The sequence below is a fragment of the Streptomyces sp. NPDC003379 genome (genome assembly GCF_053589195.1).
Map to the genome: position 1 here is coordinate 1 of NZ_JBSFRK010000031.1, position 98673 is coordinate 98673.

The 98673-nt window shown below is 71.3% G+C and carries 90 protein-coding genes and 1 pseudogene; 62 read left to right on the plus strand and 29 right to left on the minus strand.

Annotation, left to right across the window (positions count from 1 at the left end):
• Positions 1-59 precede the first annotated feature (59 nt).
• Genes ACWDVB_RS26975 through ACWDVB_RS26985 form a run of 3 tightly spaced genes read right to left on the minus strand, consistent with a single transcriptional unit; the run spans position 60 to position 3533 of the window.
• Positions 60-680 carry a TetR/AcrR family transcriptional regulator gene (locus tag ACWDVB_RS26975; RefSeq protein WP_451518281.1) on the minus strand — a complete coding sequence of 207 codons (621 nt, stop codon included), beginning with the start codon at positions 678-680 and terminating at the stop codon, positions 60-62.
• 47 nt (positions 681-727) lie between these two features.
• On the minus strand, positions 728-2812 hold the full coding sequence (locus tag ACWDVB_RS26980; protein WP_451518282.1) for a YhgE/Pip family protein: 2085 nt from the start codon (positions 2810-2812) through the stop codon (positions 728-730).
• Positions 2784-3533, minus strand: a complete 750-nt coding sequence (locus ACWDVB_RS26985) for an ATP-binding cassette domain-containing protein (protein WP_451518283.1) — start codon at positions 3531-3533, stop codon at positions 2784-2786. Before ACWDVB_RS26985 ends, ACWDVB_RS26980 begins: the two co-directional genes overlap by 29 nt.
• A gap of 159 nt (positions 3534-3692) precedes the next feature.
• Between ACWDVB_RS26985 and ACWDVB_RS26990 the strand changes: the two genes are divergently transcribed.
• The 3 genes from ACWDVB_RS26990 (at position 3693) to ACWDVB_RS27000 (ending at position 5864) form a co-directional block, all read left to right on the plus strand.
• Positions 3693-4244: an SAV_6107 family HEPN domain-containing protein gene (locus ACWDVB_RS26990; protein ID WP_451518284.1), complete on the plus strand. Its 552-nt coding sequence runs from the start codon at positions 3693-3695 to the stop codon at positions 4242-4244.
• A 97-nt stretch (positions 4245-4341) separates the two neighbouring features.
• The gene (locus ACWDVB_RS26995; RefSeq protein ID WP_451518285.1) at positions 4342-5178 is read left to right on the plus strand and encodes a class I SAM-dependent methyltransferase; all 837 of its coding nucleotides are present in this window, start codon (positions 4342-4344) and stop codon (positions 5176-5178) included.
• A gap of 275 nt (positions 5179-5453) precedes the next feature.
• Positions 5454-5864: a DUF3040 domain-containing protein gene (locus ACWDVB_RS27000; protein ID WP_451518286.1), complete on the plus strand. Its 411-nt coding sequence runs from the start codon at positions 5454-5456 to the stop codon at positions 5862-5864.
• A 148-nt stretch (positions 5865-6012) separates the two neighbouring features.
• Here the strand turns inward: ACWDVB_RS27000 and ACWDVB_RS27005 are convergent, their stop codons facing one another.
• The 4 genes from ACWDVB_RS27005 to ACWDVB_RS27020 form a co-directional block, all read right to left on the minus strand.
• Positions 6013-8472 (minus strand): transglutaminase TgpA family protein, encoded by a 2460-nt coding sequence (locus ACWDVB_RS27005; protein WP_451518287.1) that lies wholly within the window; start codon positions 8470-8472, stop codon positions 6013-6015.
• Between the two features lie 102 nt (positions 8473-8574).
• Positions 8575-9945 (minus strand): DUF58 domain-containing protein, encoded by a 1371-nt coding sequence (locus tag ACWDVB_RS27010; protein ID WP_451518288.1) that lies wholly within the window; start codon positions 9943-9945, stop codon positions 8575-8577.
• A complete protein-coding gene (locus tag ACWDVB_RS27015; RefSeq protein ID WP_451518289.1) occupies positions 9945-10982 on the minus strand; it encodes an AAA family ATPase in 1038 nt (345 codons plus the stop codon). Before ACWDVB_RS27015 ends, ACWDVB_RS27010 begins: the two co-directional genes overlap by 1 nt.
• Before the next feature lie 243 nt (positions 10983-11225).
• Positions 11226-11846, minus strand: coding sequence for a beta-class carbonic anhydrase (locus tag ACWDVB_RS27020; RefSeq protein WP_451518290.1), 621 nt, complete (start codon positions 11844-11846; stop codon positions 11226-11228).
• A gap of 356 nt (positions 11847-12202) precedes the next feature.
• Between ACWDVB_RS27020 and rsmH the strand changes: the two genes are divergently transcribed.
• The 16 genes from rsmH to ACWDVB_RS27100 all read left to right on the plus strand — a co-directional run bounded on the left by rsmH (position 12203) and on the right by ACWDVB_RS27100 (position 29867).
• A complete protein-coding gene (rsmH, locus tag ACWDVB_RS27025) occupies positions 12203-13162 on the plus strand; it encodes a 16S rRNA (cytosine(1402)-N(4))-methyltransferase RsmH (RefSeq protein WP_451518291.1) in 960 nt (319 codons plus the stop codon).
• Between the two features lie 50 nt (positions 13163-13212).
• On the plus strand, positions 13213-13758 hold the full coding sequence (locus ACWDVB_RS27030) for a septum formation initiator family protein (RefSeq protein WP_451518292.1): 546 nt from the start codon (positions 13213-13215) through the stop codon (positions 13756-13758).
• 6 nt (positions 13759-13764) lie between these two features.
• A complete protein-coding gene (locus ACWDVB_RS27035; RefSeq protein WP_451518293.1) occupies positions 13765-15708 on the plus strand; it encodes a peptidoglycan D,D-transpeptidase FtsI family protein in 1944 nt (647 codons plus the stop codon).
• A gap of 25 nt (positions 15709-15733) precedes the next feature.
• The gene (locus ACWDVB_RS27040) at positions 15734-17452 is read left to right on the plus strand and encodes a UDP-N-acetylmuramoyl-L-alanyl-D-glutamate--2,6-diaminopimelate ligase (RefSeq protein ID WP_451518294.1); all 1719 of its coding nucleotides are present in this window, start codon (positions 15734-15736) and stop codon (positions 17450-17452) included.
• 4 nt (positions 17453-17456) lie between these two features.
• Positions 17457-18872 carry a UDP-N-acetylmuramoyl-tripeptide--D-alanyl-D-alanine ligase gene (locus tag ACWDVB_RS27045; protein WP_451518295.1) on the plus strand — a complete coding sequence of 472 codons (1416 nt, stop codon included), beginning with the start codon at positions 17457-17459 and terminating at the stop codon, positions 18870-18872.
• Positions 18869-19939: a phospho-N-acetylmuramoyl-pentapeptide-transferase gene (mraY, locus tag ACWDVB_RS27050; protein WP_358584294.1), complete on the plus strand. Its 1071-nt coding sequence runs from the start codon at positions 18869-18871 to the stop codon at positions 19937-19939. Before ACWDVB_RS27045 ends, mraY begins: the two co-directional genes overlap by 4 nt.
• On the plus strand, positions 19936-21369 hold the full coding sequence (gene murD / locus ACWDVB_RS27055) for a UDP-N-acetylmuramoyl-L-alanine--D-glutamate ligase (protein ID WP_451518296.1): 1434 nt from the start codon (positions 19936-19938) through the stop codon (positions 21367-21369). The genes mraY and murD overlap by 4 nt, the downstream gene beginning before the upstream one ends.
• A 48-nt stretch (positions 21370-21417) precedes the next feature.
• The gene (gene ftsW / locus ACWDVB_RS27060) at positions 21418-22728 is read left to right on the plus strand and encodes a putative lipid II flippase FtsW (protein WP_451518297.1); all 1311 of its coding nucleotides are present in this window, start codon (positions 21418-21420) and stop codon (positions 22726-22728) included.
• 6 nt (positions 22729-22734) lie between these two features.
• Positions 22735-23829, plus strand: coding sequence for an undecaprenyldiphospho-muramoylpentapeptide beta-N-acetylglucosaminyltransferase (gene murG, locus ACWDVB_RS27065; protein WP_451518298.1), 1095 nt, complete (start codon positions 22735-22737; stop codon positions 23827-23829).
• A gap of 15 nt (positions 23830-23844) precedes the next feature.
• Positions 23845-24642 carry a cell division protein FtsQ/DivIB gene (locus ACWDVB_RS27070; RefSeq protein WP_451518299.1) on the plus strand — a complete coding sequence of 266 codons (798 nt, stop codon included), beginning with the start codon at positions 23845-23847 and terminating at the stop codon, positions 24640-24642.
• A 275-nt stretch (positions 24643-24917) separates the two neighbouring features.
• Positions 24918-26162: a cell division protein FtsZ gene (gene ftsZ / locus ACWDVB_RS27075; protein WP_451518300.1), complete on the plus strand. Its 1245-nt coding sequence runs from the start codon at positions 24918-24920 to the stop codon at positions 26160-26162.
• Between the two features lie 17 nt (positions 26163-26179).
• The gene (gene pgeF / locus ACWDVB_RS27080) at positions 26180-26890 is read left to right on the plus strand and encodes a peptidoglycan editing factor PgeF (RefSeq protein WP_451518301.1); all 711 of its coding nucleotides are present in this window, start codon (positions 26180-26182) and stop codon (positions 26888-26890) included.
• Between the two features lie 6 nt (positions 26891-26896).
• Positions 26897-27616: a YggS family pyridoxal phosphate-dependent enzyme gene (locus ACWDVB_RS27085; protein ID WP_451518302.1), complete on the plus strand. Its 720-nt coding sequence runs from the start codon at positions 26897-26899 to the stop codon at positions 27614-27616.
• A gap of 124 nt (positions 27617-27740) precedes the next feature.
• A complete protein-coding gene (locus ACWDVB_RS27090; RefSeq protein ID WP_451518303.1) occupies positions 27741-28376 on the plus strand; it encodes a cell division protein SepF in 636 nt (211 codons plus the stop codon).
• Between the two features lie 35 nt (positions 28377-28411).
• The gene (locus ACWDVB_RS27095) at positions 28412-28696 is read left to right on the plus strand and encodes a YggT family protein (protein WP_055528652.1); all 285 of its coding nucleotides are present in this window, start codon (positions 28412-28414) and stop codon (positions 28694-28696) included.
• A gap of 46 nt (positions 28697-28742) precedes the next feature.
• Complete coding sequence (locus ACWDVB_RS27100) at positions 28743-29867, plus strand: DivIVA domain-containing protein (protein WP_451518304.1); 1125 nt, start codon at positions 28743-28745, stop codon at positions 29865-29867.
• Between the two features lie 165 nt (positions 29868-30032).
• On the opposite strand, the gene ileS is transcribed toward ACWDVB_RS27100, so the two are convergent.
• Complete coding sequence (gene ileS / locus ACWDVB_RS27105; protein ID WP_451517973.1) at positions 30033-33224, minus strand: isoleucine--tRNA ligase; 3192 nt, start codon at positions 33222-33224, stop codon at positions 30033-30035.
• A 592-nt stretch (positions 33225-33816) separates the two neighbouring features.
• On the opposite strand from ileS, the gene ACWDVB_RS27110 reads away from it, so the two are divergent.
• From ACWDVB_RS27110 to ACWDVB_RS27130, 5 genes are all read left to right on the plus strand, one after another.
• On the plus strand, positions 33817-34926 hold the full coding sequence (locus tag ACWDVB_RS27110) for a TraR/DksA C4-type zinc finger protein (RefSeq protein ID WP_451517972.1): 1110 nt from the start codon (positions 33817-33819) through the stop codon (positions 34924-34926).
• 78 nt (positions 34927-35004) lie between these two features.
• Entirely contained in the window at positions 35005-35604 is a 600-nt protein-coding gene (gene lspA, locus ACWDVB_RS27115; RefSeq protein ID WP_451517971.1) for a signal peptidase II, read from the plus strand.
• Positions 35605-35653: 49 nt separating this feature from the next.
• Positions 35654-36595, plus strand: coding sequence for an RluA family pseudouridine synthase (locus ACWDVB_RS27120; protein WP_451517970.1), 942 nt, complete (start codon positions 35654-35656; stop codon positions 36593-36595).
• Positions 36592-37059, plus strand: coding sequence for a GNAT family N-acetyltransferase (locus tag ACWDVB_RS27125; protein WP_451517969.1), 468 nt, complete (start codon positions 36592-36594; stop codon positions 37057-37059). Before ACWDVB_RS27120 ends, ACWDVB_RS27125 begins: the two co-directional genes overlap by 4 nt.
• A gap of 61 nt (positions 37060-37120) precedes the next feature.
• Positions 37121-38707 (plus strand): Na+/H+ antiporter, encoded by a 1587-nt coding sequence (locus ACWDVB_RS27130; protein ID WP_451517968.1) that lies wholly within the window; start codon positions 37121-37123, stop codon positions 38705-38707.
• 30 nt (positions 38708-38737) lie between these two features.
• On the opposite strand, the gene ACWDVB_RS27135 is transcribed toward ACWDVB_RS27130, so the two are convergent.
• Positions 38738-39829, minus strand: a complete 1092-nt coding sequence (locus tag ACWDVB_RS27135; RefSeq protein ID WP_451517967.1) for a mechanosensitive ion channel family protein — start codon at positions 39827-39829, stop codon at positions 38738-38740.
• A 44-nt stretch (positions 39830-39873) separates the two neighbouring features.
• Here ACWDVB_RS27135 and ACWDVB_RS27140 point away from each other — a divergent pair, with 44 nt between their 5' ends.
• Positions 39874-40443, plus strand: a complete 570-nt coding sequence (locus ACWDVB_RS27140; protein ID WP_451517966.1) for a dienelactone hydrolase family protein — start codon at positions 39874-39876, stop codon at positions 40441-40443.
• A 33-nt stretch (positions 40444-40476) separates the two neighbouring features.
• Here ACWDVB_RS27140 and ACWDVB_RS27145 read toward each other — a convergent pair whose 3' ends face one another.
• The 4 genes from ACWDVB_RS27145 to ACWDVB_RS27160 form a co-directional block, all read right to left on the minus strand.
• Positions 40477-42144 (minus strand): alkaline phosphatase D family protein, encoded by a 1668-nt coding sequence (locus tag ACWDVB_RS27145; protein WP_451517965.1) that lies wholly within the window; start codon positions 42142-42144, stop codon positions 40477-40479.
• A gap of 98 nt (positions 42145-42242) precedes the next feature.
• Positions 42243-43061 carry a thioredoxin domain-containing protein gene (locus tag ACWDVB_RS27150; RefSeq protein WP_451517964.1) on the minus strand — a complete coding sequence of 273 codons (819 nt, stop codon included), beginning with the start codon at positions 43059-43061 and terminating at the stop codon, positions 42243-42245.
• Between the two features lie 43 nt (positions 43062-43104).
• Positions 43105-43791, minus strand: coding sequence for a hypothetical protein (locus tag ACWDVB_RS27155; RefSeq protein WP_451517977.1), 687 nt, complete (start codon positions 43789-43791; stop codon positions 43105-43107).
• Positions 43792-43889: 98 nt separating this feature from the next.
• Entirely contained in the window at positions 43890-45218 is a 1329-nt protein-coding gene (locus ACWDVB_RS27160; protein ID WP_451517963.1) for a DUF2252 domain-containing protein, read from the minus strand.
• A gap of 181 nt (positions 45219-45399) precedes the next feature.
• Here ACWDVB_RS27160 and dnaE point away from each other — a divergent pair, with 181 nt between their 5' ends.
• Positions 45400-48942, plus strand: coding sequence for a DNA polymerase III subunit alpha (gene dnaE / locus ACWDVB_RS27165; RefSeq protein WP_451517962.1), 3543 nt, complete (start codon positions 45400-45402; stop codon positions 48940-48942).
• 84 nt (positions 48943-49026) lie between these two features.
• Here dnaE and ACWDVB_RS27170 read toward each other — a convergent pair whose 3' ends face one another.
• A complete protein-coding gene (locus ACWDVB_RS27170) occupies positions 49027-49206 on the minus strand; it encodes a hypothetical protein (protein WP_451517961.1) in 180 nt (59 codons plus the stop codon).
• Positions 49207-49543: 337 nt separating this feature from the next.
• Here ACWDVB_RS27170 and ACWDVB_RS27175 point away from each other — a divergent pair, with 337 nt between their 5' ends.
• The 4 genes from ACWDVB_RS27175 (at position 49544) to ACWDVB_RS27190 (ending at position 53472) form a co-directional block, all read left to right on the plus strand.
• Positions 49544-50785: an NYN domain-containing protein gene (locus ACWDVB_RS27175; RefSeq protein WP_451517960.1), complete on the plus strand. Its 1242-nt coding sequence runs from the start codon at positions 49544-49546 to the stop codon at positions 50783-50785.
• Positions 50786-50848: 63 nt separating this feature from the next.
• The gene (locus tag ACWDVB_RS27180) at positions 50849-51883 is read left to right on the plus strand and encodes an ABC transporter ATP-binding protein (RefSeq protein ID WP_451517959.1); all 1035 of its coding nucleotides are present in this window, start codon (positions 50849-50851) and stop codon (positions 51881-51883) included.
• Positions 51884-51956: 73 nt separating this feature from the next.
• Positions 51957-52766 (plus strand): ABC transporter permease, encoded by an 810-nt coding sequence (locus ACWDVB_RS27185; RefSeq protein ID WP_451517976.1) that lies wholly within the window; start codon positions 51957-51959, stop codon positions 52764-52766.
• A gap of 34 nt (positions 52767-52800) precedes the next feature.
• Positions 52801-53472 (plus strand): DUF2567 domain-containing protein, encoded by a 672-nt coding sequence (locus ACWDVB_RS27190; protein ID WP_451517958.1) that lies wholly within the window; start codon positions 52801-52803, stop codon positions 53470-53472.
• 174 nt (positions 53473-53646) lie between these two features.
• Here the strand turns inward: ACWDVB_RS27190 and ybaK are convergent, their stop codons facing one another.
• The 4 genes from ybaK to ACWDVB_RS27210 all read right to left on the minus strand — a co-directional run bounded on the left by ybaK (position 53647) and on the right by ACWDVB_RS27210 (position 57609).
• Entirely contained in the window at positions 53647-54147 is a 501-nt protein-coding gene (gene ybaK, locus ACWDVB_RS27195) for a Cys-tRNA(Pro) deacylase (protein WP_451517957.1), read from the minus strand.
• A gap of 30 nt (positions 54148-54177) precedes the next feature.
• Positions 54178-54924, minus strand: coding sequence for an LON peptidase substrate-binding domain-containing protein (locus tag ACWDVB_RS27200; protein ID WP_451517956.1), 747 nt, complete (start codon positions 54922-54924; stop codon positions 54178-54180).
• A 2-nt stretch (positions 54925-54926) separates the two neighbouring features.
• Positions 54927-55898: a hypothetical protein gene (locus ACWDVB_RS27205; protein WP_451517975.1), complete on the minus strand. Its 972-nt coding sequence runs from the start codon at positions 55896-55898 to the stop codon at positions 54927-54929.
• Positions 55899-56094: 196 nt separating this feature from the next.
• Entirely contained in the window at positions 56095-57609 is a 1515-nt protein-coding gene (locus ACWDVB_RS27210) for an oxidoreductase (protein ID WP_451611999.1), read from the minus strand.
• A 222-nt stretch (positions 57610-57831) separates the two neighbouring features.
• Here ACWDVB_RS27210 and hisD point away from each other — a divergent pair, with 222 nt between their 5' ends.
• From hisD to hisF, 8 genes are read left to right on the plus strand one after another with little or no spacing between them, the layout of a single operon-like run.
• On the plus strand, positions 57832-59157 hold the full coding sequence (gene hisD / locus ACWDVB_RS27215) for a histidinol dehydrogenase (protein WP_451517954.1): 1326 nt from the start codon (positions 57832-57834) through the stop codon (positions 59155-59157).
• On the plus strand, positions 59154-60278 hold the full coding sequence (locus ACWDVB_RS27220; protein WP_451517953.1) for a histidinol-phosphate transaminase: 1125 nt from the start codon (positions 59154-59156) through the stop codon (positions 60276-60278). The genes hisD and ACWDVB_RS27220 overlap by 4 nt, the downstream gene beginning before the upstream one ends.
• Positions 60275-60868: an imidazoleglycerol-phosphate dehydratase HisB gene (hisB, locus tag ACWDVB_RS27225; protein WP_451517952.1), complete on the plus strand. Its 594-nt coding sequence runs from the start codon at positions 60275-60277 to the stop codon at positions 60866-60868. Before ACWDVB_RS27220 ends, hisB begins: the two co-directional genes overlap by 4 nt.
• A gap of 3 nt (positions 60869-60871) precedes the next feature.
• Positions 60872-61036, plus strand: coding sequence for a hypothetical protein (locus ACWDVB_RS27230; RefSeq protein WP_451517951.1), 165 nt, complete (start codon positions 60872-60874; stop codon positions 61034-61036).
• A gap of 17 nt (positions 61037-61053) precedes the next feature.
• Positions 61054-61728 (plus strand): imidazole glycerol phosphate synthase subunit HisH, encoded by a 675-nt coding sequence (gene hisH, locus ACWDVB_RS27235; protein WP_451517950.1) that lies wholly within the window; start codon positions 61054-61056, stop codon positions 61726-61728.
• Complete coding sequence (gene priA / locus ACWDVB_RS27240; RefSeq protein WP_451517949.1) at positions 61725-62450, plus strand: bifunctional 1-(5-phosphoribosyl)-5-((5-phosphoribosylamino)methylideneamino)imidazole-4-carboxamide isomerase/phosphoribosylanthranilate isomerase PriA; 726 nt, start codon at positions 61725-61727, stop codon at positions 62448-62450. Before hisH ends, priA begins: the two co-directional genes overlap by 4 nt.
• On the plus strand, positions 62447-62842 hold the full coding sequence (locus ACWDVB_RS27245; protein ID WP_451517948.1) for a RidA family protein: 396 nt from the start codon (positions 62447-62449) through the stop codon (positions 62840-62842). Before priA ends, ACWDVB_RS27245 begins: the two co-directional genes overlap by 4 nt.
• Positions 62839-63594 (plus strand): imidazole glycerol phosphate synthase subunit HisF, encoded by a 756-nt coding sequence (gene hisF / locus ACWDVB_RS27250; protein ID WP_451517947.1) that lies wholly within the window; start codon positions 62839-62841, stop codon positions 63592-63594. Before ACWDVB_RS27245 ends, hisF begins: the two co-directional genes overlap by 4 nt.
• 10 nt (positions 63595-63604) lie before the next feature.
• Here the strand turns inward: hisF and ACWDVB_RS27255 are convergent, their stop codons facing one another.
• Positions 63605-64240: a TIGR03085 family metal-binding protein gene (locus tag ACWDVB_RS27255; RefSeq protein WP_451517946.1), complete on the minus strand. Its 636-nt coding sequence runs from the start codon at positions 64238-64240 to the stop codon at positions 63605-63607.
• 82 nt (positions 64241-64322) lie between these two features.
• Here ACWDVB_RS27255 and hisI point away from each other — a divergent pair, with 82 nt between their 5' ends.
• The 11 genes from hisI to lgt all read left to right on the plus strand — a co-directional run bounded on the left by hisI (position 64323) and on the right by lgt (position 73003).
• Entirely contained in the window at positions 64323-64709 is a 387-nt protein-coding gene (gene hisI, locus ACWDVB_RS27260) for a phosphoribosyl-AMP cyclohydrolase (RefSeq protein WP_223774093.1), read from the plus strand.
• Positions 64710-64719: 10 nt separating this feature from the next.
• Positions 64720-66222, plus strand: a complete 1503-nt coding sequence (locus tag ACWDVB_RS27265; RefSeq protein WP_451517945.1) for an anthranilate synthase component I — start codon at positions 64720-64722, stop codon at positions 66220-66222.
• Positions 66223-66229: 7 nt separating this feature from the next.
• Entirely contained in the window at positions 66230-66877 is a 648-nt protein-coding gene (locus ACWDVB_RS27270) for a TIGR02234 family membrane protein (protein ID WP_451517944.1), read from the plus strand.
• Positions 66878-66983: 106 nt separating this feature from the next.
• Complete coding sequence (locus ACWDVB_RS27275; RefSeq protein ID WP_451517943.1) at positions 66984-67214, plus strand: HGxxPAAW family protein; 231 nt, start codon at positions 66984-66986, stop codon at positions 67212-67214.
• A 129-nt stretch (positions 67215-67343) separates the two neighbouring features.
• Positions 67344-67772 carry a DUF2752 domain-containing protein gene (locus ACWDVB_RS27280; protein ID WP_451517942.1) on the plus strand — a complete coding sequence of 143 codons (429 nt, stop codon included), beginning with the start codon at positions 67344-67346 and terminating at the stop codon, positions 67770-67772.
• Between the two features lie 141 nt (positions 67773-67913).
• Positions 67914-68723 (plus strand): indole-3-glycerol phosphate synthase TrpC, encoded by an 810-nt coding sequence (gene trpC, locus ACWDVB_RS27285; protein WP_451517941.1) that lies wholly within the window; start codon positions 67914-67916, stop codon positions 68721-68723.
• 9 nt (positions 68724-68732) lie between these two features.
• A complete protein-coding gene (gene trpM / locus ACWDVB_RS27290) occupies positions 68733-68897 on the plus strand; it encodes a tryptophan biosynthesis modulator TrpM (protein ID WP_451517940.1) in 165 nt (54 codons plus the stop codon).
• Between the two features lie 137 nt (positions 68898-69034).
• Entirely contained in the window at positions 69035-70321 is a 1287-nt protein-coding gene (trpB, locus tag ACWDVB_RS27295) for a tryptophan synthase subunit beta (protein ID WP_451517939.1), read from the plus strand.
• A complete protein-coding gene (gene trpA / locus ACWDVB_RS27300) occupies positions 70318-71133 on the plus strand; it encodes a tryptophan synthase subunit alpha (protein ID WP_451517938.1) in 816 nt (271 codons plus the stop codon). The genes trpB and trpA overlap by 4 nt, the downstream gene beginning before the upstream one ends.
• Positions 71134-71195: 62 nt before the next feature.
• The gene (locus tag ACWDVB_RS27305) at positions 71196-72011 is read left to right on the plus strand and encodes a DsbA family protein (protein ID WP_451517937.1); all 816 of its coding nucleotides are present in this window, start codon (positions 71196-71198) and stop codon (positions 72009-72011) included.
• A gap of 50 nt (positions 72012-72061) precedes the next feature.
• Positions 72062-73003 carry a prolipoprotein diacylglyceryl transferase gene (lgt, locus tag ACWDVB_RS27310; protein ID WP_451517936.1) on the plus strand — a complete coding sequence of 314 codons (942 nt, stop codon included), beginning with the start codon at positions 72062-72064 and terminating at the stop codon, positions 73001-73003.
• Positions 73004-73060: 57 nt separating this feature from the next.
• Here lgt and ACWDVB_RS27315 read toward each other — a convergent pair whose 3' ends face one another.
• From ACWDVB_RS27315 to ACWDVB_RS27345, 7 genes are read right to left on the minus strand one after another with little or no spacing between them, the layout of a single operon-like run.
• The gene (locus ACWDVB_RS27315) at positions 73061-73903 is read right to left on the minus strand and encodes an HpcH/HpaI aldolase/citrate lyase family protein (RefSeq protein ID WP_451517935.1); all 843 of its coding nucleotides are present in this window, start codon (positions 73901-73903) and stop codon (positions 73061-73063) included.
• On the minus strand, positions 73900-75120 hold the full coding sequence (locus tag ACWDVB_RS27320; protein WP_451517934.1) for a CaiB/BaiF CoA transferase family protein: 1221 nt from the start codon (positions 75118-75120) through the stop codon (positions 73900-73902). Before ACWDVB_RS27320 ends, ACWDVB_RS27315 begins: the two co-directional genes overlap by 4 nt.
• Positions 75117-76043, minus strand: coding sequence for a ribokinase (gene rbsK / locus ACWDVB_RS27325; protein ID WP_451517933.1), 927 nt, complete (start codon positions 76041-76043; stop codon positions 75117-75119). Before rbsK ends, ACWDVB_RS27320 begins: the two co-directional genes overlap by 4 nt.
• Positions 76040-77365 carry an ADP-ribosylglycohydrolase family protein gene (locus ACWDVB_RS27330; protein ID WP_451517932.1) on the minus strand — a complete coding sequence of 442 codons (1326 nt, stop codon included), beginning with the start codon at positions 77363-77365 and terminating at the stop codon, positions 76040-76042. Before ACWDVB_RS27330 ends, rbsK begins: the two co-directional genes overlap by 4 nt.
• Positions 77362-78600, minus strand: a complete 1239-nt coding sequence (locus tag ACWDVB_RS27335) for an ADP-ribosylglycohydrolase family protein (protein ID WP_451517931.1) — start codon at positions 78598-78600, stop codon at positions 77362-77364. Before ACWDVB_RS27335 ends, ACWDVB_RS27330 begins: the two co-directional genes overlap by 4 nt.
• Complete coding sequence (locus ACWDVB_RS27340; protein WP_451517974.1) at positions 78597-79808, minus strand: ADP-ribosylglycohydrolase family protein; 1212 nt, start codon at positions 79806-79808, stop codon at positions 78597-78599. Before ACWDVB_RS27340 ends, ACWDVB_RS27335 begins: the two co-directional genes overlap by 4 nt.
• Positions 79809-79861: 53 nt before the next feature.
• Complete coding sequence (locus tag ACWDVB_RS27345) at positions 79862-80869, minus strand: ADP-ribosylglycohydrolase family protein (RefSeq protein WP_451517930.1); 1008 nt, start codon at positions 80867-80869, stop codon at positions 79862-79864.
• Positions 80870-81116: 247 nt separating this feature from the next.
• Here ACWDVB_RS27345 and ACWDVB_RS27350 point away from each other — a divergent pair, with 247 nt between their 5' ends.
• The 10 genes from ACWDVB_RS27350 (at position 81117) to ACWDVB_RS27395 (ending at position 93969) form a co-directional block, all read left to right on the plus strand.
• A complete protein-coding gene (locus ACWDVB_RS27350) occupies positions 81117-81848 on the plus strand; it encodes a VIT1/CCC1 transporter family protein (protein WP_451517929.1) in 732 nt (243 codons plus the stop codon).
• A 307-nt stretch (positions 81849-82155) separates the two neighbouring features.
• The gene (gene gltB / locus ACWDVB_RS27355) at positions 82156-86724 is read left to right on the plus strand and encodes a glutamate synthase large subunit (RefSeq protein ID WP_451517928.1); all 4569 of its coding nucleotides are present in this window, start codon (positions 82156-82158) and stop codon (positions 86722-86724) included.
• Positions 86717-88177, plus strand: coding sequence for a glutamate synthase subunit beta (locus ACWDVB_RS27360; RefSeq protein WP_451517927.1), 1461 nt, complete (start codon positions 86717-86719; stop codon positions 88175-88177). Before gltB ends, ACWDVB_RS27360 begins: the two co-directional genes overlap by 8 nt.
• Positions 88178-88349: 172 nt before the next feature.
• Entirely contained in the window at positions 88350-88493 is a 144-nt protein-coding gene (locus ACWDVB_RS27365; RefSeq protein ID WP_451517926.1) for a hypothetical protein, read from the plus strand.
• 303 nt (positions 88494-88796) lie between these two features.
• Positions 88797-90101 (plus strand): sugar ABC transporter substrate-binding protein, encoded by a 1305-nt coding sequence (locus ACWDVB_RS27370; RefSeq protein WP_451517925.1) that lies wholly within the window; start codon positions 88797-88799, stop codon positions 90099-90101.
• 37 nt (positions 90102-90138) lie between these two features.
• On the plus strand, positions 90139-91149 hold the full coding sequence (locus ACWDVB_RS27375; RefSeq protein WP_451517924.1) for a carbohydrate ABC transporter permease: 1011 nt from the start codon (positions 90139-90141) through the stop codon (positions 91147-91149).
• A complete protein-coding gene (locus tag ACWDVB_RS27380) occupies positions 91146-91982 on the plus strand; it encodes a carbohydrate ABC transporter permease (protein ID WP_451517923.1) in 837 nt (278 codons plus the stop codon). The genes ACWDVB_RS27375 and ACWDVB_RS27380 overlap by 4 nt, the downstream gene beginning before the upstream one ends.
• Positions 91983-92095: 113 nt before the next feature.
• A complete protein-coding gene (locus tag ACWDVB_RS27385; RefSeq protein ID WP_451517922.1) occupies positions 92096-92323 on the plus strand; it encodes a hypothetical protein in 228 nt (75 codons plus the stop codon).
• Positions 92324-92345: 22 nt separating this feature from the next.
• Positions 92346-93455, plus strand: a complete 1110-nt coding sequence (locus ACWDVB_RS27390) for a hypothetical protein (protein WP_451517921.1) — start codon at positions 92346-92348, stop codon at positions 93453-93455.
• Between the two features lie 157 nt (positions 93456-93612).
• Positions 93613-93969 (plus strand): hypothetical protein, encoded by a 357-nt coding sequence (locus tag ACWDVB_RS27395; protein ID WP_451517920.1) that lies wholly within the window; start codon positions 93613-93615, stop codon positions 93967-93969.
• A gap of 13 nt (positions 93970-93982) precedes the next feature.
• Here ACWDVB_RS27395 and ACWDVB_RS27400 read toward each other — a convergent pair.
• Together ACWDVB_RS27400 and ACWDVB_RS27405 are read right to left on the minus strand one after the other, a co-directional pair.
• Positions 93983-94354 (minus strand): annotated as a pseudogene (locus tag ACWDVB_RS27400) (SDR family NAD(P)-dependent oxidoreductase); the annotation flags it as partial.
• Positions 94355-94451: 97 nt separating this feature from the next.
• Positions 94452-95285 (minus strand): AraC family transcriptional regulator, encoded by an 834-nt coding sequence (locus ACWDVB_RS27405; protein WP_451517919.1) that lies wholly within the window; start codon positions 95283-95285, stop codon positions 94452-94454.
• 65 nt (positions 95286-95350) lie between these two features.
• Between ACWDVB_RS27405 and ACWDVB_RS27410 the strand changes: the two genes are divergently transcribed.
• Both ACWDVB_RS27410 and ACWDVB_RS27415 read left to right on the plus strand, forming a co-directional pair.
• Positions 95351-96328, plus strand: a complete 978-nt coding sequence (locus ACWDVB_RS27410) for a DMT family transporter (RefSeq protein WP_451517918.1) — start codon at positions 95351-95353, stop codon at positions 96326-96328.
• 44 nt (positions 96329-96372) lie between these two features.
• Positions 96373-97095 (plus strand): VWA domain-containing protein, encoded by a 723-nt coding sequence (locus ACWDVB_RS27415; RefSeq protein WP_451517917.1) that lies wholly within the window; start codon positions 96373-96375, stop codon positions 97093-97095.
• A 20-nt stretch (positions 97096-97115) separates the two neighbouring features.
• Here ACWDVB_RS27415 and ACWDVB_RS27420 read toward each other — a convergent pair whose 3' ends face one another.
• Positions 97116-98048, minus strand: a complete 933-nt coding sequence (locus tag ACWDVB_RS27420) for a tyrosine-protein phosphatase (RefSeq protein WP_451517916.1) — start codon at positions 98046-98048, stop codon at positions 97116-97118.
• A gap of 340 nt (positions 98049-98388) precedes the next feature.
• On the opposite strand from ACWDVB_RS27420, the gene ACWDVB_RS27425 reads away from it, so the two are divergent.
• Positions 98389-98592 carry a cold-shock protein gene (locus ACWDVB_RS27425; protein ID WP_160504463.1) on the plus strand — a complete coding sequence of 68 codons (204 nt, stop codon included), beginning with the start codon at positions 98389-98391 and terminating at the stop codon, positions 98590-98592.
• Positions 98593-98673 lie beyond the last annotated feature (81 nt).

Consider the following 98673-nt stretch of genomic DNA (forward strand, 5'->3'; position numbering starts at 1 on the left):
GGTGCCGCCTGGAGAACAGGGGGCACCGGACCGGCGCCGTCGTGTCCGCTTCCGAGCCGCTACGCGCGCGTGCCGCTGACCCGGCCCTGGAGCAGCCGTGACAGCGCCGCGTGTACGTCGCCCAGGGAGCGCTCCGGCTGGAAGGCCTGCCAGTCGAGCGCGGCCACCAGCACCATGCCGACGAGCGCGGCGGCCGTCAGCGGGATGTCGATCTCGTCGCTGAGTTCGCCGTTGTCGACGCCCGCGCGCAGTACGTCCTCCACCACCGCGACCGCCTGCTGCCTGACCACCAGCAGAGTGGACTGCCAGGCCCGGTTGGTGCGCCAGAGCTCGGCGACGTACAGCTGGGTGAAGGCCGGATAGCGGTTGATGAAGACGAGGCCGGCGCGGATCATCGCGTCGAGGGCGTCGACCTTGCTGCCGCCGCTCTTCTCCGTCTCCTCGGCCGCCTCCTTCAGGGAGGCGGTCAACAGGCCGACGCCGTGCCGCAGCAGCTCTTCGAAGAGGACCGACTTGCTCGCGAAGTTGTAGTAGACGGTGCCCTTCGCGACCCCGGCCCGTTCGGCGATCTCGTCGACCGTCGTGGCGGAGAAGCCCTGCTCCGCGATGAGGGTGACGGCTGCCTCGTAGAGCTTCTGCCGGGTGGCCTCGCGGCGGGTGCTGCCTGCACTGCTGTCCATGACCTTGATTCTCACAGGTCTCGCAGGGCGCCCCTGCTTCGGCGTGCTCACAGGGTCAGCTCCGGGTGCAGCCGGTCCATCGTCCACACCTGCTTGCGGTGCGCGGAGAGCGCGGTGAGCGCGAGGGCACCCACCGTGAACGCCGTCAGGACCGCGCACGCCTGCCAGACGGGACCGAGGCCGCCGCCCGTGATGAGCCTCCGTAGAGCGTCGACGACGTGACTCATCGGTAGGAAGGGATGGATCGCGCCGAAGAAGCCGGGGCTCGTCTGCACCGGGTAGGTGCCGCCCGCCGACGTCAGCTGGAGCATGAGGGCGGCGAGGACGAGGATGCGCCCGGCCGCTCCGAAGCGGGCGTTGAGCCACTGCACGATGGCCGCGAAACACGCGGTCACCAGGCACAGGAAGCCGATCGTGCCGACCGCCCTGGTCATCTGGAGACCGAGCCCCCAGTGCAGCACGGACATGAGCGCCGCCGTCTGCAACACCCCGAGGGCCGCCACCGGCAGCCAGCCGGCCAGCGCGACGCGCCACGCGGAGGCGCCCGCGGCGAGCGCGCGCCGGTTGAGGGGCTGGATCAACATGTACGCCACCATCGCGCCGACCCACAGGGACAGCGGGATGAAGTAGGGCGCGAAGCCCGTGCCGTAGTTGGGCGCCTTGTGCATCGACTGAGAGGCGAGCTGCACGGGGTCGGCCATGACGTCGGTGCGCTCGTCACGGTCCTTCTTGTCGTAGTCGGGGATCTTCTTGACGCCGTCGTGCAGTCCGCCGGAGAGCTTCGCGGAGCCGTCGGCCAGCTTGAACATGCCGCCCTTGAGGTCGCTCGCGCCCGTCTCCAGCTTGCCGATGCCCGCGTCCAGGTCGTTCGCCCCGGTCTCGGCCGTGCCGAGGCCCGTGTGCAGCTTCCTGGCACCGTCGGCGACCTTGCCGGCGCCCTTGTCGAGTTCGTTGATCCGGGCGACGGCCTTCTCCAGGTCCTCGTCGAGGTGCGGGGCGCGGTCGGCGAGCGCCTGCGACTTCTTCTGGAGGGTGGCCAGGTGCTTGTCGAGCTTCTTGACGTCGCTGTGCTGGTCCTTGATCAATGTGTTCATGTCGTCCGCGATGGTCGACACGTTCTCGGCGGCCTTCCTGGCCTTCTTGATCTCGGAGCAGGAGGGGTCGGGAACCGGGGCCTTCTCGCAGTGCTCGGTGTAGAAGTCGCCGATGACCCTGGAGCCCTCCTCGGCGCCCTTGGCCGCCCCGGGCGCGAGCTTGACCCAGGTGTCGAGGTTGCGGCGCATCGCCTTGGAGGAGTCGGCGACCAGCTGGGCCGTGTCCCCGATGGTCTTGCCGTTGTCCTTCAGGAAGGGCCGCACCTTGTCCGCGGTGCCGTTGACCTTGCCGGCGAGCGTATGCGTCCCGTCCGCGACCCGCCTCGCGCCGCTCTTCAGTTCGCCCGCCTTCGTGTGGAGCTTCTTGACGCCCGCGGCCAGCTCGCCGCTGCCGTCCTTGGCGTCCCCGAGGCCCTTCGCGAGGTCCTTCGAGCCCTTCTTCGCCTTGCCGATGCCGCCGTCGAGCTTGTCGGCGCCCTCGGCGGCCTTCTGCGTCGCGCCGTGGATGTCGGAGAACGAGATGAAGATCCTGTCGAGGAAGGAGCGCGATGCCTTGGTGGACGCGGCCCTGCGCACCTCGGAGAAGACCGTCCGCGAGATCTGCCCGACGATGTAGTTGTTGGCGTCGTTCGTACGGACCCGCAGAGCGCCCGTCTCCGGAGAGTCCCCCGAACTCGACGCGACGCGCTTGCTGAAGTCCGACGGCATGGTCAGCGACAGGTAGTACGTCCCGTCCTCGACGCCCTCGCGTGCCTCGGCGTCGCTCACCTCGTGCCACTCGAAGGTCTTGCTGTCGTGCAGCCCCTCGACGATGGAGTCGCCCGCCTGGAGCTTCTTGCCCTGCGCGGTGGCCCCCTTGTCCTCGTTGACGAGCGCCACGGGGATGCGGTCGAGGCGGCCGTACGGGTCCCAGAAGGAGCACAGGTACAGCGCGCCGTACAGCAGGGGCAGCAGCAGGAGCGCGACGAGTGCGAGGCGCGGCAGCTTCCCCCTGCCGAAACGCCTGAGCTCAAGCGCGGCCAGCTTCGGCGAGCGCATCCGCCGCCTCCTTGTCGTCGTCGGTACGGATCACGACCGCGCCCTCAGGGGCCTCGCTGCACACCGCCAGGACGGTCGTCCCGCTCTCGGCGAGGGACTTCAACAGGCCCCAGGCCATGACCCGTTCGGCGTCCGGGAGCTTCAGGTCGGTGTCGTCGACGCCGAGCACGCGCGGCCGGCCGATCAGCGCGAGGGCCACGGACAGGCGCAGGGCTTCGAGCCGCTCCAGGTCGCGTACGGAGGTCCGTCGGCCCTTGGGCAGCGACTCCGTGTCGAGCCCGGCGGCGGCCAGCGCGGTGTCGACGCGCAGCCGGGTCTCGTTGCGCCGCTCGGCGCGCGGCCGCAGCAGCCCCCGCAGCGGTCCGCCGAACCGCCGCTCCAGGAGGGCCCGTTCGTGCAGATGCTCGGCGACGGTCAGGGCCGGGTCGAGATCGGTGACGCCGGGCACGGGCCCCAGAGCGCTGATCCGGCGCACCGCGGCCAGCTGCTTGGGCAGCCGGAAGCGGTCCACGCACGCGTGGCCCTCGGTGGCGCGCATACGTCCCGTCAGAGCGAGCAGCAGACAGGTGCGGCCCGACCCCGACGGGCCCTCCAGCGCGATCAGCGACCCGGGCTCCGCGTCGACGCCGATGCCCCGGAACACCCAGCCCCGCGGCCCCTTGAGCCCGAGGCCCTCGGCGGTGACGGCGGCGCCCCGCACGTCGTCGGTCGGACCGTCCACAGTCCCCCCTGCCCCTCTTTTGAACTGACTGGTCAGTTCAAAAGTAAGCCCGGACCGTCGATCGAGGCAAAGGGCCAGGTCAGAGCCGATTGTCAGTGGCGTACTCCACGATGGGCACATACGGCCACCGCGCCGTCACACGACGACAGGAGGTTCGTCATGGCCAGCACTTCCGCAGCAGCCGCACACCGGCACAGCGCCGTGCGCCCCGCACCCTCACTGGCCGGCCCGGCGAGCGATGTCCACCCCGTCCTGCGCCGCGCGACCGCCCCGCCCGCCGCCCTCGAACTGCTCGCCCAGGCCCACGCCGGAATCGACGAGGCCACCCGCCTGGACCCGCCGAACGAGCGCTATGCCACCGCCCACCTCGCCGCCCTGCGCACCGCCGCCGCCGTCCTGGCCGCGCGCGGACGGCCCGAGACGTCCCCGCGCCGCAGGCAGCGCATCCGCAGCGCCTGGGAAGTCCTCCCCGAGATAGCCCCCGAACTGACGGAGTGGAGCGCCCTGTTCGCCTCCGGTGCCGCACGCCGGGCCCGCGCCGAGGCGGGCATCCAGGGCGCCGCCACCGCCCGCGACGCCGACGACCTGATCCGCGACGTGGCGATGTTCCTGCGCCTGGTCGAGCGGATGCTGGTCCTCCAGCCGGTGCTGCCCCAGCCGAGGCAGGAAGCGCGGGACGCGGGAGAGGAGCGGCAGCCGGACGCGGGCTGACCGGCAGTCCACACCCCGGGACGGATGACCGGGGCACTGCACGGCAGGCAATAGGGTGGGGACGATCGCAACCCCACGCGCCGAGGAGTCAACTGCCGTGTCGGACCCGATGCGCCCGCCCGTCTCCCACCACCACCCTCACACGGCGTCGCTGCGCTCCGACCCCTCCCGTCCCCGCGCTTCTCTCCGTACCGCCGTGGTCTGGGACGTCCTGAGCGACGCCCTCGACCGCCGCGTCAAGGCCACGGGCCCACAGCCGCGTACCGAACTCGACGTGCTCGACACCGGAGGCGGCAGCGGCAACTTCGCGGTGCCGGTCGCCCGCCTCGGTCACCGCGTCACGGTCGTCGACCCCAGCCCGAACGCCCTGTTCGCACTGGAGCGCCGGGCCGCCGAGGCCGGCGTCGCGGAGCGGGTGCGCGGCGTCCAGGGCGACATCCTCGGCCTCTTCGACGTGGTGGAGCGCGGCGGCTTCGACGCCGTCCTGTGCCACGGCGTCCTGGAGTACGTGGACGACCCGGCCGAGGGGGTGCGCCTCGCCGTCGACGCGCTGCGCCCCTCCGGAGTGCTCAGCCTGCTCGGCGCCGGCCTCGGCGGGGCCGTGCTGGCGCGGGCCCTCGCCGGTCACTTCAAGGAGGCGCAGACCGCGCTCACCGACCCGGCGGGCCGCTGGGGCGCGGGCGACCCCGTGCCGCGCCGCTTCACCGCCGAGCAGCTCACCGAACTGGTCGAGGCCGCGGGCGTGCGCGTCGACGCGGTGCACGGCGTGCGGGTCTTCGCCGACCTGGTCCCCGGCGTCCTCGTCGACACCGAGCCGGGCGCCCTGGAGGCCCTCCTCAAGCTGGAGGCCGCCGCCGCCGAACTGCCCGCCTTCCACTCCGTGGCCACCCAGCTGCATGTGCTCGGCGAGGCGCGCGGTACCGCCGAAGCATGAGGTGCGCCCGCGACTGCCCCGCTGATCAGCGACGCAGCCGCACATGGAGTACGCCACAGGACCCCCGAACGGGCTACCGGCGCCGTATGATCGAGGGACACCGTCCTGCATGACGGCCCGGCCGCTGGGGAATGCACGCTTCAGCGAGCCGGAGCGATGTGAAGGTCCGGTTTGGCGAAGTTGGCGCAGAGGGGCGGGTTTCACGGGGGCGATTCCCTGCCTATCCTGAAGGGGACCCCCGGTCGCCCCGGCGACTGCACGATGAGGAGGACTCCGTGCCGCTCTCGGAGCACGAGCAGCGCATGCTCGAGCAGATGGAGCGAGCGCTGTACGCCGAAGATCCCAAATTCGCGACAGCGCTTGAGGGAAGCGGGCTGCGTACGTACACCCGGAAGCGGGTCTACCAAGCGGTCGTCGGCTTCCTGGTGGGCATCGCCCTTCTCATGGCCGGAATGGTCGCCCAGCAGATCTGGATCAGCGTGGTGGGGTTCCTCGTCATGCTGGGCTGCGCGGTGCTCGCCGTCACCGGTTGGCGCAAGGCCCCGAAGCCGGGCGAACAGCCCGCGGGCGCGGCCGCGCAGGGTGGGCCCCAGGCTCGTCGGCAGACAAGGCAGCGCCGTTCCGTCATGGACCGCATCGAGCAGCGGTGGCAGCGCCGCCGCGACGAACAGCAGGGTGGTCAGTGAGCTCGGCCGCGCGAGGCTGACCGAACAGACTTGAGTGTGCGTGAGGGGTGACCACCCAAGGGCGGTCACCCCTCACGCATGTCCCGGCTCACGCATGTCCCGGCCGGGGCGCTCATACACGTCCCGGCCGGGCGGGCAAGCCCTCGCCTCAGCTCTCCGGTGAAGCCCGCCGCAGCAGCCGCCGCGGCAGCCTCCGGGTCAGCGCCGCCCACCGCTTGGCGGCCCGCTCGCTCCAGCGCGCGCTGAACGCCGCCCAGCGGTCCGATGCCGCCCACACCACCCGTGCGGCCGAACGCGGCGCGAGCGTCGCCCGCAGCCGGGTGGACCGGCTCGCCGAGGCCCGCAGCCCCTCACGTACGCGCCGCACATCCTCGGAGAGCCCCGTCATGGGAAGCCGCGGGTTCGGGGCGTAGAGCGCCTGCTCCACGGCGGTCGCCACCCGGTGGGCGGCCTCCGCGGGCCCCGTGGTCAGCTGCCCGATGCGGACGATCCGCGCGGCGGCCTTCCGGGGGGTCTGTGACTCGTCCGGCTCAATGCCGTGGTCCCAGGCCGTATCGGTCACTTCGAGCCAGGCGGACAGGGCCCGCGCCGTGGAGACCGCAGGCGCCATGGTGACCGCCGGCCCACCGGCGACGGGGCCCAGCCGCACCGTCTGCACGCGGGAGCGCCACAGCAGGGGCAGCAGCGGCACCAGGATGAGGAGCAGCGCCGCCAGGGCCACCAGGACGATCATCCCGATGGGCGGCCCGTCACCCCCCGACCCGGCCGCGACCTGCGGGGCGGCGCTCGCGCAGCCACCCTGCTTCCTCATGTCGGGCGGGCAGCTGTCCGACGCCGAGGGCGCCGTGGACGGCTCCGAGGAGCGGGACGGCTCCGGGGTGTCCGGGTCGCTCACGCCGCCGGAGGGGACGTCGGAGCGCGTGTACTCGGGCACCGAGCCGCGGTTCGGCGTCGGCTCGAAACGGGTCCAGCCCACGCCCTCGAAGTACAGCTCGGGCCAGGCGTGCGCGTCCCGCAGCCCGACCGACATCGAGCCGTCGGCCTGCGCGGAGCCTGGAGTGAAGCCCACGGCGACCCGGGCCGGTATGCCCAGCGTCCGCGCCATGGAGGCCATCGCGAAGGAGAAGTGGACGCAGAAGCCTTCCTTCTGCTTCAGGAACTTCTCGATCGCGGCGGGACCGCTGCCCGCTCGCACCTGGGTGTTGTACGTGAACCCGCCGTCCGAAGCGAAGTAGTCCTGGAGCCTGACCGCCTGCTCGTACGGGTTCGCGGCACCCTTGGTGACCCGGCGGGCCGTGTCCGCGACCATGTCCGGCAGGGAGTCCGGCACCTTCGTGAACTCGCGCCGCAGATCCGCCGGGGGCGCGGACGCGTTAGCCAGCTGCTCGGCCGTGGGCTCCACGGCCAGGCTCGTGACCTGGTACTCGGAGCCTCGCGTCGTCTGGCCCCGGTCACCGACGAGGGCACGGCCCACCGGCTCGTACCGCCAGCGGCCGTTGATCTTCACCTGGCTGGCAGGGAAGGGCATGGGCAGCCAGTTCTGCGCGTAGCCGTCGGCGGCCTCGATGTTCGTCCGGATCTCGGTCCTGCGGACGTCGGGGAACAGCCCCTGGGGGTCCGGCAGGGGCGACGGCACGTCCTGGATGCGCCGGACGGTGGTCTTCCAGGTGGTGCCGTCGAACTGGTCGAGCGAGACGATCCGCAGATACAGCTCGTCGGACCGCTCGGCGTTCGTGCGGTACGAGATGACCTCGCGGTCCTCCGGCTGGTTCAGGCTGTCCTGGAGCGCGACCAGCGGATTCACGGCGGAGATCGTCCCGCCGCCGCCCGAGCCGCCCCCGCCCGGGCCGCCGGAGCCGCCCAGGAGGCCACCGCCCAGGGCCGGCAGCACGACCGGCACCACCAGGGCGATGCCCAGGGCCAGGGCGCCGATGCGCCGCCCCGTGCGGACCGGGGCGACCGCTCCGGAGCTGCTCTCCAGGCCCCCCGAGACCCGCCCCGGAGCGCGCGCCGCGCCGCCGAAGACGCGGCCCCACTGGGAGAGCCGGTCCCGGCCCTCGGCCAGGAGCAGCAGCAGATAGCCGGAGGCGGCGAGCAGGAACCACAGCCACCCGGCGCCGTCCCCGGACAGGCCCGCCGCGACCGAGTACAGCGCGAGCAGCGGCAGCCCGGCGGGGGCCGCCGTACGGAACGTCACCGCGAGGGCGTCCACCGCGAGGCCGATCACCAGGACCCCGCCGACCAGCATCAGCCGGATGCCGTCGCTGAGCGGCGCCGGGATCGCGTACCGCCCGACGTCGTCACCGCCCGCCTCCAGGAGCAGCCCGAAGCGCCGGAACACCTCGGGCCCCGGCACGATCCCCGCGAGGGCCTGCTCGCGGGCGAAGACCAGGGTGAGCAGCAGCAGCGTCACCAGCGCCTGCACCACCACGGTGAGCGGCCTGGCCAGCGGCACCCGCCGGGCCAGCGCGCCCACCCCGCTCTGCATCGCGAGCAGGATCACCGCCTGCAGGAACCACGTCGCCGGATCGACGAGCGGCAGCAGCGCCCCCGAGGCCATCACCGTGGCCGCGGTGGCGCACAGCGCGAGCCGCGCGCGTCCACTCATGACCGTCCCCCCACTGTCGTACGTACCTGCCGTGCGGCCGGGCCACCCGCGCGCGGGCCACCCGGCGATCCGTGCGGCGCGCTCATCCCCGGCCCCCAGTCGTCATCCCCAGCCCCCGCTCGTCGCCGTCCCCGCGGAGGGCGCGGCGCCCGCGCTCGTGCGGGCGTGGTCCGCCTGGCGCCACAGGTCCGTCAGGCTCGACCCCGGGGGCGCCGCCAGCGCCGTCCAGCCCGCCGCGCGCAGCATCCGCACCCGCGCGTCACCGGCGTCGGACGGCACACCGCCGGGACCCTGCGCCCAGGCCGCGCTGTCCAGGACGAAGGCGACCGCGGCGCCGCTGCGCCGGCGCATCTTGGCGACGATCGCCGCCTGCTCCTCGTCGAGGTCGCCGAGGAAGGCGACGAGAAGGCCTTCGTTGCCGCCGCGCAGCACGTCGTACGCGCGTGAGAGCCCGGCTCCGTCGGAGTGGTCGACGACCGCGAGGGTGTCCATCATCAGTCCGGCCGCGTCCGCGGACTCCTGGCTCGCGCCCGCGAAGCCGTCGGAGCCCTCGCCCGGCACGGAGGTGCCCGTATCGGTCAGGAGCCGGACGGAGAAGCCCCGTTCGAGCATGTGCACCAGTGTGGACGCCGTGCCGGAGACCGCCCATTCGAAGGCCGAGTCGGGCCCCGCGCCCCGGAAGCCTGTGCCCCGGGTGTCCAGGAGCACCGTGCAGCGGGCCCGCTGCGGCTGCTCCTCGCGGCGGACCATCAGTTCGCCGTAGCGCGCGGTGGAGCGCCAGTGGACCCGGCGCAGGTCGTCGCCGTGGCGGTACCCGCGCGGGATGACGTCGTCCTCACCGGCGAGCGCCAGCGAGCGGTTGCGCCCGTCGCCGTACCCCTTGGCCTCGCCCGTGAGCCGCACCGGGGGCAGCGCCTCCACGCGCGGGATGACCGTCAAGGTGTCGTACGTCGAGAAGGAGCGGGTCAGCTCGCACATCCCGAACGGGTCCGTCAGGCGCAGTTGCAGCGGCCCCAGCGGATAGCGTCCACGCAGGTCGGAGCGGACCCGGTAGGAGACCTCACGGCGTCCGCCGGCCTCGACGCGGTCGAGCACGAACCGGGGCCGGGGCCCGAGGACGTACGGCACCCGGTCCTGGAGCATCAGCAGTCCGGTGGGCAGCCGGGAGACGTTGTCCATGCGCAGATGGACGCGGGCCTCGGAACCGGCCGGCACGCGCGCGGGAGAGAGCCTGCGGCTGCCCGCGACGCGGTAGCGGGTGCGGAAGAGGACGACGGCGCAGACCAGCGGCAGCACGGCGAGGAGCAGCCCGACGCGCAGCAGGTCGCTCTGGCCGAGCACATAGGCGCAGATGGCGGCGGCGATGCCGGCCGCCAGGAAGGAACGTCCGCGGGTGGTCAGGCCCGCGAGGGCCGTGCGCAGCCCGCCCTTGCCGTCATCGGCGGGGCCCGACGGCCTCCCCCCGCCCGCCATCACAGCCCCCGCGCGCCGGGCGGAGGCCGGTTGGGCGGATGCTGGTCGAAGAAGCCGCTGCTGCCCGGCTGCGCGGCGGCGGGGACCGGGGTGTGCTGGAGGATTTCGAGGACGACCGATTCGGCCGTGCGGCGGTTCAGCTGGGCCTGCGCGGTGGGCAGCAGGCGGTGCGCGAGGACCGCGACGGCCAGGGCCTGCACGTCGTCCGGCAGGGCGAACTCCCGGCCGCTGAGCGCGGCGGAGGCCTTGGCGGCGCGCAGCAGGTGCAGCGTGGCGCGCGGCGAGGCCCCGAGTCTGAGATCCGGGTGGTTGCGGGTGGCGGCGACCAGGTCCACGGCGTACCGCCGGACGGTGTCGGCCACGTGGACCGTACGGACCGCGTCGATGAGCTTCACCATGTCGTGCGCGTGCGCCACCGGCTGGAGGTCGTCCAGGGGCGAGACGCCGCCGTGCACGTCGAGCATCTGCAACTCGGCCTCCGGGGACGGATAGCCGATCGAGACGCGCGCCATGAAGCGGTCGCGCTGCGCCTCGGGCAGGGGATAGGTGCCCTCCATCTCCACGGGGTTCTGGGTGGCCACCACCATGAACGGGCTGGGCAGTTCGTACGTCTGCCCGTCGATGGTGACCTGCCGTTCCTCCATGGACTCCAGGAGCGCGGACTGCGTCTTCGGAGAGGCGCGGTTGATCTCGTCGCCGATCACGATCTGCGCGAAGATGGCGCCCGGCTTGAACTCGAAGTCCCTGCGCTGCTGGTCGAAGATGGACACCCCGGTGATGTCCGAGGGCAGCAGGTCCGGCGTGAACTGGATCCGCCGCACCGAGCAGTCGATGGACCGCGCGAGCGCCTTGGCGAGCATGGTCTTGCCCACGCCCGGCACGTCCTCGATGAGCAGGTGCCCCTCGGCGAGGAGCACGGTCAGCGAGAGCCGTACGACCTCCGGCTTGCCCTCGATCACACTCTCCACCGACCTGCGGACACGCTCCGCTGTGGTGGTCAGATCTGTGAGGCTCGCTCGATCGTCATAGGTCGTCACCCGGCCCTCCTCGGCCCTTCCCCGCGCTCTCGAGGAGCAGGGGATACCCCATTGCCGGGCCGCCGCTCACGCGCACGACCCGGTCCACACGAATTCACCGACACCACGCGTGAATGGTCCGCGTGGTGTCACCTCCCGCATTGTTGTTGGGCATACCGGGTCGTGTCACTCGCCTGTGGATAACTGGCGCCGATTTGTCGGGTCTTACGACCTTTTGTCAGTCATGCAGGGGGCATGCGGGCGTCATGCGGGGTCGATCTCCCGCAGCAGACCCGTCGTCACGTCGAACACGAATCCGCGGATGTCGTCGGTGTGCGGCAGGAACGGCGAGGTCCGCACGCGCTGCATCGACTGGCGTACGTCCTGCTCGACGTCGCGGAAGGACTCCACCGCCCAGGTCGGCCGCTGGCCGACCTCGTTCTCCAGGTCCTGCCGGAACTCCTCGGTGAGGGACTCAAGGCCGCAGCCGGTGTGGTGGATGAGGACCACGCTGCGGGTGCCAAGGGCGCGCTGGCTGATGGTCAGGGAGCGGATGACGTCGTCGGTGACCACGCCGCCCGCGTTGCGGATGGTGTGACAGTCGCCCAGTTCGAGACCGAGCGCGGCGTGCAGGTCGAGGCGGGCGTCCATGCAGGCGACGACGGCGACGCGCAGGACGGGACGGGCGTCCATGCCGGGGTCGGCGAAGTCGGCGGCGTATCTCTCGTTCGCCTCGACCAGGCGGTCGGTGACCGTGCCGACGGCTGTGTCGCCGATCGGCTCTGCGGGGGTGCGGCCCAGAGGGGATGCGGAAGTCGACATGGTTCTGACGTTAGTGGTCAGTGATCGACTCGGCCCGCTGTGAGAAGGGACAAAGAACGTCAAAGACTCTTGTTGTGAGGTAACCCACAGGACTGCGGTGGCTGCACCCGAATGGGTCGCTTAGGCCGATTTGTACATCCGTTCCGTACCGGTCCGCGACGCGCAGGCCGGTTGATTGACCGGGAGACACCGTGGACTAAAGTGACGCGAAGCGGGAGACGTGACCTGCTCCCCGCTGGACCGCACATCCCGGAGATTCCCTGAATCCCCACGTGCGCGGCGCGTACGTACGGCTCGGCCTCCTCCCGCTCCCGGTCGGCTGACGCCACTTCCCCGGCGCCGGCAGACCATTCCCCTTCACGGAGCGGGCGGGGACCCGGCAGTGCGTACGAACGCCGCGCCGGACCTGAGAGGGCCCCTTGACCGACAACAGCCGACACGTCCCGGTGATGCTCCAGCGGTGCCTGGACATGTTGGCCCCCGCGCTCGCCGAGCCCGGCGCGGTCGTCGTCGACTGCACCCTGGGCCTCGGCGGCCACAGCGAGGCCCTCCTGGCCGCCTTCCCTTCGGCCCGCCTCATCGCCCTGGACCGGGACAAGGAGGCGCTGCGCCTGTCCGGCGAGCGGCTCGCCCCCTACGGCGACCGGGCCACCCTGGTGCACGCCGTCTACGACGAACTCCCCGAGGTGCTCGACCGCCTGGACGTCCCGCGCGTCCAGGGCATCCTCTTCGACCTCGGCGTCTCCTCCATGCAACTCGACGAGGCCGACCGGGGATTCGCGTACGCCCAGGACGCGCCCCTGGACATGCGCATGGACCAGACGACCGGCATCAGCGCGGCCGAGGTCCTCAACACGTACGCACCGGGGGAACTGGTGCGGATCCTGCGCCAGTACGGCGAGGAGAAGCAGGCCAAGCGCATCGTCAGCGCCGTCGTGCGCGAGCGCGAGAAGGAGCCGTTCAGCAACAGCGCGCGGCTCGTCGAGCTCATCCGCGACTCCCTGCCGCAGGCCGCCAAGCGCACCGGCGGCAACCCCGCCAAGCGCACCTTCCAGGCCCTGCGCATCGAGGTCAACGGCGAACTGAGCGTCCTGGAGCGGGCCGTGCCCGCGGCCGTGAAGACGCTCGCCGTCGGCGGCCGGATCGCCGTCCTGTCGTACCACTCGCTCGAAGACCGCCTGGTCAAGCAGGTGTTCGCGGCCGGTGCCGCGAACACGGCCCCGCCCGGCCTGCCGGTCGTCCCCGAGCGCTACCAGCCGCGGCTCAAGCTTTTGACCCGTGGTGCCGAACTGCCCACCGAGGAAGAGGTCGCCGAGAACCGCAGGGCGGCCCCGGCGCGGCTGCGGGGCGCGCAGCGCGTACGGGAAGACGTCCGCTGAGCAGCACCTGCTGATCAGAGTCCGCTGATCAGAGTCCGCGAGGAGGCTCCATGAGCAAGAAGCCCGAGCTGCGGGGGAGGGCCGCCCGCCTCGCGCGACTGCTGCCGCAAGGGCCGAACCAGGCCGCGCGCACGCCCTTCGTCCTCCTCGTCGTACTGCTCCTCGGCGGCGGCCTGATCATGCTGCTCGTCCTGAACTCCTCGCTCAACGAAGGCTCGTTCCAGGTGAGCGAGCTCAAGAAGGAGATAAAGGACTTCACCGAGGAGGAGCAGCAGCTCCAGCGCGACGTGGACGGCTACGCGGCCCCCGACGCCCTCCAGCGGCGCGCCGAAAAGCTCGGCATGGTCCCCGGCGGTGACCCGGCCTTCCTCGACCCCGACGGCACCGTGCGCGGCGTGCCCGGCGCCGTCGCCCCGCCCGCGCCGCGCCCGCAGGAAGCGGCGCCCCCGGCGGCCTCCGTCCCGATCCCCGTCCCGCCCCCGGCCCCCGCCCCGGCGCCCACGACCTCGCGGCAGGCGGCCCCTCAGCCGGTGGCCCCCCGGTCCGCGGCTCCCCGGCCCATGAAGCCCGGCCCCCCGACGACCTCCGGCAGGTGACGTTCAGTGTCCGACAGGGAACCCCCGCGGCGCCGGGTGCCAGGGCCCGCCAGTCCCGCGCGCTCCGGCGCGCCCCGCCGCCCGGTCTCCGAAGGGCGCCCCGCCGCCCGCCGCCCCGGCCAGAAGGCCAGGCCCCGCACCATCCGCCTGGGCAGCCCCCGCCCCCGCCTTCGCATGGTCAGCCTCGGCCTGACGCTGGTGATGCTGGCCTTCGTCGTACGGCTGCTCCAGGTGCAGGCCGTCGACGCCGACGTGTACGCGGCCAAGGCCGAGAAGAACCGCTACTTCACGCACACCCTGGCGGCCGAGCGCGGGCGCATCACCGACCGCGGCGGCGTCGAACTGGCCGCCAGCGTGGACGCGTACGACATCACGGCGGACCCCACGCTGTTCACACGGAAGGAGACGCAGACCAAGGACGCGCCCGAGCAGGCCGCCGCGCTCCTGGCCCCCATCCTCGGCAAGAGCGCCGCCGAGCTCACCAAGAAGCTCAAGACCCGCGACACCCGCTACGTCCTGCTCGCGCAGCGCCAGACCCCCAAGGTGTGGAAGCAGATCAAGGACCTGCGCGGCGCGCTCGCACAGAAGGCGGACACCGACCCCGACTCCCCGAACGTGCTGGCCGGTGTCCTCGCCGACCCGAGCAGCAAGCGGGTCTACCCCAACCACGACCTGGCCGCCGGGATACTGGGCTGGGTCAGCTCCAACGGCAAGGGCGGCGGCGGTCTGGAGCGGCAGCTCGACAGGCAACTGGCGGGCGAGAACGGCAAGATCCGCTACGCCCAGTCCGGCGGCCGCCGCGTGCCGACCGCGGGCTCCACGGAGACGCCCGCCGTGCCCGGCTCCGACATCGAACTCACCATCGACCGTGACATCCAGTGGGCCGCGCAGAACGCCATCAGCAAGCAGGTCGAGAGGTCCAGGGCCGACCGTGGCTACGTGATAGTGCAGGACACCCGCACCGGCGAGGTCCTCGCGATGGCCAACGCCCCCAGCTTCGACCCCAACGACCTCTCGAAAGCCGACGGCGCGGCGCTCGGCAACGCCGCGCTCCAGGACGCCTTCGAGCCCGGCTCCACCGCCAAGGTCATGTCGATGGCGGCGGTCCTGGAGGAGAACGCGGCCACACCCGGCACCCATGTGACGGTGCCCAACCGGCTGCACCGCGGCGACCGCCTCTTCCAGGACGACATCGACCACCCCACCTGGAGCCTGACGCTCAACGGCGTGCTCGCCAAGTCCTCGAACATCGGCACGATCCTCGCCACCGGACAGCTGGGCAGGACGCAGCGGGAGGCCAACGAGGTCCTCTACTCGTACCTGCGGAAGTTCGGCCTCGGCAAGGAGACCGGGCTCGGCTTCCCCGGCGAGACGTCCGGCATCCTCGCGCCCGCAGGCAAGTGGTCCACCTCCCAGCAGTTCACGATCCCGTTCGGCCAGGGCGTCTCCATCAACGCCATGCAGGCGGCCTCGGTGTACTCGACGATCGCCAACGGCGGCGTACGCGTCGAGCCCACGCTGGTGCGCGGCGCGAAGGGCCCCGACGGCACCTTCAAGCCCGCGCCGAAGCCCAAGAAGACCCGCGTGGTGAGCGAGAAGACGGCGAAGACCCTGTCGCAGATGCTCGAATCCGTCGTCGACGACGAAGAGGGCACCGGCACCAAGGCCCGCATCCCCGGCTACCGCGTCGCGGGCAAGACCGGTACGGCCAACCGGGTCGACCCGGCGACCGGCCGCTACAAGGGCTACACCTCCTCCTTCGCCGGCTTCGCGCCCGCCGACAAGCCGCGCGTCACGGTCTACTGCGCGATCCAGAACGCGACCAAGGGCAGCTACTTCGGCGGTCAGATCTGCGGCCCCATCTACAAGGAAGTCATGGAGTTCGCCCTGAAGACGCTCCAAGTCCCGCCCACGGGGAGCGGTCCGGCCCGCCTTCCCGTCACCTTCTAGCCCGGAGACCGACCAGGAACCGCCCGTGACAACGATCACCCCGGACCCGGGGAACCACTCCTCGCCACACCGCCCGCCCACCCGTCTCCCGCCACCACCCCTGCCCGACCGCGCTACGCGCAGGCCCCTCCCTTTTGGCCCCACGGGGGGTGCGCCCGGTACGCTCACCGCCGTGCCACACGCTGATCAGTCCCAAACCACCCAGAAGGGCGCTCCCGTGACATATCCGGGACCGCCGCGGCCGGACCAGGTCTCCGCGACCTCGCTGACGGAGCTCGCGGGCCGGCTGGGCGTCGCCGTCGAGGGAAACGCAGACAGCACGGAGATCACGGGCATCACGCACGACTCGCGCGCGGTGCGCCCTGGTGACATCTACGCCGCGCTGCCCGGTGCCCGCATGCACGGCGCCGACTTCGTCGCGCAGGCCGCCGACCTGGGCGCCGCGGCCATCCTCACCGACCCGACCGGCGCCGAGCGCGCGGCCGCGACCGGCCTTCCGGTCCTGGTCGTCGACAGCCCGCGCGACCGGATGGGCGAGCTGGCGGCGGCGGTCTACGGCCACCCCGGCCGCGGCCTCCTGCAGATCGGCATCACCGGTACGTCCGGCAAGACCACCACCGCCTACCTCGTCGAGGGCGGGCTCAAGGGCCTGCGCGCGACGGGCCTCATCGGCACGGTCGAGACGCGCATCGGCGACGAGCGCATCAAGTCGGAACGTACGACCCCCGAAGCCACCGACCTCCAGGCGCTGTTCGCGGTGATGCGCGAGCGCGGCGTCGAGGCGGTCGCCATGGAGGTCTCCAGCCACGCCCTGGTCCTCGGGCGGGTGGACGGCTGCGTCTTCGACGTCGCCGTCTTCAACAACCTCAGCCCGGAGCACATGGAGTTCCACTCCGGCATGGAGGACTACTTCCAGGCCAAGGCGCAGCTCTTCACCAAGCGGCGCGCGCGGCTCGGCGTGGTCAACTTCGACGACGAGTACGGGCGTCGGCTCATCACCGAGTCCGAGGTGCCCGTCACCACCTTCTCCGCCGAGGGGCACCCCGACGCCGACTGGCGCGCCGAGGGCGTCGAGGTCGGGCCGCTCGACTCGACGTTCGTCGCGGTCGGCCCCAAGGGTGAGCGCGTCACGGCGAAATCCCCGCTGGCGGGCCCCTTCAACGTCGCCAACACCCTCGCCGCGATCGTCTCGCTGGCCGTCGCGGGGATCGACCCGCAGCAGGCCGCCGACGGCGTCGCCGCGGTGCCCGGCGTGCCGGGCCGCCTGGAGCGCGTCGACGCGGGCCAGCCCTACCTCGCCGTCGTCGACTACGCCCACAAGACGGACGCCGTCGAATCGGTCCTGCGCGCGCTGCGCAAGGTCACCGAGGGCAAGCTGCACATCGTGCTCGGCTGCGGCGGCGACCGCGACAAGACCAAGCGGATGCCGATGGGCGCGGCCGCGGCCCGCCTCGCCGACACCGCCGTACTGACCTCCGACAACCCCCGTGGCGAGGACCCCCTCGCGATCCTCGCCACGATGCTCGCCGGCGCCGCCGACGTGCCGGCCCACGAGCGCGGCGACGTCGCCGTCTTCGAGGACCGCGCCGCCGCCATCGCCGCGGCCGTCGCCCGCGCCGAACCCGGCGACACCGTGCTGGTCGCGGGCAAGGGCCACGAGCAGGGACAGGACATCGCCGGGGTGGTGCGTCCCTTCGACGACCGCCAGGTGCTTCGCGAAGCTATCCAGCAAACCCAGGGATGAAGTTGTGATCGCCCTCTCCCTCGCCGAGATCGCCACTGTCGTCGGCGGGCAGACGTACGACATACCGGATCCGGCCATCCAGGTGACCGGCCCCGTCGTCCGGGACTCCCGTGAAGTGGAGCCCGGCAGCCTCTTCGTCGCCTTCGTCGGCGAGCGCGTCGACGGCCACGACTACGCGGCCGACGTGGTCGCGGCGGGCGCGGTCGCCGTGCTCGCCTCGCGGCCGGTCGGCGTGCCCGCCGTCGTCGTGGACGACGTACAGGCGGCGCTCGGCGCCCTCGCACGCCATGTCGTGGAGCGGCTCGGCGCGACCCTGGTCGCGCTGACCGGCTCGGTCGGCAAGACCAGCTCCAAGGACCTGCTCGCCCAGGTGCTGCGGCGCAAGGCGCCCACGGTCTTCACGCCGGGCTCCCTCAACAACGAGATCGGCCTGCCGCTGACCGCGCTCAGCGCCACCGAGGGGACGCGCTTCCTCGTCCTGGAGATGGGGGCGCGCGGAATCGGCCATATTCGCTACCTCGCCGGCCTCACGCCGCCGAGGATCGGCCTCGTCCTGAACGTCGGCACCGCCCACATCGGCGAGTTCGGCGGACGTGAGCAGATCGCGGAAGCGAAGGGCGAGTTGGTGGAGGCGCTGCCCGCGGACGGGGCCGCGATCCTCAACGCCGACGACCCGCTCGTACGCGCCATGGCTTCGCGCACGAAGGCCCGGATCGTCCTCTTCGGAGAGGCAGACGACGCCGACGTACGTGCCGAGAATGTCCGTCTCATGGAGAACGGACAGCCTGCTTTTACGCTGCACACACCCTCCGGGTGCAGCGACGTGACCATGCGGCTGTACGGTGAGCACCACGTGTCGAACGCGCTTGCCGCGGCCGCCGTCGCCCATGAGCTGGGCATGTCCGTCGACGAGATCGCCCTCGCGCTCTCCGAGGCGGGCACGCTGTCCCGCTGGCGGATGGAGGTCACCGAGCGCCCGGACGGTGTGACAGTCGTCAACGACGCCTACAACGCGAACCCCGAGTCCATGCGAGCGGCCCTGCGCGCGCTCGCGGCCATGGGCCAGGGGCGCCGTACGTGGGCGGTGCTCGGTCAGATGGCCGAGCTCGGGGACGAGGGTCTCACCGAGCACGACGCGGTCGGACGCCTTGCCGTCCGGCTCAACGTGAGCAAGCTCGTGGCAGTCGGGGGCAGGGAAGCGTCCTGGCTCCAACTGGGCGCATACAACGAGGGTTCGTGGGGTGAGGAGTCGGTGCACGTGTCCGACGCACAGGCGGCGATCGACCTGCTGCGCAGCGAGCTGCGCCCAGGAGACGTCGTGCTGGTGAAGGCGTCCAGGTCGGTCGGGTTGGAGCGGGTCGCCACCGCGCTGCTCGACGACGCCGCGGTGTCTTCTGAGGGGCAGGTCTCCGGCCGATGAGGCAGATCCTCTTCGCGGGTGTGATCGGGCTCTTCCTGACCCTGGTCGGCACCCCGCTGCTGATCAAACTCCTGGCCCGCAAGGGTTACGGCCAGTTCATCCGGGACGACGGCCCGCGCGAGCACCACAGCAAGCGCGGTACGCCGACCATGGGTGGCATCGCCTTCATCCTGGCCACGCTCATCGCGTACTTCCTCACGAAGATCATCACCGGCACGGAGACCACGCTCTCCGGCCTCCTGGTGCTCTTCCTGATGGCGGGCATGGGCCTGGTCGGCTTCCTCGACGATTACATCAAGATCGTCAAGCAGCGTTCGCTCGGTCTGCGCGCCAAGGCGAAGATGGCCGGCCAGCTGATCGTCGGCATCGGCTTCGCCGTGCTGGCGCTGAACTGGCCGGACAACCGCAACCAGACGCCCGCCTCCACCAAGCTGTCGTTCGTCACGGACTTCGGCTGGTCGATCGGCCCGGTCCTGTTCGTGGTCTGGGCGCTGTTCATGATCCTCGCGATGTCGAACGGCGTGAACCTCACCGACGGTCTGGACGGCCTCGCCACCGGTGCCTCCGTGATGGTCTTCGGCGCGTACACCTTCATCGGTGTCTGGCAGTACCAGGAGTCCTGCGCCAACGCGACGACGCTGACCAACCCACAGGCCTGCTTCGAGGTCAGAGACCCGCTCGACCTCGCGGTCGTGGCCTCCGCGCTGATGGGCGCCTGCTTCGGCTTCCTGTGGTGGAACACCTCGCCCGCCAAGATCTTCATGGGTGACACCGGCTCGCTCGCCCTCGGCGGCGCGCTCGCGGGCCTCGCGATCTGCTCCCGCACGGAGCTGCTGCTCGCGCTCCTCGGCGGCCTCTTCGTGATGATCACCATGTCGGTGGTCATCCAGGTCGGCTCGTTCAAGATGACCGGAAAGCGCGTCTTCCGGATGGCGCCACTCCAGCACCACTTCGAACTCAAGGGGTGGTCCGAGGTCCTTGTGGTGGTCCGCTTCTGGATCATCCAGGGCATGTGCGTGATCGTCGGCCTCGGTCTCTTCTACGCGGGATGGGCAGCCGAAAAGTGACCTCTGCGTCCCACTGGCAGGGCAAGAACATCACCGTCGCCGGTCTCGGCGTGAGCGGCATCAGTGCCGCCCGCGCCCTGGCCGGCCTCGGCGCGTCGGTGACCGTCGTGGACGGCGGCTCGGGGGCGGCGCACCAGGAGCGCGCCGCCTCGCTCCGGGGCGAGGGCATCTTCGTACGCCTGGAGGACGCCGAGACGCTTCCCGAGGGCGCCGACCTGGTCGTCACCTCGCCGGGCTGGAAGCCGTCGTCGCCGCTGTTCGCCGCGGCCGCGGAGGCGGGCGTGGACGTCATCGGGGACGTCGAGGTCGCCTGGCGGCTGCGCGGTCCGGGCGCTGCGCCCTGGCTCGCGATCACGGGCACCAACGGCAAGACCACGACCACGCGGATGCTCGCCTCGATCCTGTCGGCGGCGGGCCTGCGCACGGCCGCCGTCGGCAACATCGGCACCCCGATCGTGGACGTGATCCTCGAAGGCGACGACGCGTACGACGTGCTGGCCGTCGAGCTGTCCTCCTACCAGCTGCACTGGGCGCCCTCCTTGCGCGCCCACTCCGCGGCGGTCCTGAACCTCGCGCCCGACCACCTCGACTGGCACGGCTCCATGGAGGCGTACGCGGCCGACAAGGGCCGCGTCTACGAGGGCAATCAGATCGCCTGCGTCTACAACGTCGATGCCTCCGACAAACCGTCCACCGAGGACCTGGTCCGCGAGGCCGACGTCGAAGAGGGCTGCCGCGCCGTCGGTTTCACGCTGAACGCGCCCGCGCCCTCGCAACTGGGCGTCGTGGACGGCATCCTGGTCGACCGTGCGTTCGTGCCGGACCGCCAGAAGCAGGCCCAGGAGCTCGCCGAGATCTCCGACGTCCAGCCGCCCGCGCCGCACAACATCGCCAACGCGCTGGCCGCCGCGGCCCTCGCCCGCGCCTTCGGCGTCCGGGCGACGGCCGTACGCGACGGCCTGCGGGCCTTCCGCCCGGACGCCCACCGCATCGAGCACGTCGCCGATGTCGAGGGCGTCGCGTACGTCGACGACTCCAAGGCCACCAACACCCACGCCGCACAGGCGTCGTTGGCGGCGTACGAGTCGATCGTCTGGATCGCGGGCGGACTGGCCAAGGGCGCCACCTTCGACGAGCTCGTCGCGGGCGCCGCGAAGCGGCTGCGCGGGGCCGTCCTCATCGGCGCCGACCGCGCGCTGATCCGCGAAGCCCTCGCGCGACACGCGCCCGAGGTCCCGGTAGTCGACCTCGACCGGACCGACACTGGGGCGATGTCCGAGGCCGTACGACGTGCGGCCGAGCTGGCTCAGCCCGGGGACACCGTGCTGATGGCCCCGGCCTGTGCCTCGATGGACATGTTCACCAACTACACCAAGCGTGGTGAAGCGTTCGCGGACGCCGTCCGCGCACTCGGCTCCACGCGCGCCTGACCGGGTCTTCCGTCCGGCCGGCGCCGGGCACACCCTTGGGAGGGGAACGTGGCCAGGTCTTCCGTGCGAGTCGCCAAACGACCGGCTCCGGTACGCGCCAGAGGCGCCTCCCACCCTCCGGGCGAGAACGGGCCCCGGCGGCTCTACAACCAGCTCCGCCGGGCCTGGGACCGGCCGCTGACCGCGTATTACCTCATCTTCGGCAGCAGCCTCCTGATCACCGTGCTCGGCCTGGTGATGGTCTATTCGGCGTCGATGATCCAGGCGCTGCAGCTCGACCTGCCCGCCTCGTACTTCTTCCGCAAGCAGTTCGTCGCCGCCGTGATCGGCGCGATCCTGCTGCTGATCGCGATGCGGATGCCCCTCAAACTCCACCGGGCGCTGGCCTATCCGATGCTCGCGGCGACCGTCTTCCTGATGGTCCTCGTGCAGATCCCGGGGATAGGGCGCAGCGTCAACGGCAACCAGAACTGGATCTATCTGGGCGGCCCCTTCCAGCTCCAGCCCAGTGAGTTCGGCAAGCTCGCCCTGGTCCTGTGGGGCGCCGATCTGCTTGCACGTAAACATGACAAGCGGCTTTTGACCCAGTGGAAACACATGCTTGTGCCGCTGGTCCCGGTCACTTTCATGCTGCTCGGGCTCATCATGCTCGGCGGGGACATGGGCACCGCGATCATTCTCACCGCGATCCTCTTCGGCCTGCTGTGGCTCGCGGGCGCCCCCACCCGGCTGTTCGCCGGTGTGCTCGGCGTCGCGGTCCTGCTCGGTGTGATTCTCATCAAGACGAGCCCCAACCGCATGGCGAGGCTCGCCTGCATCGGCGCCACCGACCCGGGCCCGGGCGACCAGTGCTGGCAGGCGGTGCACGGCATCTACGCCCTGGCCTCTGGCGGATTCTTCGGTTCCGGACTCGGCGCGAGTGTGGAAAAATGGGGTCAACTTCCTGAACCTCACACCGACTTCATCTTCGCCATCACCGGGGAGGAACTCGGTCTGGCGGGGACACTGTCGGTGCTCGCCCTGTTCGCGGCTCTAGGCTATGCGGGTATCCGCGTGGCCGGACGCACGGAGGACCCCTTCGTGAGGTATGCCGCGGGAGGCGTGACCACCTGGATCACGGCGCAGGCCGTGATCAACGTCGGTGCGGTGCTTGGTCTGCTGCCGATCGCCGGTGTCCCGCTCCCGCTGTTCTCCTACGGGGGTTCGGCCCTGCTGCCGACCATGTTCGCCATCGGGCTCCTCATCGCCTTCGCGCGATCGGACCCCGCTGCGAAGGCGGCCCTGGCCATGCGGCAACCTCGGGTGAGATGGAACACGATGCGACGGCGCGTCAAGGCGCGTTCGTCCGGAGAGCGGTGAATTTCGGTGCATGTCGTACTCGCCGGTGGGGGGACCGCCGGCCACATCGAGCCCGCGCTCGCCCTCGCGGACGCCCTGCGGAGGCAGGACCCGACCGTGGGCATCACGGCCCTGGGCACGGAGCGTGGACTCGAGACCCGGCTCGTACCGGAGCGGGGCTACGAACTCGCGCTGATCCCGGCCGTCCCGCTGCCGCGCAAGCCCACCCCTGAGCTGATCACCGTCCCGGGAAGGCTGCGCGGCACCATCAAGGCGGCCGAGCAGATCCTGGAGCGCACCAAGGCGGACTGCGTCGTCGGCTTCGGCGGCTACGTCGCCCTGCCCGGCTATCTCGCGGCCAAACGGGCCGGGGTGCCGATCGTCGTGCACGAGGCCAACGCGCGGCCCGGGCTCGCCAACAAGATCGGTTCGCGGTACGCGGCCGGGGTGGCCGTCGCCACCCCTGACAGCAAGCTGCGCAACTCCCGCTACATCGGGATCCCGCTGCGCCACACCATCGCCACGCTCGACCGGGCCCGGGTCCGCCCGGAGGCGCGCGCCGCCTTCGGCCTCGACCCCAACCTGCCGACCCTGCTCGTCTCCGGCGGCTCACAGGGCGCCCGGCGGCTCAACGAGGTCGTCCAGCAGGCCGCCCCGGTGCTCCAGCGCGCGGGCATCCAGATCCTGCACGCGGTCGGCCCGAAGAACGAATTGCCGCATGTACAGCAGATGCCGGGAATGCCCCCGTACATCCCGGTACCGTACGTGGACCGGATGGACCTCGCGTACGCCGCGGCCGACATGATGCTCTGCCGCGCGGGCGCGATGACCGTCGCCGAACTCTCCGCCGTCGGGCTCCCCGCCGCCTACGTCCCGCTGCCGATCGGCAACGGCGAACAGCGGCTGAACGCCCAGCCGGTGGTCAAGGCCGGCGGTGGACTGCTGGTCGACGACGCGGAACTGACGCCCGAGTGGGTCCAGGGCAACGTCCTGCCCGTGCTGGCCGACCCGCACCGGCTGTACGAGATGTCCCGCGCCGCCTCCGAGTTCGGCCGCCGGGACGCCGACGAGCTGCTCGTCGGCATGGTGTACGAGGCGATTGCGTCACGCCGCAACGCGTGAGAAGGGCAGGGGACCGTGGCCGGACCGACCAGCGCCGTACGGCAGCGACAGAAGTCCGGCCCGCCCCGCCCGCGGCGCCCCCGCACCCGCCGCCCCAGGGCGCCGCGTTCGCGCTCCCTGGGCGCCTCCGTGGCCCTCGCCGTGTTCCTCGCGGCCGGGGGCGCCTGGATGCTCTACGGCTCGCAGTGGCTGCGTCTGGAGCGCGTGGAGACGTCGGGCACCAGGACGGTCACGCCCGAAGAGGTGCTCGAAGCGGCACAGGCGCCCGTCGGGGAGCCACTGATTTCGGTCGACACGGAAGCTCTTGAGAGTCGGGTCCGCTCGAAATTGCCCCGGATTGACTCGGTTGAGGCCGTCCCGTCATGGCCGCACGGAATCAGCCTCGAAGTGACGGAACGCAAGCCGGTTCTCGTCATCAAAAAGGGCGGAAAGTTCATCGAAGTGGACGCCAAAGGAGTGCGATTCGCCACGGTGGGTCACGCGCCCAAGGGCGTTCCGCATCTCGAATTGGCGCCGGACCGGGAGAACGGGGCGGCGAGCCTGCGCCGGTTCGGCACCGACCGGCTGCTGCGTGAAGCGGTCGGGGTCGCCGGTGACCTGCCCAAAGCTGTCGCCCGCGATACCTGGAACGTCAAGGTCCGTTCGTACGACTCCATCTCGCTGGAGTTGAGCCGCGGACGCACGGTCGTCTGGGGCAGTGGCGAGAAGGGGCGTGCGAAAGCCACTACTCTCACCGCGCTGATGAAAGCGGCACCCAAGGCAAGGCACTTCGATGTGAGTGTCCCCACGGCCCCTGCGTCGTCGGGGAGTTGACGCGTATCGCCGCAGGCCAGCACCCTGGTTCGGCATCGCTACGGCTGATCACATAGGGTGAAAAGAAAAACGGGAGGTTCGGCGTGTTCGTTGAACGTGCGCCACTTGTCGACTTAGTGTCCTGTTCGGAAGAGTCCAGGGAACAGACACACTGGTAACCCTAAACTTCAGCGTTAGGGTTCGGGTCGGCGTTCGGACCGTCCCATTCGGCATCAGTCGCCGCATCGCATCGATGCGAAACGGCGACACGTAACTCGAGGCGAGAGGCCTTCGACGTGGCAGCACCGCAGAACTACCTCGCAGTCATCAAAGTCATCGGTGTCGGCGGCGGTGGTGTCAATGCCATCAACCGGATGATCGAGGTCGGTCTCAAGGGCGTCGAGTTCATCGCCATCAACACCGACGCGCAAGCCCTGTTGATGAGCGACGCCGACGTCAAGCTCGACGTAGGCCGTGAACTCACCCGTGGACTCGGCGCCGGCGCCAATCCGGCCGTCGGCCGCAAGGCCGCAGAGGACCACCGAGAGGAGATCGAGGAGGTCCTCAAGGGGGCCGACATGGTCTTCGTCACCGCCGGCGAAGGCGGTGGCACCGGCACCGGCGGCGCACCCGTCGTCGCCAACATCGCACGCTCGCTCGGCGCCCTCACCATCGGCGTGGTCACCCGGCCGTTCACCTTCGAGGGCCGTCGCCGGGCCAACCAGGCCGAGGACGGCATCGCGGAGCTGCGCGAAGAGGTCGACACCCTCATCGTCATCCCCAACGACCGGCTCCTGTCCATCTCGGACCGCCAGGTCTCGGTCCTCGACGCCTTCAAGTCGGCGGACCAGGTCCTGCTCTCCGGTGTCCAGGGCATCACCGACCTCATCACCACGCCCGGCCTGATCAACCTCGACTTCGCCGACGTCAAGTCGGTCATGTCCGAGGCCGGTTCGGCGCTCATGGGCATCGGCTCGGCCCGCGGCGACGACCGCGCGGTCGCAGCCGCCGAGATGGCGATCTCCTCGCCGCTGCTCGAAGCGTCCATCGACGGAGCGCGCGGCGTGCTGCTCTCCATCTCCGGTGGCTCGGACCTCGGCCTCTTCGAGATCAACGAAGCGGCCCAGCTGGTCAGCGAGGCCGCGCACCCCGAGGCCAACATCATCTTCGGCGCGGTCATCGACGACGCGCTCGGCGACGAGGTCAGGGTCACCGTCATCGCGGCGGGCTTCGACGGCGGGCAGCCGCCGTCCAAGCGGGACAACGTCCTTGGTTCGGCGTCCGCGTCGGCGTCCGCGTCCGCCAAGCGTGACGAACCCGCACCGTCCTCGCCCTCGCGTCCCGCCGAATCGTCCCGCCCGGCCTTCGGCGGCCTCGGCAGCGTCACGTCGCGCGACGAGTCCTCGACCCCGGAGCCCGCGGAGGCGGCTCCGGTGAGCGAGGCCCCGGCCGCGCCCGTGACCCCGCCGCAGGTTCCGCCGGCCCGTCCGTACCAGGACAGCCAGGCCGAAGAGCTGGACGTGCCGGACTTCTTGAAGTGATAAGCGAGCACAGCACCGTGAGCGGCGCGCACTTCGCCTTCACCGACAGGTGGGGCGGGGTGAGCGCCGTTCCGTACGAGGAGCTCAATCTCGGCGGCGCGGTCGGCGACGACGCCGAGGCCGTACGGGAGAACCGGGCGCTGGCCGCCACGTCCCTCGGCGTCGACCCGGGCCGGGTCGTCTGGATGAACCAGGTGCACGGCCGCGACGTCGCCGTGGTCGACGGCCCCTGGGGCTCCGAGGCCGAGGTCCCGGCCGTCGACGCGGTGGTGACCGCCCGCAGGGGACTCGCGCTCGCCGTCCTGACCGCCGACTGCACGCCCGTCCTGCTCGCCGATCCGGTCGCCAAGGTCGCGGCGGCGGCGCACGCCGGGCGCCCCGGCATGGTGGCGGGCGTCGTCCTGGCCGCCGTCGAGGCCATGGTGCGGCTCGGCGCCGACCCGGGACGCATCGTCGCCCGCACCGGGCCCGCCGTCTGCGGACGTTGCTACGAAGTACCCGAAGCGATGCGCGCCGACGTCGCCGCCGTCGAGCCCGGGGCGCACGCCGTGACGAGCTGGGGTACGCCGGCGGTCGATGTGACCGCCGGGGTGCACGCCCAGCTGGAGCGGCTCGGGGTGCACGACCGGGAGCAGTCGCCGGTGTGCACGCTGGAATCCGGTGACCACTTCTCGTACCGCCGCGACCGCACGACCGGTCGTCTCGCGGGCTATGTCTGGCTGGACTGATAGGACATGACGGAACGTAAGAGTCAACTCACGGCGAATCTGGCGCAGGTCGAGGAGCGCATCGCCGCGGCGTGCGCGGCGGCCGGGCGCAAGCGCGAGGAAGTGACCCTCATCGTGGTCACCAAGACCTACCCGGCGAGCGATGTGCGGATCCTGTCGGAACTCGGTGTGCGCCATGTCGCGGAGAACCGCGACCAGGACGCGGCACCGAAGGCCGCCGAGTGCGCGGATCTTCCCCTTACCTGGCACTTCGTCGGTCAATTGCAGACCAATAAAGTCCGTTCCGTGGTGAGTTACGCCGGTCTGGTGCAGTCCGTGGACCGGCCCAAGCTCGTCACGGCCCTCTCGACCGCGGCGGTGCGCGCGGAGCGTGAGCTCGGCTGCCTGATCCAGGTCGCGCTCGACGCCGAGGAGAACGGACGCGGGGAGCGCGGGGGTGTGGGTCCGGGCGGAATCGAAGAGTTGGCCGACCTCGTCGCCCGGGCGCCGGGGCTGCGGCTCGACGGTCTGATGACGGTCGCCCCGCTCACCGGACCGTACGCGGGACGGCAACAGGCGGCGTTCGAGCGGTTGATGGAATTCGCAACCCTCATGCGCGCGACCCATCCGGCTGCGAACATGGTCTCAGCAGGGATGAGTGCGGACCTCGAACAGGCCGTCGCGGCCGGGGCGACACATGTGCGCGTCGGTACGGCGGTACTCGGAGTCCGACCCGGGCTCGGGTAACGTCGCCAAGAAGTCGGACCACAGCAGAAAATATGGTCATTCCCGCTGTTGAGCGGGGATACCTCGTGGATCGCGGGCAGTTGGTGACGACAGCCGATCCACCACAGAGCGGAGGACTCAGAGCATGGCCGGCGCGATGCGCAAGATGGCGGTCTACCTCGGCCTCGTGGAGGACGATGGGTACGACGGTCCGGGGTTCGACCCCGATGACGAGTTCGAACCCGAGCCGGAGCCCGAGCGTGACCGCAGGCGGCATGAACCGCCGCATCAGTCGCACCAGTCCCATCAGTCTCAACGGGACGAATCGGTACGAGTGGTGCAGCCGCCCGCCCCCCGCGAACCGGCGGTCCATTCCGCTTCGCTAGCCGCGGAATCCGGACGTCCGGCACGAATCGCCCCCGTGGCATCCATCACACCTGAACGCTCGAGCCTGGAGAAGAACGCACCGGTGATCATGCCCAAGGTCGTGTCCGAGCGGGAGCCCTACCGCATCACCACATTGCACCCGCGGACCTACAACGAGGCCCGTACCATCGGGGAACACTTCCGCGAGGGCACTCCGGTGATCATGAATCTGACCGAGATGGACGACACCGACGCGAAGCGACTTGTCGACTTTGCCGCCGGTCTGGTCTTCGGTCTGCATGGCAGCATTGAACGAGTGACGCAGAAGGTGTTCCTGTTGTCGCCTGCTAACGTCGATGTAACGGCGGAGGACAAGGCTCGCATCGCAGAGGGCGGGTTCTTCAACCAGAGCTGAGACGTACGAGCAACAGGGGAGAGGGAAACGCGAACATGAGCGTGGTCTTGCAGGTGCTTTACATCGCGCTGATGTGCTTCCTCATCGTGCTGATTTTCCGGTTGGTCATGGACTACGTCTTCCAGTTCGCCCGCTCATGGCAACCCGGCAAGGCGATGGTGGTCGTTCTGGAGGCCACCTACACTGTCACTGATCCACCGCTCAAGCTTCTGCGGCGGTTCATTCCGCCGCTGCGTCTCGGGGGCGTGGCGCTCGACCTGTCCTTCTTCGTACTGATGATCATCGTCTACATCCTGATCTCCGTCGTGAGCCGGCTGTGAACGATACGGTCTTGCCGAATGCCGACGACTACGTTGAGGTGAAGAGATGCCGTTGACCCCCGAGGACGTGCGGAACAAGCAGTTCACGACCGTCCGCCTCCGAGAAGGCTATGACGAGGACGAGGTCGATGCCTTCCTCGATGAGGTCGAAGCCGAACTGACCCGCCTGCTCCGCGAGAACGAGGACCTGCGCGCCAAGCTGGCCGCCGCCACCCGCGCCGCTGCTCAGAACCAGCAGCAGGGCGGTATGCGCAAGGGTCCCGACGGGCCGCAGGACCAGCACCAGCACCAGCGCGGACCGGGTGCTCCGGTGCCCGCCGCTATATCGGGCCCGCAGCCGGTCCCGCCCCAGCAGCAGATGGGTGGCCCCATGGGTGGCCCTCCGCAGCTGCCCGGTGGCGCTCCGCAGCTGCCCGCAGGCCCCAGTGGACATGGACAGGGGCACGGACCGCAGGGCGGTCCGCAGGGACCCGGCCCGATGGGTCAGGGTCCGATGGGTGGCCCCATGGGTGGTCCCATGGGCGGCGGTCCCATGGGTGGCCCGCAGATGCCGCAGCCCGGTCAGGGCCCCGGTGGCGACAGCGCCGCTCGTGTGCTGTCCCTCGCGCAGCAGACCGCCGACCAGGCGATCGCGGAGGCCCGTTCCGAGGCCAACAAGATCGTCGGCGAGGCCCGCTCGCGCGCCGAGGGCCTGGAGCGTGACGCCCGTGCCAAGGCCGACGCCCTGGAGCGGGACGCGCAGGAGAAGCACCGCGTCGCGATGGGCTCCCTGGAGTCCGCCCGCGCCACGCTGGAGCGCAAGGTCGAGGACCTGCGCGGCTTCGAGCGCGAGTACCGCACGCGTCTGAAGTCGTACCTGGAGTCGCAGCTGCGCCAGCTGGAGACCCAGGCCGACGACTCGCTGGCCCCGCCGCGCACTCCGGCCACCGCCTCGCTGCCGCCGTCCCCGGCGCCGTCGATGGCTCCGGCCGGCGCGGGTGCCCCGTCCTACGGCGGCAACCAGTCGATGGGTGGCAACCAGGGTGCCGGTGGTCCGTCCTACGGCGGCCAGCAGCAGATGTCCCCGGCGATGACCCAGCCGATGGCGCCGGTGCGGCCGCAGGGCCAGCAGCCGATGCAGCAGGCTCCGTCGCCGATGCGTGGCTTCCTCATCGACGAGGACGACAACTGACGGGCGTGACCACGCCTTAGGCGTCGGCAGCGTTCAGGGCCGGGCCCCCGGATTCTCCGGGGGCCCGGCCCTTTTCCGTCCCCGTCCGCACACGCGTACAGAACGCGTACGAGAAAGGCCCGGCCCCGCCGAGATCTGCGGCGGAACCGGGCCTTCGTACGAGCGTTACGCCTTGCGGAGGCGGAACGTCAGCTTCAGGGAGTCGTCCGTGAACGGCTGTCCGAATGTGTCGTCGGCCTCACCTTCGGCGAAGTCCGTGGCGAGCACCTCGTCCGAGATGAGCCCGGCGTGCTCGGACAGGGCCGTCTCCACCGCCGGGTCCGTGGAGGTCCAGCGCAGGGCGATCCGGTCCGCGACGTCCAGGCCGCTGTTCTTGCGGGCCTCCTGGATCAGCCGGATCGCGTCCCGGGCCAGCCCCGCCCGACGCAGCTCCTCGGTGATCTCCAGGTCCAGGGCGACCGTGGCACCGGAGTCGGACGCCACCGACCAGCCCTCGCGCGGGGTCTCCGTGATGATGACCTCGTCCGGGGCGAGCGTCACCGTCTCACCGTCGACCTCCACGGAGGCCGTGCCCTCGCGCAGCGCCAGCGACAGCGCGGCAGCGTCGGCATCGGCGACGGCCTTGGCGACCGCCTGGACGCCCTTGCCGAAGCGCTTGCCGAGGGCCCGGAAGTTGGCCTTCGCGGTGGTGTCGACCAGGGAGCCGCCGCCCGCTGGACCAGTGGAGGAATCAGTGAGCGATGCCAGGGAGGAGACGTTCAGCTCCTCCGTGATCTGGTCGCGCAGCTCGGCGCCCAGCGCGTCGAAGCCCGCCGCCGCGACGAGCGCGCGCGACAGGGGCTGACGCGTCTTGACGCCCGACTCCGCGCGCGTGGCGCGGCCGAGCTCGACCAGGCGACGCACGAGAAGCATCTGCCGGGACAGCTCCGGGTCGATCATCGACAGGTCGGCCTCGGGCCAGGAGGACAGGTGGACCGACTCCGGGGCACCCGGGGTGACGGGCACGACCAGGTCCTGCCAGACACGCTCGGTGATGAACGGCGTCAGCGGGGCCATGAGGCGCGTGACCGTCTCGACGACCTCGTGCAGGGTGCGCAGGGCCGCCTTGTCGCCCTGCCAGAAGCGGCGACGGGAACGGCGTACGTACCAGTTGGAGAGGTTGTCGACGAAGACGGACAGGAGCTTGCCCGCGCGCTGGGTGTCGTAGCTCTCCAGGGCCTGCGTGGCCTGGTCGGTGAGCGCGTGCAGCTCGCTGAGCAGCCAGCGGTCCAGGAGCGGGCGGTCGGCGGGCGCCGGGTCGGCGTCGCTGGGGGCCCACTTCGACGTACGGGCGTACAGGGCCTGGAAGGCGACCGTGTTCCAGTACGTGAGGAGCGTCTTGCGGACGACTTCCTGGATGGTGCCGTGGCCGACGCGGCGGGCCGCCCACGGGGAGCCGCCGGCCGCCATGAACCAGCGCACCGCGTCGGCGCCGTGCTGGTCCATCAGCTGGATCGGCTCCAGGGTGTTGCCCAGGTGCTTGGACATCTTGCGGCCGTCCTCGGCGAGGATGTGGCCCAGGCAGACCACGTTCTCGTAGGACGACTTGTCGAAGACCAGGGTGCCGATGGCCATCAGCGTGTAGAACCAGCCGCGGGTCTGGTCGATGGCCTCCGAGATGAACTGCGCCGGGTAGCGGCTCTCGAAGAGCTCCTTGTTCTTGTGCGGGTAGCCCCACTGCGCGAACGGCATCGAGCCCGAGTCGTACCAGGCGTCGATGACCTCCGGCACGCGCGTGGCCGTGCTTTCGCACTGCGGGCACGCGAAGGTGACCTCGTCGATGAACGGGCGGTGCGGGTCCAGGGCCGACTGGTCGGTGCCGGTCAGGTCGGAGAGCTCCGCGCGTGAGCCCACGCAGGTGAGGTGGCCCTCCTCACAGCGCCAGATGGGCAGCGGGGTGCCCCAGTAGCGGTTGCGGGAGAGCGCCCAGTCGACGTTGTTGTTCAGCCAGTCACCGAAGCGGCCGTGCTTGACCGAGTCCGGGAACCAGTTGGTCTTCTCGTTCTCCTGGAGGAGGCGGTCCTTGATGGCCGTGGTGCGGATGTACCAGGACGGCTGCGCGTAGTAGAGCAGCGCCGTGTGGCAGCGCCAGCAGTGCGGGTAGCTGTGCTCGTACGGGGTGTGGCGGAAGAGCAGACCGCGGTCCTTGAGGTCCTCGGTCAGCTTTTCGTCGGCCTTCTTGAAGAAGACTCCGCCTACGAGGGGGACGTCCTCCTCGAAGGTGCCGTCGGGGAGGACCGGGTTCACGACCGGGAGGCCGTAGGCGCGGCAGACCTTGAGGTCGTCCTCACCGAAGGCGGGGGACTGGTGGACCAGACCGGTGCCGTCCTCCGTGGTGACGTACTCGGCGTTGACCACGAAGTGGGCCGGAGCCGGGCTGTGCTCACTGGTTCCCTCGCCGGCGCTCGGGAACTCCACTAGCTCGAAGGGACGTTGGTAGTTCCAGCGCTCCATCTCGGCGCCGGTGAAGGTCTCGCCGGTCGTCTCCCACTCCTCGCCGAGAACCTTCTCGACGAGCGGCTGGGCGACGACGAGCTTCTCCTTGCCGTCCGTCGCGACAACGTACGTGACGTCGGGGTGCGCGGCGACGGCGGTGTTGGAGACGAGGGTCCAGGGGGTCGTCGTCCAGACCAGGAGGGCGGCCTCGCCCGCGAGGGGACCGGAGGTGAGCGGGAAGCGGACGTAGACGGACGGGTCGACGACCGTCTCATAGCCCTGCGCCAGCTCGTGGTCGGACAGGCCCGTGCCGCAGCGCGGGCACCAGGGGGCGACGCGGTGGTCCTGGACGAGGAGGTCCTTGTTGAAGATCTCCTTCAGGGACCACCAGACCGAGTCGACGTACTCCGGGTCCATCGTCCGGTACGCGTCGTCGAGGTCGACCCAGTAGCCCATGCGGGTCGTCAGCTCGGTGAAGGCGTCGGTGTGCCGGGTGACGGACTCGCGGCACTTGGCGTTGAACTCGGCGATGCCGTACGCCTCGATGTCCTTCTTGCCGTTGAACCCGAGCTCCTTCTCGACCGCGAGCTCCACGGGGAGGCCGTGGCAGTCCCAGCCGGCCTTGCGGCCCACGTGGTGGCCCCGCATGGTGCGGAAGCGCGGGAAGACGTCCTTGAAGACGCGGGCCTCGATGTGGTGGGCGCCCGGCATGCCGTTGGCGGTGGGCGGGCCTTCGTAGAACACCCACTCGGGGCGGCCCTCGGACTGCTCCAGGCTCTTGGCGAAGATCTTCTGCTCGTGCCAGAAGTCGAGCACGGCGTGTTCGAGGGCGGGCAGGTCGACCTGGGCGGGCACCTGGCGGTACTGCGGCGGCGTATTCAACGAGTCCTCCGGCGGATGTGCTGCCTTCCGTCGGAGGGACGAGAGCTGTGTGCGCCTGGTGCGGCGCGCTCCCGCGGTACCACCCTCCTTGGCTCTCCGGAACGGGGTCCGTGCCGGTGAGCCCCCTCATTGGGGTCGCGATACCGGGTCTACTCGCCTCCGCTGGGGGCTTCGGCTTTCTTCCGGCGGCTCCGGGGTGATTTTCACGTCGCGCTCGCCCCCGGGCTCACACCGTCCCCGGGTCGCTCATGGCCGCGTACGCCGCTACTCGTCCCCATCCACGCTTATCGCTGCCGACCAGTGTACGGCGCCAGGGCAGGGGCGGCCGACCGGTTTTTACGGGACTCTCGCGGGGCGCGGGCGCGGGGTGCGGACTGACCCGAATGGCGACATGGGGGGCGAGTGGATCCCGGCGGGCGTCGGCCGGCGGATTACCCGGCAGGGAGTTGGGCACAACGCTTGCAGACTCGCCGCGCGGGATCCGCGGGGAGGGGGGATCGGGCGGCGTGCCCCGTTGCCGCGGGCCTGGAGTCGATTTATCGTCCCAGCACGATTCGCGAGCAAGATCACAATATGTGAAGGGGCCGCGGCCATGGTGGCGAAGAAGACCGCCGTACAGCAGTCGGCGTCCGGCAGATCCACAGGCGCGGGGGCGGCGCCTGACGCCGCGGGGAAGGCCGTGGAGAAGGCCGTGGAGAAGGCCGCGTCCAAGAAGGCGGTCCCGAAGAAGGCTGCCGCCAAGAAGGCCGTGGCGAAGAAGGTCGCGGCCGTGGGGGAGAAGGCCGTCGGGGAGAAGGCCCTGGTCAAAGCGACCGCGACCAAGAAGACCGCTGCCAAGAAGGCTCCGGCGAAGAAGGCCGTGTCCAAGAAGGGTGACGCTCACCAGGCGGGGCACGAGGGGGATCACGAGGAGGCGGGGCACGAGGAGGTGCACGAGGCGGGGCAGGACGCGGGCTCTGAGAGCGCTGCCAAGGAGCGGCCCTCGGCCGAGAAGGGCGCGGTTGCAGAGAGCCCGGCCGCGCAGAGCCACCCCACCAAGAAGAGCCCCGCCAAGAGCCCCGCCAAGAAGAGCCCCGCCGCGAAGAGCGCGGCCAAGAAGAGTACGGGCGCGAAAGGTCCGGCCGCCCAGAGCGCGGCCGGGCGGAGAACGGACAACGAGACGGCCGCGTCCGCGGCCGAAGGTGCGGCTGAGGCCGCGGAGACGACGGGAGCCACGACAGTGGTTGCGAAGAAGACTCCGGGCACGGCGACCGCGGCGACCCAGCCGACGGCGGTGCCCAAGGCGCGTGCCGCCGCGGTGCGGCCCGGTGAGCTCGCGGTCAGGCCGGGCGAGGACCCCTGGACCCCGGAAGAGGTCGGGGAGGCCCGCGCGGAGCTCCAGAGCGAGGCGCTGCGGCTGACCAGTGAGATCGCGTCCTCCGAGGAGGCCCTGGCGGGTCTGATGCGGGACTCCGGTGACGGCGCGGGCGACGACGAGGCGGACACCGGCACGAAGAACATCACGCGTGAGCACGAGATGTCCCTGGCCGCCAACGCGCGCGAGATGCTCGTACAGACCGAGCGCGCCCTGGAGCGCCTGGACGCGGGGACGTACGGCCTCTGCGAGAACTGCGGCAATGCGATCGGCAAGGCGCGGATGCAGGCCTTCCCGCGCGCGACCCTGTGCGTGGAGTGCAAGCAGAAGCAGGAACGGCGCTCCTGAGCACGGCCTGGACGCCTGGGCCCGTACGCGTGTGCCGTACCCTCGTCCACAGTCAGGTACCTAGGTTGAGGGACTCACGTGGCAGAGGCGGAGCGCATCATCGGTACGCCGGACATCCCTGAGACGGCCGGGGGCGAGCCGGAGGAGTCCGGCGGCGTCGTGGGCGAGGGCGAGGGCGGGCGGAAGCCCAAGGGCCGGCGCAAGATCGCCGTGCTGTTCGCCGTGGCCACCGTCGCGTACGCCTTCGACCTGATCAGCAAGATGATCGTGGTCGCGAAGCTGGAGCACCACGAGCCGATCGAGATCGTCGGCGACTGGCTCCGGTTCAACGCGATCCGCAACGCGGGCGCCGCCTTCGGGTTCGGCGAGGCGTTCACGATCATCTTCACGTGCATCGCGGCGGCGGTCATCGTGGTGATCGCCCGGCTCGCCCGCAAGCTCTACAGCCTGCCGTGGGCGATCGCGCTCGGTCTGCTGCTCGGCGGCGCGCTCGGCAACCTCACCGACCGGATCTTCCGTACGCCCGGCGTCTTCGAGGGCGCGGTGGTCGACTTCATCGCCCCCAAGGGGTTCGCGGTCTTCAACCTCGCGGACTCGGCGATCGTCTGTGGCGGCATCCTGATCGTGCTGCTGTCCTTCCGGGGGCTCGACCCGGACGGCACCGTCCACAAGGACTGACGGCACCGCGTGGTGCGGGAGTGTCGGTGGGCTCCTGCATACTCAAGGGGTGAGCACGATTCCCGAGATCCGTACCCTGCCCGTGCCGGACGGCCTGGAGGGCGAGCGCGTAGACGCCGCCATTTCTCGCATGTTCGGTTTCTCCCGTACGAAGGCCGCCGAGCTCGCCGCGGCGGGGAAGGTCTCGGTCGATGGCTCGGTGGTCGGCAAATCCGAGCGGGTGCACGGCGGCGCCTGGCTGGAAGTGGAGATGCCGCAGGCGCCCGCTCCGGTGCAGATCGTGGCCGAGCCCGTCGAGGGCATGGAGATCGTGCATGACGACGACGACATCGTCGTGATCGTCAAGCCGGTCGGCGTGGCCGCGCACCCGAGCCCCGGCTGGACCGGGACGACCGTGATCGGCGGCCTCGCGGCGGCCGGTTACCGCATCTCGACCTCCGGCGCCGCCGAGCGCCAGGGCATCGTGCACCGCCTGGACGTGGGCACCTCCGGCCTCATGGTGGTCGCCAAGTCGGAGCGCGCGTACACCTCGCTGAAGCGCCAGTTCAAGGAGCGCACGGTCGACAAGCGCTACAACGCGCTGGTGCAGGGCCACCCGGACCCGATGAGCGGCACGATCGACGCCCCCATCGGCCGGCACCCGAACCACGACTACAAGTGGGCGGTCACGGCCGAGGGCAAGCCCTCCATCACGCACTACGACCTCATCGAGGCGTTCCGGGCGGCCTCGCTGCTCGACATCAAGCTGGAGACGGGCCGCACCCACCAGATCCGCGTGCACATGGCGGCCCACCGCCACCCGTGCGTGGGCGACCTGACGTACGGCGCGGACCCGACCCTCGGCAAGCGGCTCGGGCTCACCCGTCAGTGGCTGCACGCCGTCCGGCTCGGCTTCGAGCACCCGGGCGACGGGCAGTGGGTGGAGTACGAGAGCGGCTACCCGGACGACCTCCAGACGGCGCTCGACCGCGTCCGGGCGGAGAGCTCGTGAGCGGTGTGACGATCCGCGTCGCCCGCGACGCGGACGACCTGGCGGCCTGTTTCGCCGTCCGCAAGGACGTCTTCGTGGCCGAGCAGCAGGTGCCCGAAGAGCTTGAGTACGACGCGTACGACGCCGGGGCGGTGCACGTCCTGGCCATGAGCGAAGACGGCGTTCCGCTGGGCACGGGACGGCTCCTCACCGGCGACGCGGCCGCCGCCAAGAACGGCGGGGACGCGGGCGTGGGCGCGCTCGGGCGGCTCGCGGTGACGGGAACCGCACGCGGTCTCGGTGTCGGGGCGGCCCTGGTCGGTGCCATCGAGGACGCGGCACGCGCGCGTGGCCTGACGGCGGTCGACCTGCACGCGCAGACGCACGCCCTGGGTTTCTACGAGCGCCTGGGGTACGAGGCGTACGGCCCGGAGTTCCCTGACGCGGGCATCCCGCACCGGGCGATGCGGAAGCCGCTGCGCTAGGGGAATGCGTGGCAGTGTTGAGTCTTGATCGTTGGAGTCTCGACCGCCCGGAGGCCGCACCGTGGATCAACTGGCGCTGCTGCTCATTTTGCTGCTCGGAGCCGTCGTCACGGTGCCGCTGGGGGACCGGCTCGGGCTGCCCGCGCCCGTCCTGATGACGCTCGCGGGCATCGGCATGGCCCTGCTGCCCTTTGTGCCCAACGTCGAGATCCCGCCGGACTTCATCCTTCCGCTGGTTCTGCCGCCACTGCTCTACGCGTCCGTGCAGCGCACGTCGTGGCGGCAGTTCGCGGCCAACAGGCGCCCCATCTTCCTGCTCGCCGTCGCGTTGGTGTTCGTGACGACGGCGGCGGTCGCCGCGGTGGGCAACGCCGTCGTCCCCGGACTGCCGCTCGCCGCGGCCGTCGCGCTCGGCGCGCTCGTCGCCCCACCGGACCCCGTCGCCGCGACCGCCGTCGCGGGCTCGCTCGGGCTGCCCCGCAGGCTCGTGTCGATCCTGGAGGGCGAGGGGCTCTTCAACGACGTCACGGCGATCGTGCTCTACCACGTGGCGATCGCGGCGGCGGTGAGCGGCACCTTCTCCTGGCCGTCCGCGGCGGGTCAGCTGGTGCTGTCCGCCGTGGTGGCCGTGCTCGTCGGGCTCGCGCTCGGCTGGGTGACGAACAAACTCATGGGGCTGCTCGGTGACGCCATCCTGCAGACCGGCCTGACGCTGCTCGTGCCGTTCGTCAGCTATGTGCTGGCCGAGGAGCTGCTCGGCTCCGGGGTGCTCGCCGTCCTCACCACGGCGCTCTACCTCGCGGAGAACGCGGTCGACGCCGACGACGTGCTCGGGCGGATCACCGGACAGACGTTCTGGCAGATCGTCGACACCCTGGTGACCGGCGCCGCTTTCGGGCTCATCGGTCTGGAGCTGCACAACGTCTTCGGCATCGCGAGCGGCCGCGAGTGGGAGATGGCCGGCTGGGGCGCGGCGATCGTCGGGGTCGTCGTCGGCGTACGGCTGCTGTGGCTGCTGCCCGCGACCTGGCTCGCCAAGCGGCTGCACAAGCGCCGGGACTACGAGGAGGACATCCCGACGAGCTGGCGCGAGACCGTCGTCATGTGGTGGGCCGGAATGCGCGGCGTGGCGTCCGTGGCCCTCGCGCTCGCCATCCCGCTGAAGACGGACGACGGTGCTCCGTTCCCGGCCCGCGACGAGATCATCTTCATCGCGTTCTGCGTGATCATGGCGACCCTCGTCGTCCAGGGGCTCACGCTGCCCTGGCTCGTGCGCAGGCTCGGGGTGCGGGCCGACACCGACGCGGAGCGGGAGCTGGAGCGCGCGCTCGCGGTGCGCGCCGCCAAGGCCGCCAAGCGCCGCCTCAGGGAGATCCAGGAGGTCGAGGAGCTTCCGGAGGAGGTCGCGGAGCGGCTGCAGCGTGGCGCGTACGACATCGGGGCCAGGATCAGCCCGGACATCGTCGACGAGGAGCGGCGCGAGCGGTACGCCAAGCGCGTGGACCGGCTCAAGGCCGTCCAGCGCATCCAGCGCGAGATGATGTCGGCCGCCCGCCACGAGGTCCTCGCCGCGCGCAGCGAGGCCGGCGCCGACCCGGAGGTCGTCGACCGGGTCCTGCACCACCTCGACGTACGCAGTCTCCGCTGAGGCGGGCGGCCCGGGGCCGGCCGCGGCCGGTCAGCCGTGGCCGGTCCGGTGCGCCTCCGCTTCGAGGTGGCTCGGGCGGTGGCCGTTCGGCGTCGGCTCCACCCAGGCCGTGTTGATCCGCGGCAGCGCGTACGGATGCTGCTCCGTCAGCCATTGGATCAGCTGTTCGCGCACCGTGACCCGGACCGTCCAGACGTCGTCCGCGTCCTTCGCGGTGACCAGGGCGCGGACCTGCATCGTGTTGGGCGTCGTGTCCGTGACGGCGAGGCCCCAGTCCCTGCCGTCCCACGCCGGGCACTCGCGCAGGATGTCCCGGAGCTTGTCGCGCATCTGGTGGACCGGCGCCGAGTGGTCCAGGTGGAGGAAGACCGTGCCGGTCATCTGGGCGCCGCCCCGGGACCAGTTCTCGAAGGGTTTCGATGTGAAGTACGACACGGGCATCGTGATCCGGCGCTCGTCCCAGGTGCGCACCGCGAGGAACGTCAGGGTGATCTCCTCGACGGTGCCCCACTCGCCCTCCACCACCACGGTGTCCCCTATGCGCACCATGTCGCCGAAGGCGATCTGCAGGCCCGCGAAGAGGTTGCCGAGGGTGGACTGGGCCGCGACACCGGCGACGATGCCGAGGATGCCGGCGGAGGCCAGCAGCGAGGTGCCGGCCGCCTGCATGGCGGGGAAGGTCAGCAGCATCGCGGCGACCGCCACCACAGCGACGATCGCGGTGACCACCCGCTGGATGAGCGTCACCTGTGTGCGGACCCTGCGGACGCGGGCCGGATCACGGTGGACCGTGGCGTAACGGGCGTACGAGGACTCCACTATCGCCGCGGCGATCCGCACCACCAGCCAGGCCGTGGAGCCGATGAGCACGAGGGACAGGATCCGCCCGATCGCCGCCGAGTGGTCCTTGGCCAGCTCCGCGTGCCCGTAGGAGCCTCTCAGCAGCGCGGTGCACATGACGAGGTGGAAGGGGACCCGGCAGCGGCGCAGCAGACCCCACAGCGGGGTCTCGTGGTGCCGTTCGTCGGTCCGGCGCATAGCGAAGTCGACCAGCCAGCCGACCACCACCGTGAGCACGACCGAGCCGCCGATCACGATCAACGGACGCAGTACGTTCTCCATGCCTCCGAGGGTAGGGGCACCGCGGTGGATGGCACGATGGCCCCATGAACATCATGCTCTTCCACTCGACGTACGGCCTGCGACCTGCGGTGCACGCGGCGGCGGACCGGCTGCGTGCCGCCGGGCACGAGGTGTGGACGCCCGATCTTTTCGACGGGCGCACGTTCGACGACGTCGAGGACGGAAGGGCCTTCCAGGCCGAGCTGGGCAAGGACGAGCTCCTGAAGCGGGCGATCCTCGCCGCCGCCCCCTACTCCGAGCGGGGTCTCGTCTACGCGGGCTTCTCCCTCGGCGCCGCGACCGCGCAGACCCTCGCGCTCGGCGACGACAAGGCGCGCGGCCTGCTGCTCCTGCACGGCACGTCCGACATCGCGGAGAGCGCGTCCGTGGACGAGCTGCCGGTGCAGCTGCACGTGGCGGAGCCCGACCCGTTCGAGACCGACGACTGGCTGAGCGCCTGGTATCTGCGGATGGGCCGGGCCGGGGCCGACGTGGAGATCTACCGCTACGCGGGCGCGGGGCACCTCTACACCGACCCGGACCTCGACGACTACGACGCCGAGGCCGCGGAGACGACATGGCGCACGGCGATGGGCTTCCTGGAAACCCTCTAGCGCACCGAAACCCTGTAGCGCGCCGGGAACCCCCTAGCGCACCGGTTCGTGCACCCGCTCGACCTTCTGCGTGCCGCTGCGCGTGCGGTACGAACGGACCCAGGACGAGGTCGCCCCGGGATCGGTCCGGTCGGAGAGGGCGTAGTAGTCCATCTGCGACCGTTCGGCCGTGACGTCGAGGACGCCGTAGCCGTGAGAGTCCATGTCCAGCCACTTCACATGGCGGTTGGCGGCCTTGATGGCGCCCGCGGCCACCAGGGAGACCGTGTGCGGGGCGACGTCGAGCATGTCGTCGATGTTGTCGGAGCTCACCGAGGTGACGACGAACTCCGTGGCGACGGAGGGCGAGAGGGGGTACGTGGCCGCCTTGGCCGGCACGTCGTTCGCCCACGCCATGTGGATGTCACCGGTCAGGAAGACGGTGTTCCGGATGCTGTTGTCACGCAGGTGGGAGATGAGCTCCTTGCGGTCGTCCGTGTAGCCGTCCCACTGGTCGACGTTGATGGCGAGGCCCTCCTTGGGCAGGCCCAGCAACTCCGCGAGCGGCTCCAGGAGATGGGCGGGCAGAGCGCCGAAGGCGACCGGCGAAATCATCACCGAGGTGCCGACCAGCTTCCAGGCGGCGTCCGAGGACGCGAGGCCCGACTTCAGCCAGTCGAGCTGCGCGCGGCCCGTCAGCGTACGGTCCGGGTCGTCCACCGCGCCGCTGCCGGTGCCCGCCTGCTGGGAGCGGAAGGACCGCAGGTCGAGCAGGTGCAGATCGGCCAGCTTGCCGAAGCGGACGCGGCGGTACACGGTGCCCTCGGTGGAGGGGCGCACCGGCATCCACTCGAAGTACGCCTGCTTGGCCGCCGCCATGCGCCCGGCCCAGGTGCCCTCCGTCTCGGGGGAGTGGTTCACCGCGCCGTCCGACCAGGCGTTGTCGGCGAACTCGTGGTCGTCCCAGATCGCGATGACCGGGTGCGCGGCGTGCATCGCCCGTGCGTCGGGGTCGGTCTTGTGGACGCCGTGCCGGGTGCGGTAGTCGGCGAGCGTGACGATCTCGTGCCGGGGCTCGTGCTGACGTATGACGTTCGCGGCGGCCGGGTACTCGCCGCTCTTGTACTCGTAGATGTAGTCCCCGATGTGCAGTACCGCGTCGAGTTCGGTGCGGGCCGCGAGATGGCGGTACGCCGAGAAGTAGCCCGCCTCCCAGTTGGCGCAGGACACCACGCCGAAGCGGACGCCGGCGGCGGAGGCGTCGTGCGCGGGGGTGGTGCGGGTGCGGCCCACAGGGGAGTGCACCGGGGAGGCGTCCCCTACGGAGAAGCGGAAGTAATAGGCGGTGGCAGGGCTCAAGCCCCTTACGTCGGCCTTGACGGTGTGATCGGACGCCGCCCGCGCGGTGGTGCTGCCGCGGCCGACGACCCGGGTGAAGTCCTTGTCCTCGGCGATCTCCCAACTCACCTCGGTGTCGGGCCCCTTGCCGGACCCGGGCGCGGCGTCCGGCGTGGGCGTCACGCGGGTCCACAGCAGGACGCCGTCGGGCAGCGGGTCCCCCGACGCGACGCCGTGGTGGAAGGCGGGCCCCTCGGCGGCGTGCGCGGGAGCGGCGGCGAGCGAGGTGCCGAGTGCGGCGGTCGCGGCCGCCGCCTTGACGACGGTACGGCGGCTCGGGGCGGGAGGGACGAGCGGCTGATGATCTTGAGTTCGACTGGTCACGGGCGATCACCCTACTGATCGGTAAAAGCGAAGAGCGGGCGAACTCCGTGAGTTCGCCCGCTCTTTCGCCACGCGCCTCGTCGGTACGCGGTGTTATGTCAGCCCTTGAGGGCCTTGTCGATCGCGGTCTTGTAGTCCTCGACCGTGCTGGGCGCGTTCTTCGAGCCCGGAGCGGTCAGCTGCTTGCCGTCCATGACGAAGGAGGGCGTGCCCTCGACGCCGTCCTTGTTGTCGTCGAACTTCTTCGACATCTCCAGGGCCCACCGGTCGTAGGTCCCCGCCTTGACGGCCTTCTTGAAGGCCGCGCTCTTCTTGAGCGCGGGCACCTCGTCGGCGATCTTCAGGAGGTACGAGTCGTTCTTGAACTTGTCGTCCTGCTCCGCGGGGTGGTTCTTCGCCGAGAAGAGCGCCTTCTTGTACGCGAGGAACGCATCGTCGCCGACGTCCAGCGCCGCTCCCATCGCGCTGAGCGCGTTCCTGGAGCCTTCGCCCGGGATGTTCCGGTCGAGGAAGGTGGCGCCGATGAACTGGACCTTGTACTTGCCGTCCTTCAGGTCCTTCTCGAGGGTCGGGCCGACGGTCTGCTCGAAGCTCGCGCAGATCGGGCAGCGCGGGTCCTCGTAGACCTTGAGGGTCTTCTTCGCGGAGTCCTTGCCGAGGACGACCGTCGTGCCGCTGGCACCCGAGGTGTTCGCGGGCTTGACCAGCTTGTCGTCCTTGGCGGCGTCCCAGTAGTCGGGCTTGTTGGACTGCATCACGGCGTAGCCGACGCCGCCGGCGATCGCGAGGACGCCGACGATCGAGATGCCGACGATCACCGCGCGCTTGCGCTTCTCGCGCTTGCGCTCGGCCTCCTGCTGGGCGCGGATCCGCTCGCGGGCGGCGGACTTGGCGGCCTGGCTGTTGCGCTGGCTCATGATCTTTTTTCTCCGTGTGGGTGACTGCGTGGGGGTGTCGTGCTCAGGCGTGGACGGCCGAGCACGGCGGTCCACGCCGCCCCACGAAGTGCACGAGCAGCCGCGTGCGCGCGGCCCGCGCCCGGCGCTCGGGACGCGGCAGGCGCCGTACGGGCGTACGCCAGGTGGTCACCGAGGCGACCGCGATCAGCAGCGGACGGAACGTGGCCGCGGCGACCGCGCGCAGCAGCTGGGCCAGCGCCCGCTCGCCGCGCCGCAGCCACGCCGCCGCGAGGAGGCCCACGCCGACGTGCGCGCCGAGCAGCAGCCAGGCGGCGCCCGGATCGGCGTCCGCGAGCAGCGCCGCGGCGCCACCGTGGCCGTCGGCGGCCATCCGGGCCAGCGGGGTCCCGACGGGCGTCCCGCCGCACAGCACGTCGAAGCCGACGGAGCGCAGCGGGCCCGCCACCGGGCCGCCCGCCTCGCCGTAACAGACGTGCTGCCCGGCGGTGAACACCGTGTCGGCGGCCAGCTCCAGCGGGATCAGCAGGGCGGCGATCCGTCCGTAGCCACGCTCGCGCCCCGCCAGCGCGTACGCGATGACGAAGACGGCGGCGGCGATCGCCGCGACCGTGGTCAGCGGCAGGGGGGCCCGGGAGAGCAGCACGTGCGACGCGGCGGAGAGCGTCACGACGAGCGCCGTGAAGAGCGCCGCGCGCACGGCTCTGAGCTGGGTCCCGGATATGTCCATCGCGGAGGAGTGTGCCATGTGTTCCTGTAGGCGGTCCCTAAAGGGTCCCTGAGAGTTCCGCGTGGAACTCATGGGGACTCATATCGAGCGGCGGACGCTCACAGACCTGGAATCCGGCCGTTGCGGAAGAGGTCGACGAAGATCTGGTGGTCGCCGCGCGCGCGTGCCCCGTAGGTGTGCGCGAACTCCACGAGCAGATCTCCGAAGCCGGCCTCGTCGGCCGCGATCGCGGCGTCGATGGCGCGCTCCGTGGAGAACGGCACCAGGTCCGAGTGCCCGCTCTCGTCGTCCGCCGCGGCGTGCATCGTGGCGGTGGCGCGGCCGAGGTCCGCGACGACCGAGGAGATCTCCTCCAGGTCGTCGATGTCCGACCAGTCCAGGTCCACCGCGTACGGCGACACCTCGGCGACCAGCTGCCCCGCGCCGCCCAGCTCCGTCCAGCCCAGCCACGGGTCGGCGTGCGCCTGGAGCGCGCGCTGCGAGATGACCGTGCGGTGCCCCTCGTGCTGGAAGTAGCCGCGCACCGCCGGGTCCGTGAGGTGACGCGAGACCGCCGGGGTCTGCGCCTGCTTGAGGTAGATCACGACGTCGTTCTCCAACGCGTCGCTGTTGCCCTCCAGGAGGATGTTGTACGAGGGCAGGCCCGCGGAGCCGATGCCGATGCCGCGCCGGCCCACGACGTCCTTCACGCGGTACGAGTCGGGGCGGGTGAGGGAGGACTCCGGCAGCGTCTCCAGATAGCCGTCGAAGGCCGCGAGGACCTTGTAGCGCGTGGCGGCGTCGAGCTCGATGGAGCCGCCGCCCGGCGCGAAGCGGCGCTCGAAGTCGCGGATCTCGGTCATCGAGTCGAGCAGCCCGAAGCGGGTCAGGGAGCGCGCGTCGCGCAGCGCGTCCAGGAGGGGGCCCTGGGCGGTGTCCAGCGTGAAGGGCGGCACCTCGTCGCTCTTGGCGCCCGTCGCCAGGTCGTGGATCCGCTCGCGGTACGCCGCGGCGTAGATCCGCACCAGGTCGGAGATCTGCCCGTCGCTGAGCGCCTTGGAGTAGCCGATCAGGGCCACGGAGGCGGCGAAGCGCTTCAGGTCCCAGGTGAAGGGGCCGACGTACGCCTCGTCGAAGTCGTTCACGTTGAAGATCAGGCGGCCCTGGGCGTCCATGTACGTGCCGAAGTTCTCGGCGTGCAGGTCGCCGTGGATCCACACCCGGCCCGTGCGGTCGTCCAGGTACGGCCCGCCGTGCTGCTCGCGCTCCAGGTCGGCGTAGAACAGACAGGCCGTGCCGCGGTAGAACGCGAAGGCGGAGGAGGCCATCTTCCGGAATTTCACCCGGAACGCGGCGGGGTCCGCGGCAAGCAGCTCGCCGAACGCGGTGCCGAAGACGGCGAGGATCTGCTCGCCGCGCTCATCGGCCGTGGGCTGCGGGACCGACATCGCTGGGTGCCTCCTGGTGCGGGGTGGGGTGCGTGACATTTGGGACAGGTTCCCGACCGGTCCAACGCACGACGGTACCCCCGAGTGCCCGCCGTCTGTCACTGCCGCGGATTAGACTTCCCCGCTGTCCCCCCGGACCGCCCGTCGCCCTTCACCCACCGTTCCCCGGAGGCCTCCCGCCGTGACCAAGCCGCCCTTCACGCACCTGCACGTCCACACGCAGTACTCGCTTCTGGACGGTGCCGCGCGGCTCAAGGACATGTTCAACGCGTGCAATGAGATGGGCATGACGCATATCGCGATGTCCGATCACGGGAACCTGCACGGTGCGTACGACTTCTTCCATTCGGCGCAGAAGGCGGGCGTGACGCCGATCATCGGGATCGAGGCGTATGTGGCGCCGGAGTCGCGCAGGAACAAGCGGAAGATCCAGTGGGGCCAGCCGCATCAGAAGCGTGATGACGTGTCGGGTTCGGGTGGTTATACCCACAAGACGATCTGGGCGGCGAACAGCACGGGGCTGCACAATCTGTTCCGGCTCTCCTCGGACGCGTATGCGGAGGGCTGGCTGCAGAAGTGGCCGCGTATGGACAAGGAGACGATCTCGCAGTGGTCGGAGGGCCTGATCGCCTCCACCGGCTGTCCCTCGGGTGAGCTTCAGACGCGGCTTCGGCTCGGGCAGTTCGACGAGGCGGTGAAGGCGGCCGCCGAGTACCAGGACATCTTCGGCAAGGACCGGTATTTCCTGGAGCTGATGGATCACGGCATCGACATCGAGCGCCGGGTCCGTGACGATCTGCTGCGGGTCGGCAAGAAGCTGGGCATTCCGCCGCTGGTGACGAATGACTCGCATTACACGTACGCGCATGAGTCGACCGCCCATGACGCGCTGCTGTGCATCCAGACCGGCAAGAACCTCTCGGACCCGGACCGCTTCCGCTTCGACGGGACGGGTTATTACCTGAAGTCGACCGATGAGATGTACGCGATCGACTCCTCGGACGCGTGGCAGGAGGGCTGCCGCAACACGCTGCTCGTCGCGGAGCAGGTCGACACCACGGGGATGTTCGAGAAGCGCGACCTGATGCCGAAGTTCGACATCCCCGAGGGCTTCACGGAGGTCACCTGGTTCCAGGAGGAAGTCCGTCGCGGCATGGAGCGCCGCTACCCGGGCGGCGTCCCCGAGGACCGCCAGAAGCAGGCCGAGTACGAGATGGACATCATCATCCAGATGGGGTTCCCGGGGTACTTCCTGGTCGTCGCGGACTTCATCATGTGGGCCAAGAACAACGGCATCGCGGTCGGCCCCGGCCGAGGCTCCGCGGCCGGTTCGATCGTGGCGTACGCCATGGGCATCACCGACCTCGACCCGATCACGCACGGCCTGATCTTCGAGCGGTTCCTCAACCCCGAGCGCGTGTCCATGCCCGACGTCGACATCGACTTCGACGAGCGCAGGCGCGTGGAGGTCATCCGGTATGTGACGGAGAAGTACGGCGCCGACAAGGTCGCCATGATCGGGACGTACGGAAAGATCAAGGCGAAGAACGCCATCAAGGACTCCGCGCGCGTGCTCGGATATCCGTACGCGATGGGCGACCGCCTCACCAAGGCGATGCCCGCCGACGTCCTCGGCAAGGGCATCGACCTCTCCGGCATCACCGACCCCAAGCACCCGCGCTACAGCGAGGCGGGCGAGATCCGGGGGATGTACGAGAACGAGCCGGACGTGAAGAAGGTCATCGACACCGCCAAGGGTGTGGAGGGCCTGGTCCGGCAGATGGGTGTGCACGCGGCCGGCGTGATCATGTCCAGCGAGCCGATCGTCGACCACGCGCCGCTCTGGACGCGGCACACGGACGGCGTGACGATCACGCAGTGGGACTACCCCCAGTGCGAGTCGCTCGGCCTGCTCAAGATGGACTTCCTGGGCCTGCGCAACCTGACCATCATGGACGACGCCGTCAAGATGGTGAAGGCCAACAAGGGCATCGACCTGGAGATGCTCTCGCTCCCGCTGGACGACCCGAAGACCTTCGAACTGCTCTGCCGCGGTGAGACGCTCGGCGTCTTCCAGTTCGACGGCGGCCCCATGCGCTCGCTGCTTCGCCAGATGCAGCCCGACAACTTCGAGGACATCTCCGCCGTCTCGGCCCTCTACCGGCCGGGCCCGATGGGCATGAACTCGCACACGAACTACGCCGAGCGCAAGAACGGCCGCCAGGAGATCACGCCGATCCACCCGGAGCTCGAAGAGCCCCTGAAGGAGACGCTGGGCCTCACCTACGGCCTGATCGTGTACCAGGAGCAGGTGCAGAAGGCCGCGCAGATCGTCGCGGGCTACAGCCTCGGCGAGGCCGACATCCTGCGCCGCGTGATGGGCAAGAAGAAGCCCGAGGAGCTGGAGAAGAACTTCGTCCTCTTCCAGGCGGGCGCCCGGAAGAACGGCTACTCCGACGCGGCGATCCAGGCCCTGTGGGACGTCCTGGTCCCCTTCGCCGGGTACGCGTTCAACAAGGCGCACTCCTCCGCGTACGGCCTGGTCACCTACTGGACCGCCTATCTGAAGGCGAACTACCCGGCCGAGTACATGGCCGCGCTGCTCACCTCGGTGAAGGACGACAAGGACAAGTCGGCCGTCTACCTCAACGAGTGCCGGCGCATGGGCATCAAGGTGCTCCCGCCGAACGTGAACGAGTCCGTGCACAACTTCGCCGCCCAGGGCGACGACGTGATCCTCTTCGGCCTGGAGGCCGTCCGCAACGTCGGTACGAACGTGGTGGAGTCGATCATCAGGTCGCGGAAGGCGAAGGGGAAGTTCACCTCCTTCCCCGACTACCTCGACAAGGTCGAGGCGACCGCCTGCAACAAGCGCACCACCGAGTCGCTGATCAAGGCGGGCGCGTTCGACACGATGGGGCACACCCGCAAGGGACTGACCGCGCAGTACGAGCCGATGATCGACAACGTCGTCGCGGTCAAGCGGAAGGAAGCCGAGGGCCAGTTCGACCTCTTCGGCGGGATGGGCGACGAGAGCGGTGGCGACGAGCCGGGCTTCGGGCTCGACGTGGAGTTCTCCGAGGACGAGTGGGAGAAGACCTATCTGCTCGCCCAGGAGCGGGAGATGCTCGGTCTGTACGTCTCCGACCACCCGCTCTTCGGCCTGGAGCACGTGCTCTCGGACAAGGCCGACGCGGGCATCGGGCAGCTCACCGGCGGTGACTTCTCCGACGGCTCGGTCGTCACCATCGGCGGCATCATCTCTGGCCTCCAGCGCAAGATGACCAAGCAGGGCAACGCCTGGGCCATCGCCACCGTCGAGGACCTCGCCGGTTCCATCGAGTGCATGTTCTTCCCCGCGACGTACCAGCTGGTGTCGACCCAACTCGTCGAGGACGCGGTGGTCTTCGTCAAGGGGCGCCTCGACAAGCGCGAGGACGTGCCCCGGCTCGTCGCCATGGAGCTCCAGGTCCCCGACCTGTCGAACGCGGGCACCAACGCGCCCGTGGTGATCACGATCCCGACCGTCAAGGTGAGCCCGCCGATGGTCACCCGCCTCGGCGAGGTCCTCAGCCACCACCGGGGCAACAGCGAGGTGCGGATCAAGCTCCAGGGGGCGCAGAAGACCACGGTGCTGCGGCTCGACCGGCACCGCGTGAAGCCGGACCCGGCGCTCTTCGGCGACCTGAAGGTGCTGCTCGGCCCGTCCTGCCTGGCGGGATGAAGCAGAGGCACAGAGCTGAAGTAAGCAAGGCACAGAGGGGCGCACCCGGTTCGGGTGCGCCCCTCATGTGTGCCTCAATGTGCGTCAGTTGTGACCGAAGCGACGCTGCTGCTTACGGGCAACATCGGCGGGGCTGCCCTGAGCGTGCGACTCCATCGGCGACTGGGCCTCGGTGGCGGCCTGCTTGGCCTGCTCCGATGCCCGTTCGGCCGCCGAGGCGCGGTTCTCCTGGCTGCCCTGCCTGCGATTCTTGTTCTTGGCCATGGTGATCTTCCTCCTGAGGGGGATCTGGGGGCCATGACGCGATCAGATTCACATAAGCCGACAAAGAGCGCATTTCGGGCAATTACCGTGCGTGATAGGACCTGTACGCAAGTGATGCGCCGATGCGCCACGCCGAAGATCGAGTTCCGGCCGTTAACCTCCGCCAGGTCGGGCAGACTCGAAGCAAACCCGACGCGGCCCCGCACCCGCACCCCTGATTCGTATCCGTCACAGGGTGTGTTCGCGGGCCTTCGAGGGAACGTCCAGGAACCTCCGGGCACTTTTCAGGAACGTCCGCCGAAGGCCGGAGAACCTCCAGGGAAAGAGGGTGGATCGCGTGGACCGCTGCATCGTCCTGGTAGATGCCGGGTATCTGCTGGGTGCCGCCGCGAGTCTCCTCGCGGGCGAACCGTCCAGATCCCGGATCACCGTCGATCACACCGCCCTGATCCAGGGCCTGCGCGAGCGCGCGGAATCCGACACCGAGCGCCCCCTGCTGCGCATCTACTGGTTTGACGGGGCCCCCGACCGCGTACCGCAGCCCGAGCACCGGCGGCTGCGCGTCATGCCGCGCGTCACGGTCCGGCTCGGCGCCCTGACCCGCAGCGACGGGCGGTGGGCGCAGAAGGGCGTGGACGCCGCGATGCACGCCGAGCTGACCGAGCTGGCCCGCAACCGCGCCTGCTCCGACATCGTGCTCGTCACCGGCGACGGGGATCTGCTGCCCGGCATGATGGCCGCCAAGGAACACGGCGTCGCCGTCCACCTCTGGGCCGTGCAGGCCGCCGACGGCGACTACAACCAGTCGGAGGACCTCGTCGCCGAGGCCGACGAGCGGCGTGTGCTCGACCGCGCGTGGATCACCAAGGCCGTACGCCCCAAGGAACTCACCGGCATCTGCGCGCCGCCGCCCGTACCGCGCCCCGAGATCGCCGCGATCCTCTCCGCGCCGCTCCCGGAGTCCGCGCTCGCCGCCGCCGCCCAGCGCGCCGAGGAAGAGGCCGCCCCCTCCCGGCACGCCGACGCCGCGACCAACGGCCGCGAGGCCGGCGAGCACCGCGGCCCCGCGAACAAGGGCGTGCCGACCCCCAAGGACCTCGCCGCCCTGCGCGGCCCCGGCGCCCAGACCACCCATCACCCCACGAACGCGACGCTGCGCTGGTCCTCCGACAAGGGCTGGGTCGAACGGCCCGGCGGCGCGCCCGAGAGCCCCGAGGCCGCCGCCCTGCCCACCCTCGCCCAGCTGACGACGGCCGAGCAGCGCTGGGCGGACCGGGAGGAGGACATCACCACCGTCGGCGGTGACCCTTTTGAGGTCGGGCAGGTGTTCGCCCGGCGGTGGATGGCGCGCCTTCCCGAGCAGCACAACCTGCAGAAGCTGTCGACGATGTACCCCCGCATCCCGCACCGCATCGACGGCGAGCTGCTGCGCTACGCGGCACGCTTCGGCCTGCTCGCCCACAAGGACGACCAGATCGACGAGCACGACCGGTACGCGATCCGGGCCGGCTTCTGGCGGGAGGTCGATGTGCGGACGGCCGCCGAGCACGTGCCCGCGGGGGACCGGGCAGGTGACTGAGACGGGGCGTACGAGGCGCCCCGGGCGTCGTCCGCGCCCGTGGACCCCGTAGTCTCGTCCTTCGTGAGTACGCGCCCGGCACCGGCAGTCCGACAGGGACTCCGTCAGGAACACGGCAGCGACGCCGTCTGCGCGGTGCGCGACCTGGTCAAGACCTATCCCGCCGCCCGCGGCAGACGCGGCAGGCCCGCGACGCCCGAGATCCGCGCCACCGACGGCATCTGCCTGACGGTCCGGCGCGGGGAGATCTTCGGGCTGCTCGGCCCCAACGGCGCCGGCAAGTCCACCCTCGTACGCCAGCTGACCGGCCTGATGCGGCCCGACAGCGGCGGCGTCGACATCCTCGGGCACGACATCGTGCGCCACCCCGAGCGGGCCGCGCGGATCCTCGCCTACCTCGGGCAGGAGTCCACCGCGCTCGACGAGCTGACCGTGTCGCTCGCCGTCGAGACGACCGGACGGCTGCGCGGGCTCGACCTGCGCCGGGCGCGAGGGGAGCGGGACGCGGTCCTTGAGGAACTGGGACTCACTGCGCTTGCCTCGCGGCCGCTGAAGAAGCTTTCCGGGGGCCAGCGCAGGCTCGCCTGCTTCGCCACCGCGCTGGTGGGGGAGCGGCCGCTGCTCGTCCTGGACGAACCCACCACCGGGATGGACCCCGTCGCGCGGCGTGCCGTGTGGGCGGCGATCGACTGGCGCCGGGCCGAGCGCGGGACGACCGTGCTGCTCGTCACGCACAACGTCATCGAGGCGGAGACCGTGCTCGACCGGGTCGCCGTGCTCGACCAGGGGCGGGTCATCGCCTGCGACAGTCCGGCCGGGCTCAAGGAACAGGTGGCGGACGAGGTGCGGGTGGAGCTGGTGTGGCGGGAGCGGGCGCCGCTCGGCGTCCCTGAAGTGGCCGCGCTCCGCTCCCTTGCCGTCGAGTCGGGGCGGCGGTGGTCTCTGCGGCTCGCGCCCGATGAGGCGCGCGCGGCCGTCGCGGCGGTTACCGGCGGGGCCGCCTTCGCCGCGCTGGACGACTTCACGCTGGCCACGCCCAGTCTGGAGGACGTTTATCTTGCGTTGGGCGGGAGTGGGCGGGGGCTGGTGAAGGCGTGAGCGTTCCTGGGGGCAGTGGTGTGCGTACAGACCGGTACCTGAGCAGGAAGGACGTTCGGTGAGCGCGGTTCCTTTGGAGGCCGCCGTGCGGGCCGACAGCGTGCACGCGGAGCAGGACGTCGAGGGCCCCGCGGCGCTCGGGCCACGGGCCCGGCTGTTCCCGGCGCTCTCCGCCGTCTACCGCGCCCAGCTCTCCCGCGCGCGGGTCGCCCGGATACCGCTGCTCTTCGTGGCGACCTTCCAGTCCGTCGGGATCATGATCCTGATGCGTGGCGTCGTCGACGGCGGCGGGGAGGCGCGGGCGGTCGTCGCCGGGTCCTCCGTGCTCGTCGTCGCGTTCGTCGCGCTCAATCTGCTCGCGCAGTACTTCGGGCAGCTCCGCGCCGACGGCGGCCTCGACCACTACGCCACGCTGCCCGTGCCGCCCGCCGCCGTGGTGCTGGGCGCCGCCGCCGCGTACGCCTCCTTCACGGTGCCCGGCACCGTCGTGACGGCGATCGTCGGATGCGGGCTCTTCGGGCTTCCGCTCACCCACCTGTGGGTGCTCCTCGCGGTGATCCCGCTGGCCGGCGCCGCCCTCGCGGGGCTCGGCGCCGCCCTCGGGCTGCTCGCGCCGCGACCCGAACTGGCCACGCTGCTCGGCCAGATGGGCATGTCGGCGGCGCTGCTGCTCGGCGTGCTCCCGGCCGACCGTATGCCGCCCCTCCTGCAGTACGCGCGTGACCTGCTGCCGTCCACGTACGGAGTGGAGGCGTTCGCTCATACGTTCGGGCCGGATCCCGACTGGGCCGTCGTCGCCCTCGACCTCGCGGTCTGCGCGGGGGTGGGCGTCGCCTCGCTCACCGTCGCCACCTGGGCGTACCGCCGGGCGGCCGTCCGGTGACGCGCCGCACAGGCAGTACTGGCACGATGTGTGGGTGACCGCACCGCTGACACCCTCCCAACCGCCGCACGACCGATCCTCGAACGACCCCTGGCAGGTACCCGCGCAGCCGTCCGGAGCGATGCCTCCGCACGGCCACGAGGAGGACGGGCCCGGCATGAAGAAGGAACTGCTGCAGGCCGCAGCGATCATGGTCGTGGTGGCTCTCAGTGGCTTGGTGCTCGGTGCGCTGTGGATCTGGCTGGCGCCGCGCATCCCGCTCATCTCGGACGGCGAGGCGGTGTACCTCAAGGACACCGAGGGCGAACAGGCGATCGGTGTCGACGGAACGTTCACTCTGCTCGCGCTCGGCTTCGGCGCCGTCAGCGGCGTGGTCGCCTTCCTGGTGCGCAGGAGCGGCGGCATCGCACTGGTCGCCGGGCTCGCGCTCGGCAGCCTGCTGGGCGCCCTGCTGGCCTGGAAGGCCGGGGGCATGCTCGGCCCCGACACGGACGTCGTCGCGCACGCCAAGGCCGTCGGCAAGGGCGTGGTCTTCAACGCGCCCCTGGAACTCAAGGCCAAGGGCACGCTCCTCGCCTGGCCGGTGGCCGCGCTGGCCGTGCACCTCGGCCTCACCGCGCTGTTCGGGCCGCGCGACCCCGAGCCGTACCCGGTGCCCTACGGCGAGCCTTACGGGGGGCCGCACGGGGAGCCCCGCGACGTTTAGGCGGGGCGCTTTCCGTGGTTGGCCTTGCGCTTCTTCGCCCGCCACTTCCGCATGCGCGTCTTCTTCGACATGCCCTGGGTTCTTAGTGCCGCCCCGCGCAGGTGTCGAGGGCACTTTCACGTCGTACGAGAACGAGGGCGGTGTCGGGGGCGGGGCCGTCGGCGGTGGGCAGGGTCACGTCCTGCCGATCGGCGCCAGCACCGCCCCCGTCAGCTCCGCCAAGTCGCCCGGCGCCAGCTCCACCTCCAGGCCCCGGCGCCCCGCCGAGACGCAGATCGTGGCGTGCGCCGACGCCGAGTCGTCCAGGACCGTCCGCAGCTTCTTGCGCTGGCCGAGCGGGGAGATGCCGCCCCGTACATAGCCCGTGGTGCGCTCGGCGGCCGCCGGGTCGGCCAGCGCGGCGCGCTTTCCGGAGACCGCGGCGGCCAGCGCCTTCAGGTCCAGGGAGCCCGCGACCGGCACGACGGCGACCGTCAGCTCGCCGTCGACCTCGGCGACCAGCGTCTTGAAGACCCGGTCGGGGGAGACGCCCATGGCCTGCGCGGCCTCCTCGCCGTACGAGGGATGGGCGGGGTCGTGCTCGTAGGCGTGGACCGTGAAGGTGGCGCCCGCCGCGGTGAGCGCCACCGTCGCCGGAGTCCCGGCCGCCTGCTGCTTCCTCTGCTTCTTCGCCAAGGTGCTCGCCTTACGTGCTCGGGGCATGCGTCAGTTGAGGCTGGTCGTCCCGCGCGTCAGGTCCGTCGCGGGCAGCGACGGCAGATTACGGATGATCGCGGTCTCGGTGCGCAGCAGTTTCAGCTCGTCCCGCAGCCGCGACACGGTGTCCGGCGCCTCCAGGAGCTGCTGCTTGGTCGGGGTGTCCAGGACGGCCGCCGCGGCGACCAGGTACGACACCACGGACGGCTCGTCCGGCAGCTCCGCCCCCGTCGCCAGCGAGCGCTCCCGCGCCCCGGCCAGCCGCTTCTGGTAGGCGCGGAAGGCGCGCAGGACACCTTCGGCGAGCGCGCCCGCGCCCTCGCCCGGCTCCTCCGGCACCTCCTCGACCTCCGCGGTGAGGAAGGCGCCCGAGGCGTCGACGGAGCGGATCCGTACCCGCGCCGTGCCGGTGGCGAGGACCTCGAAGCCGCCGTCGGCGCGCTCCCTGATCGTCGCCGCGTCCGCCACGCAGCCCATGGTGTGGAAGGCCTTCAGCGGGTCGTCGCCGAAGCCCGCGGCGGGGCCCTGCTCGGGCGGCGCCGTCGGGTCGGGGAGGCCGGGCGCGCTCGGCGCCACCTCGGAGCCGTCGCGGATGGCGACGACGGCGAACTGGCGCTGCTCCTCCTCGGGGGTCTTGAGCAGTTCGCGCATCATGGCGCGATATCGCTCCTCGAAGACGTTCAGCGGCAGGACGAGGCCGGGGAACAGCACCGAGTTGAGCGGAAAGAGCGGAAGCCGGATGGTCACGACCGGCAAGCCTAATGCTCGTCGGAGCGCACGCGTCCGCGCGGCGGCCGCAGCGGGGTCATCGACGCCACTTCGATGCGTATGCCGTCGCGCAGTTCCAGGAACTGGCCCAGCGGATCGTCGGCCATCCGGTCCCAGGGGAAGGACGTCGCGTACGGGCCGATGAGGCGCAGCTGTTCGAGGGCGTCGTCCCAGCGTTCCAGGCGGACCAGGACGTACGTGAGGAGGTTGCGGACCTCGGCGGGCCACGGGTCGCAGGGCCCGTACTCCCGGGAGAGGCCGATCGCGAGGTCGGCCGCCGCGTCCAGCCGCTCGCGCGGCACACTCCCCGACGGACTGGTGAGGTAGGCGAACGCGGCCCGCGCCGGAAGCACCTGTATCAGCGAGCCGGGCAGCGCGTCCGAGGCGGCGCGCTCGGCGAAGTCGAAGCACTCGCGGTGCGAGCCGTACCAGGCGGCCGACAGGTACTGGAGGGCGGAGGCATGGCAGCCGTAGTGGTACGAGGAGCGGCGCACCGCCTCCTCCCACAGCTGTTCGAAGACGGTGTGCGAGGCGTGGGTGCCGCGGGCGTGGTCCAGGGCGATCCGCCAGGGCACCGGGTCACGCGGGTCGGCCTCGGCGGCGGCGGTGAGCAGCGGGCTCATCTCGCGCAGCAGCTCGGCGCGGGCCGGTGACTCCCAGCCGCGGACGACCGCCAGCTCGGCCTTGACGAGCAGGGCGTCCGGGTCGTGCGGGGACGCGCCGAGCCAGTCGTCGAACCACTCGGAGCGGGAGCGGGCGAAGGCGGCGAGCCGGGTGGTGTAGCGGTCGCGGTTCTCCCACTCGGCGGCCTCGCGGGTGGTGGCGAGCAGCTTGGCCGCCGGGCCGTGGTCGCCGCGGCCCGCGGCGACGAGCGCGGGGGCGAGCCGCTCGTCGGGCACGTCGAGGAGTACCTCGTCGTCCGGCGGCAGCCCGGCGGCGAGCCGCGGGGTGTGCCGGACCATGCGGGCGGTACGGATGAAGGCACGCAGCACCGTGCCCTCCTTTGCGCCTCAACCGGCGTCGCGCTCGCGCGGGTGCCGGTTACCGTCGTGGTTGCTCAATTGTTCGTTGCGCAGGGAGGACGGTCAAAGGGTGGCGAAGGTTGCCCGCGGCCGGATAACGGTTCAGCCGCGGGCCCCGCCCGGGAGGTGGCGGACGTCAGTTGCGCCGCAGCAGCCGCGTCGCGCCCGCCGCCACCGTCGTCGCAAGGACCCAACCGAGCAGGATCAGCGCGGTCGAGAACCACTGCCAGCCGCCGCCCAGCTGCCAGTAGCTGTCCTGGCCGAGGTTGATCACGGGCAGCAGCAGGTCGAGGGAGAAGAGCGCCGGGTTCCAGTTGGGGTGCTCGCCCGGTTTGATCGCCGGGTGTTCCGCGTGCGAGAACGCCACCGCGCTGATCGCCCACAGCACGGCCATCCAGACCGCCGCCCGGCCAGGCCGGTAGCCGTACGCGACCGTCCAGTCCTGCGCGTACCCCCACAGCTTCGCCGCCAGCGGCAGCGTCTCGCGGCGCCTGCGCTGCTTGGCGAGGAGGACCTCGCGGGCGTCGGCGTCCTCGCCGCCCTCACGGAGCACGGCGGCCAGCTTCTCGTACGGCTCGGGGCTGTACTCGGCGGTCGCCGCCGCCACCCAGCTCAGCCGCCGGGAGAGCGGGAAGCTGCCTTGCGGGACGAGGTTCTCGTAGCTGAAACCGCCCATCTGCAGGCCGCCGGGGCCGGGCCAGCTGGCCGCCCTGTCGATGAGGTTGACGACCTTGGCGCCGGACAGGACGACCTTGCCGAGCCGCGGCGCCTCGCCGAGGAAGCGCAGCTCGGGCGTCTGGACGCGGCGCAGCGAGATCTCCTGGTCGTGTCGGAGCCTGAAGCGGGCCTGCGCGAAGTCGATGGCGTCACCGAAGCGGCCGTCGTCGAGACGGATGCCGCCCTCGCACTCGAAGCGCTGCACACGGGTGCCGCGCGCCGGCGTCGTGCCGCTGGTCTGCGGCGGATTGCCGGCGGCGGCCGGGGTCAGATACAGCGTGCGCTCGACGGTCAGCTGCGGGGCGTTGAGCGCGTACCGCCCGTACTGGTTGATCAGCCGGCTGCCGCGCAGGCTCAGCGAGACGCCGATCTTCGCGCCGCGCAGGCTCAGCTCGCCGTGCGACTCCATCATCTCGGCCTGGAGGTCCTGGCCGACGGTGAGGCCGTCACCGGTGATCGAGCGGCCGCGCCGGTCGCGGTAGACCACCGCCTGGTTCAGGAGCAGGTCGGTGCCGATCTGGGCGTCGGTGAGGCGGATGCCGTTGTGGACCCGGCAGCGCGGCAGGTGCAGATCGCCCTCCGTGTGCAGCCGGGCCGCCTCCAGGCGCGGGATCGAGCAGTCGACGAGCCGCAGCGTGGCGAAGCGGGACTCGGGCAGGAGTACTTCCTTCTCGAAGCGGCAGTGCTTCATCTCGGTGTACGGGACGACGGTCCCGCCCGCGAGATCGAGCCCGTCGGTGATCTGTACGCCCGCCAGCTTCAGCGAGGAGACGCGGCCCGCCAGCGCGGGCGGCCCGTCGAGCAGCAGCCAGCACACGATGCGCCCCCGCACGCTGCGCTCGGGACCCCAGGGATGCCCGCCGTGCGGATCGTCCGCCGCGGCGTCGCCCGACCTGAGGTCGTAGACGCTGCCGTTGCGGAAGGCCTGCCACATGCCGATCTCCGCGGCGGTCAGCCCGTCCGGCGGGTCACCGGCGGCGGAGTCGTCGACCACTGCTTCCATCCTCTTCGTCGCAATGTACTGATGCGTCGTACACCCGTTTCATGCCCGCTGTGTGACCGGCTGAACGCTCATGGTGAACGCGGTGTTCCGGGGTTCATATCAGCCAGTGATACGGCGACCGATGCCGAAAGAAGGTCTGAGAGAATTGGCCATGTGATCTCTCGAATCGATCTGCGCGGCGACGCCCTCCCCGAGGGCCCCGCCCTGCGCGCCCTGCTGCCCCGTGCCGACTTCGACGTCGCGGCCGCCCTGGAGAAGGTGCGGCCGATCTGCGAGGACGTGCATCATCGCGGCGACGCGGCGCTGATCGAGTACGCGGAGAAATTCGACGGCGTGCGCCTGGACCAGGTCCGGGTGCCCGCGGCGGCGCTGGCCGAGGCCCTGACCGCTCTCGACCCCGGCGTGCGCGAGGCCCTGGAGGAGTCGATCCGCCGGGCCCGTCTCGTCCACCGCGCGCAGCGCCGTACGACGCACACGACCCAGGTCGTGCCCGGCGGTTCGGTGACCGAGAAGTGGGTGCCGGTCGACCGGGTCGGGCTGTACGCGCCCGGCGGCCGGTCCGTGTACCCGTCCTCCGTGATCATGAACGTCGTCCCGGCTCAGGAGGCCGGGGTGGAGTCGATCGCCCTCGCCTCCCCGGCGCAGGCCGAGTTCGGCGGTCTGCCGCACCCGACGATCCTCGCCGCGTGCGCGCTGCTCGGTGTCGACGAGGTGTACGCGGCCGGCGGCGCCACCGCCGTCGCGATGTTCGCGTACGGCACCGAGTCCTGCCCGCCCGCCAACATGGTGACCGGCCCCGGCAACATCTGGGTCGCCGCCGCCAAGCGCTACTTCACCGGCAGGATCGGCATCGACGCCGAGGCAGGACCGACCGAGATCGCGGTCCTCGCAGACGACACCGCCGACCCGGCGCACGTCGCGTCCGACCTGATCAGCCAGGCCGAGCACGACCCGCTCGCGGCCGCCGTCCTCGTCACGGACTCCGTGGCGCTCGCGGACGCCGTCGCCAAGGAGCTGGAGCCGCAGGTCGCCGCGACCAAGCACGTCGAGGACCGGATCGTGCCCGCGCTCGAAGGCCGCCAGTCCGCGATCGTCCTGGTCGACGGCCTGGAGGAGGGGCTGCGGGTCGTCGACGCGTACGGCGCCGAGCACCTGGAGATCCAGACCGCCGACGCCGCCGCCGTCGCGGAGCGCGTCAGGAACGCGGGCGCGATCTTCGTCGGGCCCTGGGCGCCGGTCTCCCTCGGCGACTACTGCGCGGGCTCCAACCACGTCCTGCCGACCGGTGGCTGCGCCTGCCACTCCTCGGGCCTGTCCGTCCAGTCGTTCCTGCGCGGCATCCACATCGTCGACTACACGCGCGAGGCGCTCGCCGACGTCGCCCACCACGTGGTGACGCTCGCCGAGGCGGAGGACCTGCCGGCGCACGGCGCGGCGATCAAGGCGAGGTTCGGATGGAAGGTACCGGAGAGCAAGTGACCGACAACGCCTCTTCGTCCCCCTGGGACGAACTTCCCGTCCGCGACGAGCTGCGCGGCAAGTCGCCCTACGGCGCCCCCCAGCTCGACGTACCCGTACGCCTGAACACGAACGAGAATCCCTACCCGCTCCCCGAGCCGCTCGTCGAGCGCATCGCGGAGCGGGTCCGCGAGGCCGCCCGCGACCTCAACCGCTACCCCGACCGGGACGCGGTCGAGCTGCGCACCGAACTGGCCCGCTACCTCACGCGCACCACCGGCCACGAGGTCACCCGTGCCAACGTCTGGGCGGCCAATGGTTCGAACGAGGTCATCCAGCAGCTCCTCCAGACCTTCGGCGGCCCCGGCAGGACGGCCATCGGCTTCGAGCCCTCGTACTCGATGCACGGCCTGATCGCACGCGGCACCGGCACGGCCTGGATCTCGGGGCCGCGCCACGACGACTTCACGATCGACGTGGAGGCGGCGGCGAAGGCCATCGCCGAGAACCAGCCGGACGTCGTCTTCATCACGACGCCCAACAACCCCACGGGCAACGCCGTCCCGGCCGAGACGGTCCTCGCGCTCCACGAAGCCGCGCAGGCCGCCAAGCCGTCGATGGTGGTCGTGGACGAGGCGTACGTCGAGTTCAGCCACGGCGACTCGCTGCTCCCGCTGATCGAGGGGCGGCCGAACCTCGTCATATCGCGGACCATGTCCAAGGCCTTCGGCGCGGCCGGTCTGCGCCTCGGCTATCTCGCCGCCCACCCGGCGGTCGTCGACGCCGTGCAGCTGGTGCGCCTGCCGTACCACCTGTCGGCCGTCACCCAGGCCACGGCGCTCGCCGCTCTGGAGCACACCGACACGCTCCTGAAGTACGTGGAGCAGCTCAAGGCCGAGCGCGACCGCCTCGTCACCGAGCTGCGCGCGATGGGCTACGAGGTGACGGACTCCGACGCGAACTTCGTGCAGTTCGGCAGGTTCCCGGACTCCCACCAGGTGTGGCAGCGGATCCTCGACCGGGGCGTCCTGGTCCGGGACAACGGCGTACCGGGGTGGCTGCGGGTCTCCGCGGGAACCCCCGATGAAAACGACGCGTTCCTCGATGCGGTACGCGAACTCAAGAAGGAGCAGGGCGCATGAGCCGCGTAGGACGGGTCGAACGGACCACTAAGGAGACGTCGGTCGTCGTCGAGATCGATCTCGACGGCACCGGAAAGGTCGATGTGTCGACCGGGGTCGGCTTCTACGACCACATGCTCGACCAGCTCGGCCGCCACGGCATGTTCGACCTCACGGTCAAGACCGAGGGCGACCTGCACATCGACACGCACCACACCATCGAGGACACCGCGCTCGCGCTCGGCGCCGCCTTCAAGCAGGCCCTCGGCGACAAGGTGGGCATCTACCGCTTCGGCAACTGCACGGTCCCGCTCGACGAGTCGCTGGCCCAGGTGACCGTCGACCTGAGCGGCCGCCCGTACCTCGTGCACACCGAGCCCGAGAACATGGCGCCCATGATCGGCTCGTACGACACGACGATGACCCGGCACATCCTGGAGTCCTTCGTCGCGCAGGCGCAGATCGCCCTGCACGTCCACGTGCCGTACGGGCGCAACGCCCACCACATCGTGGAGTGCCAGTTCAAGGCCCTGGCCCGCGCGCTGCGCTACGCCTCGGAGCGCGACACGCGCGCGGCCGGAATCCTTCCCTCCACGAAGGGCGCGCTGTAACCCATGACGGGCCTCACCACCATCCTCATCGTCGTCGGCCTCTTCCTGGCCGGCGGCATCTTCTCCTTCGTCAAGCAGGGGATGCCCAAGAGCCTGATCACGCTGCTGTCCATCGGCGCCGTGATGTGTCTGGCGGCGGGCATCCTGCGGCTCGACTACTGGAACTGACGGGAGGCGTACGAGAGATGAGCACCCCCCAGAACAAGGCTCCCCAGAAGAAGGCCTCCCAGAAGAAGGTCGTCGTCTTCGACTACGGCTTCGGCAACGTCCGCTCCGCCGAGCGCGCCCTCGCGCGCGCGGGAGCCGACGTCGAGATCACGCGCGACTACGACAAGGCCATGAACGCCGACGGCCTGCTCGTGCCCGGCGTCGGCGCCTTCGCCGCCTGCATGCGGGGCCTGAAGGAAGCGCGCGGCGACTGGATCGTCGGACGCCGCCTCGCCGGTGGCCGCCCGGTGATGGGCATCTGCGTGGGCATGCAGATCCTCTTCGCGCGCGGCATCGAGCACGGCGTCGAGACCGAGGGCCTGGACGAGTGGCCCGGCACGGTCGAGCCGCTGAAGGCCGAGATCGTCCCGCACATGGGCTGGAACACCGTCCAGGCATCGGCGGGGTCCACGCTCTTCAAGGGCCTGGACGACGACGCCCGCCTCTACTTCGTGCACTCCTACGCCGTGCACCACTGGTCCCTCGAAGTCGCGAACCCGGCGATGCGCGCCCCGCACGTCACCTGGTCCACGCACGGCGAGCCCTTCGTCGCGGCCGTCGAGAACGGCGCCCTGAGCGCCACGCAGTTCCACCCCGAGAAGTCCGGCGACGCCGGCGCCCAGCTCCTCACCAACTGGATCGGAACCCTGTGAGCACCCTCGAACTCCTTCCCGCCGTCGACGTCCGCGACGGCCAGGCCGTACGCCTCGTCCACGGCGAGTCCGGCTCGGAGACCTCCTACGGCTCCCCGCTGGAGGCCGCCCTCGCCTGGCAGCGGTCGGGCGCCGAGTGGCTGCACCTGGTGGACCTGGACGCGGCCTTCGGCACCGGTGACAACCGCGAGCTGATCGCCCAGGTCGCGGGCGCCATGGACATCAAGGTCGAGCTGTCCGGCGGCATCCGCGACGACGCCACGCTGGCCGCCGCGCTCGCCACCGGCTGCACCCGCGTCAACCTCGGCACCGCCGCCCTGGAGACCCCCGAGTGGGTCGCCAAGGTCATCGCCGAGCACGGCGACAAGATCGCGGTCGGTCTCGACGTACGCGGCACGACGCTGCGCGGCCGCGGCTGGACCCGCGACGGCGGCGACCTCTACGAGACCCTGGAGCGCCTCGACTCCGAGGGCTGCGCGCGCTACGTGGTCACGGACATCGCCAAGGACGGCACGCTCCAGGGCCCCAACCTGGAGCTGCTGCGCAACGTGTGCGCGGCGACGGACCGCCCGGTGGTCGCCTCCGGCGGGGTGAGCAGCCTGGACGACCTGCGCGCCATCGCCGAGCTTGTCCCGCTCGGCGTCGAGGGCGCCATCGTCGGCAAGGCGCTGTACGCGAAGGCGTTCACGCTGGAGGAAGCACTGGAGGCCGTGTCTCGATGAGTGGCGTACGACGAGTGCAGAGCGGCAGCCCGTGGGAGGAGACCTTCGGCTTCGCGCGGGCCGTCGAGGCGGGCGACCGGGTCGTGGTCGGCGGCACCACGTCCTTCAAGGGCGACATCCTGTACGGCGAGGGCGACCCCTACGAACAGACGCGGGTCGCCATGGCCAACGCGCTGGAGGCGATCGCCGAGTTCGGGCTCGGCCCCGAGTCCGTGATCGCCGTGCGTCTCCTCATCACCCACGCGCGGGATGTCGACGCGGTGGGACGTGCGCACAAGGAGGTCTTCGACGCCGTGCGCCCGGTGATGACCCTGGTGGTCGTCTCCGGATTCGTCGACTCGCGCCTCCTCGTCGAAGTGGAGCTGGAAGCCTTCCGAGGAGCCCCCGCATGACCCTCTCCGTACGCGTCATCCCCTGCCTCGACGTGGACAACGGCCGCGTCGTCAAGGGCGTCAACTTCCAGAACCTGCGCGACGCGGGCGACCCCGTCGAGATGGCCAAGGTGTACGACGCCGAGGGCGCCGACGAGCTGACCTTCCTGGACATCACCGCCTCGTCCGGCAACCGCGAGACGACGTACGACGTGGTCCGCCGCACCGCCGAGCAGGTCTTCATCCCGCTCACGGTCGGCGGCGGCGTACGCGCCGCCGAGGACGTCGACAAGCTGCTGCGCGCCGGCGCGGACAAGGTCGGCGTGAACACGGCGGCGATCGCCCGCCCCGACCTGATCCGCGAGATCGCCGAGCGCTTCGGCCGCCAGGTCCTCGTCCTCTCGGTGGACGCGCGGCGCACGCCGTCCGGCTCCTTCGAGGTGACGACCCACGGCGGCCGCGAGTCCGCCGGGATCGACGCCGTCGAATGGGCGCACCGGGCCGCCGAACTCGGCGCGGGCGAGATCCTGCTCAACTCGATGGACGCCGACGGCACCAAGGACGGCTACGACATCGAGATGATCGCGGCCGTACGCAAGCACGTCACGGTCCCCGTCATCGCCTCCGGCGGCGCGGGCCGCCTGGCCCACTTCCCCCCGGCCATCGCGGCGGGCGCGGACGCGGTCCTCGCGGCGTCGGTCTTCCACTTCGGTGATCTGCGGATCGGCGAGGTGAAGGAGACGCTGCGAGAGGCCGGGCACCCGGTGCGGTAGGTCGTCCTCTCTACAGCCCCAGCTGCTTCGTCTCGTGCAGGGCGGCGATCGCGGCCTTGTCCCCCTCCAGGGCCACGTCCGCGACGTCCTGCCTGCCGTAGGCGAACAGCAGCAGCTCCGGGGGCTCGCCCGTCGCCGTCACCACCGGGGTGCCCCGGTGCGCCACCGCCGTCTGGCCGTTCGGGCGGCGCAGGACCAGGCCCACCGGGGCCTTGCGGCCGACCAGACGGGCCGTCCGTTCCAGGCGGGACCACAGGGCGTCGGAGAAGACCGGATCGACGTCGCGCGGGGTCCACTCGGGCCGCGCGCGGCGCACGTCCTCGGTGTGGATGTAGAACTCGACGGCGTTCGACGCCTCGTCCACCTGCTTGAGGTTGAAGGGCGAGAAGCGCGGGGGCCCGGTCCTGATCAGCTGGATCAGCTCTTCGTACGGCTTCGCGGCGAACTCCGCCTGCACCCGCTCCAGGCGCCCCGCGAGCTGCTTGATCAGGATCCCGCCCGCGGCGTCCGCGCGGCGCTCGCGCACCACCACGTGGGCCGCGAGATCGCGGGTCTTCCAGCCCTCGCACAGGGTGGGCGCCTCGGGCCCCTCCGCCTCCAACAGATCGGCGAGGAGAAGTCGTTCGCGCTTCGCATGGGTCGACATGCCCGCAAGCCTACGACCGCCCGCCCGGTCCGGACAGTGGACGCACGCCGGGCGGGCGGCCGGATCGCGGCACAATGGGCGCATGACCAGCGTGCCCCCGCCCAGCAGCGGCCTCGACCCGGAGATCGCCGCGCGCCTCAAGCGCAGCGCCGACGGCCTCCTCCCCGCCATCGCCCAGCAGTACGACACCGGTGAGGTGCTCATGCTCGGCTGGATGGACGACGAGGCGCTGCACCGCACCCTCACCACGGGGCGCTGCACCTACTGGTCCCGCAGCCGCCAGGAGTACTGGGTCAAGGGCGACACCTCCGGGCACTTCCAGTACGTCAAGGAAGTCGCCCTGGACTGTGACGCGGACACCGTCCTCGTCCAGGTCGACCAGGTCGGCGCCGCCTGCCACACGGGCACGCGCACCTGCTTCGACTCCGACGTGCTGCCACTGTCCGGCGTACCGGCACCCGGTCAGTAGGGTCGCTGCCATGGACCTGGAGACCTTCCGCAAGCTCGCCGCCGACCGCCGAGTGATCCCCGTCAGCCGCAAGCTTCTCGCGGACGGCGACACCCCCGTCGGGCTGTACCGAAAGCTCGCCGCCGAACGCCCCGGCACCTTCCTCCTGGAGTCGGCGGAGAACGGCCGCACCTGGTCCCGCTACTCCTTCGTCGGCGTCCGCAGCGCCGCCACCCTCACCGTCCGCGACGGCGAGGCCCACTGGCTCGGCACCCCGCCCGTCGGCGTCCCCACCTCCGGCGACCCGCTCGCCGCGCTGCGCGCCACCGTCGACCTCCTGCACACCCCACGCGACCTGGCAGGTCAACTGCCGCCCTTCACCGGTGGCATGGTCGGCTACCTCGGCTACGACATCGTCCGCCGCCTGGAGAAGATCGGCCCCGGCGAGCGGGACGACCTGCAGCTGCCCGAGCTGACCATGCTGCTCACCAGCGACCTCGCCGTCCTGGACCACTGGGACGGCTCGGTCCTGCTGATCGCCAACGCGATCAACCACAACGACCTGGACACCGGCGTCGACGAGGCGTACGCCGACGCGACCGCCCGGCTCGACGCCATGGAGGCCGACCTCTCGCGCCCCGTCGCCCAGCCCCCGGCCGCCCTCCCGCCCTCCGAGCTGCCGGAGTACACCGCACTGTGGGGCGGCGCGCAGTACCAGGACGCCGTCGAGGACATCAAGGAGCGCATCCGGGCCGGCGAGGCCTTCCAGGTCGTACCCTCGCAGCGCTTCGAAACGCCGTGCGACGCAAGCGCGTTGGACGTGTACAGGGTGCTGCGGGCCACCAACCCGTCGCCGTACATGTACCTCCTGCGCCTCGACGGATTCGACGTCGTCGGCTCGAGCCCCGAAGCCCTCGTCAAGGTCGAGGACGGGCGTGCCATGGTCCACCCCATCGCCGGCACCCGGCACCGCGGCGCCACCCCGCGGGAGGACCAGGCCCTCGCCGACGAACTCCTCGCCGACCCCAAGGAACGCGCCGAGCACCTGATGCTCGTCGACCTCGGCCGCAACGACCTCGGCCGGGTCTGCGAGCCCGGCTCCGTCGAGGTCGTCGACTTCATGTCCATCGAGAAGTACTCCCACGTCATGCACATCGTCTCGACCGTCACCGGACAGGTCGCCCAGGGCCGCACCGCCTTCGACGTGCTCACCGCCTGCTTCCCCGCAGGCACCCTCTCCGGCGCCCCCAAGCCCCGCGCGATGCAGATCATCGACGAACTGGAACCGTCCCGGCGCGGGCTGTACGGCGGCTGCGTCGGCTACCTCGACTTCGCGGGCGACTCCGACACCGCCATCGCCATCCGCACCGCCCTGCTCCGCGACGGCACGGCATACGTGCAGGCGGGCGCCGGGGTCGTCGCCGACTCCGACCCCGTCGCCGAGGACACCGAGTGCCGCAACAAGGCCGCCGCCGTGCTCCGCGCCATCCACACCGCCAACCGCCTGCACGCCCCGGGAAGCCGTGAGGGATAGTGGAGAGGTGACTTCCGCTGTACCACCGCCCCGTACCGACGCCCAGCCCGAGACCCGGGAACAGCGCGGCAGCAGGCGCAGCATCGCCGCCGCGCTGCTCCTCGGCGCCGTCGGCGCGGCCCTCGCCCTGCTCGCCTCCCGCCAGGCCTGGGCCCACGGGACCGCGTCGGTGGCCGGCGGCGACCTGCCCCTGACCGCCAAGGGCAGCGACGTGACGGGCGTGCCCGCGGCCCTCGCGATAGTGGGCCTCGCCGCCCTCGTCGCGGTCTTCGCGGTCCGCCGCTCCGGACGCGCCCTGGTCTCCCTGCTGCTCGCGCTCAGCGGCGCCGGCACCGTGGCCGCGGCCCTGCTCGGCGCGGACGACAGCGCCGCCCTCGACGAGAAGGCCGCCACCGCGTCCGGCGACGCCGCCGCCACCATCGGCGACCTCAGCCACACCGGCTGGCCGTACGCCGCGGCCGCCGCGGGCGTCCTGCTCCTGCTCGCCGGGCTCCTCGCACTCACGTACGGCCGCTCGTGGCCCGCGATGTCCGGACGGTACGAACGCGACGGCTCGCCAAGCCCCCGCAAGGCCCGCCGCGCCCCGGACCCCGAACGGCCCGAGGAACTGTGGAAGGCCCTCGACCGCGGCGAGGACCCGACGCGCGAAGCGTGACCCCGCGCTCAGCACATACGCGCGGGTACGGGACAATGGCCGCGAGCGTCCGACTCGCGGTGGGCGTCCGACCCACCACCACGAAAACAGCAACGAGGAGCAAGTCATGGCGGGCAGCAGCCACGGACACACCCCGGCCGCCTGGACCGGTGTCATCATCGCCTTCATCGGTTTCTGCGTCGCGGGTGCCTTCATGGTGATGGCCAACGTGCCCGGGTTCTGGGCCGGCATGGCGATCATCGTGATCGGCGGCGTCGTGGGCGTCGCCATGCGCGCCGCGGGCCTCGGCCAGAACAAGCGCCGCCCGCAGCGCGAGGCCGCACACTCCGAGAGCTGACGCGCACCGTACGGTCCGCCGTACGAGAATTCGCCGTACGAGAAGAGGCGGTCCCGGCAGCAGCCGGAGCCGCCTCTTTCCGCGTGCGCCCACCGGGCGCCGGCCCCCCGCGCGGGGCAGAATGCACGGGTGACCGCCGAGACCGCCCGGAAGGGCCCGCCCGCCCTCCTGGCCCGTCTGCTCGCGCCGGCCGGTGCGCTCGCCTCCGTCGCCGGGGCCTTCGCGTACGTAGGCGCCGTCGACCCGAACGAGCCCGGCCACTACCCCGCCTGCCCGCTCCTGCGCCTCACCGGCGTCCACTGCCCCGGCTGCGGCGGCCTGCGCAGCGCCCACGCCTTCGTCCACGGCGACCTCACCGCGGCCCTCGGCGCCAACGCGCTCGCCGTCCTCGGATACGGCGTCTTCGCGGCGGTGTGGGCCGTCTGGGTGGTCCAGGCGGTGCGCGGGCGGCCGCTGTGGATCGCGTTGGGCACGGCGCGGCTGTGGGGCGTCGGCGTCCTGGTCGCGGTCTTCACCCTCGTACGCAATCTGCCGTTCGGGGCCTGGCTGCATCCCTGAACGCGGAGGCCGCACGGGTGGTGAATGTCCAGGTCGTGGGATGGGCGTCAACCGGATGCGGGGCCTTCGCCCTGCTGCGGATACCATCGCAGTGACCAGCTTGAACGTCAGCTTCAACCGTCAGGGAAGGGGACCGCTCGCGTGAGTGTGCTCGACGAGATCATCGACGGAGTCCGTGCCGACCTCGCGGAGCGGCAGGCGCGCGTCAGCCTCGACGAGCTCAAGGAACGCGCGGCCAAGGCTCCCGCGGCCAAGGACGGCGTGGCCGCCCTGCGTGGCGACGGCGTGAAGGTCATCTGTGAGGTCAAGCGCTCCAGCCCCTCCAAGGGCGCGCTCGCCGCGATCGCCGACCCCGCCGGGCTCGCCGCCGACTACGAGGCGGGCGGCGCCTCCGTCATCTCCGTGCTCACCGAGGAGCGCCGCTTCGGCGGCTCGCTCGCCGACCTGGAGGCCGTCCGCGCCAAGGTCGACATCCCGGTCCTGCGCAAGGACTTCATCGTCACCTCGTACCAGCTGTGGGAGGCCCGGGCGTACGGCGCCGACCTCGCGCTGCTGATCGTGGCCGCCCTGGACCAGCCCGCCCTGGAGTCCCTCATCGAGCGCGCCCAGTCGATCGGCCTCACGCCGATCGTCGAGGTGCACGACGAGGACGAGGCCGAGCGCGCCGTGGACGCGGGCGCCCGCGTCATCGGCGTCAACGCCCGCGACCTCAAGACCCTCAAGGTCGACCGCACCGTGTTCGAGCGGATCGCCCCCGAGCTGCCGGACAGCGTCGTCAAGATCGCCGAGTCCGGTGTGCGCGGCCCGCACGACCTGATCGCGTACGCCAACGCGGGCGCCGACGCGGTGCTCGTGGGCGAGTCCCTGGTGACCGGCCGCGACCCGAAGGCCGCGGTCTCCGACCTGGTCGCCGCGGGTACGCACCCGGCCCTCCGGCACGGACGGGGCTGACCCTCCGCCATGCCCATCGCCGCCCGCCTCGCCCCCGGCTGCCGCCCGCGCGGCTGCCGGGCGCCCGCGCGGCGTGTGCGGGGCAGGCGGGTGCGGTACCACATCGGTTCGGAGCCGGGCCAGATCCCCGGGATGCGATGGCGACGCGGCGCCTTGTGCGCCGCCGCGAGCTGAAACGCCCCTGAATAGGGGCGCGGGGAACCGCGCGACCAGCCCACGACGGGCCGCGGTCGCCGAGAACCTCGACCGGCAACGGCGTCAAGGCGTGTTCGTGACAGACGTCAACCCAACGCCCCAGCGAGGTATCAGCCATGCCCAGCCAGTTCTTCATTCCGGACCCCGAGGGCCAAGTACCCAGCACCGACGGCTACTTCGGCGCCTTCGGCGGGAAATTCATCCCGGAGGCCCTCGTCGCCGCCGTGGACGAGGTCGCCGTCGAGTACGACAAGGCGAAGAGCGACCCCGCCTTCGCCGCCGAGCTGGACGACCTGCTCGTCCACTACACGGGGAGGCCCAGCAGCCTCACCGAAGTGCCCCGCTTCGCGGAACACGCCGGCGGCGCCCGCGTCTTCCTCAAGCGCGAGGACCTGAACCACACCGGCTCGCACAAGATCAACAACGTGCTGGGCCAGGCCCTGCTCACCAAGCGCATGGGCAAGACCCGCGTCATCGCGGAGACCGGCGCGGGCCAGCACGGCGTCGCCACGGCCACCGCCTGCGCGCTCTTCGGCCTCGAATGCACCATCTACATGGGTGAGATCGACACCGAGCGCCAGGCCCTGAACGTGGCCCGCATGCGCATGCTCGGCGCCGAGGTCATCGCCGTGAAGTCCGGCAGCCGCACCCTCAAGGACGCCATCAACGAGGCGTTCCGCGACTGGGTCGCCAACGTCGACCGCACCCACTACCTGTTCGGGACCGTGGCCGGACCGCACCCGTTCCCCGCCATGGTCCGCGACTTCCACCGCGTCATCGGCGTCGAGGCCAGGCGGCAGATCCTGGAGCGCGCCGGACGGCTGCCCGACGCCGCCGTCGCCTGCGTCGGCGGCGGCTCCAACGCCATCGGCCTCTTCCACGCCTTCATCCCCGACGCCGGTGTACGCCTCATCGGCTGCGAGCCCGCCGGGCACGGCGTCGAGACGGGCGAGCACGCGGCCACGCTCACCGCGGGCGAGCCGGGCATCCTGCACGGCTCCCGCAGTTACGTCCTCCAGGACGAGGAGGGCCAGATCACCGAGCCCTACTCGATCTCGGCGGGCCTGGACTACCCCGGCATCGGCCCCGAGCACGCCTACCTCAAGGACAGCGGCCGCGGCGAGTACCGCGCGGTCACCGACGACGCCGCCATGCGGGCCCTGCGGCTCCTCTCCCGCACCGAGGGCATCATCCCGGCCATCGAGAGCGCCCACGCGCTCGCCGGGGCGCTCGACGTCGGCAAGGAGCTGGGCGAGGACGGGCTGATCGTCATCAACCTCTCCGGGCGCGGCGACAAGGACATGGACACGGCCGCGCGCTACTTCGGCCTGTACGACACGGACGCCGCCGTCGAGGCGGACGCGTCCGCCACCGGCGCGGAGATCATGGGGGACGCCAAGTGAGCGGCAACAAGCAGCTGTTGGACGACACTCTCGCGGCCGCGAAGGCCGAGGGACGCTCGGCGCTCATCGCGTACCTGCCCGCCGGTTTCCCCACCGTCGACGGCGGCATCGCTGCCGTCAAGGCGGCCTTCGACGGCGGCGCGGACGTGGTCGAGGTCGGTCTGCCGCACAGCGACCCGGTGCTCGACGGCCCGGTCATCCAGACCGCCGACGACATCGCCCTGCGCGGCGGCCTCAAGATCCGCGACGTGATGCGGACCGTGCGCGAGGCCCATGAGGCGACCGGCAAGCCGGTGCTCATCATGACGTACTGGAACCCGATCGACCGCTACGGCGTGGAGCGCTTCACCGCCGAGCTGGCCGAGGCGGGCGGCGCCGGGTGCATCCTGCCCGACCTGCCCGTGCAGGAGTCCGAGCTGTGGCGCGAGCACGCCGCGAAGCACGGCCTCGCCACGGTCTTCGTGGTCGCGCCGAGCAGCAAGGACGAGCGGCTCGCCACGATCACGGCGGCGGGCTCCGGCTTCGTGTACGCGGCGTCGCTGATGGGCGTCACCGGCACCCGCGAGTCCGTCGGCGAGCAGGCGCAGGACCTGGTGCGGCGCACCAAGGCCACCACCGACCTGCCGGTCTGCGTGGGCCTCGGCGTCTCCAACGCCCGCCAGGCCGCCGAGGTCGCGGGCTTCGCCGACGGCGTGATCGTCGGCTCCGCCTTCGTACAGCGGATGCTGGACGCGCCGGACGATGCCGCCGGGCTCGCCGCCGTACGCGCCCTCGCCGGTGAGCTGGCCGACGGGGTTCGCGGCAAGGCGTAACTCGTACGGGTGGACCTGGACCAGGGAGGCACGCTCGTGCCTCCCCGGTTCGTTGGCGGAGTGTGAGTGAGAAGAACCGTGAGGGAAAGCGTTCGGCCCGCGAGCGGCTGGCGGAGGAGCGAGAGCGGCAGAAGGGCCGCGACAAGCGGCGCCGGGCGCTGATCGTGGGCGCCGCGGTGGTCGGCGTCCTCGGCCTCGCCACCGTGGTGGGACTGCTCGCCGCCAATTCCGGCGACGACAAGACCGACACCTCGGGCCCGGTGGCCGTCCCCGAGGGGGCGAACGGCAAGGACCGGCTGTCGCTCCCGCTCGGCAAGGACAGCGCCAAGTCGACCCTCACCATCTGGGAGGACTTCCGCTGCCCCGCCTGCAAGCAGTTCGAGGACACCTACCGCACGGTGATCAACGAACTCGCGGGCAAGGGCCTGCTGAAGGTCGAGTACCACCTGGCGACCCTCATCGACGGGAACATGGGCGGCAGCGGCTCCCTGCGCGCGGCCAACGCGGCGGCGTGTGCCCAGGACGCCGGAGAGTTCCCGCCCTACCACGACGTGCTCTTCAAGAACCAGCCTCCGGAGACCGAGGACGCGTACAGCAAGAACAGCAGGCTGATCGAGCTGGCCGCGGAGGTCGACGGGCTCGACACGGACTCCTTCAAGAAGTGCGTCGAGGACGGTACGCACGACAGCTGGGTCGCCAAGTCGAACAAGGCATTCCAGGACGCGAAGCTCCAGGGCACCCCGACCGTGCTGCTCGACGGCAAGAGCATCTTCGGGGACGAGAAGAACCCACTGACCCCGCAGAAGCTGAAGCAGCGCGTGGAGAACGCCGACAAGGGCCGCAGTCCGCAGCCGGGGGCGCCCGTTATGGACCCGTAGCCGGGCTGGTTGCCGCCCCCGCCGCCCGGCACGGTAGCGTCGGACCTGCCATGGACCTTGCCTTCATTCCCAGTCCCTCGCGCGGTGTGGTCGAACTCGGACCCATTCCGCTGCGCGGCTACGCGTTCTGCATCATCATCGGCGTCTTCGTGGCCGTCTGGCTCGGCAACAAGCGGTGGATCGCCCGCGGGGGCCGCTCCGGCACCGTGGCCGACATCGCCGTGTGGGCCGTTCCGTTCGGCCTCGTCGGCGGGCGCCTCTACCACGTGATCACGGACTACCAGCTGTACTTCAGCGAGGGCCGTGACTGGGTGGACGCCTTCAAGATCTGGGAGGGCGGCCTCGGTATCTGGGGCGCGATCGCGCTCGGCGCGGTCGGCGCGTGGATCGGCTGCCGCCGCCGGGGCATCCCGCTGCCGGCCTGGGCCGACGCGCTGGCCCCCGGCATCGCCCTCGCCCAGGCCATCGGCCGCTGGGGCAACTGGTTCAACCAGGAGCTGTACGGCAAGCCCACGGACCTCCCCTGGGCGCTGAAGATCACCTCGGCGGAGGACGGCCGGGTCCCCGGCACCTACCACCCGACCTTCCTGTACGAGTCGCTGTGGTGCGTCGGCGTCGCCGTCCTCGTCATCTGGGCCGACCGCCGCTTCAAGCTCGGGCACGGGCGGGCGTTCGCACTGTACGTCGCCTCGTACTGCGCCGGGCGCGGCTGGATCGAGTACATGCGGGTCGACGACGCGCACCACGTACTTGGCCTGCGCCTGAACGTGTGGACCGCGATCGTGGTCTTCCTGCTGGCGGTGGTCTACCTCGTGGTGTCGGCGAGGACCCGCCCCGGGCGGGAGGAGACCGTGGAGCCGGGTGCCTCCGGCGAGGGTGACAGTGACGGCAGCTCCGTGGAGCTTTCGAAGGCTGACGGTAAGACCTCGCCCTCGGAGGACGCCACCGAGGACGCCACCAAGGACGAGGCCAAGCCCGCCGAGAAGGGCTGAGGCTTCGGCCGCAGGCGTTCAGCGCAGGCGTTCAGCGCAGGCGTTCAGCGCAGGCGTTCAGCGCAGGCGTCGCGCCAAGGCCAGGACCCTTTCCGCGCCCTCCACCACCGCCCTGTCGACGAAGCGGCCGTCGGGGAGGGCCAGGGCGCCCTCGTCCGTCGACGCCGCCTTGGTGATCTCCTCCGCCCGTTCGATCTCCTCAGGAGTGGGGAGGTAGGCCTGTTCGATCACCGGGAGCTGGCGGGGGTGGATCGCCGCGCGGCCGAGGAAGCCGAGGACGCGCCCCCGGGCGCAGGACGCGGCCAGGCCTTCGAGGTCGCGGATGTCGGGGTGGACCGACTGGCTGGGCGGGGCGAGGCCCGCCGCCCGGGCGGCCACCACCACGCGGGAGCGCGCCCAGTCCAGGCCCGCGTCCTCGCGTACGCCGAGGTCGGCGCGGAGGTCCGCCTCGCCGAGGGAGAGACCCCGCAGCGCCGGGTGCGCGGTGGCGATGGCGAAGGCGTGTTCCAGGCCGAGCGCCGACTCGACGAGGGCGTGCAGGGTGGGGGAGCCGCCGTCGGCGGGGGCCGCGCGTTCCGCGACGTGGATGACGTCGGCGCGGGAGGTGACCTTGGGCAGGCGCAGCCCCGCCACGCCGGGGAGCGGGGCGATCGCGTGGAGATCGGCGTCGGCGAGCGGGCTGCCCAGGGCGTTGACGCGCACGTGGACGGGGACGGGGTGCGGATGCGGCTCCGCGAGGAGTTCCGCCGTCGCCGCTCTCGCGTACTCCTTGCGGTCGGGGGCGACCGCGTCCTCCAGGTCGACGATCACCGCGTCGGCGCCCGCGTGGAGGGCCTTGGCCACCACCTCGGGCCGGTCACCGGGGACGTAGAGCCAGGTCAGGGGGGAGCAGGTGGTCATAGGGCACCTTCCTTGCGGAGGCAGGCGATCTCCCTCTCCGACAGGCCGAGTTCGGTGAGGACCGCGTCGGTGTCCGCGCCGTGCGGACGGCCCGCCCAGCTGATCGCGCCCGGGGTCTCGGAGAGGCGGAAGAGTACGTTCTGCATGCGCAGTGGGCCGAGTTCCGGGTCGTCGACCGTGGTGAGCGTGGACAGTGCCTCGTACTGAGGGTCCGTCATGACGTCGCGTACGTCCTGGATGGGGGCGACCGCCGCCTCCGCCTTCTCGAAGGCCTCGATCACCTCGGTGCGGGTGTGGCGGGCGATCCAGCCGCCGACCGCCTCGTCGAGGACGTCGGCGTGCCGGGCCCGCTCGGCGCCGGAGGCGAACCACGGCTCCGCGATCAGCTCCGGGCGGCCGACCAGGCGCATCAGGCGTTCCGCGATCGACTGGGCCGAGGTGGAGACCGCGACCCAGCCGCCGTCCGCGGTGCGGTAGGTGTTGCGGGGCGCGTTGTTCGTGGAGCGGTTGCCGGTGCGGGGCTGGACGTGGCCCAGCTGGTCGTACCAGAGGGGCTGGGGGCCGAGGACGGTGAGAATCGGCTCGATGATCGCCATGTCGACCACCTGCCCGCGGCCCGTGCGTTCACGTGCGGTGAGGGCCGTCATCACCGCGTACGCCGTCGCCAGCCCGGCGATGGAGTCCGCGAGGCCGAAGGGCGGGAGCGTCGGGGGCCCGTCCGGGTCGCCGGTGATCGCGGCGAAGCCGCTCATCGCCTCGGCGAGCGTGCCGAAGCCGGGGCGGCGGGCGTACGGGCCGAACTGGCCGAAGCCCGTGACGCGGGCCAGCACCAGGCGGGGGTTGGCCCCGCTCAGCTCCTCCCAGCCGAGGTCCCACTTCTCCAGGGTGCCGGGGCGGAAGTTCTCGACGATCACGTCGGCGGTGGCGGCGAGGCGCAGGAGCGTGTCGCGGCCGCCGGGTGTGGACAGGTCCAGGGTCGTCGTGCGCTTGTTGCGGCCGAGCAGCTTCCACCACAGGCCGACGCCGTCCTTCGACGGGCCGTGGCCGCGGGAGGGGTCGGGGCGGGTCGGGTGCTCGACCTTGATGACCTCCGCGCCGAAGTCGCCGAGCATCGTGGCGGCGAGGGGCCCGGCGAAGAGGGTGGCCAGGTCCAGGACGCGGAGGCCGGTGAGGGGTGGGGCGGGGGCGGTGGGCGGTGTCGTGGTCCGGGGTGTCATGAGGGGCTGCCGTTCGTCGCGTCGTTCGCCTGAGTGTCGATCTCTTTGCGGTACGGCATGGAGGCGGACGCCCCCGGGCGCTGTACGGAGAGCGCGGCCGCCGAGGACGCCCAGGTGAGCGCGTCCGGCACGGACCTGCCCTCGGCGAGCGCCACGGCGAGGGTGCCCGCGAAGGTGTCGCCCGCGCCGGTCGTGTCGACCGCCGTGACATGAGGGGCGGGGACCGTGACCGGTTCGGCGCCGCGCGCCGCGTACAGGCTGCCGCGCGAGCCGAGAGTGATGACGACCTCGGGGACCCGGGCGAGGAGCGAGCGGGCGGCGGCCCGCGGGTCGTCCGTGATGCCGGTGAGCGTGGCGGCCTCGTGTTCGTTGGGCAGCAACAGGTCGGTGGCGGCGAGGAGTTCGTCGGGCAGGTGCTGTGCGGGGGCCGGGGTCAGGACGGTGCGGACGCCGTGCCGGCGGGCGGCGCGCGCGGCGGCGACGACTCCCTTGACCGGGATCTCCAGCTGGAGCAGCAGGGCGTTGGCGGAGGCGATCAGGGCCTCGTCGCCGGGGGTGAGTCCCTTCACGGTGCCGTTGGCGCCGGGGACGACGACGATCGCGTTGCCGCCCTCGTCGTCGACGACGATGTGCGCGGTGCCGGTCGGTGTCTCGACGGTGCGCAGCAGGTCCGTGTCGACGCCGGAGTGTTCGAGGGAGGAGCGGAGCTGCGCGCCGAAGGTGTCGGAGCCGACCGCGCCGATCATCGAGACGGTGGCTCCGGCGCGGGCCGCCGCGACGGCCTGGTTGGCGCCCTTGCCGCCGGGGACCGTGCGGAACTCGCGGCCCGTCACGGTCTCACCGCGCCGGGGGGCCTTGGCGACGTACGCGACGAGGTCCATGTTGGCGCTGCCGAGGACGGCGATGTGGGGCGTCGGGGTCATGAGCGGTGTGCCTCCCGGGCGGTGAGTTCTGCGAGGGTGTCGAAGCCGATGCCGTCGAAGTCGCCCACGGACGTGGCGAGCCGGTTCTTGAGCGGTGCCGTCCAGCGGGCGGGGAGCGCGTCCGGGTGGCCGGCGAGGAGGCCCGCGATCGATCCCGCGGTCGCGCCGTTCGAGTCGGTGTCCCAGCCGCCGGAGACGGCGCGGGTGATGGAGCCGGTGAAGTCCCCGTCGGCGTGGGTGAGGGCGGCGGTGAGGAGGGCGGCGTTGGGGACGACGTGGACCCAGTGGTGGGTGGCGGCGTAGGTGGCGTGCAGGCGGTCCGCCACGTGGTCGAAGTCGCCTGTCCCGGCAGCAAGCTGGACGCTGTCGCGGACGGCCTTGGCGAGGTGGGAGTCCGGGGGTACGGCGGCCAGGCCGGTGCGGAGGCAGTGGTGGATGTCCGCGCCGCCGGTCGCCGCTTCGGCGAGGGCGGCCGCCACGAACACGGCGCCGTGGACGCCGTCCGCCGTATGGGTCAACGCCGCGTCGCGCCACGCCTGTTCGGCCGCCGCCCCGGGGGCGCCGGGGTTGGTCCAGCCGTGGATGTCGGCCCGGATCAGTGCGCCGATCCACTCGCGGAAGGGGTTGCGGTGGGTGGCGGTGTGCGGGGGTTCGATGCCCTGGAGGAGGTTGCGGTAGGCGACGCGTTCGGCGGTGAAGGTGCGGCCCGCGGGCAGCTCGTCCAGCCAGAGTCCTGCCACGTCGGCGGTGGTGAACGACTTTCCGTGGCGCTGGAGGAGGACGAGGTTCAGAAGGGGGTAGTTGAGGTCGTCGTCCTCGGGCATCCCGTCGATGTTCTCGGCGAGGGAGGTCGCCGCGGAGCGCCTGTTCCACGGGTACCTCTCCTTGAGGGCGGGCGGGAGGCCCCGCTCCGTGAACCAGGTGGTGAGAGGCCAGTTCCCCGTCGCCTTGGCGAGGCCGCGGATGCCGTCGAGGGGGAGCTTCTCGACCGGTTTGCCGAGGAGACACCCCACGGCTCTGCCGAGCCAGGCGGCGTGGAGGCGCTCGCGCAGGTCGCCGGGGGCGGCCACCGCGGGCTCCGGCGCGGGCGGGGGCGGCGGCTCCGTCGGGGCGGGCGCCAGCTCGTCCAGGAGCTGTTCGGCCAGGGCGCGGAGGCGGGGCGGGGCCGGGGCCGGGGAGGCGCCGGCGCGCGGGGGCGCCGGGTGACCGCCCGCCGCGAGCCAGCGGGCACGGACCGAGGAGATGTCACGTCCCTCGTGCTCGGCCTGGTGGAGTTCGTGGCCGATCAGATCCTCCGGCTGGACCCAGCTGAGGCGGATCATGGGGCGGCCATGGTGGTGTCAGGGGCGTGCGAGGCTGCCATGGAGTATGTGGCCGTCAAGGCCCTGAAGGCCGACTCGTGGGCGCGGCGGCGGGTGACGTCCCGGGCGAAGATCTCCTCGGCGACCTCCGTGAGGGCCGTCGCCGGGGCGCGCAGGTCGAGGCGGCTCGCCTTGGACACCGTCCTGGCCCATTCGTCCGGGATCGCGGCCTCCCCGCGCAACGCGCCCACGATCGCGCCGCTCATCGTCGCGATGGAGTCGCAGTCACGGCCGTAGTTGACGGAGCCGAGGACCGTACGGCGGTAGTCGGCCTCGCCGACCAGGAGCATGCCGAGTGCCACCGGCAGCTCCTCGATGGCGTGCAGCCGGGAGGGGCGGCGGGCGCCCAGGGACGGGGCGCGGTAGTCGGGGCCGACCGTGTCGAAGGGGGCGACGGCGGCGCGGAGGGGGGCCAGGGCCGTCTCGAAGCCCCGGTCCCGGTGGCGCGCGGCCACTTCCGTCACCGCCTCGATCGCGGCGCGCGTACCGTCCTTCGCCAGGGCGAGGCACGCCTCGACCACCGACTCCGCCGTGGCGCCGGGCGCGCACGCCGCCGCCACCGCCGCCGCGAAGACGCCCGCCGCCTCGCGGCCGTACGAGGACTGGTGGGCGCCCGCGATGTCGAGGGCCTCGGCGTACGCGGCCTCCGGATGGGCGGCGTTGACCAGGCCGACCGGCGCCATGTACATCGCCGCGCCGCAGTTGACGATGTTGCCGACGCCCGCCTCGCGCGGGTCCACGTGGCCGTAGTGGAGGCGGGCGACGAGCCACTTCTCGGCGAGGAAGATCCGGTGGAGGGGGATGGCCTCGGCCTCCAGCTCCGGGATCCAGCGGGGCGTCGTCATCAGGTCGGGTACGAGGTGGTCGGCGACGGAGTAGGCGTCGAGGTGGTCGCGTACGGTGCCGTAGACCCGTACGAGCGCGTGCGTCAGCAGGGTGTCGTCGGTGACGTGGCCGTCGCCCTTGTGGTACGGCGCGATGGGGCGGGCGGTGCGCCAGCGGTCGCCGTTCCAGGGGCCGACGATGCCCTGGACGCGGCCGCCGTGCCGCTCGGCGATCTGCTCGGGCGCGTACCCCTCGACGGGCCCGCCGAGGGCGTCGCCGACGGCCGCGCCGAGGAGGCTGCCGGTGATGCGGTCCGCCAGGCCGACCGTGCTGGTGCCTACCGTGCCGGGTGTGGGCTTCATGCGCTTCATGTCCGGAATTGTCCACCCGGGGTGGCCAGTTCTGTGTGTGCCAGGTGCCCGGCGAGTTCCACCAGGTCGGTGCCGGCGAGGCGGGGGAGCGTACAGCCGGAGAGGGTCCGGCAGGTCTGGCGCCAGGCCTCGGGGATCGCCGCCGCCGTGCCGAACGCGCCGGTCAGCGCCCCGGCGAGGGCGGGCGCCGAGTCCGCGACGCGGGACAGGCACGCGGCGGCGGGCACGGCCTCGCGGATGCGGCCGTGTGCGGCGGTGGCCAGGGCGAGGGCCACCGGGACGGTCTCGGCGGCGGCGATGCCGTAGCTGTACACGTGGTCGACGATCTGGTGTTCAAGGAGCGGTACGAGGTCGAAGGCGCACTCGGCGTCGTGGGCGAGCTTCACGGCGTGGTGGGCGTTGCGGCCGATCTCCGTGTCCTCGGGGAGCTGGGCGAGGGCGGCGTCCACCGCGTGGTCGACGCCGGCGCCGCCGAGGGCCGCCGCGATGGCCGCGGCCATCGCACGGGCGCCGTGGGTGCCGTCGCCGTCCTGGGTGTAACGGGCGTCGAACTCCGCGAGGGCGGCGGCCTGTTCGGGGTCGCCGGGGTGGACGAGGGCGAGCACGCAGGCGCGTACGCAGGCGGCGTCGTCGAAGAAGTGCGGGTTGTCGTGGCCGGTGGCGGGTGGGCGCAGGCCCGCGGCGAGATTGCCGAGGCCCGCGCGGACGGAGATGCGGGCGCGCAGCGGCAGCACGGCGGACTCCACCTCGGGGGCGCGGGCCGCGGCGGCGGCGACCTCGGCGGCCAGCGTCGACCAGGCCAGGTCAAGGGCCGCGCGGACCCGGCGGTCCGGGGGCAGCCCGGGGTCCAGGGTGCCGTCCGCCGCGCGGAGCAGGGACTCGGCGGTGAAGGCGGCCCATTCGGCGTCGTCGGAGGGGCCGAGCCGCAGGGGTTCGGGGGGCTGGTTCAGGGCGATGGGGACGGGGAGGGTGGTCGTCGCGTTCTGCTCGGCGAAGGTGTCCAGCTCCCGGGTGAGACGCCGGGTCCACTCGGGCATCCGGCTTGCCCTGTGCCGGGCGGCGGGCCATCCGGCGGCGTCACCTGCGGCGAGGCCCAGCAGCAGCCCTTCGATGCGGGCAGCTTGGGCGGGCTGAGCCCACCCTTCCCCGAGCTCTCGGCTTCGCTTGAGCAGGGGAGGCCCCACTCGCCCTGCGGAACGCCTGCCCACAGCGGAAGCGGAACGCCCGCCCACAGCGGAAACGGCGGCGGGCTTGTCGACGCTCACGGTGCCTCCCCGTCAGGGATCAGCAGCTCCGCCACGTCCAGCACGTGATGCCCCCGCATGGACGGCAGGCAGCTCCCCCGCGCGGGCCCGATGGCCAGAGCCCAGGGCTCGGGAATCGAGGAGACGCCGCACGTGGCGCCCGCCAACGCCCCCGCCACCGCCGCGGTGGTATCCGCGTCCCGCCCCATGTTCACCGCCGAAAGCACCGCGCAGCGGAAGTCCCCCCGCGCCGCCGCGTACGCCCCGAAGGCGAGCCCCACCGCCTCCGGGGCGAGGTCCGTCCACGGATAGCCGCCGATGACCACCGCGGAGCGGACCGCGCGCTCGCCGCGATGGGCGACCGCGACGGCCCGCCGCAGCGAGCGGGACGTCCAGCAGTCGTCCGGGATGACGGAGAGAGCCGCCGTCACGACGGCGTCCACCCGCGCTCCCGCCATCGCCGCCGCGACCCCCGCCGCGACCGCCTGCCCGCCGTAGATGCCCTCGCCGTCATGGCTGACGGAGCCGTCGACGGCGATCAGCCGGGCCGCCTCGGCGGGCCGCCCCGCGGCGAAGACGCCGAAGGGCGCGGCCCGCATCGCCAGGCCGTCGCTCCAGGCGTGCCGGTGCTGGGCCGAGATGGGCGCGGCAAGACCGCGGCGCAGGTTCTCCAGCGTGCCGCGCTCGCTGAACCCGGCGCCCCGGAACGGGCCCTCGTCCAGGTCGGCGATCCACTGGTGCCAGGCGGTCTCGACGTGCGCGACGGTCAGCGCCGAGCCGTGCCGGGCGAGCAGCAGCCCCGAGAAGATCGCGTACTCGGTGTCGTCCGTGCCCGCCGGGTGTTCGGCGACGTATCCGGTGATGCGGCCCCAACGGGCCCGGATCTCGGACGGTTTCATGTTCTCCGCGGGTGCGCCGAGCGCGTCGCCGACCGCCAGGCCGAGCAGCGCGCCGCGCGCCCGTTCGCGGAGGTCCGCGGCGTCGCCGGGCGCCGGGACCGAGGGAACGCATGCGATGGATGCCATGCCGTGCCTCCCTGTTGCGCGGACCGCTGAACGCGGTGCTTGATGCATCCCTGCCACGCGGGGCGCTCACACGAGCATGCCGGGGCTCAGATCACCCCTTCGCGCCTCCGGCGGACCGGTTCGAGAGAGGCCCTCGGGACACCCCGCCGAGGCGCGTTTTCGCAGGTAAGTACGGGCTTCCTTGCTGGCGGGAGATTTTTTTCGGGCGTACTTTCGACAGCGTCCAAGCACTGAGGGGGTCCACACCATGGCGATCATCGAGACCGAAGCGACGCTGCACGAGGCGCACCGCGACAACCACACCCACCGTGATGTCAACGGCGGCTGGCTGCGTCCCGCCGTCTTCGGCGCGATGGACGGACTCGTGTCCAACCTGGCGCTGATGACGGGCGTCGCCGGTGGCTCGGTCGGGCAGCAGACCATCGTCATCACCGGCATCGCGGGGCTCGCCGCGGGCGCCTTCTCCATGGCGGCGGGCGAGTACACCTCCGTCGCCTCGCAGCGCGAGCTGGTCCAGGCCGAACTGGACGTGGAACGGCGGGAGTTGCGCAAGCACCCCAAGGACGAGGAGCGGGAGCTCGCCGAGCTGTACGAGTCGCGGGGTGTCGAGCCGGGCCTGGCCCGCGAGGTCGCCCGTCAGCTCTCCAGGGACCCCGAGCAGGCCCTGGAGATCCACGCCCGCGAGGAGCTCGGCATCGACCCGGGCGACCTGCCGTCGCCGACCGTCGCCGCGGTGTCGTCCTTCGGCTCGTTCGCGCTGGGCGCCCTGCTCCCCGTACTGCCGTATCTGCTCGGCGCCACCGTGCTGTGGCCCGCGCTGCTGCTCGCGATGATCGGGCTCTTCGCCTGCGGCGCGGTGGTCGCCAAGGTGACCGCGCGGTCCTGGTGGTTCAGCGGTCTGCGGCAGCTCGCGCTCGGCGGGGCGGCGGCGGGTGTGACGTACGCCCTGGGCAGCCTGTTCGGAACGGCCGTAGGATGAGGCGGTGCAGGTCTATGCGGGACCTTGCATAAATAGTCGTTACTCGGCGGTTTCGAACCCTTGAACATGGGGCATGAGCCGTAAGCGCTGCGGGCAATGAGGCCCGTGTCGCGCTGGGCCTTCGGCCATGGATCTGTCCGCAAGGGTCCCCTCCGTACCGCTCCCCACTCCGCGAGCGGTGTCCACATGGTGGAATGAGCTATCCGCTTTCCGAGAAGCGTTCCATCATGTAACCTGCACGAAATTTCGCCAGGGCCAACGTCGTCCCTTGCCCTTTGTAGTTGCCTCGACGACGACGGGAGTGCCGATGCGTACCCACGCCTGGTCGCCCATGGACGGTCGCCCCGCCCCCCAGGGGATGTACGACCCCCGTAACGAACACGACGCCTGCGGTGTCGGGTTCGTGGCCACCCTGACCGGTGTTGCCAGCCATGAGCTGGTCGAACAGGCGCTGACGGTACTGCGCAACCTCGAACACCGCGGCGCCACCGGCTCCGAGCCCGACTCGGGGGACGGCGCCGGCATCCTGCTCCAGGTCCCGGACGCGTTCCTGCGCGAGGTGGCCGGATTCCAGTTGCCCGCGGCCGGCGCCTACGCCGTCGGCATCGCCTTCCTGCCCGTCGACACCGCCGGTACCACCGACGCGGCCGTCTCACAGATCGAGACGATCGCCTCCGAGGAGGGCCTGACCGTCCTCGGCTGGCGCGACGTGCCCGTCGCCCCCGAGCTGCTCGGCGCCACCGCCCGCTCGACGATGCCCGTCTTCCGGCAGATCTTCGTCGCCGACGGTGAGCACACCGGCCTCGAGCTGGACCGCAAGGCGTTCCTGCTGCGCAAGCGCGCCGAGCGCGAGGCGGCGACGTACTTCCCCTCGCTCTCCGCCCGCACCATCGTCTACAAGGGCATGCTGACCACCGGCCAGCTGGAGCCGTTCTTCCCCGACCTGTCCGACCGCCGCTTCGCCACGGCGATCGCGCTCGTCCACTCCCGCTTCTCGACGAACACCTTCCCGAGCTGGCCGCTCGCGCACCCCTACCGCTTCGTCGCGCACAACGGCGAGATCAACACGGTCAAGGGCAACCGCAACTGGATGCGCGCCCGCGAGTCGCAGCTCGCCTCCCACCTCTTCGGAGCGGAGAAGCTCGACCGGATCTTCCCGATCTGTACGCCCGACGCCTCCGACTCCGCGTCCTTCGACGAGGTCCTCGAACTCCTCCACCTCGGCGGCCGCTCCCTGCCGCACTCCGTGCTGATGATGATCCCGGAGGCCTGGGAGAACCACGCCTCCATGGACCCGGCCCGGCGCGCCTTCTACCAGTACCACTCCACGCAGATGGAGCCCTGGGACGGCCCGGCCTGCGTCACCTTCACCGACGGCACGCAGGTCGGCGCGGTCCTCGACCGCAACGGCCTGCGTCCGGGCCGCTACTGGGTCACCGACGACGGCCTCGTCGTCCTCGGCTCCGAGGTCGGCGTCCTCGACATCGACCCGGCGAAGGTCGTCCGCAAGGGCCGCCTCCAGCCCGGCCGGATGTTCCTCGTCGACACCGCCGAGCACCGCATCGTCGAGGACGACGAGATCAAGGCCGCCCTCGCCGCCGAGGCCCCGTACCAGGAGTGGCTGGAAACCGGCGAGATCGAGCTCTCCGACCTTCCCGAGCGCGAGCACATCGTGCACACGCACGCCTCCGTCACGCGCCGCCAGCAGACCTTCGGCTACACCGAGGAAGAGCTGCGGATCATCCTCGCGCCGATGGCCAAGACCGGCGGCGAGCCGCTCGGCTCCATGGGCACGGACACGCCGATCGCGGCCCTGTCCGAGCGCCCGCGCCTCATCTTCGACTACTTCACGCAGCTGTTCGCGCAGGTCACCAACCCGCCGCTGGACGCCATCCGCGAAGAGCTCGTCACCTCGCTGCACAGCAGCCTGGGCCCCCAGGGCAACCTCCTTGAGCCCACGGCCGCGTCCTGCCGAAGCGTCACCCTGCCCTTCCCGGTGATCGACAACGACGAGCTGGCCAAGCTCATCCACATCAACGCCGACGGCGACATGCCCGGCATGAAGGCCGCGACGCTCTCCGGCCTCTACCGCGTCGGCGACGGCGGCGACGCGCTCGCCGCCCGCATCGACGAGATCTGCGCCGAGGCCGACGCCGCCATCGAGGCCGGCGCCCGTCTGATCGTGCTCTCCGACCGGCACTCCGACGCCGAGCACGCGCCGATCCCCTCGCTGCTGCTCACCTCGGCCGTCCACCACCACCTCATCCGCACCAAGCAGCGCACCCAGGTGGGTCTGCTCGTCGAGGCGGGCGACGTCCGCGAGGTCCACCACGTGGCCCTCCTCATCGGCTACGGCGCCGCGGCCGTCAACCCGTACCTGGCGATGGAGTCCGTCGAGGACCTCGTCCGCGCGGGCACCTTCCTGCCCGGCATCGAGGCCGAGCAGGCCATCCGCAACCTGATCTACGCCCTCGGCAAGGGCGTACTGAAGGTCATGTCCAAGATGGGCATCTCGACCGTCGCCTCCTACCGCGGCGCCCAGGTCTTCGAGGCCATCGGTCTCGATCAGGCCTTCGTCGAGCGGTACTTCAGCGGTACGACGACGAAGATCGGCGGCGCCGGTCTCGACGTCATCGCCCAGGAGGTCGCCGCCCGCCACGCCAAGGCCTACCCGGCCTCCGGCGTCCCCTCCGCGCACCGCGCCCTGGACATCGGCGGCGAGTACCAGTGGCGCCGCGAGGGCGAGCCGCACCTGTTCGACCCCGACACGGTCTTCCGCCTCCAGCACTCCACGCGCAGCCGCCGCTACGACATCTTCAAGCAGTACACGGGCCGCGTGAACGAGCAGTCCGAGCGCCTCATGACGCTGCGCGGCCTGTTCGGCTTCAAGAGCGGGCGGCAACCGATCTCCATCGACGAGGTCGAGCCCGCCTCCGAGATCGTCAAGCGCTTCTCGACCGGCGCCATGTCGTACGGCTCGATCTCCCGCGAGGCGCACGAGACCCTCGCCATCGCCATGAACCAGCTGGGCGGCAAGTCCAACACCGGTGAGGGCGGCGAGGACCCGGACCGCCTCTACGACCCGGCGCGCCGCTCCGCCATCAAGCAGGTCGCCTCCGGCCGCTTCGGCGTCACCTCCGAGTACCTCGTCAACGCCGACGACATCCAGATCAAGATGGCCCAGGGCGCCAAGCCCGGCGAGGGCGGCCAGCTGCCCGGCCACAAGGTCTACCCGTGGGTCGCAAGGACGCGTCATTCGACGCCCGGCGTCGGCCTCATCTCGCCGCCGCCGCACCACGACATCTACTCCATCGAAGACCTCGCCCAGCTCATCCACGACCTCAAGAACGCCAACCCGACGGCCCGCATCCACGTGAAGCTGGTCTCCGAGGTCGGCGTCGGCACGGTCGCCGCGGGCGTCTCCAAGGCCCACGCGGACGTCGTCCTCATCTCCGGCCACGACGGCGGCACCGGCGCCTCCCCGCTGACCTCGCTCAAGCACGCGGGCGGCCCCTGGGAGCTGGGCCTCGCCGAGACCCAGCAGACGCTGCTGCTCAACGGCCTGCGCGACCGCATCGTCGTCCAGACCGACGGCCAGCTGAAGACCGGCCGCGACGTGATCATCGCCGCGCTGCTCGGCGCCGAGGAGTTCGGTTTCGCGACCGCGCCGCTCGTCGTCTCCGGCTGCGTCATGATGCGCGTCTGCCACCTGGACACCTGCCCCGTGGGCATCGCCACGCAGAACCCGGCGCTGCGCGAGCGCTTCTCCGGCAAGGCCGAGTACGTCGTGAACTTCTTCGAGTTCATCGCCGAGGAGGTCCGCGAGATCCTCGCCGAGCTGGGCTTCCGCTCCATCGAGGAGGCCGTCGGCCACGCCGAGCTCCTCGACACGGAGAAGGCCGTCAAGCACTGGAAGGCGCAGGGCCTGGATCTGGAGCCGCTCTTCCACGTGCCCGCGCTGGCGTCCGGCGCCGTGCGCCACCAGATCACGACGCAGGACCACGGCCTGGAGAAGGCGCTCGACAACGAGCTGATCAAGCTCGCCGCCGACGCGCTCGCCGCGCCCAGCGCGACGGACGCCCACCCGGTCCGCGCGCAGGTCGCCATCCGCAACATCAACCGCACCGTCGGCACCATGCTCGGGCACGAGGTGACGAAGAAGTTCGGCGGGGCGGGGCTGCCCGACGACACCATCGACATCACCTTCACCGGATCGGCGGGCCAGTCGTTCGGCGCGTTCGTGCCGCGCGGTGTCACGCTGCGCCTCGAAGGCGACGCCAACGACTACGTCGGCAAGGGTCTGTCCGGCGGCCGTATCGTCGTACGTCCGGACCGGGGCGCCGACCACCTCGCCGAGTACTCGACGATCGCGGGCAACACCATCGCGTACGGCGCGACCGGCGGCGAGCTGTTCCTGCGCGGCCGCACCGGCGAGCGCTTCTGCGTCCGCAACTCCGGCGCGACCGTCGTCTCCGAGGGCGTGGGCGACCACGGCTGCGAGTACATGACCGGCGGCCACGCGGTGGTCCTCGGTGAGACCGGGCGCAACTTCGCGGCGGGCATGTCCGGCGGCGTCGCGTACGTCATCGACCTGGACCGCGACAACGTGAACGCGGGCAACCAGGGCGCGATCGAGGAGCTGTCCGACTCCGACAAGCAGTGGCTGCACGACGTCGTGCGCCGCCACGCGGAGGAGACAGGATCGACGGTCGCCGAGAAGCTGCTCGCCGAGTGGTCCGTCTCCGTGGACCGCTTCAGCAAGATCATCCCCACCACGTACAAGGCAGTGCTCGCCGCCAAGGACGCCGCCGAGCGAGCCGGTCTCTCCGAGACCGAGATCACCGAGAAGATGATGGAGGCGGCGACCAATGGCTGATCCCAAGGGCTTTCTCAACCACGGCCGCGAGGTCGCGCAGACCCGCCCGGTCGGCGAGCGCGTCCGCGACTGGAACGAGGTCTACGTTCCCGGTTCGCTCCTCCCGATCATCTCCAAGCAGGCCTCGCGCTGCATGGACTGCGGCATCCCGTTCTGCCACAACGGCTGTCCGCTCGGGAACCTGATCCCGGAGTGGAACGACTACGCGTACCGCGAGGACTGGTCGGCCGCGCAGGAGCGGCTGCACGCCACCAACAACTTCCCGGAGTTCACGGGCCGCCTGTGCCCGGCCCCGTGCGAGTCGGCGTGCGTGCTCGGCATCAACCAGCCCGCCGTCACCATCAAGAACGTCGAGGTCTCCATCATCGACCAGGCGTGGGACCGCGGCGACGTCGCGCCCCAGGCCCCGGAGCGGCTCTCCGGCAAGACGGTCGCGGTCATCGGCTCCGGCCCCGCGGGCCTGGCCGCCGCCCAGCAGCTGACCCGGGCGGGCCACACGGTCGCCGTCTATGAGCGTGCCGACCGCATCGGCGGCCTGCTGCGCTACGGGATCCCCGAGTTCAAGATGGAGAAGCGGCACATCAACCGCCGTATCGAGCAGATGCGCGCGGAGGGCACCAAGTTCCGCACCGGTGTGGAGATCGGCCGGGACATCGACGCGATGAAGCTGCGCAAGCGGTACGACGCCGTGGTCATCGCCGCCGGTGCCACCATCTCCCGCGACCTGCCCGTCCCGGGCCGCGACCTGAACGGCATCCACTTCGCCATGGAGTACCTGCCGCTCGCCAACAAGGTGCAGGAGGGCGACTTCGTGGCGCCCCCCATCACCGCCGAGGGCAAGCACGTCGTCGTCATCGGCGGCGGCGACACGGGCGCGGACTGCGTGGGCACGGCCCACCGCCAGGGCGCGGCCTCGGTCACCCAGCTGGAGATCATGCCGAAGCCGGGCGAGGACCGCGCGCCGCACCAGCCGTGGCCGACGTTCCCCATGCTCTACAAGGTGACCTCCGCGCACGAGGAGGGCGGCGAGCGGGTCTACTCCGTCTCGACCACGCACTTCGAGGGCGACGAGGACGGCAACGTCCAGTTCCTGCACCTCGTCGAGGTGGAGTTCATCGACGGCAAGCTGACCCAGAAGCCGGGCACCGAGCGGAAGATCCCGGCGCAGCTGGTCACCCTCGCGATGGGCTTCACGGGCACGGACCGCGAGAACGGCCTGGTCGACCAGTTCGCCCTGGACCTCGACGAGCGCGGCAACGTCGCCCGCGACGCCGACTTCCAGACCAACGTCCCCGGCGTCTTCGTCGCCGGCGACGCGGGCCGCGGCCAGTCGCTCATCGTCTGGGCCATCGCCGAGGGCCGCTCGGCGGCGCGCGGAGTGGACCGCTTCCTCACCGGCGCGAGCGACCTCCCGGCCCCGATCCGCCCCACGGACCGCTCCCTGACGGTCTAGCCCCACCCCTCCACACGTCCCGTACAACGGCGTACGGAACTGAGCGGCGCCCGCCTCGTCCCCGACCGGACCTGGGCGGGCGCCGTGGCGTGTGCTGGCCGGGGGCCTTGGGCAGTCGAGGTGCGTGAGGAACGCCCGCCAGGCGTCGTGCCGGAAGTGGAGCACCGGGCCGGTGGGGCGCTTGACCGACGCCGGGGCGGGCCGGCCCGAGGTCAAGGTCCCGGGTGAGGACGAGACGGGCGGGCGCGGGCTGCTGCTCGTCGACGCGTTGGCGCACCGCTGGGGTGTGCGGGCAGAACCGTGTGGGCGGAGGTGAAGTCGCCGCCGCGTCGCGCCCGACCCCGTCGACCACCCCGTCGACGCCGCCCGCGAAGCCCCGCCGAGCGGAGCGGAAACCCGTCAACGCCCCGCATCCCGCGCGGCTTTGCCGCGATGACGCGAACCGCGTCGTCGCCCCGCACCGGTACCTCTGCGTTGCGTGGGGCGCAATGATATGAGCGTATGTTGCGTCACCCGCAACCGTCATTACGGTTCGGCCGCTTATCCCAATGGGTCTAGACCGCCTCTGCCCTGTGTGACCACAATCGCTCCCACCAATCGGAACCTGGAGGGGGCCGGCATGAAGCGACGTGTCATCGCGGCTGTTGCTGTCGCCATGAGTCTCGGACTGACCGCCACGGCGTGCGGCGGCGATGACGGGGGCGACAGCGGCGACAAGGCCACCGACGGCAAGGGCAAGACCCTCACCGTATGGATCATGGAGGGGACCAACCCCGACGCGCGGCCCTTCTTCAAGGAAGCCGAGAAGGCATTCGAGAAGAAGACCGGCGCCAAGATCAAGGTCGAGTACCAGCAGTGGGCCACCGCCCAGAAGAAGTTCACGACCGCCATCGAGGGCGGCGAGGACCAGGTGCCGGACGTCGCCGAGGTCGGCACCACCTGGGTGCCGCAGTTCGCCGAGACGGACGCGCTCATCGACGTCACCGACGAGGTGAAGAAGTCGAACCTCGGTGATGACCTCGTCGAAGGACTGAAGGACGCGGGGACGCTCGACGGCAAGCAGTACGGCATGCCCTGGTACGCCGGCGTCCGCTCCATCGTCTACCGCAAGGACCTCTTCGCGAAGCACGACCTGAAGCCCCCCACCACGTGGAAGGAGCTGCGGGCGGCCGCCAAGACGCTCAAGGTGAAGGAGCCGAACCTGGTCTCCTTCCCGGTGGCGGGCGGCGCGGAGATGTTCGCGACCCCCTTCATCTGGGGCGCCGGTGGTGAACTCGCCACCGAGTCCGGCGGCAAGTGGAAGTCCGGCATCAATTCGCCCGAGGCCGTCAAGGGCATCGAGTTCTACACGGGGCTCGCCACCAAGGACAAGGTCTCCCCGGCCAAGGTCAACACCTGGACGGAGAAGGAGGTCGGCGACGCCTGGAACAAGAGCCAGATCGCCATGGCCATCGGCGGCAACTGGACCCCGAAGGCGATCGTCGACGCCAACCCGGACCTCAAGGGCAAGCTCGGCGCCGTGCCGATCCCGGGCGAGAACGGCGGCATGAGCAAGTCCTTCCTCGGTGGCTCCTACCTGTCCACGTTCAACACGGACAAGAAGGACCTCGCCTGGGAGTTCGTGAAGATGCTGACCACCGGTGAGTTCGCCGCCAAGTGGGCCGAGCAGACCAACTACTTCCCCGGCCAGAACTCCGAGCTGAAGAAGATCGCCGCGAAGAAGGACCCGCTGGTCGAGCCCTTCGCCACGCAGATGCTGGAGGCGGGCGCCACCGTGCCCAAGACCAAGGCGTACGGCGAGATCCAGGCATCCAAGGTCATCCCCGGCATGGTCCAGTCGATCCTCACCGGCAAGGCGTCCGTCCAGGAAGCCGCGGACAAGGCCGCCAAGGACATGGACGCGATCTTCGCCAAGGACAACTGAGAACGAGGGCTAGTTCGGCACTGTGAAAGACGCGACTGTGAAGGACGCGACTGTCGTGAAGGACACGCTCGGCGGCGGCGGACCGGAGTCCCCGGTCCGCCCCGGCCCCCCGCGACCCGACGGCGGCGCCGAGGCCGCCCGCCGCCGCAAGAGACTCACCACCCTCACCCGCCCCTGGATCCTCCTCGCCCCCTCCCTCGTGGTCCTCGCGGGCCTGCTGCTCTGGCCGCTGATCCAGGTCGGCAAGCTCTCCCTCCAGGACTACGAGGTCAAATTCGGCGGCGGAGTCGGGACGTTCACCGGACTCGACCACTACAGCTCCCTGCTGAGCAGCGAGCTCCTGTGGAAGACCGTCCTGCCCAACACCGTCTTCTTCGCCGTCGCCTGCGTCGGCCTGACCGTCGCGCTCGGCACGCTCGTGGCGCTGCTCCTCAACCGCCTCGGACCCACCTGGCGGCTGATCTGCTCGATCGCGATCCTCGCCGCCTGGGCCATGCCCGCGGTGACGGGCACGTACGTATGGATCTGGCTCTTCCAGCCGCAGGACGGCATGGTCAGCCAGATCGCGGGCTCGATGGGCCTGATCGACCCGGAGACCACCAACTGGTTCACCGAACGCGGCCCGTTCTACGCCATCGCCACCCTGAACGTCATCCACCACGGCTTCCCCTTCGTCGCCATCACCGTCCTCGCGGGACTCATGACGATCCCCAAGGAGCTGTACGAGGCGGGGGAGCTGGACGGGGCCAACGCCTGGCAGCGGTTCTGGAACATCACCGTGCCGACGATCAAGCCCGTCTTCCTCGTGGTGACCATCCTCTCCACCATCTGGGACTTCAAGGTCTTCACCCAGATCTATCTGATGCCGGGCGGCGACGGCTCCAACCCGGAGGTCTACAACCTCGGCGTCTACTCGTACATCGAGGCGTTCGCCAAGAACGACTACGGCGCGGGCGCCGCGGCCGCGGTCCTGCTGACCGTGCTGCTCCTCGCCATCACCATCGTCTACATCCGTACGCTGTTCCGACAGGGGGAGGAGGACCTGTGACGGCCCGCCACCGCACCACTCTCGCGAGCCGCGTCGGCCTTCCGGCCGCGGTCGCCGCGCTCCTCGTCTTCACGCTCTTCCCCGTCTACTGGATGATCTCCACCGCGCTCGACCCGAAGGCGATCACGCGCGGCTCGGACGTGCTGCCCAGCGGCATCAGCCTCGAACACTTCGACTTCGTCTTCGACAAGGGCAACTTCGGTACGTACTTGCTGAACTCGGCGCTCGTCGGCCTCGCCACGATCGTCGCGGCCGGGCTGCTCTCGCTCTTCGCGGCCATCGCGGTGGCCCGGTTCAAGTTCCGCTTCCGCACCTCCGTACTGATCATGATCCTGATCGTGCAGATGGTGCCGCTGGAGGCGCTGGTCATCCCGCTCTTCATCCAGATGCGGGACTACGACATGCTCAACTCCCTGCTGGGGCTGAGCGTCGTCTACATCGCCCTCTCGCTCCCCTTCGCCATCTGGACGCTGCGCGGCTTCGTCGCCACCGTCCCCAAGGAGGTCGAGGAGGCCGCGTACATCGACGGGGCGTCCTGGCCGCGGATGTTCTGGTCGGTGCTGCTGCCGCTGGTCGCGCCGGGGCTCGTCGCGACCTCGATCTTCGCCTTCATCACGGCGTGGAACGAGTTCGTCTTCGCGTACACCTTCATGAAGGGCAGCGACAAGTACACGGCGGCCGTGGGCATCTACCAGTTCTTCGGGGAGAACTCGACGTCCTGGGGCCCGGTCATGGCCAGCTCCACGCTGGTCACGGTGCCGGTGATGCTCTTCTTCGTGATCGTGCACCGGAAGCTGGGCTCGGGCCTGGCGGCGGGCGCGGTCAAGGGCTGAGGCGGTCAAGGGCTGAGGCGGGGGAGGGGGCGTTCAAGGGCCCGGTCGATTCTATTGACTAAAAGTCAATTCGGCGTCACTCTCGACCTCCCGAACCCAGCCCGGGAGGTCGAGTGAGCACCGAAACGCGGGAGCAGCGGGAGCGGCTGAGCGCCGAGCTGCGCGACGAACCACCGCGATCGTTCGACCAGCTGTCCGCCGACCAGCTCGCGGTGCTGGCCGACGCCCTGGAGCGAGAGCGCGAGAGCCGGGCCACCGGACTCAACGAGGCCGCCGAGGAGGCCCTGAAACTGGTGCCCGCGATGGCGCGCGGCCCCGTCCGCCGGGTCCTTTTCCGATAACCGAGGCGAGCGAGGAGTCAGCATGGACAAGCTCCGCGGCAGGGCCGAGACCCTCAAGACCGCCCGCCTCCTGGACGTCGAACCGGACACGCTCGCGTTCCTCCAGGCGCTGCCCGCCGAAGACGTACGCCGCTTCCGCGCCAGTTGCGTCGCGGCGCTCTTCGACCGGACGCCCGACATGCTCGACCGGATCGCGTCCGCGACCAGACTGGTGCCGACCGGGATCGCCGCCGCCATCTCCCAGAAGGCCCTGGGGCCGCGCCTGGCCGCCGCCGTCGCCGGACGGCTCGAACCCGCCCGCGCCGCCGACATCATCGAGAAGCTGCCGGTGTCCTTCACCACCCAGGCGTGCGGACACCTCGACCCCCGCCGGATCCGGGGCATTGTCGACCGGCTCGACGAGAACCTCGTCGTACGCATCGCGGTGGCGCTCGCCGAGCGCGGCGACCACCTGACGATGGGCCGCTTCGTCGGCCACCTGCCCGACTCCGCGCTGCGCCGCATCCTGCCGCACGTCGACGACGCCGCCGTCCTGAGGACGGGCTTCGCGATCGAGGAGACCGAACGGCTCGGCCACATCATCGAGCTGATGGGGGCGGACCGCCTCGCCTCCGTCATCGGCTCCGCCTCGGACGCCGGTCTGTGGCCCGAGGCGCTGGCCGTCGCCGGCATGGTGACGGGGGAGCAGCGCGGCCGCATCGCCTCGCTCGCCGCCGCCCAGCCACCGGACCGGCTCGACTCGCTGGTCGCGACGGTGGCGGAGCAGGACCTGTGGGAATCCCTGCTGCCGCTGGTCGCTCAGCTGGGCGACGAGGAGCGCGGGAGGGTCGCGGCACTACCCTCGCTGCGGGGTGCGGAAGTCCTCGGCGCGGTCGTGCGCGCGGTGGTGGCCACCGGCCTGTGGGCGGAGTTCCTGCCGCTCGTGGGCGCGCTGCCGGACGACTCACGCAAGCTCGTCGCCGACGCCGCGGGGGCGCTGCCCGCGCCCGACCTGGACGCGCTCGCCCTGGAGGTCGACAAGCGGGACCTGTGGGAACTGGTCATGCCGCTGGTCGAATTGATGGACGACGCGGCCAAGACGCGGATCTTCGAACTCCCCGCGTTCCAGGGGCAGGACGGGGGCGGGGCCTAGGGCGGGCGGTAACCCACATGGCGTATGAAGTATCGATACGGCGGCCCTCGTACGGGTGACGGTGTGCGTCCCGAGGGGGCCGGTCGGGGTAGGCGCAGGCGGCCCCGCCGCTTCCCGGCGGGGCGGATCCGGCAGTCCCGGAACGAAAAGGGAATCCATGCGCCTTCGCCACGCAGTCGCCGCCGCCCTCGGTGCGCTCACCCTCGTCGTCACCCAGGCGGCGCCCGCGAGCGCCGCCACCGGCGACTTCTCGTACAAGTTCATCGACCCTGACGGTTCGCCGCGGTCGGCCACTCTCCACGACCCGCCGAGCCCCGGCTGCGTCACGCTCCCGGAGGTCGCGGACCCAGGCGCGTCCGAGCCCGCCTTCGCCCCGCACAACGACACCGATGAATGGGCCATGGTCTTCACCGAGCCCGACTGCACAGGCGACTCCTGGACGCTGCGCCCGCACGGACACCCCACCACGGACCGGCTCAAGCTGCGCTCAGTGTTCCTGACGGGCCGCCACTGACGGACGAACGCCTTCACCCTGCCGTCGACCCGCCGTCCACGGCGAACTCCGCCCCCGCGATGTACGACGACGCGTCCGACGCCAGGAACAGCACCAGCTCACCGACCTCCTCCGGGCGGCCCATCCTGCCGAGCGGCAGCTGGGACCACTCCCGCCCGGCGGAGGCCGCGGCGATCATCGGAGTGTCGATCGCCCCCGGATGCACCGAGTTCACCCGCACCCCGTACTCCGCCAGGTCCAGCGCCGAGGACCGCGTCAGACCCCGCAGCCCGAACTTCGTCGAGCCGTACGCCGCGTGACCCGGGATGCCGACGAGGCCCGCCGTCGACGACACGTTCACCACCGAGCCGCCACCCGCCTCCTTCAGCGCGGGCAGCACCGTCCTGCCGTCCGTACGAGACGCCACGCGAGCCCATGCCACATCTCCGTCCAGATGACCAAGAGGCACATGTCCAGCAGTCACGCGGACAAGTCAGAAGGGCTCAGGCACGCCGGAAAGCGCCCGGCGTCACGCCGTAGACACGCTGGAACCAGCGGCCGAAATGGGCCTGGTCGGCGAAGCCCGCGGCGGCCGCGGCCTCGGCGGGCGAACTGCCGGACCGCAGCAGCGAACGGGCCCGGTTCAGCTTGAGCTGACGCTGGTACTCGCTGGGCGCCAGACCGTACTCGGCGCGAAAGGCCCGGTACAGGGCGAACCGGCTGCAACCCGCGGCCAGCGCCAGGCGCTCCGCGGACACCGGCTCCAGATACGCCTCGTCCAGCACCTCCCTCGCCCGGCGCGCGGCCTGACCAAGGGCCCGCACCGTCGGCGCACGGCCCGCCACCGGCGGAGCGGACGTCGCGCCGCGCCGCGTCATCGCGGTGACGGCGGCCGTCAGGCGCTCGTCGCGCACCAGCGGACCCGCGCCACCGGCCAGGGCGGCGTGCAGCCGGGCGAGTGTGCGGGCGAGCACCGGATCGGTCAGGACGGGCCGGGCGAACAGCGGCAGCGCCGCGGAGCGCCCGTCCGTCGCGTCGGCGACGACCTCGCGCACGACCGCCGGGCCGATGTGCACGATGCGGTAGTGATAGCCCAGATCGGCGGCGGCCCGCCCGTCGTGGACCTCGTCGGGGTTGAGGGCCATCACCATCCCGGCACCGCTGGTGTGGCTCGCGCCGCGGCAGCGGAAACGCTGGGCGCCCGCGTCGGTGATGCCGAACGAGTACGTGTCGTGGCTGTGCGGCGGATACACATGGTCCAGGAAGCGCGCGTGCATGGCCTCCAGCGGACGGTCACCGTCCCGCCAGTAGCGCACCCAGCTGTCGGACGTTGCCATGAGGCCAAGTATGGCCCGCACCAGCGTTCAAGACGCACCGCCGCAGGGGCGGCAGAGTCGCCACCATGTCGATGAACAAGGGCTTGAGCAGCCCGTACCTCCTGCTCACGATCACGATGGTGCTGTGGGGAAGCGCCTTCTCCAGCTCCAAGTCGGTGGTGGCACACCTGCCGCACCCGGTGGCCGCGCTGCTCCGCTTCGGCGGCGCCGCGCTGGTGCTGCTGGTGGCCGTGGCGCTCCTCGGCGACCGCCGGACCAGGCCGGCGCCGCGCGCGGTGGGACGCGCCGCCCTGGCCGGTGTCCTCGGCGTCTTCGCCTACAACGGCGCGTTCTTCTGGGGACTCTCCCTCGCGCCCTCCCTCGACGCGGGCATCCTCATACCCGTCATGACCCCGGTCCTCACCAGCTTCTTCCTGGTGGTCACGGGCCGCGAACGGGCGTCGGGCGCGCGCGTCGCCGGTCTCGGACTCGGCCTCACCGGGGCGGTGATCTTCTTCCTGGGCGCGGGCGGCAGCACCGGAAGCGGTGCCTCACGGCTCGCGGGCGACGCCCTGTTCCTGCTCAGCGCGGTCTGCTGGGCCGCCTACACGCTGGCCGGGCCACGGGTGCTCGCGGGAGTCGATCCGCTGCGCGCGACGACGTACGCGACCTGCGCGGGCGCCCTGCTATTGGGCGTGGTCGCCGTGCCCGACCTCGGTGAGGTGCGGTGGGGCGAACTCCCGCCGGACCTCTGGCTGAACGTCGGCTATCTGGCGCTGGGCGCGGCCGCCGTCGCCAACCTCCTCTACTACCGCGGGGTGGCCGCCGTGGGACCCGCGTCGGCGTCCCTGATGATGTTCGCGGTGCCGGTCGTCAACACCGTGTGCGGCACGCTGTTCCTCGGGGAGTCCTTCGGCGCCGTGCAGGTGGTGGGCGCGGCGGTCCTGCTGGCGGGCGCCGTACTCGCCGCGACGCAAGGGCGGCTGCCGGGACGGGCCGCGCCGCGGACCGAGCACCCCGGGACGCCCCCGCGCGAGGCGCGTACGCGTACCCTCGGCCGCTGACGGGCCGTCACGGTGGCGGCCGGCGGGGAGAACGGAGCGCCGCGATGGGACCTGCGATCAGTCTGCGCAAGGTGGAGGAGTCGGCGCCCGCGCTGGTCAGCCTCTACAAGAGCGCCGGGGTGTCCTTGCGCAAACACGGCCTGGACGGGGCGCGGGCGGCGGTCTACCTCGTCGTCGACTACTCCGGTTCCATGCGCCCGTACTACAACGACGGCAGCGTCCAAGCCCTCGCCGACCGCGTGCTCGGCCTCTCCGCGCACCTCGATGACGACGGGCGTGTCCCCACGGTCTTCTTCTCCACGGACATCGACGCGGTGACGGAGATCGCGCTGGAGGACCACCACGGCCGGATCGACGAGATCGTCGCCGGGCTCGGACACATGGGCAGGACCAGTTACCACCTGGCGATGGACGCCGTCATAGACCACTACGTGGACAGCGGCTCCACCGCGCCCGCCCTGGTGATCTTCCAGACCGACGGCGGCCCCCTCAACAAGCTCGCCGCTGAGCGCTATCTGTGCAAGGCGGCGAAGCTGCCCCTGTTCTGGCAGTTCATCGGCTTCGGCGACTCGGAGAGCAAGCAGTTCGACTATCTGCGCAGGCTCGACGAGCTGGCCGTCCCGGCCAGGCGGCCGGTCGACAACGCGGGCTTCTTCCACGCCGGGCACGACCCGCTGGCGGTGCCGGACGACCGGCTGTACGACCAGTTGGTGGGGGAGTTCCCGGCGTGGCTCGCCGCGGCGCGGGCGGGCGGGATCGTCGCCTGAGGGGGCCTGTGCGGAGAGGCTCAGCCGACCATGCGGTGGCGCAGCTTCAGGAGGGTACGCGTGTCCAGGCCGAGCCCCTCGGTCAGATAGCCCCCCAGGCCGCCGTACCGCTCGGCCGCCTCGTCCAGGGCCGTGCCGAGATAGTCGGTCCGTACCTCCTGCAGCGGGATGATCAGATCTGGGTTCCGCATCATGCCGCTCTGCTTGAGCGCCTCGCGGAGCTTCGCGTCGTGGGCCGAGCGGTAGGTGTTGGAGGCCAGATAGTCGTCGACGGCCGTCCTGTCAGGTACGCCGAGCAGCCGCAGCAGCAGATACGTCGTCCAGCCGGTGCGGTCCTTGCCCGCGGTGCAGTGGTAGAGGAGTGGCGAGCTGCTGTCCGCGATGTCACGCAGTGTCGCGCCGAACCGCGCGCGGTTGGCGTTGTCGGTGACGAAGGTGCGGTAGACGTCCCGCATGAACGCGGCCGCCCTGCCGTCGCCGAGCATCTCCTCCTGCTTGACCGGGTCCCTGGAGCCGATCGCGGTGACGAGCCGCGTGAACAGGCCGTTGTCGGTGATGGGCCGCGAGACCGGGGCGACCCCGGCGGGCAGCCGGTCCGGGCCGTCGTACTGGACCTCGGCGGGCACCCTGAAGTCGACGGCCTTCTTCAGGCCGAGCCCGGAGAGCGTGGCCAGGTCGGCGTCGGTGAGCTTGCTGAGGGCGTCGGCGCGGAAGACCTGGCCGCGGCGGACCCGCTCCCCGTCGTAGGTGCGGTGGCCGCCGACGTCCCGTACGTTCACGGCGCCCTGGAGCGGGATGTGGCGGCCGGTGTCGTACGCCGCCGGCTGGTGCGAGGCGTGCCCGGGGGCGCCGGGCGCAAGGGGTTCGGCGTGGGCCGCCCACCCGGGCAGCGCGCCGAGCACGAGGGAGGAGATCGCGAGTCCGGCTGCCGTACGGGTGCGTGAGACGCGCATCGGGGGCCGCCTTCCGATCGGTAGCGGAGCGGTACCTGAACCAACCAAGCGATTGTTCGGGAGAAGGTAGCGAGGTCCCCGCGAGGGAGGAAGGGGCATGGGGGCGTACGTCTCCTGGGCCAGGTGGTGCAGGTCTCCCGGCCCGGGGAACATCCACTCCGCCGGCCGTGTTAAAGTTATGTGTTGCAGTTTTGGTACCCATGAACTTTATGCGCGCCTGACGGGAGTGCTCCGAGGGCGCATTATTGTTTTTCCGGTTCTCTCCGGATGGGGTCATTGCGGCGCTGGAGAACCACAATTCCGTGGCTTTCCATACTCTGCCCCTGTTGAGGAGATTGACATGGCAACCGGCACCGTTAAGTGGTTCAACGCAGAAAAGGGCTTCGGCTTCATCGAGCAGGACGGCGGCGGCCCCGACGTCTTCGCCCACTACTCGAACATCGCGTCCTCGGGCTTCCGTGAGCTCCTCGAGGGCCAGAAGGTTTCCTTCGACGTGACCCAGGGCCAGAAGGGCCTGCAGGCCGAGAACATCGTTCCTGCCTGATCGTCGCAGCGCGCGAACCTCACAGCCGAGAGATCGGAAGAGCGTCGGGTCGGGAAACAGTGACTAAACGCGGGTCTAGAA

Bases quoted from the DNA above. Each gene is read 5' to 3' on its own strand.
- ACWDVB_RS26975 (WP_451518281.1), bottom strand. From the start codon at position 680: ATGGACAGCAGTGCAGGCAGCACCCGCCGCGAGGCCACCCGGCAGAAG.
- ACWDVB_RS26980 (WP_451518282.1), bottom strand. From the start codon at position 2,812: ATGCGCTCGCCGAAGCTGGCCGCGCTTGAGCTCAGGCGTTTCGGCAGG.
- ACWDVB_RS26990 (WP_451518284.1), top strand. From the start codon at position 3,693: ATGGCCAGCACTTCCGCAGCAGCCGCACACCGGCACAGCGCCGTGCGC.
- ACWDVB_RS27005 (WP_451518287.1), bottom strand. From the start codon at position 8,472: ATGAGTGGACGCGCGCGGCTCGCGCTGTGCGCCACCGCGGCCACGGTG.
- ACWDVB_RS27010 (WP_451518288.1), bottom strand. From the start codon at position 9,945: ATGGCGGGCGGGGGGAGGCCGTCGGGCCCCGCCGATGACGGCAAGGGC.
- ACWDVB_RS27030 (WP_451518292.1), top strand. From the start codon at position 13,213: ATGAGCAAGAAGCCCGAGCTGCGGGGGAGGGCCGCCCGCCTCGCGCGA.
- mraY (WP_358584294.1), top strand. From the start codon at position 18,869: ATGAGGCAGATCCTCTTCGCGGGTGTGATCGGGCTCTTCCTGACCCTG.
- ACWDVB_RS27085 (WP_451518302.1), top strand. From the start codon at position 26,897: ATGACGGAACGTAAGAGTCAACTCACGGCGAATCTGGCGCAGGTCGAG.
- ACWDVB_RS27090 (WP_451518303.1), top strand. From the start codon at position 27,741: ATGGCCGGCGCGATGCGCAAGATGGCGGTCTACCTCGGCCTCGTGGAG.
- ACWDVB_RS27095 (WP_055528652.1), top strand. From the start codon at position 28,412: ATGAGCGTGGTCTTGCAGGTGCTTTACATCGCGCTGATGTGCTTCCTC.
- ACWDVB_RS27100 (WP_451518304.1), top strand. From the start codon at position 28,743: ATGCCGTTGACCCCCGAGGACGTGCGGAACAAGCAGTTCACGACCGTC.
- ACWDVB_RS27110 (WP_451517972.1), top strand. From the start codon at position 33,817: ATGGTGGCGAAGAAGACCGCCGTACAGCAGTCGGCGTCCGGCAGATCC.
- ACWDVB_RS27135 (WP_451517967.1), bottom strand. From the start codon at position 39,829: ATGGAGAACGTACTGCGTCCGTTGATCGTGATCGGCGGCTCGGTCGTG.
- ACWDVB_RS27140 (WP_451517966.1), top strand. From the start codon at position 39,874: ATGAACATCATGCTCTTCCACTCGACGTACGGCCTGCGACCTGCGGTG.
- ACWDVB_RS27150 (WP_451517964.1), bottom strand. From the start codon at position 43,061: ATGAGCCAGCGCAACAGCCAGGCCGCCAAGTCCGCCGCCCGCGAGCGG.
- ACWDVB_RS27155 (WP_451517977.1), bottom strand. From the start codon at position 43,791: ATGGACATATCCGGGACCCAGCTCAGAGCCGTGCGCGCGGCGCTCTTC.
- ACWDVB_RS27160 (WP_451517963.1), bottom strand. From the start codon at position 45,218: ATGTCGGTCCCGCAGCCCACGGCCGATGAGCGCGGCGAGCAGATCCTC.
- ACWDVB_RS27170 (WP_451517961.1), bottom strand. From the start codon at position 49,206: ATGGCCAAGAACAAGAATCGCAGGCAGGGCAGCCAGGAGAACCGCGCC.
- ACWDVB_RS27205 (WP_451517975.1), bottom strand. From the start codon at position 55,898: ATGGTCCGGCACACCCCGCGGCTCGCCGCCGGGCTGCCGCCGGACGAC.
- ACWDVB_RS27210 (WP_451611999.1), bottom strand. From the start codon at position 57,609: ATGTGGCAGGCCTTCCGCAACGGCAGCGTCTACGACCTCAGGTCGGGC.
- hisB (WP_451517952.1), top strand. From the start codon at position 60,275: ATGAGCCGCGTAGGACGGGTCGAACGGACCACTAAGGAGACGTCGGTC.
- ACWDVB_RS27230 (WP_451517951.1), top strand. From the start codon at position 60,872: ATGACGGGCCTCACCACCATCCTCATCGTCGTCGGCCTCTTCCTGGCC.
- hisH (WP_451517950.1), top strand. From the start codon at position 61,054: ATGAGCACCCCCCAGAACAAGGCTCCCCAGAAGAAGGCCTCCCAGAAG.
- ACWDVB_RS27245 (WP_451517948.1), top strand. From the start codon at position 62,447: ATGAGTGGCGTACGACGAGTGCAGAGCGGCAGCCCGTGGGAGGAGACC.
- hisF (WP_451517947.1), top strand. From the start codon at position 62,839: ATGACCCTCTCCGTACGCGTCATCCCCTGCCTCGACGTGGACAACGGC.
- ACWDVB_RS27255 (WP_451517946.1), bottom strand. From the start codon at position 64,240: ATGTCGACCCATGCGAAGCGCGAACGACTTCTCCTCGCCGATCTGTTG.
- hisI (WP_223774093.1), top strand. From the start codon at position 64,323: ATGACCAGCGTGCCCCCGCCCAGCAGCGGCCTCGACCCGGAGATCGCC.
- ACWDVB_RS27265 (WP_451517945.1), top strand. From the start codon at position 64,720: ATGGACCTGGAGACCTTCCGCAAGCTCGCCGCCGACCGCCGAGTGATC.
- ACWDVB_RS27275 (WP_451517943.1), top strand. From the start codon at position 66,984: ATGGCGGGCAGCAGCCACGGACACACCCCGGCCGCCTGGACCGGTGTC.
- trpM (WP_451517940.1), top strand. From the start codon at position 68,733: ATGCCCATCGCCGCCCGCCTCGCCCCCGGCTGCCGCCCGCGCGGCTGC.
- trpB (WP_451517939.1), top strand. From the start codon at position 69,035: ATGCCCAGCCAGTTCTTCATTCCGGACCCCGAGGGCCAAGTACCCAGC.
- lgt (WP_451517936.1), top strand. From the start codon at position 72,062: ATGGACCTTGCCTTCATTCCCAGTCCCTCGCGCGGTGTGGTCGAACTC.
- ACWDVB_RS27315 (WP_451517935.1), bottom strand. From the start codon at position 73,903: ATGACCACCTGCTCCCCCCTGACCTGGCTCTACGTCCCCGGTGACCGG.
- ACWDVB_RS27320 (WP_451517934.1), bottom strand. From the start codon at position 75,120: ATGACACCCCGGACCACGACACCGCCCACCGCCCCCGCCCCACCCCTC.
- rbsK (WP_451517933.1), bottom strand. From the start codon at position 76,043: ATGACCCCGACGCCCCACATCGCCGTCCTCGGCAGCGCCAACATGGAC.
- ACWDVB_RS27330 (WP_451517932.1), bottom strand. From the start codon at position 77,365: ATGATCCGCCTCAGCTGGGTCCAGCCGGAGGATCTGATCGGCCACGAA.
- ACWDVB_RS27335 (WP_451517931.1), bottom strand. From the start codon at position 78,600: ATGAAGCGCATGAAGCCCACACCCGGCACGGTAGGCACCAGCACGGTC.
- ACWDVB_RS27345 (WP_451517930.1), bottom strand. From the start codon at position 80,869: ATGGCATCCATCGCATGCGTTCCCTCGGTCCCGGCGCCCGGCGACGCC.
- ACWDVB_RS27350 (WP_451517929.1), top strand. From the start codon at position 81,117: ATGGCGATCATCGAGACCGAAGCGACGCTGCACGAGGCGCACCGCGAC.
- gltB (WP_451517928.1), top strand. From the start codon at position 82,156: ATGCGTACCCACGCCTGGTCGCCCATGGACGGTCGCCCCGCCCCCCAG.
- ACWDVB_RS27360 (WP_451517927.1), top strand. From the start codon at position 86,717: ATGGCTGATCCCAAGGGCTTTCTCAACCACGGCCGCGAGGTCGCGCAG.
- ACWDVB_RS27370 (WP_451517925.1), top strand. From the start codon at position 88,797: ATGAAGCGACGTGTCATCGCGGCTGTTGCTGTCGCCATGAGTCTCGGA.
- ACWDVB_RS27390 (WP_451517921.1), top strand. From the start codon at position 92,346: ATGGACAAGCTCCGCGGCAGGGCCGAGACCCTCAAGACCGCCCGCCTC.
- ACWDVB_RS27395 (WP_451517920.1), top strand. From the start codon at position 93,613: ATGCGCCTTCGCCACGCAGTCGCCGCCGCCCTCGGTGCGCTCACCCTC.
- ACWDVB_RS27405 (WP_451517919.1), bottom strand. From the start codon at position 95,285: ATGGCAACGTCCGACAGCTGGGTGCGCTACTGGCGGGACGGTGACCGT.
- ACWDVB_RS27410 (WP_451517918.1), top strand. From the start codon at position 95,351: ATGTCGATGAACAAGGGCTTGAGCAGCCCGTACCTCCTGCTCACGATC.
- ACWDVB_RS27415 (WP_451517917.1), top strand. From the start codon at position 96,373: ATGGGACCTGCGATCAGTCTGCGCAAGGTGGAGGAGTCGGCGCCCGCG.
- ACWDVB_RS27420 (WP_451517916.1), bottom strand. From the start codon at position 98,048: ATGCGCGTCTCACGCACCCGTACGGCAGCCGGACTCGCGATCTCCTCC.
- ACWDVB_RS27425 (WP_160504463.1), top strand. From the start codon at position 98,389: ATGGCAACCGGCACCGTTAAGTGGTTCAACGCAGAAAAGGGCTTCGGC.